The sequence below is a fragment of the Muriicola sp. SD30 genome, assembly GCF_041205185.1.
Taxonomy (GTDB): Bacteria; Bacteroidota; Bacteroidia; order Flavobacteriales; family Flavobacteriaceae; genus Muriicola.
The window spans coordinates 115,343-230,685 of sequence record NZ_JBGEWB010000002.1; the positions used below are offsets into that span (position 1 = coordinate 115,343).

Consider the following 115,343-nt stretch of genomic DNA (forward strand, 5'->3'; position numbering starts at 1 on the left):
AACAGGATCTGACGAATCACTGGTTATCGACCTGGAAGGTCTGGATTGTACCACCTTTGTTGAGAACGTCCTGGCTTTCGGAATTATTGGAAAAAATCCACAGCCCAATTTTGATGAGTTTGTAAAAAAACTTGAAAAAATCAGATACAGAGAAGGTAAACTCAGAGGTTATGCATCACGTCTCCATTATTTTACCGAATGGGTGAGGGATAATGAAAAAAAGGGATTGGTAAAAGACATCACTGCAGCATTGGGCGGGACGGAAATACCAAAAGAATTGAACTTTATGACTGATCATCGTTCCCTCTATCCGGCCCTGAAAGACGAAAAGACGTATCAGGAAATGATCACTGTAGAAGAATCTACAAAGAACCAATCTTTATGTGTGCTCTCGGTTGAAATGTTAAAAGAAAATGAAGCCATGATAGAATCCGGGGATATCATTGCCCTAGCAACATCCATCGAAGGGCTTGACGTTACCCATACAGGCTTTGCCATTCGAATGCCTGATAACCGCATTCATCTGCTCCATGCCTCCTCAAAAGGAGCGGTTGAGATTTCAGAATCGCCGCTGGTAGAATACCTTGGAAATATCAAAAAAAATACCGGAGTGATCGTTGCCAGACCGGTATTTTAAAATCATTTATCCCGGCCGAGGCAATAAAAAATACCCCCCAACAAATGCTTTTGAAAATCAGGGTCGTCATAGGATTCTTCAGTATGACCGAGACCTGTATAAAATGAGCGTCCTCCTTCGTATTCATGATACCAGGCAATGGGATGGAAATCCCCGTTCTCACCCCCGGAATAAGAGCTTTCATCAAGTTGCATCAGCACTTTTACATCGGGGTTTAACTCTTTAAAATTATACCATTCATCAAAATGAACCCAGGTTTCGCCTAAATGTGCAGTGGAGGCATGTGCTCTATCGACTACATTTATCGTTGCCTCTTGTTGCTCAGGGTGGCTCTTAAAATAAGCCCCAGCCAATTTTCCGTACCAGGGCCAGTCGTACTCCGTGTCCGTTGCCGCGTGGACTCCCATATAATTCCCGCCCTGATTTATGTACTGGGTAAATGCCTGTTGTTGTTCCTCATTGAGAACGTCTAAAGTTGTACTGAGGAATATCACCAAGGAATATTGTGCCAGATTTTCTTTATTAAAGTCATTTGAATTTTCAGTCTGGGTAACAGAAAATGAGCTCTCCTTAGACAGTTCCTGAAGGGTACGCACCCCTTTTTCTATGGCTTTGTGACGATACCCCTCTGTTTTTGTAAATACCAGAATCTCTGGTGTTATTTCGATTACTTCTGCCAGGGTTTCACTATCCCCGGTATTTTTGGTTCCCTGTTGGCATCCAAAAAGTAATATTTGAGCCGTAAGACATAAAAACAATAGGTATCGCATATTCATTCATTTAAAATTTAGGATTAAACGATCCTCCAGGGAGGGTTTTTTCTGTTTTTCCCTGCGTAATAAAGTACTAACTGATTCTGGTCCGGGTCCTTTAAACGGGCCTCCCTCCAGATCCATCTTTTGTCATTTGGGAGTTCCTCAAATGAAATTCCCTTTTTCAATAATTCGCCTACATATTTATCGAGATCCCGGCATTCAAAATACACCATAATACCATTCCCCTCAGGTAAATTTTCTACCTGGTGCACAGAGAAGGTGGCGTCTCCTTCAGGACATTCAAACCTGGCGTAATTGGGCAAGGCCTTGATAATCAGCTTTAATCCGAGTTTCTCGTAAAACGCAATGGACTTCCCCAAGTCCACAGACGGTACAGTAACTTGATTGAGGTTCATCCTGTTTTGCTTATTAAAGGTGGTTCTTTAAAGATCAGGAATTTACTTCAATATAAAAAATTGAAGTTCATAGGGAAAGATGGTAGTTTTTATCTTCTATTGGCTCTGTGCCATCAGATATTTTTTGGGGGTAGTGCCGTACTTCTTCTTAAATGCAGCAATAAAGTGGCTTGAGGTACTATAGCCTACCTTTAATCCAACTTCATTGACGTTGTACTGATTGGTTTCGAGCATTTTTCTGGCCATCTCCATTTTATGATCGAATAGAAAACTATAAACTGTATCCCCGTAAATCTGTTTGAAACCCTGCTTGAGTTTCTTCAGGCTAAGGCCGATCTCATCAGAAAGAGCCTGGAGGGTAGGAGGCTCGGCCATCCGCTCAAGGATAATTTCCTTGGCTCGCCGTATCCGCTTTACATTTTCCTCATCTACCAAAAAAGGACATTGTTCTGCTGCAGTGTTATCTACCCTATTGAAATACAGGGCAATGAGTTCGTATACCTTGCCCTTAAGGTATAAGTCGGTAATATTTGGATGAAGGTTGTAATTCATGAGCTGACTCAGAACCACAGCTATTGGTGGCGTGATCAATTCCTGGGTGTAGTATTTTTTGTCCTTAAAATCTTCACTGAGGAAAGGAATATATTCGGCCTGAAGGGAGAACAATGAATGGAATTTCTGAATGCTCATTACAAGGGACAACATCCAGGAATTTGGCTGCAATTCACAATTTAACGGTAAGTCTATTTGAGTATTGTACAGTAACAAGGATTGCTCGGCAGGTAGATCCAGGGCATAATTACCCTGATTGAAAACAAATTTCGCCCCTCCCTTGGTACAAAAATGAAATTGCAGATAGGAACGATCTATTTTCTTGCTAAACCTTTGTATTTCAGAAGATTCATTCTGAACTTTTAATATTGAAAATCCGTGTTCAATGTAGATTTCCTTAAATGAACCTTCAGCGATATTTTTTTGTTCCATACAGTATTAAAATATAGTTTATTTATTTAGAATAAATCTAAATTAAATAATCTCCACCTTCCATCAACACGGCAAAATTACTAGTATTATGTTATTTTACCTAGATCAGGATATAAAAATACTTAAAACGATACTTTAAGTCCCTACAGCGTTATTTTTCTAGTTTTGAAGAGTATAAATTTGCATCGATCTTGCTATGATGAAGAATTACCATCTATCAAAACATAATTCCTTTTACACTGTGGGGTTGAGCTATCTTAAGGCCGATGCGGTTTTAAGAGGGAAATTCAGTCTGGCTGAATCAGCAGAGGAAGCCATTTTAAAGCAGGCAAAGGAACTGGGCATAGACGGACTACTGATTACTGCCACCTGTAACAGAACTGAACTTCACGGATTTGCTCAACATCCCTTCCAGTTGATTAAACTCTTATGCGACCATTCCCATGGAAGCGTAGAGGAATTCCAGGAAGTGGGATATGTTTACAAAAACTACGAAGCCATCTCTCACCTTTTTAGGGTAGGTACAGGACTCGACAGTCAGATCCTGGGCGACTTTGAAATTATCAGCCAGATTAAAAAAGGATTTACCCGTTCCAAGAAAAACGGACTTGGAAATCCCTTTATGGAACGACTCACGAATTCCATACTCCAGGCGAGTAAAAGAATCAAGAACGAAACTGAAATTTCAAGTGGTGCCACCTCAGTAGCTTTTGCATCCGTCCAGTATATCCTTGAGACGATTCCCGAAATTTCAGAAAAAAACATCCTGCTTTTCGGTACAGGTAAAATTGGAAGAAATACCTGTGAAAACCTGCTCAAACACACCGAAAATAAACATATTACCCTGATCAACCGAACCCGGAACAGAGCGGAAAAAATTGCCGGAAAGTTTAATTTGGTTGTGAAGGACTACGGCGAATTACAGGAGGAGATCAGACAAGCCGATATTCTTGTGGTTGCCACCGGTGCACATTCTCCTACCATATCGAAATCCCTGATTCATTTAAATAAGCCCCTCCTTATCCTGGATCTGTCTATCCCGAAGAATGTGGCTGAAGATGTCAGTGAGGTGCCTGAAGTTACACTGGTACATTTGGATCATCTTTCTCAGCGTACCGACAAGACCCTTGAAAGACGTAAAGAACATATTCCAAAAGCGGAACAAATTATCGATGAGGTAAAGACTGAGTTTATCAAATGGCTCGAAACCCGAAAATTTGCGCCTGTCATTAAGGCTTTGAAACAAAAGCTGAAAACTATGAAGGAGCAGGAGCTCGATTTTCAGTCGAAGAAGTTACCCGACTTCAACTCGGAACAGGCCGATATTATTTCCGAAAGAATTATCCAGAAAATCACCAAGCAGTTTGCCAATCATTTAAAAGATACCGAAGTAGACGCCGAAAACAGTCTGGAATTAATCCAGCGTGTTTTCCAACTTGAAGTTGAGAAATTATGAGTAAGGTGATCCGGATCGGAACCCGGGATAGTGAACTGGCACTATGGCAGGCTAACACTGTAAAAAGCAGCCTTGAGGAATTGGGTTTCAGATGCGAACTCGTCTCAGTAAAAGCAACGGGCGACTTATTATTAGACCAGCCTCTTTACGAATTAGGTATCACAGGAATCTTTACTAAAACACTTGATGTTGCACTTCTCAAAGGAGAGATAGATATCGCAGTCCACTCCATGAAAGATGTTCCTACGAGTCTTCCTAAAGGAATAATTCAGGCGGCAGTACTAAAGCGCGGTAACCCACATGATATTCTGGTCCACAAGGGTCTTGATTTTCTAAATGCCGACGGTATTGTTGCCACGGGAAGCCTGAGGCGTAAAGCCCAGTGGCTTCATCGTTACCCCCTGCATGAGATCACAGACCTGAGAGGAAATGTAAATACGCGTCTCGAAAAATTCAGAACGCATTCCTGGGACGCTGCGATTTTTGCTGCGGCCGGACTTGAACGAATATCACTACTACCAGAACAATACAGCACCCTGGAATGGATGATTCCTGCTCCTGCACAAGGCGCTATGATGGTAGTTACTACAGAAGATAATGACTATTGCAAAGAGGCAATTGTTCCTCTTAACCATAGCGAAACTGAAATCTGTACCACTGTAGAACGGGAATTCCTGAAGACTCTTGAAGGCGGCTGTACAGCTCCAATCGGTGCCCTGGCTGTGATAGAGGGAGAAAACCTTTATTTTAAAGGAATATTACTTTCCCTGGATGGCCAACAAAAATATGAAGTGAAGAAAGAAGCAGACATCCGGAATACAAAAAATACAGGCAAATATTTTGCAGAGGATATTCAGAAGATGGGGGGAATACAATTGATGTCTGAGATTAAAGCTCAACTTGGAAAATGATGTCGATCCTTTCTACAAGAAGCCTTGATAAAACGCAAATGTCGATGCTGAAAAATGCCGGTATTAGCATTGAGACCTATGACGCTATTTCAATCACGCATCTCAATACGGAAATTCCCACAGCTTTTTCTCATTATATTTTTACATCCAAAAACGGGGTACGGGCTTATCTGAAAAACAGAAAAGAATACCTTCCCCACCCGGATGAACTCCTCTGTTATTGTGTTGGGGAAAAAACAAAGTCCCTGTTGGAGGAAAAAGGGCTGAAAGTGGTAAAAATGACAAATAATGCATCAGAATTAGCCCATTTTATAGTAAATGAGTCGGAAAAAGGTCCTTTTTTAGTTTTTACTGGAAATAGGAACAGACCCGATCTCGGCAATATATTGAGGCAGAATGGTATTTCTTTCAGGGAAATAAAAGGGTATGAAACACATCTCAATCCGCATTCTTTTGAGTGTGAATTTTCCTGTATCCTTTTTTACAGCCCCAGTGGGATCAATAGCTTTTTAACCGCAAATAAGCCTGGTAATTCTATGGCTATCTGTATTGGGGAAACTACCGCAAAGGAAGCCAGGAAACATTTTATAAAAGTTAAGATTGCAGATAAGGCAACTACAGATGCCGTACTTGACAAATTAATTGAAATCTATCCTACATTAGCAATAACATAATCTATGGCACTAAAGAATGACCTCTTTTTAAAAGCCCTTCGGGGCGAATCGGTAAACCGGCCCCCAGTATGGATGATGAGGCAGGCCGGCAGGTATCTCCCTGAATTTATGGAGATCAAAAAAAAGTACGATTTCTTTACTCGTTGCCAGACTCCAGAACTGGCATCAGAAATTACCGTACAGCCCATCAGAAGGTACGGTATGGATGCCGCCATCCTGTTCAGTGATATCCTGGTCATCCCTCAGGCAATGGAGATTGAAGTGCAGATGAAACCGAATTTCGGACCCTATTTACCCAACCCGATTCGTTCACAAAAAGCACTGGACCAAGTGATAGTTCCTGATGTGGATGAGAGTCTCGGCTATGTTTTGGACGCTATTAAAATGACCAAGGAAAAGCTGCAGGATGAAGTGCCACTTATAGGCTTTGCAGGCTCTCCCTGGACCATCTTGTGTTACTGTGTTCAGGGACAAGGCAGCAAGACCTTTGACAAGGCCAAGGAGTTTTGTTTTACCCAACCCCTGGTTGCACATTCACTATTACAGAAAATTACAGATACAACTATTGCGTATTTAAAAGCCAAAGTAAAAGCAGGGGTAGATGCCGTTCAGGTTTTCGATTCATGGGGTGGAATGTTGTCGCCCGAAGATTACAATGAGTTTTCCTGGCCCTATATTCAACAGATCATCGACGCCCTCAAAGAGGATATTCCGGTAATTGTATTCGGAAAAGGATGCTGGTTTGCCCTGAAAACGATGTCTCAATCGGGAGCATCGGCCCTTGGAGTAGACTGGACCTGCTCCGCACAAAATGCGCGTTACCTCAGTGGAGGAAACATAACCCTACAGGGCAATTTTGATCCTTCACGCTTATTCTCTCCCCCATCTGAGATTAAAAAAATGGTGACTCAGATGATCAGAGAGTTTGGTAAAGACAAATATATTGTCAACCTGGGACATGGTATTTTGCCTACGGTACCTGTAGAAAATGCAGGGGCATTTATTGAAGCTGTAAAATCTTATTCTGAGTAGTGAAAGAATTATGGGGTGTAATAAAACGGGCAAAACCAGGACAATTAGCCGAGTTGATCGTCTTATGCCTGAAGAACATCTGCTTTGTATTCCCCACCTACAAGGCTACTAAAAGTACGATCGCTTTTGCTAATGCTCATTTTGGTTTGTCGCATCGCCGGAATACCCCAGCCAACGCATTCAGGCATGCCCTGTGGAACTGGCTAATTGCGAGAGCCTGCTACGGGATTACCATGGACAAAGAAAAAGTGCTCTTATGGACAAAAAAGATTACCGATATGCATGAGAAGATCCTCCCGGGCAATGCAGTGTCTAACGCCATGGACCTTCATAACAATGCGGTAGGCAGGCACTTCTTTAAAACTGAACCAGTCTCAGATGTCGACCTTGGAGTGACATTTTTTCTGGCACTTACCGAACGCTCTGAAAAAGTAAATACCCTGGAGGAGATTATGCAGACCCCTTTGTCTCAGCTCGTTCATCTATTAGATCCGAAATCATGAAAGATAAATTTTACGCATATATTCAAGCACTTCAAAATACCATATGCAGCAAGCTGGAAGCAATAGATGGTTCTGCCACTTTTCAGGAAGATCTCTGGGAGCGACCTGAAGGAGGTGGAGGAAGAACCCGGGTTATTCAAAATGGCAATGTCTTTGAAAAAGGAGGCGTTAATATTTCAGCTGTTTACGGGGAACTCCCTGATAGTATGAAAGCTTATTTTAAAGTTGAACAAGCCGATTTTTTCGCATGCGGCCTCAGTCTGGTGCTTCATCCTAAAAATCCCATGATCCCAACAGTTCATGCCAATTGGCGCTATTTTGAACTTTATGACCAGAACGGGAAGGTGGTTGATCAATGGTTTGGTGGAGGACAGGATCTAACCCCTTATTATCTCTTTGAAGAAGATGCCCGGCATTTTCATACTGTTTGCAAAGAGGCCTGTGACAAGCACCATCATGAATTCTATATTGAGTATAAAGAAAAATGTGATTCTTATTTTTGGAACACCCATCGCAATGAAGCCAGGGGTGTGGGCGGACTCTTCTTTGATTACTGTAAACCTACAGAGGAATTCTCCCTTGAACAATGGTATAATTTTGTCACCGAAGTAGGGAATTCCTTTTTGTCTTCCTATGTTCCTATTGTTGAACGAAGAAAAGAATTGCCCTATTCTGAGAAACAACGCGACTGGCAGGAAATCAGACGTGGACGATACGTGGAATTTAATCTGGTACATGATAAAGGCACTTTGTTTGGTTTGAAGACCAACGGCCGCATTGAAAGTATTTTAATGAGTCTCCCCCCTAAAGTACAGTGGAGGTATGACCATACCCCGGAGCAGGGAAGTGAGGAATCAAAGTTGTTAGAAGTCTTAATGTCGCCCCGGAACTGGATAGAAAACTAATAATAACATCGATATGAATAAGCTGAAAATCTACCAGATTGATGCCTTTGCAGAAGAATTATTCACCGGCAATCCTGCAGCCGTATGTATTCTGGATGCCTGGCTTGAAGAGGAGCTTATGCAGAATATAGCCATGGAAAATAATCTGGCAGAAACCGCATTTGTTGTTAAGAAGGAGAATTATTATCAGATTCGCTGGTTCACCCCCGAACTGGAAGTTGATTTATGTGGCCACGCCACCCTGGCTTCGGCTTATGTACTTTTTCACTATTACAATCACACCCCTGACCTTATTAATTTTCATTCTGATCGAAGCGGTCCCTTGTCTGTTTCAAAAGAAGCTTCGGGAGAACTTACTCTCGATTTTCCGGCAGATGTGCTGGAAGAAGTCTCTATGAGAAAGGAAATTACCGATGCTTTGGGAATGTCCCCTACTGCCATGTACAAAGGAAAAACCGATTATGTTTTAATCTATAACAACGAAGAGGAAATCAAGTCCATGGATCCTAATTTTTTCCTGCTTGACAAAGTGGATGCACGGGGTGTTATCGTCACTGCTTCGGGCATGGAAGTTGATTTCGTATCGAGGTTCTTCGCACCGCGTTGCGGTATTCCTGAAGATCCGGTGACAGGATCTGCCCACACCAGCCTTACCCCTTATTGGGCTGAGCAGTTAGGGAAGCAGGATATGATTGCCAGACAGCTGTCACAAAGAGGTGGTACCCTCAGTTGTTCGCTCCGGGGGGATCGGGTGCTGATTAAAGGGAAAGCTGTACCCTATCTTACAGGAGAAATTTTGCTTTAGATTACATTCAATTCCCTTACCTTTAAATAGAAATTCCCTTTTGATATGTACCCACTCCGAAGAAACAGAATTTTACGAAGCAACCCATCCATCAGGAAGATGGTAAGGGAAACCTCCCTGCACCCAGAAGATTTTTTGGTCCCCCTCTTTGTGGTTGAAGGTAATGGAGTAAAAGAGGAGATTCCTTCTATGCCTTCGTATTACAGACTAAGCCTGGACAATCTCGAAAAGGAAGTAAAGGAATTGTGGAAAATGGGACTTTGTTCTGTGTTACTTTTTGTTAAGATCCCGGAAAATCTCAAAGATAATACGGGGGCAGAAGCCCTAAATACCCATGGCCTCATGCAGCGTGCCATCAAAACTGTAAAAAGTGCCTGTCCTGATATGCTGGTAATGACCGATGTTGCTCTCGATCCTTATTCATCCTTTGGCCATGATGGAATTGTTGCCAAAGGACAGATACTCAATGATGCTACCAACGAAGTATTAGCTGAAATGAGCATCTCTCATGCTTTGGCTGGTGCCGATTTTGTGGCTCCCAGCGATATGATGGACGGCAGGATCAGGATCATCAGGGAGGCATTGGAGGATGAGGAACTCACCAATACTGGGATTATGAGCTATGCCGCGAAATACGCCAGTGGGTTTTATGGCCCCTTTCGCGATGCCCTGGAGTCGGCTCCTGTTTCCACTGAAGACGCTCCCCCGGACAAACAAACCTATCAGATGGATCCGGGAAACCGCCTGGAAGCCATTAAAGAGGCTGAAATGGACATTGATGAGGGTGCCGATATCATAATGGTAAAACCAGGGCTGTGTTATCTTGATATTGTTCGCGATCTGCGGGAGGCCGTTGAAGTACCCCTGGCTGTATATCAGGTTTCCGGAGAATATGCCATGTTGAAAGCAGCAGCTGAGAAAGGCTGGTTAGACCACGATTCGGTGATGCTCGAACAACTTATCTCAATTAAAAGAGCCGGAGCCAATATCATTGCTACTTATTTTGCAAAGGAGGCGGCATCACTTCTAGGTTAAGGATTCTGTGTTGCGTATGCACATGCAATAGCCCTCAAGATTAAAGGATATGATTCCCAGATACACTATCTATATATTTATTATACTATTTAGTATATTAATTATTGGCAGGGCTCAGCCTCCTGAAAATGTAGTCCTTACGGATATAACAGATAGGGCGGATTCAATTATAACAAATGGTATTAAAAATAAAGCTTTTCCGGGAGCTCAAATACTGGTTGCGGTAAAAGGCAAAGTACTCCTTCATAAAACCTACGGTTATCACACCTATGATAGCCTGCTTGCAGTACAGAAAACAGATTTTTATGACCTGGCATCAGTTACGAAAATACTCGGACCTTTACCTCTTTTGATGAAACTGGTGGACGAAGAGCGCCTCGATCTCGATGCTCCGTTTTCAAAGTACTGGCCATCCTGGCGTAATCAAAAAGACAAAAAAGAGATAACACTCAGAGAAATTCTAAGTCATCAGGCCGGACTCACCCCTTATATCGTCTTTTTAAATGAAGTTTTAGATAAAGAAGGGTTAAAACACAGATTTATTAGGGACAAGTCTGATCGGCGCTTTCAAAGGCAGGCCTATGAGGATATTTGGGTCAGAAATACTTTTGAAAACAGGATCTTCAGAAGAATAAAACGCTCCAGGGTGAGCGAGAAGAAGGAATATGCGTATTCCGGACTGGCTTTCCTCCTCTTTCCCAATCTTATTGAGGATCTAACGGGAAATTCTTATCCCTATATGCTAAAAAAGGAATTCCTGTTTCCCCTCAATATTCCTTCTCTGGGTTACATACCCGAAAATAAGGGATTTCCCAACCCGATTATACCTACGGAATTTGATTCCCTTTACCGCAAAACGCTCGTTCAGGGTTGGGTGCATGATGAAAATGCATCTTTGTTCGGCGGTATCTCGGGTAATGCCGGTTTGTTTGGAACCGCCAGAGACCTATATCGTTTTATGCAAATGTATCAGAACTATGGCGTGCTGGATGGCCGGCGGTATCTAAGCGAAGAGACGGTGAAAGAATTTACACGGGTGCAGTATCCGGAGAACAATAACCGCAGAGGGCTTGGATTTGATAAACCGCTGTTAGACAATGCACAAAAAGATATTACAGAAGCCTATCCCGCACCATCGGCAAGTGCAGAAAGCTTTGGACATAGCGGATTTACAGGCACTTTCGTATGGGCAGATCCAAAATACCAATTGGTATTTATATTTCTGTCAAATCGGGTCTATCCCAGTCGGGATCACAGACAATTGTACGAATTGAACATCCGTACCTCCCTTCACCAATTGTTTTACGATTACCTGGAGAAACATTAAGCCTTCTTTTTTGTACCTTAACAAACAATCTGTTAATCATCCAATAATACAACGAAATGGCCACTGCATATTTAAAGACTCCTCTCGGAGTAGCTCAGATTGAAGGTGATCAACACGGAATATCTTCAGTGAGTGTAAAAGATCATATGCAAATCCCGAATAAAGATATTCCTGAAGAACTGGAAGATGCCATTTATCAATTAGAGGAATATTTTAACGGCAGCAGAAAACAGTTCGATCTTCCGCTTAATCCCAAGGGAACCGACTTCCAGAAAAAGGTATGGGAAGAACTTTCTCAAATCCCGTATGGAAAATCAATATCTTACCTGGATCTGTCTAAAAAAATAGGCGACCCCAAAGCCATTCGAGCGGTAGCAGCAGCCAATGGGAAAAACCCGCTCTGGATCATTGTCCCATGCCACAGAGTGATCGGCAGTAACGGAGATCTCGTAGGTTATGCAGGTGGATTAGAACGGAAAAAATGGCTTTTAAACCACGAAAGTGCTTCGAAGCAACAATCTCTCTTCCCTATGGAACAGACTAATCGGTTTCTATGATGTCATCGAGCCTTTGAAAATTTCCATTTTTTGGCTTTTAATCGATGATTTTAATCCTTTGCTTCTGAAGTAGCAAATACTATTCCTCTCATAAAGAAATGTAAACCGACTACCCGGTCGGAAACAGGAATTTATGGCTTTATGAAGTAAGTTGGGACAAAAGGCAGCTCTATCCGACTCAATAATTGTCCTGATTTCGATATTATAAGCACCCCTCCCCTGAGGTCCGTTTGTGAACTTGCATCGGCATATCCCATTAGGAATACCTCGGCTTCATTATAGTAGCGCAAAGCTGTTAGCGCTACGGTAAACTGCGTTTCCAATTCTACCTGCTGAACGATTCCCAGAATATCCACTACGAAATTCTCATTGGTCACAAAGTCGAAATAAGCCGGGCCAAAAGGTATTTCAGAAGGCTGAGCCAGGTAATTCGTGTAAAACAAAGTGGTGTCAAAAACGTCTCCCTGTAATGGCCCCGGGGGAAGAAATTCATTCAAACTAAAAGTAAATTCGTTTATTTCATTTAGCGTCTCAATGTCCAGAACATAATACACAAAATCAGAATTTCCCAGCCCAACAAGAATACCAACGTTCCCCAATTCATCTATTAATAAATTGGGAATACCAGAGCCATAGTCGAACGTAAGCATAACATTCCTGGTTTCAGTATTGTATACAACGATCTTATAATTCCCGGCTTCATCCCTATAGGTAATAAAAAGTCGTTGCCGGAAGTACAGAGGATCATATGCCTGCTGAATATTAAAGTCGAGCGAAAGATCCATAAAACTCCCATCCGTAGGGTCGAGAGTCCGCAATCCAAAATTCCGGCTCCCTTTTGGGCTGTAATACCCCAGGAATAGAAGGTCCTCTGAATTCGTCCCCCAGGTAATGGAGCGTTCATCCGATACGGTATAAAAATTGGGATAGGCAGTAGACTGCCCTGTCAGCGTATTTTGTTGTATAAGGGAAAAGTTATCAGCAGAGAAACTGTAAAAGGAAACCACTTCAGCTACCTGTCTCAGTGTAAGATAAAAGGGATCTACACCCAAAGTCTGGGTAAGATTTATCTCCGTACCGCTTTCCGCGTTGGCATTGTAGGTATATTGGTAGATGTTATCGGCATCTTCGCCGATCAAACGAAAATTTGGCAGTATCACTTGTTCCTCCTCAGTTCCGGGAGAACTGTCCCTGGAACAGGAAACAGTCAGGAAAACAAGCAGGCAAAAGCCTGTTCTAAGGAAATATTTCATGCAATTTTTTCTTAAAAATACGCATTCTGAAGTAAGGGTATGGAAAATGAAGGCTCGTTTCGGGGAAATGCATTCTCTTTGTAATGAATATCATTACCTCTATACTATAAATATTGGAATCTTGGGTTGAAGGAGATATCTTTCTGATAATTCGAAATGTTTTATGAAAACACTGCAAAATATTGATCTGGAGAATATCCTGTTCCTCGATATAGAAACGGTTCCTGAGGTTTCCGAATTTGAGCAGCTCGACGAGAGTAAACAAAAACTTTGGGACCATAAATCTCAATACAAAAGAGCAGAAGGGGTTACGGCTGAAGAATTCTACGAAAATGCCGGAATATGGGCCGAGTTTGGAAAGATCATCTGTATTTCAGTAGGATATTTCCATTTCAAAGGCGACATAAGGAAGTTTCGTATCACTACCTATCACGGGGATGAAGAGAAGTTGCTCAAAGAATTTCGTGCCTTGTTGGAAGGCCACTTCAAACCAACAAAATACCTGTTATGTGCCCATAATGGGAAAGAGTTCGACTTTCCATATATCGCACGTAGGATGATCATCCACGGTATCTCCCTGCCCGAAAAGCTCAATCATTTTGGGAAAAAGCCATGGGAAGTACCACATCTCGATACAATGGAATTGTGGAAATTTGGCGATTTTAAACACTATACCTCTCTGAAATTAATGGCAAACGTATTGGGAATTCCTTCTCCCAAGGAAGACATTGACGGCAGTATGGTGCGGGAAGTGTATTATAAGGATAAAGACCTCGATCGGATTATTTTATATTGCGAAAGGGACGTGATCACGGTTGCCCAGGTTTTCCTCCGACTGCGAAATGAGACATTGCTGGCAGAGGAAGAGATCCTCCGGGTATAGGTACTGCACTCTTATCCTTTGGGTTTACGAAATCTCAATTGTATATAAACGGGGAAATGGTCGCTATGGCCTCCCAGGTATTTCCTACCTACATAAGTTCTGAAAGGGTTGCCCTTGTAGCGTCCGTGCCATTCCTTCAATAAATGATCATCAAAGATATTGGCGTGAGCAAAACTATGGTGCAGGGAGCCCTTATTGAAAAAGGTATTTGATAAGATGATCTGATCAAAAAGGGACCATCGCTGTTTGTAGTTTGCACTTCCCCTCTCCTCTCCAATCAGCTTTTCCATAGGGTTAAACAGATCAGCATTACTCAGCAAAGTCCTGATACTTTCATCAAAGGGCCCATCGTTAAAATCCCCCATAATAAAGTAATTGGGATCCTTGTCCCCCTCTTCTATCATACCCATTTTTTGGTGGATAGTCTTTACAGCTTTGATACGCTTATATGCGGTTTCTGTTGCCCCATCCCGCCTTGAAGGCCAGTGATTGACAAATATATGCTGCGGTTCTCCATGGAGCTTTCCATAGACGTAGAGAATGTCCCTTGTGGCATCAGGCCGTCCATCCGGATTATTTACATCCAGATGAATATTCTCAGAGGATATAACTTCAAAATGCCCTGGATGGTATAGTAGAGCGGTATCTATACCCCTTTCATCCGGGGAATCGTAGTGTACGTATTTATACCCAATTTCCCTGAGCGCTTTTGTCCCGAGCATTTCGCGGATAACCACTTTATTTTCCAATTCTGCAAGACCTACAAGAACCGGTGGGTGCTTACTTGTTCTCATTCCCAGACGCGCAATAGTTTTGGACAGTTTCTTAATTTTCCGCCGATATCGTTTTGGTGTCCATTTTTTAAATCCTTTTGGGGTAAAATCATCATCCAGTTTATGGGGGTCATTTCGGGTGTCGAACAGATTTTCCAGATTGTAGAACGCTATTGTATAAATATCCTGTTTCTTTTTTCCGCGAAATAAGGAATATGCCATAACTCTGTTATATGATCCCTAAAATACAAAATAGCTTCGCAGCGATTGTGTAGCTTTGCACTATATTAAAGAGTATGCTAGAAAAGAAATCCATAGAGTATGAAAAAGCTGTTCTTATCGGGGTCATCAACCGGGAACAGAATGAAGAAAAGGTAACGGAGTATTTGGACGAACTCGAATTCCTGACCTACACAGCCGGGGGACAGGTAGAAAAACGTTTTGTTCAGCGGGTAGACACGCCTAATCCCAAAACCTATATTGGGAGCGGGAAAATGCAGGAAGTAGAAGCTTATGTAAAGGAGAACGAGATAGGTTCTGTTATTTTTGATGATGAGCTATCCCCTGTTCAGCAACGAAATATTGAAAAACAACTGCGTTGTAAGATTCTTGACAGAACGGGCCTGATCCTCGACATATTTGCCCAGAGGGCAAAAACGAGTTATGCCAGAACTCAGGTTGAACTCGCTCAGTACGAATACCTCCTCCCAAGGCTTACGGGATTATGGACACACCTCGAGCGCCAGCGCGGAGGTATAGGGATGCGGGGTCCGGGGGAGACCGAGATCGAGACCGACAGGCGAATTGTACGAGACAGGATTGCCTTGTTGAAAAAGAAGCTTACCAAGATAGACCGGCAAATGGAAACCCAGCGTGGCAACCGTGGATCCCTGGTGCGAGTTGCCCTTGTAGGATATACCAATGTGGGTAAATCTACCTTAATGAATGTGATCAGCAAGAGCAATGTCTTTGCCGAAAACAAGCTTTTTGCTACCCTGGACACCACTGTCAGAAAGGTTGTTATCGGAAACTTGCCCTTTTTATTGAGTGATACCGTAGGATTCATAAGAAAGCTTCCCACACAGCTGGTGGAGAGTTTTAAAGGTACTCTGGACGAAGTCAGGGAGGCCGACCTGCTCCTTCACGTAGTGGATATATCCCATCCTAATTTTGAAGAACACATCGACTCGGTAAATCAGGTCTTGAGTGAAATCGGTTCGGCAGATAAGGAGACGATCATGGTCTTTAATAAAATTGACCTGTACCAACCAGAGGTAATCGCCGAAGATGATCTAACTACCGAGAAAACGTCCAGGCATATGAGCCTTGAAGAATGGGAGAAAACCTGGATGAAGCGAATGGGAGGTAATGCCTTGTTTATTTCTGCGCTGAATAAAGAAAATCTCGATGAATTCAAGAAAAGGGTATACCGGGCGGTGAGGGATATTCATGTCACCAGATTTCCGTATAACAACTTTTTATATCCCGAAAATCTGGATGCGTATTAGGAAAAGGGTGTATTTCAACGAGGATTTTTACCCTTGATATTTTTCACAACAAATTCGCCTAGGTTGACAACACCAATTTGGTTTTCGGGGGTACCCTCTATACATTTACAATGTAGTTAAGTGTAAGTGTTTATCCCCAAATCCTACCTTGAACTATCTACTTTAGTGTTCATTTCCCCAAATCGACACCAAGTATTATGTTTTGAACATTTAGTACAGAGTATTGAATGTAGAATCAGTAAAAATCCCGGCATAAAGCCGGGATTTTTTTATATGGTTGATAAGAGTCGGAATCCCTTCTGTTATCTTTTACTTTTCTTTTTATAAAGAGGTACTGAAGAACATGCCTCTCCGTACATAATACTTTTGGCGACCTGCTGAAGTTTATTCGCTGCCCAGATATAGGCGTTTGCGGGCACTGGCTTGTTAGCACATCCCTTTATAATTACAGGTTTATCGGTGAAGTCGGTAACATCAAGGTCATCGATTGCTGTTTTATAAAGAACCGTCTCAAGCAGCTGAAGGTCGCCCTGAACAATTTGAGCGGCAAAAGGCTGGAGTTTGGTGGTCACCAGCATAAATGCCCATCCGGGTACAATAGCGTCTGTAGAACAATACAAGGCCACATGAGCATCTTTGTATTTCTCCCAGGGATGTTCAGCTACATACGCCCTAAATTCCTTCTCCCTGAGGATGATTCCCTCAAAGAGCCAAGGGCTGATATCGAGTGTCATGCGCTTACCATCAGGATAGTACTTTTCCAGATCAAAAGTGACCAAGGAGCTCGAACTAACTCTGTTTACAATTTCTTCAGACATTGGGGTAAAATATCAGACTGTTTCTAAAGGAGACCCAATTCCAATTTCGCTTCTTCACTCATTAAATCCTGACTCCAGGGTGGGTCGAAGGTAATTTCAACCTCTGCATCTTTTACGACATCGAGCGACTTTACCTTTTCTTCAACTTCAACGGGAAGTGTCTCCGCCACCGGGCAGTTGGGGGAAGTAAGGGTCATAAGAATTTTTACCTCCTTGTCTTCATTGACAAAAACGTCGTAGATCAGACCCAGTTCATATATGTCCACCGGAATTTCCGGATCGTATATGGTTTTCAGAACCCTGACGATTTTTTCTCCCAATTCCTGGGTATCTATGACTGTTTCACTCATTTTGCTTTTAATTTAATTGTGTTTGATAAGCCACGGCATATAGTTTCAATTGCTTAATCATACTCACCAGGCCGTTGGCCCTGGTTGGTGATAAATGTTCTTTCAAACCTATCTCGTCGATGAACTCTGTATCTGCATCGATTATATCCTGGGGTTTCTGATGGCTGAAGGCCCTTATCAGAATTGCAATAATTCCCTTTGTGATAATAGCATCACTGTCAGCCGTAAAAACCAACTTATCATTTTCCAGTTCGGCATGAACCCATACCTTACTCTGACATCCTTTGATGATATGGTCTTCTGTTTTGTATTCTTCCTTGATAAGAGGGAGGGATTTTCCCAATTCGATCATGTATTCATAACGCTGCATCCAATCGTCGAACATCGAAAATTCATCCACAATCTCATTTTGTATTTCCTTTATGTTCATACTCTTTCTTTTGTCGCAAAAATACGATAAGTATTACTGTCATTCAATGCATTCCCATTCTTTGTAGTCGCGGTACTGGAAAAGCTATCGCCAGGTTTGCCTTGAGGAAAATTATAAAAGTTTACTGCAACATCCCTTTTGCCTTCAGAAGGCATTGAACAAACTGATCTATTTCTTCCTTTGTATTGTAGAAACTAAAGCTGGCCCTTATCGTCCCGGGAATCTGGAAGTAGTCCATTACAGGTTGCGCACAATGGTGGCCTGTACGCACGGCGACTCCCATCTTATCGAGTAAAGTGCCGATGTCGTAAGGATGTATCCCTTTTATATTAAAGGAAATTACGGCTGTTTTGTCAGTGGCGGTTCCGTAGATCTCCAAACCATCGATTTTTAAAAGACTATCGGTGGCATAAACAAGCAGTTCGTGCTCGTATTGCTCAATGACTTCCAATCCAATACCGGTAAGGTAATCGAGCGCAATTCCAAAAGCAATCCCTCCACAAATATTGGGAGTACCTGCCTCAAATTTATAGGGCAGATCAGCATAGGTAGTCTTTTCAAAAGTCACCTCTGCAATCATTTCCCCTCCCCCCTGATATGGTGGTAGTTTGGATAACCATTCCTCTTTACCATAAAGCATCCCAATCCCTGTGGGACCACATAATTTATGAGCAGATGCCGTATAAAAATCCACATCCAGTTTCTGTACGTCTACCTTTATATGAGGAGATGATTGTGCCCCGTCCACAAGAACCGCTGCACCCACGGCATGAGCCATTACTATAATTTCTTCAATAGGATTAATTGTTCCCAATGCATTAGAAACATGGTTGCATACTACCAGTTTGGTCTTGTTTGAGAGTAAATCCTGAAATTTGTCCATCAGGAGCTCTCCTTCTTCATTCATGGGAATCACCTTTAGCTTTGCTCCTGTTCGTTGGCAAAGCATCTGCCAGGGCACAATATTGGAGTGGTGTTCCATGGCCGAAACCAGTACTTCATCTCCCTCGTTTATAAATTGTGTAAATCCGTTGGCCACAAGATTTATTCCATGTGTAGTGCCTGAAGTGAATATGATTTCCCTACTCTTAGCCGCATTAAAGAATTGCTGCACCTTCTTCCTTGCTCCTTCATAGGCCTCGGTTGCTTCCTGGGCCAGTGCATGCACTCCCCTGTGGATATTGGCGTTGTAGTTACTGTAATAATCCACAATCGCATCCATGACCACCTTAGGGGTTTGAGAAGTTGCCGCATTATCAAAATAGATCAATGGATTTCCATTTACTTTCCTATTGAGAATAGGGAAATCCTTTCTTATTTGGGCTATATCCAACTTCGTTTCTGTCATGAATAAATAAAGTCTGAGATTTTCTACAGATCAAACCCCAGTCGCACCCCAAGTTTGGTAGCGATGAGTTTGTTGATCCGTTTTTTTAATTCGGGTAAACGAACACTTTCCAGTACATTATTCGCAAAGGCGTACATCAGGAGTCCGGTTGCCTCTTTCCTTGGAATACCTCTCGACTGCAGGTAAAAAAGGGCATCCTCGTCCAATTGTCCTATCGTACATCCGTGTGAACATTTCACGTCATCCGCAAAGATCTCAAGCTGAGGTTTGGTATTGATCGTTGCCTTGTCGCTGATCAGTACATTGTTGTTTTGCTGAAAGGCGTTTGTTTTCTGGGCGATCTTGTCAACGATGATTTTTCCATTAAAAACACCTGTGGATTTCTCCCCGTAAATTCCCTTGTAATCCTGATGGCTTTCGCAATTAGGCTGCTGGTGATGGACCAGGGTATGATGATCAACGTGCTGTTTTTCACCAAGGATGGTTACACCTTTGAGCGTAGAATCGATATGTTCCCCGTTCTGATAGAAATTGAGATTATTTCTGGTAAGCTTACCGCCGAAAGAGAAGGTATGAACTTTAACTACACTTTTGTCCTTCTGGGCGATATAGGTATTGTCTATCAGGGAGGCATCCTTACTGTCGTTCTGGACCTTGTAATAATCTACGATGGCATTCTCAGCCGCGAAGATCTCGGTAACACAATTGGTAAGGACCGCATTGCTTGTCAGGCTCTGATGTCTTTCAATTACCTGTAATTCTGCATTCTCCTCTGCAATGATAAGGTTTCTGGGTTGCAGCATTAGGGAAGCTTCATTTCCGGTTGCAAAATGCAGGATCTCAACTGGTTTTTTCGGCGCCTTGTTTTTTGGAATATAAATGTAGGCTCCTTCCCGGCTAAACGCGGTGTTCAAAGAGGTAAGGCTCTCGTCTTTTGAAGCTACTTTGTTGAAATACACATCTATCACAGGCTTGTACATGGGCTTGGTCAGTGCAGAGCTCATCAAGCAAATATCCACCCCGTCATGGGTCGTTTCAGAAAGATAGGAACTGTAAATTCCGTCAATAAAAACGATCTTGTATGTGTCTATTTCGTGTAGGAAGTATTTCTTAACCTGATTGTATTCCAAATTGTTCTCCTCCTTGGGAAAGATGCTGAAGTCTACCTTCTGCAAATTGTTCAGGGAGGTGTACTTCCATGCTTCTTCCTTCTTCGTCGGGAATCCTTTTTCTTCAAAATTCTTGATGGCCTCGGTTCTGATATCGTGAATGGGGTGATCCACATCCACATTGTTTTCGAATGCCATGAAGGACGATACTAATTTTTCCTTTAGATCCATTTTGAATTTCAATCATTTACGGTACCCCTCACGGGATACCAATCCTAATTATTTTTACGCTACCGTTTCTTGTTTCAGCCAGTCGTATCCTTTTTCCTCGAGTTCCAGAGCCAGTTCTTTGCTGCCAGATTTTACGATCTTTCCATCGTGTATTACGTGCACCTTATCCGGGATAATATATTCCAGCAGGCGCTGATAATGCGTAATTACGATCACAGCATTGTCCTTGCTCTTCAATTTATTGACCCCATTGGCTACGATGCGCAGAGCATCAATATCTAAACCGGAATCTGTCTCGTCGAGAATCGCCAGTTTTGGTTCTAGCATCGCCATCTGAAAGATTTCATTTCTTTTCTTCTCCCCACCTGAGAATCCCTCGTTGATAGATCTGGAAAGAAACTTCCTGTCTATATCCAGTAATTCAGATTTTTCCCTGATAAGCTTCAGCATCTGATTGGCGGGCATATCTTCCATGCCGCGAGCCTTTCGCGATTCGTTGATAGCCGTCTTCATAAAATTGGTGACAGAGACCCCCGGAATCTCAACTGGGTATTGAAAAGAGAGAAAGATGCCCTTATGTGCTCTTTCCTCAGGAGAATCGTCCTCGAGATCCTCTCCTTCAAAAATGACCGACCCTTTGGTGATCTCAAAATCTTCATTCCCTGCAATAACAGAAGCCAAAGTACTCTTCCCGGAACCATTTGGTCCCATAATGGCATGTATTTCCCCTGGATTAACCTCCAGGTTGACTCCCTTCAGAATTTTCTTGCCATCTACTGTGGCATGCAGATCCTTAATTTTCAACATATCGTATTCGTTTTACTTCTTAACTGAATTACTTTTTACCCAACAGAACCTTCAAGACTTATTTCCAGAAGTTTCTGTGCTTCCACGGCAAATTCCATTGGCAATTTGTTCAACACTTCCTTACTAAAGCCATTTACAATTAATGCGATTGCCTTTTCGGTATCAATTCCTCTCTGGTTACAGTAGAAGATCTGGTCTTCTCCAATTTTACTGGTGGTTGCCTCGTGTTCTATCTGGGCAGTTTTGTTTTTGACTTCTATGTACGGAAAAGTATGTGCTCCGCATTCATTCCCCATCAACAGTGAGTCGCATTGGGAAAAATTCCTCGCATTTTCAGCCCGGCTGTTCACCTGAACAAGCCCCCGGTAACTGTTTTGTGATTTTCCGGCCGAGATCCCTTTAGAAATGATAGTACTCTTCGTATTCTTTCCCAGGTGTATCATTTTCGTTCCTGTATCGGCTTGCTGATAATTATTGGTTACGGCAATAGAATAGAACTCTCCTATTGAATTATCCCCCTTTAAAACACATGAAGGATATTTCCAGGTGATGGCCGACCCTGTTTCTACCTGCGTCCAGGAAATTTTGGCATTACGCTCACAAATTCCTCTTTTGGTTACAAAATTGTACACTCCGCCTTTCCCTTCCTTGTCGCCGGGAAACCAGTTTTGAACGGTAGAATATTTGATTTCTGCATCGTCCAAGGCGATGAGTTCAACAACTGCTGCGTGAAGCTGGTTCTCATCTCTTGATGGAGCAGTACAGCCTTCAAGGTAACTCACATAACTACCTTTATCAGCCACTACAAGTGTTCTTTCAAATTGACCGGTTCCTGCCTGGTTAATCCTGAAATAGGTAGACAGTTCCATAGGACATCTAACCCCCTTGGGAATGTAGCAGAAGGATCCGTCGGAGAATACTGCCGAATTAAGGGCTGCATAAAAATTATCCTTTTGAGGGACAACGCTGCCAATATATTTTTTAACCAGTTCGGGGTGTTCTTTAATCGCTTCTGATATAGAGCAGAAGATGATGCCCTTTTCGGCCAGGGTCTTTTTAAAAGTTGTTGCTACAGAAACCGAATCCATAACAATATCCACGGCAACTCCAGCCAGTTTTTTCTGTTCATCGAGGGAGATCCCAAGTCTTTTAAATGTATCAAGCAACTCAGGATCAACCTCATCGAGGCTGTTGTATTTTGGCTTCTTGTTAGGAGCTGAATAATAACTGATATCCTGGAAATCGGGTTTTTTATACCTGATGTTCGCCCATTCGGGCTCTGTCATTTCCTTCCAGCCCCTAAAGGCTTCCAGACGCCATTGTGTCATCCAATCTGGCTCTTCTTTCTTTTTGGAAAGGGCAATCACTACCTCTTCACTCAGCCCTTTGGGAAAGGTGTCTGATTCGATATCGGTATAGAAACCGTATTCGTATTCCTTGGTTTCCAGCTCTTTCTTTAATTCTTCTTCTGTATATGCCATGTTGCGTAATGTAAAAATCTATAAAGAAAAACTTTCCCCGCAGCCACAGGTACGCTGGGCGTTGGGATTATTAAAAACAAATCCTTTACCGTTGAGGCCCCCGGAATATTCCAGGACCGTTCCTACCAGGTAGAGAAAGCTCTTTTTATCTACCAGAATTCGAACGTCGTTATCTTCGAAAATCTTATCCGATTCACTGATCTCGGAATCAAATTTCAATTCGTATGACAGTCCACTACATCCGCCGCTTTTTACGCCCACACGGACATAGTCTTTTGATAGGTCATAGCCTTCTTCAGACATAAGGACTGATACTTTCTTTTTGGCCGTTTCTGATACTTTGATCATCTTAATTGGACTTATTCTAAATAGTTTACAAATATACACTAAAACTGGGGTATTCAAATAGATCCTAACATTATAATAACATATATGAGAATCAGATATTTCTATGTCCCAGATCAGGAATAACGGTAGGAAAATCAGGATTTCTAAAAGAGGAAGAGGAGGATCATTCTATTTTGATCACAATGAGGTCTGTACCCCCTTTATTTTCTAGCGGAAATAAATCTGTGCTATTGCTTTCTCCAACGACGAGAAGACCGCCGTCTCCCGTTTCTATGGCATCAAATCCAAATTCCAGTTCAGTGCCCCCGTAGGCCTGCTGCCATTTCAGGCGGCCCTGAGTATCAACTTTCAGAACCCACAGATCGTTCTGCCCTGCGTTGGTTTTCAAATCCTGGTCGGTACTTTTCGCATTCCCTGCGATCACGAATCCCCCGTCGGCTGTAGGACGTATACTTTCGGCGGCTTCAAAATCAGATCCTCCAAAAGTACGTTCCCACAATAAATTCCCCTCAGCATCGATCTTAACGACCCATATCTCAGAACCTCCATGAGACGCTGCCACGTCTCCATCCATACTAATGGTACTGCCTGCTATGATATAACCCCCGTCTTCAGTCTTCGCAATATCCTGTGCTATGTCGATACCTGAACCTCCGAAAGAACGTTCCCAAACAAACTGCCCTCTTGAGTCAATTTTTACTACCCAGAAGTCGTATGATCCTCTGGGATCTGAGATGTCAAAATCATCGCTTTCTGAAAATCCGGCCATAACATAGCCCCCGTTATGAGCATTCACAACTGCATGGGCCCGGTCATTGTTGGTCCCTCCGAAATACTTACGCCATTGAAGTTCCCCATTGCTGTTGAGTTTGGTTCCCCAGAATTCACCTACCCCATGCCTTGTAAGGGTATACGACTTGTCTGTGTATCCATCGGCCCTGGCGGAAGTGATGTCGAGAAAACCGGTGAAAAAGAATCCGCCATCCTGGGTTTCCACGAGGTCATAAGAATGGTCATGTCCCGAAAAACCAAAACTTTGTTCCCATTCCACATTCCCCTGTGGATCCAATTTTAATATCCAGTTATCGTGAAAACCTTCATTGTTACTCGCATCTCCATCATCGCTCATCGCATATCCCGTAATTGCAAATCCGCCATCTGAAGTTTCCACTACAGCCTGTCCCCGATCATCCTTACTTCCGCCATAGGTTCGCGACCAGAGAAGGTTGCCTTCAGCATTTATTTTAATCAGCCAATAGTCATTTACAGCTGTTGTTTTACCGGTGAGATCACCATCGGTACTATTGGAAAAACCAAAAATGGCATAGCCTCCATCCGATGTACTGATCACGGAACGTGGAGTATCGTCTCCAGCTCCTCCAAATGAAGTTATCCAGGCTACTTCTCCTTTAAATTCAGACATAGTCTCCGGTATGCTCTCTGATTTGTCATAAGAACAACTCAGCAGAACCAGGAAAACAAGGAAAACGATACTCTGTTTAAGCATGTTTTTAGTTTGACGCCTCAATAACGAAGAATCCGGAATTGATGTCGTTAAGAATGATTTTACCACTTTCGAAATACGGATATACGCTCCACACCCCGTTAAATGCTGCACTATTCCCACAGGGGTAAGTATCAAAATATCCTTTTTCTGAAATCGTGCCAGAGCTCAAAAATGCGATGTCAAGAACACGCACTCCAGCAGTGTAATTTGCCAAATAGAAGTCATTACCTTTTACATATCCGTTATGGTCAATAGCAGACGTTGGGCCCAAATAAATGGTATGCAGTACAGGGTTGTCTAAATCCATTAGGTCAAAGACCAGGGTCCTGGAATTAAAGCCAAAATTGATCTCATCCAGTTCGTCCCCAAGGATAAAGTAACGCTGGTCTTCGGTGAACCACCCCTGGTGGGTATAGCCCAGATTGCCGTACTGCAGGGTCGAGATGAGTGAAGGGTTCTGTTTGTCAGACACATCCACAACCACCACGGCGTCCTCATTGGCCCCGATAAAGATCTCATTGCCGGAGTAATCCGGGTCCGGACCGCTGTAGAGCACGACCTGGGCGTCATGGGTATATCCACTAGCCCCATAACCTCCTGCAGCTGTGGGGATCAGCGGATTCTGAATGTCGATAAAATGTACTCCGCCATTATACTGATCACCTCTGTTCGTGCCCACGGCGTAGGCAAAGCCTGTGGCCTCATTGATCACGATGTTGTGAGAATTCCCGAACCCCGTATACCGGGAATCCGAGGAAAAAGTAACAGGGGGATTTGTGACAGACAGCAGTTTCTGAAGGTCGAAGACCTGCATTCCGTGACTTCCGGCTTCAGAGCCTATAAAGGCGTAATGGTCGTATACTTTGACATCCCTCCAGGCACTGGAGCCTGCAGCCGAAGGTAGTTTTCCCAGATAAACCAGGTTCTCCGTATCCGTGATCTCTACAAAGGCCGTTCCATTGTTAAGTCCGACCAGTGCAAATTCCCGGGAGGAGGCAGGGTCTGTCCAACCCCAAATGTCATTTCCAGAAGAGGCATTCATTACTCCTAATCGAAGATGACCCAACAAATCAAAATTATTACATGGATAAATCCCGGCATATCCATCTACACAAGGTATAAATGTAGATGTCAGATTCTCGCATGCATCACCAATACCGTTATTATTGCAGTCTTCCTGATCTGGATTGGCAGTAAATGGGCAGTTATCATCCGTGTCTAAAACTCCATCTCCATCATCATCTTCATCACACATATCGCCAAATCCGTCGTTATCGGTATCTAGTTGATCTGGATTACTTATCAGTGGACAATTATCATTACCATCGAGGACCATATCATTATCATCATCTTCATCACAAACGTCGCCAATGCCATCAAAATCCGCATCATTTTGATTATTGTTAGCTATATCTGCACAATTATCCTCAGAATCAATAATATTATCTCCATCGATATCCGGACCACTAATGGTATTATCATTATTGGAACAGGCTAGAATTAGTGTTAAAAGAAAAACAAAATAAATAGGCTTCTTCATAATAAAGTGATTTGGGACATCATGGTTTTATAAATAAAGATACGATTTCTGGGAGATCATCCTTAATTTTGCAGGATGTTAGAAGCAAAAGACTCTGAAAAAACACCGCTTGAAAAACTGGGAGAATTTGGCCTGATTGATCACCTGACTCAGGTTTTTACCCTGAAACAAGCTTCAACGGAATTTGGGATTGGAGATGACGCAGCGGTGCTAAAATTTAAAGATAAAAATGTTCTGGTTAGCACCGATCAGCTTATAGAGGGAATCCATTTCGACCTCAGCTATATGCCTCTTAAACATTTGGGATACAAAGCCGTTGTAGTTAACCTTAGTGATATTTATGCCATGAATGGAATCCCCACCCAGGTTACTGTATCCATGGCTGTCTCCAACAGATTTCCACTCGAAGCTCTGGAGGAACTCTATTCGGGAATTCAGTTGGCCTGTGAAATGTATCAGGTTGACCTTGTAGGCGGCGATACCACATCTTCAGACAAGGGGTTGTACCTATCAATAACTGCTATAGGGCAGGTTGAAGAAAATGAGGCCGTTTACAGAAATGGGGCCCAGCCTAATGATTTGCTGGTGGTTACAGGAGATTTGGGCGGTGCGTATATGGGTCTGCAGGTCCTGCAGCGCGAAAAGGAGGTTTTTAAGGTGAATCCTAACAATCAACCCGACCTTGAGCCTTATAGCTATATCGTAGAACGACAACTAAAACCCGAAGCCAGAAAGGACATTGTTTCACTTTTAAAAGAACTTGATGTGACACCCACTGCCATGATCGATATCAGCGATGGGTTGTCTTCAGAAATTCTGCATTTATGCTCAAAAAGCAAAGTGGGATGTATGTTGTACGAAGATAAAATTCCGTTAGACCCTACCGTGATATCAGCCTGTGAAGAATTTAAACTGGATAGCACTATGGTGGCCCTCAGCGGGGGCGAAGATTATGAATTGCTCTTTACAATAAAGCAGGAGGATTTTCCTAAAATAAAGGGCAACCCCAATCTTACTGTCGTGGGGCATATGACAGAAGCAGATCGGGGTGCACACTTAATTACCAGGAATGAACAAAGCATCCCATTAAAAGCCCAGGGTTGGAATTCCTTTGGCTAGGGTTGCTCAGGCTACTTGCTGTTCGCCTGCATGTCTTTTTTGATATATGATCTCCAGCGTATGGTTTATATCCTGTAACTCGGGAGTGAGAGCTGAAAGGTTTCCACTTACATCAGTGGTTACTTCTTTCCCGCAGTGTACGCATTTGTATTCCTTGATGTGCTGGGTGACTTTTTTCGACACAGAGTAGTGGTGTCCAAAAATTTGGCAGAATATTTTTTTCATGAAGTAGGTTATTAGGGCGCATGGTCTGGTTGGGGGAACCTCGGCAATGCAAAAATTAATTATATGGGTTGAGCATTCATTAAAATGTTATTACTAACACTTTTAAAGAGGAACGCTCACTTCCCGGGATTTATTGAGTGTAAGTCGATATTTTTCTCGTTTTTTCGATGAACGTCTTCTTTTCCTATTGAACTATACGTTTTTTTCTGTTTGCCTCCCACTCATTTTCTCCTATCTTTCCAACTTAAAATTTTTCCATGCGTCGCCTCAGAGTGCTTCTGGTAACCGCTTTTGCCCTCTTCTCATTATTTTTTGGAGCGGGAAATCTGATCTTACCCCCACAGCTTGGATTTAAAGCAGGAACCGAATGGTGGATAGTAGCCCTGGGATTTGCGCTTTCTGCAGTGTTTATTCCCATCCTTGGCATTCGCGCTCATGCAAGGTTGCAGGGAACCATGTTCGATTTTGCTACAAAAGTATCTCCCGGATTCAGTCTCGTCTACTGTTTTCTTGTATACGCCATTTCCATCAGCCTTCCATCTCCGAGAACAGCTTCTGTCACACATGAAATGGCCATCGCCCCGCTGTTCGATATCAGTCCGCTCTCAACCAGTTTTATCTATTTTACTCTTGTTCTGATATTTGCCCTCAATAGGAATAAAATACTGGATATCATTGGGAAATTAATGACCCCGGCAATCCTTATCATTCTTGTGGTTATCATCGCGATAGTCACTTTTACGGAGCCTTTCGATTTCGGGGCGTCCACAATTGAAAGTCCGCTGAGTTATGCCATCCTGGAAGGATATCAGACATTTGATGCGATCGGGGCCGTTGTGGTTGGCGGGGTGATTATCGTCTCCATTAACCTGAAGAACAACCAAACCTACGAACAGAAAAAAAGACTTATTGCGAATGCTGGCTGGCTGGCTGGAATTACTTTGTTTATGGTCTACACCGGATTGATGTTATCTGCCGGTTTACTGCATTCTTCCTTTTCTCCGGACATTAGCAGAACCGACCTGCTACAGCAAATCAGTCTTTTCGCTCTGGGAAATACGGGGAAGGGTATTTTCGCCATCCTGGTGGGACTGGCCTGTTTTACAACTGCGGTAGGAATCGTCACCGGCACAGCCGATTTTGTAAAGTCGAGATTCGCCGATTCCCGGAAAGCCTACGTGATCACAGTAATCATCGGTTCCCTATTGGGAGTTCTTATGGGTCAGCTTGAAGTAGGCTATATTATCGATGTGGCCCTTCCTGCCCTCATGTTCATATACCCTATCACTATAGTTCTGATCGTCCTCAATATACTACCTGAAAAATGGACATCAGAACTTGTTTTTAAAGCTGTTGTAGGGGTAACCATACTGTTTAGTATTCCTGATTTTTTGCAAAGTCTCAACCTCGGATACGATCTAAGTGCTGTTAACGATTTAATTCTATTCAGTTCCGCTCAATTGGGCTGGTTAGTTCCAGCTTTTATCACTTTCCTTGCAACTAATTTGTGGAAAGTTTACCAAGCCAAACGAAAGTAAGTTATTGACTAATATCTGGATTATGAGTTCGTTTGCATCAGGTTCTCAATCTCTTCTGCTTCAATAGGAATGTTCTTCATTAAATTGAGAGGCTCTCCTTTTTCCTGTATGACCACATCATCTTCGAGCCGGATTCCAAAACCTTCATCGGGGATGTAGATCCCCGGTTCTACGGTAAAGACATTATTGGCCTTCATAGGAGATTTCAGTGGTCCGTAATCATGAGTGTCCAGTCCGATGTGATGGCTGGTTCCATGCATAAAATATTTCTTATAGGCCGGCCAGTCTTTGTCTTCGTTCTTTACATCTGCCTTATCCAAGAGGCCCAGCCCGAGTAGTTCTGAGGTCATGATCTTACCTACTTCTTTGTGATATTCCTCCCACATGGTGCCAGGAACCAGCATTTTTGTTGCTTCATCCTTTACCCGAAGCACCGCATCGTAAACTTCCCTTTGCCGTTTACTGAATTTTCCGCTTACAGGGATGGTGCGTGTCATGTCGCTGGAGTAATTAGCGTATTCAGCACCAACATCGAGTAAGATAAGATCCCCGGCCTTACATTGCTGGTTATTGACCACATAGTGAAGTACATTGGCGTTATTCCCCGACGCGATAATTGGCGTATAGGCAAATCCTTTAGAGCGGTTTCTGATGAATTCGTGAAGGAACTCCGCTTCCAGTTCATACTCCCATACTCCGGGACGGGTAAATTGTAAAATTCTCCTGAACCCTTTTTCGGTAATATCACATGCCTTTTGCATCAGGGCTATTTCCTGAGGCTCTTTTACCGCTCTGATTTCCTGTAAAATAGGATTACTTTTGGCCACCGTATGGGCCGGGAACTTTTCCTTACAGCTGATAATAAATCGATCTTCACGGGTCTGGGTCTCAACAGCCTGCCTGTAGTGTTCATTGGTATTGAAATAGATGGTTTCAGCTTCTGTCATCAATTCAAAAAACAGTTTGTCAAAAGCACTTAGCCACTGCACATTCTTTATTCCCGACACCTTAGTGCCCTGCTCCTTGGTAAGTTTCTCTCCCTCCCAAACTGCAATGTGATCATTGGTTTCCCTTACGAATATAATTTCCCTGTTTTCCTTCTTTATTGCATCCGGGAAAAGCAAGAGAATAGACTCTTCCTGATCTACCCCACTGAGGTAGAAAATATCACGGTGCTGCTCAAAAGGCATGGTACTATCTGCACTAATAGGGTAAATATCATTGGAATTGAAAACCGCAATGCTTTTGGGTTTCATCCTCGACATAAATTTCTTTCGGTTTTCGACAAAAAGAGATGCGTCTATTGGGTCGTATTTCATGTGTAGAAGGTATTTTTCCAAAAGTAACTATTTAACAGCATATCTTTCAGAAGCTATTTGTCATAACTCATTCGAATTCTTACCTTCCAAGAAAATATTTTTAACCCTTATGAAACTAACTTCTTTATTATTCCTCGGTCTGATAGGTCTGTCCCTGACCGCCCAACCAGACGTCACCAAAGCATCTGAAGTAATGAAAGGCCTGTCAGAAAAAGAGCAAATGGCCTCTACTTCCCTGGTAAGGAACATTGTCTTTAAAAATATAGGACCCACAGTGATGAGTGGGCGTGTGGTAGACCTTGATGTAAATCCAAATGATCCTACCGAATTCTATGTGGCCTATGCCTCTGGTGGACTATGGCATACTTCCAATAATGGCACCTCTTTTAGCCCGATAATGGATCAGAGTGCAACCCAGAATATTGGAGATATTGCTGTGGACTGGAGAAGTGGCGCGATCTGGGTAGGAACAGGAGAAAACAATAGTTCGCGTTCTTCCTATGCAGGAATAGGCTTGCTGAAATCAACCGATAAAGGAATTACCTGGGAGCAAATGGGATTGCCAGACTCACACCATATCGGACGGATACATATTAATCCATCCAACCCTGATGAAGTGGTGGTAGGTGTCACAGGGCATCTGTATTCTCCTAACCAGGAGCGAGGGGTTTTCAAAACGAAGGACGGAGGTAAGAGCTGGAAAAAAACCCTTTATATTAATTCGGAAACAGGGATTATTGACCTGGCCGTTTCTCCAATCGACTTTAATGTTCAATTTGCTGCTGCCTGGGAGAAAGACCGCAAGGCCTGGAATTTTACGGGTAATGGCCCTGGTTCGGGAATCTACAAAAGCACAGATGCCGGAGAAAGCTGGACATTAGTCTCCACTTCCACCAGTGGTTTTCCCACAGGGGATGGAGTGGGGCGTATTGGCCTGGCCGTATTCGATAATAACATCGTATATGCCGTGCATGACAATCAATACAGACGTCCGAAGTCTGACAAGGAAGAAACATCCGATGAGGGCTTAACAAAAGATGATTTTAAAACGATGTCTGTTGAGGCCTTTCTCAAACTGAAAAATGCCCGACTTGATGATTTTTTAAAGGATAATAACTTCCATGAAAAATATAAGGCTGAGAACGTCAAAGCCATGGTTGAAGACGGTGCTGTACAGCCAAAAGATCTTGCAACCTATCTCGAAGATGCAAACTCACTTCTTTTTGATACTCCGGTAATTGGTGCCGAAGTATACCGCAGTGATGACGGCGGAAAAACCTGGAAGAAACAAAATGAGGATTTTATAGACGATCTTTTCTACAGTTACGGATATTATTTTGCCCAGATCAGGGTTGATAGGAACAATCCGGATAAGATTTACCTGGCGGGGGTGCCGCTTATTGCCTCTTCAAACGCCGGAAAAACATATAAGGCCATCGATGGAGATAATGTCCATGCCGACCATCACGCCCTCTGGATCAATCCGGTTAGGCCCGGCCACCTGATCAACGGGAATGATGGAGGAGTTAACATTTCATACGATGACGGGGCTCACTGGATAAAAAATAACAGTCCGGAAGTAGGTCAGTTTTACGCTATCAACATCGATCATGAAAAGCCCTACAATGTCTATGGCGGACTTCAGGATAACGGTGTTTGGAAAGGACCACACAATGCTTCAGAAAGTAGCCGATGGCATCAGAGCGGGCACTATCCCTGGACTTCTATTATGGGGGGCGACGGGATGCAGATTCAGATAGACAAACGCAATTCCAATATTGTATACACAGGTTTTCAGTTTGGAAACTACTACCGGCTCGATCTCGACAGCGGTAAAAGGAATAAAGTTCAGCCTAAACACGAACTGGGTGAAAAACCCTATAGGTTTAACTGGCAAACTCCTATCCTCTTATCTCCTCACAATCAGGATATCCTATATCTGGGGGGGAATAAACTTCACCGCTCTTTAAATAAGGGTGACGACTGGGAGGCGATCTCTGGTGATTTAACACAAGGTGGGAAGAAAGGGAATGTGGCCTATGGAACCCTGACGACAATTTCCGAATCCCCTTTTAAATTTGGTTTGTTGTATACAGGAAGTGATGATGGTTTGATCTATATGAGCGATAATGCCGGCGGGAGCTGGAATCTGATTTCGAACACACTTCCGAAAGATCTCTGGGTAAGCAGAGTAGCTGCATCCAAACACAAAAAAGAAAGAGTTTACGCCAGTTTGAACGGTTACCGCTGGGATAATTTTGAACCCTTTATTTACATAAGCGAAGACTATGGGAAGACATGGAAAAGTATCGCTTCCAATCTGCCGGCTTCCCCGGTAAATGTAATCCTGGAAGATCCTGCAAATGATCAATTGTTATATGTGGGTACCGACAACGGTCTTTACGTGTCCCTGGATCAGGGCGAAAATTGGGAAGTATTCCAAAATGGGATCCCGAACGTTGCCGTACACGATCTGGTTATCCAGCCTGAAGCTAAACACCTCATTGTCGGAACTCATGGGAGAAGTATTTATAAAGCCGATATTGCCTTGTTACAAGAGATGAGTCCGGATAAAATGTCTGAAGACTTAGTGGTCTTTGATATTCCGGAGATTAAACATTCTACCCGATGGGGAAATAGCTGGAGTTCCTGGTCTGAACCAAATACACCGGGTATTGATATCGCTTTTTACACCAGAAAAAAAGGACCTTTTTCCGCTAAGGTCATGACACAAGACGGAATTGAGGTGAGTGCTTTTACCCTGGATGCAGACAAGGGTTTTAATATCCTCTCCTATGATGTCGCATTTTCGAAACAAGGGAAGTCTGAATATCTGAAGAAATACAAGGTGGAGTTAAAGACCGCAGATGACGGCAAAACATATTTACCCAAAGGAACCTATGATTTACTCATTGAGGGCAATGGTAAAGAAGAAAAAAGATCAATTGTTCTGGAGTAATTCTGAATAAGTTTTCAGGATTTTGTTGAATGAAAATGGCTGAATATCTCTTCATTTGACATTCATCCTTCAACAACTTCTTTTATTGAGAAAAAATTGTTGCCAGTATCGGAAGTATTGTCTGTGAAGTTTGCTATTCAGGGGCCCCTGCCGTAAATTTGTGAATCAAAATCACTAACATAATGAGTAAACTCATCAAGTCTTCCATAGCCAGAAAAGTTGTTATGGCTCTTTCTGGTATTTTTTTGGTTTTATTCCTTGCCTTGCATTTTACGATCAATTTTACATCCGTGATTTCCCCGGAGACCTTTAATGAGTTTTCTCATTTTATGGGATATAATCCTATAGTACAGTTTCTGATGCAGCCTATTTTAATTGCAGGAGTAGTTATACACTTCGTGATGGGCTTTGTATTGGAGATTCAGAATAACAGAGCACGAGGAGTTAAATACGTTCAATACAAGGGGAGTGCCAACGCACCCTGGGTATCGAGAAATATGATTATCTCCGGAGCGGTTGTTCTCGCATTCCTGGGATTGCATTTCTACGATTTCTGGATACACGAAATGGCCTACAAATATGTTGAGGTCAATCCTGAAGATCCTACGAGATATTACGCAGAGACTGTTGAAAAGTTTGCTCCTTTCTGGAGAACCGCATTATATGTGCTTTCCTTCGTCCTTCTCTCTCTCCACCTCTGGCATGGTTTTGCTTCATCATTCCAGACTATGGGAGTCAACAATAAATACACCCCATCGATCACAGCCTTTACCAAAATTTATGCAATAGCTATTCCTCTGGGATTTGCTTTTATTGCATTGTACCATCATTTAAACCCAATAACGCATTAAAATATGGGCATATTAGATTCTAAAGTTCCAAAGGGGCCACTGGCCGAAAAATGGACTAATCATAAAAACACGATTGATCTTGTCAACCCTGCTAACAAACGAAACATTGATGTCATCGTTGTTGGAACAGGTCTTGCAGGGGGATCAGCGGCAGCAACCCTGGCCGAACTTGGGTACAACGTAAAAACATTCTGCTATCAGGATTCACCCCGGCGGGCTCATTCAATCGCAGCCCAGGGAGGTATAAATGCCTCTAAAAATTACCAGGGTGACGGAGATAGTGATTATCGACTTTTCTACGATACTATAAAAGGGGGAGACTACAGATCAAGGGAAGCTAATGTTTACCGCCTTGCTGAAGTTTCGAGCAATATCATAGACCAATGTGTCGCCCAGGGGGTTCCCTTTGCCCGTGAATATGGTGGTCTACTAGACAACCGTTCATTTGGGGGGGTGCTGGTTTCCAGGACTTTTTACGCCAAAGGTCAGACCGGACAGCAATTGTTATTAGGAGCTTATGCTGCCATGAACAGACAAATACAACGCGGCAAGATCCGTTCGTTTACACGACATGAAATGCTCGATCTGGTACTTATTGATGGAAAGGCTAGGGGTATTATTGCAAGGAACCTTGTTACCGGTGAAATAGAAAGACACTCCGCGCATGCAGTAGTCATCGCCTCAGGAGGATATGGAAATCTATTCTTTCTCTCCACCTATTGTATGGGCGCCAACGTAATGGCCGCATGGAGAACACACCGTCGTGGGGCATTTTTTGCCAATCCCTGTTTTACACAAATCCATCCTACCTGTATCCCCGTATCGGGAGAACATCAGTCTAAGCTTACCCTGATGTCCGAATCATTGAGAAATGACGGTCGAATCTGGGTGCCTAAGAAAATGGAAGACGCTAAAGCCATAAGGGAAGGGAAATTAAAGCCCACCGAATTAAAAGAAGAAGACAGAGATTACTATCTGGAACGAAGATACCCTGCCTTTGGAAACCTCGTTCCCAGAGATGTAGCCTCCCGGGCTGCAAAAGAACGTTGTGATGCTGGTTTTGGAGTTAACAAGACAGGAGAAGCTGTGTATCTCGACTTTTCGGCGGCCATTACAAGGTACGGTACGGAAAAAGCGTATACCTCAGGGATGAAAGATCCGGATGCAGACACTGTCCGCCGTTTGGGGGAAGAAGTAATCGAATCTAAATACGGAAACTTGTTCCAGATGTACGAAAAGATCGTAGATCAAAACCCGTATAAAACTCCAATGATGATCTACCCCGCAGTGCATTACACTATGGGCGGACTATGGGTAGATTACAACCTTCAGACCACCATCCCTGGATGTTATTCAATCGGGGAAAGTAATTTTAGTGACCACGGAGCCAACAGGCTGGGAGCATCAGCATTAATGCAGGGTCTGGCTGATGGATACTTTGTCCTTCCTTATACTATAGGAGATTATTTATCACAGGACATCAGAACAGGGAAAATATCTACTGACCTGCCTGAATTTGATGAAGCAGAGAAAGCAGTAAAAGAGAGACTGGAAAAACTGATGTCAGGAAAAGGGCTTCATACGGTAGATTATTATCACAAGAAGCTCGGAAAGATCATGTGGGATAAATGTGGAATGAGTAGAAATGAAAAAGACCTGAAAGATGCCATCAAGGAGATTGCCACCCTTCGGAAAGATTTTTGGGAAAATGTAAAAATAACCGGCGATGTGAATTCCAAAAATCAGGAATTGGAAAAAGCCGGACGGGTAGCAGATTTCCTGGAGATAGGAGAATTATTTGCTAAAGATGCCCTGGAACGTAATGAATCATGCGGTGGGCATTTCAGGGAAGAATATCAGACTCCGGAAGGTGAAGCTCTGCGTGATGATGAAAATTACAAATACGTCGCTGCATGGGAATACAAAGGCGAGCCGAAAGATGCCAAGCTTCATAAAGAGGAGCTGGTTTACGAAAATATTGAATTAAAGACACGTTCTTACAAATAAAAAGCTATGAAAATATATTTGAAGATATGGCGTCAGAAAGACGCGTCCTCCAAAGGAAAAATGGTCAACTATACTATGGACGATATAGAAGGCGATATGTCCTTCCTGGAGATGCTCGATATCCTCAATGAGGAGTTGATCACCAAAGGAGAAGAACCTGTAGAGTTTGATCACGATTGCCGCGAAGGAATATGCGGAACTTGTTCACTGCAAATAAACGGACGTCCTCATGGGCCGGATACCCTTATTACGGTTTGTCAATTGCATATGAGGAGTTTTAAGGATGGAGATACCATAACGATCGAACCTTTCCGGGCAAAGGCATTTCCGGTGATAAAAGACCTGATTGTAGACCGGACTGCCTTCGACAGAATTCAACAAGCGGGAGGATATATTTCCGTTAACACCTCGGGAAATACCGTAGATGCAAATGCCATCCCTATCGAAAAAGAAAATGCGGATGATTCATTTTACGCCGCTACATGTATCGGATGCGGCGCATGTGTTGCTGCATGTAAAAACGCCAGCGCCATGTTGTTTACCTCAGCCAAGGTTTCTCAGTTTGCTCTACTCCCGCAGGGAAGAGTTGAAGCCACAGACAGGGTAATGAATATGGTTAGACAGATGGACCTCGAAGGATTTGGGAATTGCACGAATACAGGTGCTTGTGAAGTTGAATGTCCTAAAGGAATCTCCCTGGAAAATATCGCAAGGATGAATCGTGAATACCTCAGCGCATCCGTTAAAGGATAGAGGAGAAGCATAAAAATAGAGCCCCGACCTTATTAGTCGGGGTTTTTTTATTTAATACCCTACACATTTACTACATTTAGTAGACCATTAATCGCTCCGCATTGGCACAAACTATTCGCTCCAAATTACCCCAGGCTACTTCCTCTATTTTTACCGTTATCGGGAAATTGGCACGTGAGCACAAAGCCCTTAACCTATCGCAGGGCTTTCCGAATTTTCCCGTTGATCCAAAGCTTATCGATCTGGTTGAAGAGGCCATGAGGCAAGGATATAACCAATACGCCCCAATGGAAGGGATCTATTCCCTCAGGGAAGTGATAAGTGAGAAAATATCCCGGCTTTATGGGATGCATTATCATCCCGATAAGGAACTTACCATGGTTGCCGGTGCAACACAGGGAATTTTTACGGCTATCACTGCGGTGGTTCACAAAGGAGATGAAGTGATTGTCTTTAAGCCGGCATACGATTGTTATGAGCCTGCAATAGCCATAAATGGTGGCGTTCCGGTATTTGTTCAGATGAAAGGCAAGGAATTTAAAATCGACTGGGATGAGTTCAGGGCTTGTATAACTTCAAAAACCCGACTTGTAATTATCAATACCCCTCATAATCCGACGGGATCTATTCTCTCGGCCAGCGATATGAAGGAACTCGAGGCCAGTCTTAAAGGTACTGATATCCTGGTGCTGAGTGATGAGGTTTACGAACATATGGTTTTTGATGAGGAACAACACCAAAGCGCATCAAAATATCCCAATCTTTCGGAAAGAACCTTTGTCATGGCTTCTTTTGGAAAAACCTTTCATGTAACCGGTTGGAAAATGGGGTATTGCGCCGCTCCTGAGCGCTTGATGAAGGAATTTCGAAAGGTACATGAATACAATGTCTATGCGATTAATCATCCGATTCAGAAAGCGCTGGCAACCTATCTTGCCGATGCTTCAAATTATTTGCAACTCGATTCGTTTCTTCAGCAAAAAAGAGATCTTTTTATTAAAGCAATTGCTCCTTCCAGATTTTCTTTTTCCCCTGCCAGGGGAACCTACTTTCAGTTGGTAGATTACTCCGCAATTTCTGATGAGAATGATGTGGAATTTGCGAAAAGATTGATCAGTGAAAAAGGGATTGCCAGTATTCCTATCTCCGTATTTAATGTAGATCAACTCGATCAGAAACAATTGCGATTCTGTTTCGCTAAGACAGATGATACACTGATGAAGGCAGCAGAGATCATTAACCAGATATAATTACATCGCCTTTTTCAATAAAGACATAAACTCTTCAATTTTACTCGGTTCAAGCCATCTGGTAACCACAACCAGGTCGTGTTCTTTGTCTACGACAATAAAATTTCCTCCAAATCCGGCAGCATAGTACAAATTTTCAGACCAACCTTCCCATTGTCGATCACCAGCTGTATTTAACCACCAAAGAAATCCGTAATTTGGGTTGGGTACAGAAGGGGATGTGGCTTTCCCTATCCAGGATTCACTGATGAGTTGTTCTCCTTCCCATTGGCCCTTATTGAGAAATAGCAGCCCAAAACGAGCCATATCTTCCGTATTGATAAAGATCCCTCCCCCGGAATGTCCTCCTCCGGTAACTGACTTTACCTGTACTCCATCGACCTCTGTCCAGGCGTTTTCGTATCCAAACCATCTCCAGGTGGTACTGGCTCCTATCTTATCCATTAAATTTTCTTTAAGCACAGCAGGTAGTGATTTTCGCCAAACGTGGGTAAGGCTGTATGCCAAAAGGTTAACGCGAACATCATTGTATTCCATTACCGTTCCTGGTTCGTTCAGTTTTCTGAATTTCCAGTCGTCCAGTCCACCTTCCCTCGGAGGTCGATCTGCCCAATCCTTTCCACCCCATAAACTTCCTGTCCAATCTGAATTCTGTTGTAACAAATGCTCCCAGGTAATTTTAGAATTGTGGTTTCCGTCAAAAGATCCGTCCCAGACGTATTGAGAAACCTTATCTGAGACATCCCTGATAAGACCATGATCTTCGGCTATTCCTGCTACCGTTGACAGGAAACTTTTGGTCACACTAAAGGTCATATCCACTCTTTTTACATCCCCCCAGCTTGCTATCAGATAACCGTTTTTAAGGATCATTCCTGCAGGTCCGCCACGTTTTTTTGTCGGACCCATAATTTCGTGAAATGGTTCCCTTTCAAAACCCTTAAGAATCGCGATTCGAAGGTCTCTTGATCCCGAATACTCATTGTCTTTTGCGAACTGCATAGCTCGACTAAGAGAAGGTTCATCGATCTTGAAGTCTTTAGAGGATCTCGATTCCCATGCTGCATTCCGCTCAGGAAAATACATGGTTTGCTGGGCAGATAAGGAGGTGATAAAACTGAGAACTAAGCAGGTGTAGAAATAGTTTTTCATATGAGTATCGGTCTTATTTACAAGGTAGCTAATTCTAACTTCATGAGCCAATCCATCTGTTTGTCTTTGCCAATGTAATAGGGATGCCTTCCAAATTTCACAAACCCCATGTTTTCATAGAATTTAATGGCCCTTGTATTCTCTTCCCAAACCCCTAACCATATATATTCTTTTCCCGAATCCCGGACTATCTTTACTACTTCTTCGATTATAATTTTTCCAATTCCAAGGTTTTGGAATTCGGCCAAGACATAGATGCGTTCCAGTTCAATGGCCCTGGCATCGAACAAATCTGTTTGTGCTTTTTCACTATTGAGCTTAAAATAACCCGCCAGGGAATTATTTACAAAAACAAAATAAAAGTTACAATGGGGATCCGCTAATTCACTTGCCAACTGCTCTCTCGAAAATGCAGTTGAGAGATAATGTTCAAAATCTTCAGGATTGTTTTGGGCTTCAAAGGCCGTTTTAAAAGTTTTTCTCGAGATCCAAAACAGTTTCTCCAAATCCGTATCAGAACAAGGCCTAATGAGAATATCCATATCCGATTGTAAAGAGGTGAAAGCTAATAAAAAAAGGAGTAAAACCGTTGATTTTACTCCTTTCTTATTCTACGATAGAAGGTATTATAACATAAATAGCTTTTTGGCTAACTGCAAAATACCATGGTAGAAATCATTTCTGTAGACTTGAGTCCTCTCTTCAGAGGGAGCCTGATTTGTCTGAGTGTCCATAGATTTTAGGTTTACGATTAGGTTTGGGGGCTTTCATTTCCAAAAGGCTTCTAAAATAATAATAGAACGAATAAAACCGGCAATAATTGTTGTTAAACTTCGTATAAAAGTTGTGAAAACCTAAAAATAAGAAAGCTACACATCCATTTCGGGTATATCTCCCTTAACAAGAAGATTACCCTCAGTGGCATTTTTAATATCCTCAACCGACACCCCGGGAGCCCTTTCTATCAATTTAAAACCATCGGAAACTACTTCCAGGACCGCAAGATTGGTCACAATCTTTTTAACGCATCCTACGCCGGTAAGAGGGAGGGTACATCGTTTAAGCAATTTTGATTTTCCGGCCTTGTTTGTATGCATCATGGCCACGATAATATTTTCAGCGGAAGCCACGAGATCCATCGCGCCTCCCATTCCCTTCACCATTTTACCAGGTATTTTCCAGTTTGCGATGTCTCCGTTTTCAGCGACTTCCATTGCACCGAGGATTGTAAGGTCAACATGTTTACCTCTGATCATACCAAAACTTAGTGCTGAATCAAAAAAAGAGGCGCCGGGCAGAGTGGTAATAGTCTGTTTCCCTGCATTGATGATGTCTGCGTCTTCTTCTCCCTCAAAAGGGAACGGGCCCATTCCTAACACTCCATTTTCGCTCTGGAATTCTACATTGATGTCGCTTCTCACAAAATTTGCCACCAGGGTAGGGATTCCTATCCCTAGATTAACATAGTAACCATCCTTTACCTCTCTGGCGATTCTTTTGGCTATTCCATTTTTGTCCAGCATCAGCTTCTCGGTCTAACAGTTCTTTGTTCTATTCGCTTCTCGTATTGTTCTCCCTGGAAGATCCTTTGTACAAAAATCCCCGGGATATGAATCTCATTCGGATTAAGTTCTCCTGCAGGAAGCAGCTCTTCAACCTCCGCTACGGTAATTTTTGCCGCGCCACACATATTGGGATTAAAATTTCTAGCGGTTCCTTTAAAAATCAGGTTCCCTGCTTCATCTCCCTTCCATGCTTTTACAAAAGCAAAATCGGCCTGGTAAGCATATTCCAGAACATACATTTTGCCGTTGAACTCTCTTGTTTCCTTCCCTTCTGCCACTTCAGTTCCAAAGCCTGCAGGAGTATATATCGCCGGAAAACCTGCCTGTGCTGCTCTGCATTTTTCTGCCAGTGTCCCCTGTGGGGTTAACTCAACCTCCAGTTCCCCGCTGAGCATTTGCCTTTCAAATTCATCGTTTTCCCCGACGTAGGACGAGATCATTTTTTTAATCTGGTGGTTTTGAAGTAACAACCCCAGCCCGAAATCATCAACTCCGGCGTTATTACTTATACACGTCAGATCCTTTACCCCCTTACGTACCAACTCAGCGATGGCGTTTTCGGGTATGCCGCACAGGCCAAATCCACCGAGCATTAAAGTCATACCGTCCTTTACCCCTTCGAGGGCTTCTTCCGGACTGTTAACTATTTTCGGAATCATATAAAATGCTTTACGATAGTAGGTTAAAAATCGAGATCACCCAGATCATCTTCCAGGTCATCTGTTTCCTCTTTTGTTTCGACAGTTTTGGTACAATCCAAATTGATTGACATGTTTTCAGGGGCTGCAAACTCTTCCTTCGACACACCTAAATCGGGATTTGCGTAGTTCTTTTTCATATACAAGCCCCATATTGGGAGGGCCATGGAAGCCCCTTGTCCGTAGTAAATCGTTTTAAAATGTGTAGCTCGTTCTTCTCCTCCAACCCAAACACCGGTAACCAGGTTAGGGACCATCCCCATAAACCAGCCATCACTATGATTCTGAGTAGTACCTGTTTTCCCAGCAATGGGATTTGTAAACTCATAAGGATAGCCCGTTATGATCTCCTTATAGACGTCCTGGTTCCTGGCAAAACTATGTCTTAATCGTGTTCCCGAACCACCTTCGGTGACCCCTTCAAGCAGGTTGATCATGGCATAGGAAACTTCCTTGCTTAATACATCTTTGGTTTCAGGGACGTATTCATAAAGTACTGTCCCATTTTTATCTTCTATTCGTGTAACCATTACCGGCTTAACATAAACTCCCTGATTGGCAAAAGTTCCATAAGCTCCTACCATTTCATACACATTAAAATCAGGAGTCCCGAGGGCAATAGAAGGAACTTCCGGGATCTCGCGGGTAAGTCCAAGATTACGCACAATAGAGACTACCGGTTTTGGACCCACCTGATCGATTAATTGTGCAGTAACTGAATTTACAGAATTAGCGAGGGAGTGTTTTAGGGTATACATGTTTCCGGAGTATCTCCCATCAGAATTATTCGGGCACCAGGGCTCCGGGTTACCGTGTTTTCCTGCCTCAATACAGTACTGACTATCCGGTAATTCATCACAGGGTGACATCCTCAATTGATCAATAGCAGCTGCGTATACAAAAGGCTTGAAAGTTGAACCTGCCTGCCTTGCTCCCTGTATTACGTTGTCATACTGGAAGTGCTTGTAATTAATTCCTCCCACCCAGGCCTTTACATGTCCCGTTTGTGGTTCCATGGACATCATGGCAGTTCTTAAGATGGTCTTGTAGTACCGGATGGAATCCAAAGGCGTCATTACTGTATCCTTTTCCTGAGTCTCACTATTCCAGTCGAAAACAGTCATTTCCGTTTTCTCATTAAAGGATTGCCTTATTTCTTCTTCCGTCTTTCCTGCGGCTTTCATTTTTCTCCACCGTTCCGAGGTCTTGATCGCCCGCTCCATTATGCGGTTGATCTCCTGCCTTTCTAAATCGAGAAAAGGAGTTGTGGGGTTGCGTTCCGGAGTATTCTGGTTAAAAAACTCTGCCTGAAGGTTTTTCATGTGCTCAGATACGGCCTCTTCGGCATTCTTTTGCATCCTGGAATCTATCGTTGTGTAGACCTTCAATCCATCGAGGTAAATATTCCAGGTATCCCGCTCCCCTTCCTGGGTAACAGGTTTCGGGTTCTTCTTGATCCAGTCGTTAAGATATCCCTGCAGATACATCCTGAAGTATGTAGCCAGGCCTTCGCGGTGTGACTCCGGACTGAAGTTGATGTCCATTTTTAATTGCTGCAAAGAATCTTTTTCTCCTTCGGTGATATAACCGTATTTCTCCATTTGGGAAAGTACCGTATTTCTACGGCCCAGAACTAGTTCTTCCCTTCTGATAGGGTTGTAAAGCGAAGAATTTTTCAACATCCCGACAAGCACAGCAGATTCTTCAGTTTTTAAATCCACGGGTTCCTTCCCGAAATATATGCGGGATGCTGAGCGAATTCCGTCTGCATTGTAACCAAAATCATAGATGTTCATATACATCGCTATGATCTCCTGCTTGGTGTAGTTCCGCTCCAGTCGGGTTGCAATAACCCATTCCTTGATTTTTTGTGTCACCGCCTGAAACAGGTTTTTTGACCGAACACCTACAAAAAGTTGTCGCGCCAATTGCTGGGAAATGGTGCTGGCCCCTCCACGCTGTCCAAGAAAGGCCACTGCCCTTAGGAATCCTATTCCATCAATTCCTGAATGTTCATAATATCTTGCGTCCTCTGTTGCTACCAGCGCATTGACCAGGTTGCGCGGCAAGTCTTCATAAGCCACTGGGGTCCTGTTGTCATCGAGGTAGAATTTTCCAAGGGTAGCCCCATCGGATGAAATGATTTCTGTCGCCAGATTGGTTTGGGGATTTTCGAGTCTTTCAAATGTTGGCATTTCACCAAAAGCACCCCATGCAGCGAGTAAGAAAACAAGAAATACAGCCAGGACACCGCTGAAAAACAGAATCCAGAACCATTTTATAAAAGGAACAAATGAGGTTTTATCAGATTTCTTTCGGGTCTTTGCCATCAGATTAATTGCTTTCTATTTCCAGGCCCACGTCTGTAATTCCTATCAGTTCACCAATTCCTTCCACACTGCCATTTTTTCTCATTGCCTGTTCAATTCGTATAGTATATACGCCTGTAACGGGAAAATTGATGTTTTCCTTATACCAAAGTTTGTTTTCTTTGATACTTCCATATCCTTTTCCCAGCCAGCTACCGTCGGCTTCTGCCATAGCGTACTCCAAAGTATCGATATAAGTTTCCCCCCCTGGATATTCCAGTTCAGTAATCAGATACAGATTACTGTAAGGATAGGTATTGTCATTTCTGATATTGATATACATCTGGTATACCTCATCGGGTTGCAACTCAGGAGTTTCGAACTCTATGATACTGTCCTTGTTCCAAACTCCGTTTTCGAGCGACTGAAAATCTGAATATAGCGGGCCATTCCCACAGCCAAAAAGCAGCAATCCAGTCAGCAGAAGAATCCAGTATGATCTACCCATTTTTTTGTGAAGATTTTGCAGGTTTTCTCCTCTTTTTGTTCTTCTTCCTTCTATTCTTATTCCTGGGACGGTCAAAACGGGTAAGACTGTCCTGACCTACCGTATTTTCAAAAAGTGTGGTTTCCTTTTCCAGATTATCTGAAGCGTACAGCTCAAGACTGGCTACTTTTTCTTTCTTCTTGTTCTTTTCAATGATCTCCAGTACCTGTTCTTTTGTAAGGGTATGCCAGTGAGAAGGGTCATCCTTATACGAAAACCACAGCAGTCCTTTAAAGATATCCGTTTTCTGGCAAAATGCTAATCCTTTTTCAGTGTGCAGCTTGCTGTCCTGTGAAGGAAAATCCTTCAAAGCCTCCAGATACATATCCAGTTCGTAATTCAGACAACACTTTAATTTACCACATTGGCCGGCAAGTTTCTGAGGATTCAGAGAGAGTTGCTGATAACGAGCTGAAGATGTGCTTACCGATCTGAAATCCGTCAACCAGGTGGAACAGCACAATTCTCTGCCGCAGGATCCTATGCCCCCAAGACGTTGTGCCTCTTGCCTGTATCCAATCTGCCTCATTTCAATTCTGATCCCGAACGCTTTGGCCATATCCTTGATCAACTGCCTGAAATCTATGCGCTCATCTGCTGTATAATAGAAAGTAGCCTTAGATCCGTCTCCCTGAAATTCCACATCTGAAATCTTCATTTGCAGACGAAGTAAAATGGCCATCTCACGAGATCTCTTTTTGATCTCATCTTCTTTATCCCGGCATTTCTGCCATTTGTCTATGTCTTTCTGTGTGGCTTTTCGGTAGACTTTTGGAAGTTGATCGTCATTCGCTACCTTCTTCTTTTTCATTTGAATCCGAACCAGTTCCCCAGTTAGAGTTACCATCCCGACATCATGTCCGGATTTTGCCTGAGTTGCTACTATATCTCCTATAGAAAGGGATATATCTTCAGGTACTCTGTAGAATTCCTTTCTGCTATTTTTAAACCTGACCTCAACACAATCAAATGGCTTCTCGCCATTGGGAAGTGACATGTTGGAAAGCCAGTCAAAAACCGTTAATTTATTACAACCATCTGTACCGCAAGTCCCATTGTTCTTGCATCCCCTAGGTTGTCCATCCTTTCCGGTTGAACAACTGCTACAACCCATAATTTTTTATCTTGATTTGGAGAAAAGCCGTAAAGCCCCTGTCCAAAAAGCGTTCGTAATTAATTCTTACAGGTAAAGATACTACTTTTTTAACGTGAAGTAAAAATGGGTTTGACGGTTGCTTCAGGGCTTTTTTTATACAATAAGGCTTCCGATCGTCCCTTTTTAAAAATCTTATTGCTAACAGTCTTTCCTTTCCTGAGTTTTTTCTGTTCTTCCTCCGGTAAGGCATGAATTTCCTTGCATTCTGACGAACAACACTCATCCATTTTCTCAGCACAGGAATCACATTGTATAAACAATAAGTGGCAGGCTTCATTGGCACAATTAACATGTGTGTCACAAGGTTCACCGCATTGATGGCACTGAGCGATTATATCCTCCGTAATGCGCTCTCCCCTGCGATGGTCAAATACAAAATTTTTTCCCAGAAATTTATTTTCCAGCCCCCTGGCTTCTACCTGTCGGGCATAATCAATAATCCCACCCTCTAATTGATAGACATTCTTAAATCCCTTGTGTTTGTAATATGCACTGGCTTTCTCACAACGTATGCCACCGGTACAATACATCACCAGTTTTTTCTCTTCTTTAAACTCGGATAACTCCTGTTCGATGATATCGAGGGAGTCCCTGAATGTGTCTACATCCGGAGTTATGGCATTCTTAAAATGACCGATCTCACTCTCGTAATGATTTCTCATATCCACCAATAGCGTGTCCGGATCTTCAATGAGTTCATTAAAAAGTTCGGCTCCTACGTGTATGCCTTTGTCAGTTACATCAAAAGTGGCGTCATTGAGTCCGTCTGCAACAATCTTTTTTCGCACCTTCACTTTCAATTTAAGGAAGGATTTATTGTCCTGCTCTATTGCGATATTTAATCGAACGTTTTGAAAAAAAATGATACTGTCCAAATGAGCTTTAAAAGCTTGAAAATTTTCTGCCGGAACGGAGAGTTGGGCGTTGATGCCCTCATGGGCTACATAAATCCGGCCCAGCACTTCAAGTGCATCCCAGGCGAGGAACATATGATTTCTAAAAATATGGGGATTCCCTATGTGTGCGTATCGGTAAAAGGAGATGGTAAGCCGCTCTTTCCCGGCCTTTTCAATGAGTACTTCCCTTTCTTTCGCACTTAATGTATTGTACAGTTGCATGCTATACCGCGATTAAGTTGAATGAAAATTAAAAGGCAAAAATACAATTTTTCATCACCCATCAAACAAAAAGGGCCCTGAAAATCAAGGCCCTTAGGGATCACTTTAAGGAAATTTTCTTTTCCATAGAGGATAATACCAGTAAAGTGAACAACAATTAGAAATGTTTTTAAACAAGATGACGAAATAATAAAAAGGTTGCTTTAGTGATTGTGATATGCAAAAAGAAGTGGTATTTTAGTCATCCTTAAAATTTAAAGAAAGAGAAGACATGAGTAGTGAGAAAGAAGCGAAGTTGAAAGCCCTGAAATTAACCCTGGATAAGTTAGATAAAACCTATGGAAAAGGGGCGGTAATGAAGATGGGAGATACTGTGGTTGCCGATGTTGAAGTTATACCTTCGGGTTCACTCGGTCTCGACATTGCTCTAGGGGTGGGAGGATATCCCCGGGGAAGAGTAATAGAAATCTATGGTCCTGAATCTTCTGGAAAAACCACCCTTACTCTTCACGCCATTGCTGAAGCTCAGAAAAACGGAGGTATCGCTGCCTTTATTGACGCAGAACATGCGTTTGACAGGTTTTACGCGCAGAAGTTAGGAGTTGATATAGATAATCTGATTATTTCACAACCCGATCACGGGGAGCAAGCCCTTGAAATAGCCGACAATCTTATCCGTTCGGGAGCTATTGATATAGTGATTATAGATTCTGTCGCTGCCCTGACACCAAAAAGTGAAATTGAAGGGGAAATGGGCGATTCAAAAATGGGATTACATGCCCGACTAATGTCACAGGCGCTGAGGAAGCTTACGGCCTCCATCAGTAAAACTCATTGTACCGTGGTATTTATCAACCAGTTGCGCGAAAAGATAGGTGTGATGTTTGGAAACCCGGAAACGACCACCGGTGGTAACGCCCTTAAATTTTATGCTTCTGTGCGTCTTGATATCAGGAGATCCACTCAGATAAAGGATACTGATGGCAACGTACAGGGAAATAAGACCAGAGTAAAAGTGGTTAAAAATAAAGTAGCCCCACCTTTTAAAACTGCCGAATTCGATATTATGTACGGAGAAGGGATTTCAAAAGTGGGAGAAATCCTCGATCTTGGAGTTGAATTTGAAATCATCAAGAAAAGTGGTTCCTGGTTCAGTTACGGTGATACAAAGCTCGGACAGGGTAGAGATGCCGTTAAAACTCTTCTGCTTGACAATCCTGAATTGCTGGAGGAGTTAGAAGTTAAGATCAAAGATGCTATAACCGCGATTAAGGCATAAAAACCTTCATTTGCTGCATAAAGCAACCCTTCTTACTTATTTTCATCTTAAGAAAAAACTTGTGTTGAGATGAGCTATAAGAAATTCACATTTCTGATTCTTTTTTCCCTTGCCTTTGTCTTCCAGTCTTGTAAACTTGAAGACGACAGTGTCAATTTTAATTTTATCCCTCTCCAAATAGTAAGTGCTGATCTTCCTCAATCTTTTGAACTGAATGAAACTTACGAGATCACGGTGAGGTATCTGCGGCCAAGTGGATGCGTGTTTTTTGAAGGATTTGACATCACAAAAGAAGCGACCACCACCCGTAATGTAGTGGCCATTGGCACAGAATTCTATGAGGATCCCTGTACTCAGGCAATTGAAGAGCTTGAAGCTTCCTTCAATTTCATTTGTCTGTACGATGAAACCTATTTATTCAGGTTCTGGAGTGGGGAGAATGAGAATGGTGAACAACAGTACCTTGAGATAGAAGTGCCCGTGAATTAACGATTTTCAGGGAATTGAAGATCTAAATCTAACCAGCATTTTGAGTTTAAAGAAGCTCATAAATCAATGTAAAAAAGGAGACAGGAAGGCACAAGAACAGCTTTACCGGAAGTATTCCAGTGTCTTATACGGACTTTGTTTGAAGTATTCAAGGAATAAAACTGAAGCAGAAGACAACCTCCACGATAGTTTTATAACGATCTATGATAAAATAGACCAATTTAAGTTCAAGGGATCTTTTGAAGGTTGGTTAAAAAGGATTACCGTGAATACGGTACTCCAGAAGTATCGCAAGGGTCAACATATGAACGTTGTCTCAGACAATCTGAGCGAAGAAGAGGATCTCGATTATGACTATCCGGATGTCCAACTCTCAACACTTCTCCAATACGTACAGGAATTGCCCAACAAATACAGGCTAACATTCAACCTCTATGTTTTAGATGGATATACACACAAAGAAATCAGTGAACTTTTGGGGACTTCTACAGGCACTTCCAAATCAAATTTATCGAGGGCCAAAATGATACTGAAAGAGAAATTAAAGAAAGAAAATATCAATATTGCTTAATACCCGGGCACATGAAAAAGAAAAATATAGAAAAGGTATTCAGGGAAAAACTTCAGGACTTCAGTCAGATACCTGATGAAGTGGTATGGGAAAATATTTCCGCTTCCCTGGATAGTAAACAAAAGAAGCGAAGGGTTCTTCCTATTTGGTGGCAATTAGGTGGTGCCGCGGCATTATTGATCATTGCCTTGTTTGTGTTCCTACCGGGTACTGATTCAGAGCCAGATGTCGAGGAGGTGATTACGAATACTGAATCGAAGAGCAGGACACAGGAAGCGGGACGCGAATTAAATAGCTCATCTGACAATGAATTAAAAGGATCGGACAACTTTGAAGATCCTGACAAAGCTATTGTCGTGTCAACTGAAAAAAGTACTGATGAAACTTCTAAACAGCGAGCTGATTCTCCAGGCGAAGAGGTAAAGCGAGGGATCGACATCATCAATACTTCCAGGGCAAATGAAAAACCCGAAGAATTTCCTATCAGTAAGAACAATTCCGCCCTAATCGCAGAAGCGGATAAGGAAAAAGAGTTGATCAGCCGTGAAAATGCTATGGTTTCTGATGATCCTGACACCTATAGATCCATCGCAGATCAGGCCAAGGGGATATCAGGTGTTGAAAAAGGGGAGTTGCAAGGTGAGGAAAGAGATTCATTTGTCAGCAATACTGTGGGCAAGAAGGAAAAAGAGGAAGTAAAGCCTGAGGAGTTAAATGAGCACAAAAAACAGTCGATTTTAGAGGCCATTGCACAGCAAGAGGAAGAGATTACAGAGGAAATATCAGAAAACAAATGGGAATTGGGCCCGAGGATTGCCCCTGTTTTCTTTAGTTCTCTGGCTCAGGGATCCCCTATTCATTCAAGTTTTAGGGATAATGCAAAATCGGGTAATGTAAACATGAGTTATGGCCTGAATGTTTCTTATGAATTGGGTAAGAAAATCAAAATCAGATCGGGCATACACAAGGTCGATTTTGGTTATGATACCAAAGATGTAACGTTTTCATCCTCCCTTAATGCGAATACAAATGGAATAATCAACAATATAGATTATTCACTGAGTAGTAGAAATCTAGTGGTTCGAAGCAATACCAGAAGTGGTAAACTCCCGACGGAAAATGCGCAGGATGTCGCTGGTCCTGATCCTGCCCTGAACGGGAAAATGGTTCAGGAATTTGGTTATTTAGAAGTGCCACTCGAGTTGTCCTATGAAATTCTCGATAACAAATTCGGACTCAATCTCATTGGCGGCCTAAGTTCTCTTTTTCTGGTCAATAACAGCGTTACACTGGAGGCTGATGGTATCTTAACCGAAATGGGGGAGGCAAATAACCTCAACGATCTTAATCTCAGTACGAATTTTGGGGTTGGTGTATCTTATCGCTTTAATGATAAATTACAATTAAACCTCGAACCCATGTTTAAATATCAGCTCAATACATTTTCCGAAACATCAGGAAATTTTCAGCCATTTAGTATGGGGGTTTATTCAGGCCTGAATTTCAGGTTTTAAGAAGTTGGTTAGGTTGGTTACTGTATCCGCAGTGGCCGCTTCTGCACCCTGCACAAAACAGGGTGCTTTTTTTATACTATTTGGTATTTTATTATTCAGCTGCCGCCATGAGCTGGTCTAACATAAGTTTTCTTACGTTATCTCTTAGCTCTCCTTTTTGCTTTTCAACCATCGCATCAGTTTTAATAAAAGGAAATACTTTTACTCTAAGCCATCCTGGACCCCCCCTGTAAATAGTGAAAGGAAAACGCCTTTTTGCATCAAAAAATATGATTGGAACGATCGGTATACTGTGGGCAATTCCCATTTTAAAGGCCCCGTCCTTAAATTCATCCAGAACGATCTCTTCAGGCGGTACGCCTCCTTCCGGGAAAATACAGATACTCAGGCCCTGATTGAGTCTGCGTTGTGCCCTGCGATATACCCCCATTCTACTCTTGCTATCCTCACGATCGACCATGATACAGACACGTTTGTAAAAAAACCCGAAAATCGGAATCTTTACCAGTTCCTTCTTTCCCACAAAGACAAATGGATTCCTGCTCACCCTAAGCATTAGCATAATATCGAGCATACTGGTGTGGTTGGCCACCAACATATAACTCTTCCCTTTTACAAGCTTTTCCTCATATTTAATTTTGGGGATGCACCCCATGCCGTACAATATTATAGTTGCCCAGATATTTCGGGCTAACCAGAAAAACTGGGGATAGGTCTTTTCAGAGATAGACAATATTATCAGGAGGGGGGAGAATACAATGATTGGGATGGCCACCAAAATGTAAAACCAAATGCGATACAAAAGCTGGCCTGCTTTTTTTAAAAGCCTCAACATAAAATCAAAAATAACAATTTTAGCAGGGTTTTAGTATTTCTTTTACTTTTGTCATTCTTTAAAGTTCAGCGGATGGCAAGAATCTTGACAGGTATACAAAGTACAGGTACTCCGCATCTCGGGAATATCCTTGGGGCGATCATTCCTGCCATAAATATGGCGGAAAATCCGAAGAATGAATCCTTTCTCTTCATTGCTGACATGCATTCGCTGACCCAGATCAAAAATGGAGAAGAGCTCCGGAATAATACCTATGCGACTGCTGCTGCCTGGCTTGCCTTTGGCCTGGATGTCAATAAAACTGTTTTTTATCGTCAGAGTGATGTGCCCCAAGTCACAGAATTGGCCTGGTATCTCAGTTGTTTCTTTCCATATCAGCGGCTAACGCTGGCCCATTCTTTTAAAGATAAGGCTGACAGACTGGAAGATGTGAATGCGGGACTGTTTACTTACCCCATGCTTATGGCTGCAGATATTCTGCTATATGATGCCCATATAGTGCCCGTGGGAAAAGATCAGCTGCAGCATTTGGAAATGACCCGTGATGTCGCTTCGCGATTCCACGCTCAACTAGGGGATACTTTTGTACTTCCCGAAGCTCAGGTGCAGGAAGAAACCATGTATATCCCGGGGACAGATGGAGAAAAAATGAGTAAAAGTAAAGGAAACCTCATCAACATTTTCCTGCCGGACAAACAGCTTCGAAAGCAGATCATGGGGATAAAGACAGATAGTACTCCTCTGGAAGATCCTAAGGATCCCGAAAGTGATAATGTTTTTGCTCTCTATGCTCTTCTGGCCCCAAAAGCCGATGTCACAAGAATGCGGGAAAATTATACGAAAGGGAATTATGGTTATGGTCATGCAAAACAGGAGCTATATGAATGTATAGTCTCCAAATTTGAAGAGCCCAGGAAAAAATTCAATTATTACATGGAAAACCAATCGGAAATTGACCAGTTGTTGAGTTTGGGAGCAAAAAAAGCGGGGCATGTTGCTGAAGAAGTCTTAAGCCGCGTCCGTAATAAACTTGGGTATTGATTAAATGACTTTCCGGCACATGAGTCGGTGACTTTTAAATAGCTTCAAAACAATTTCCCGGAAGCGGACGTACAACTCCTTTTAATTCCATTGCCAATAAAGCTGAGGCAGTATTATAAACAGGTATTTTACTTTTCATGGCAATATCATCTAACAATTGCCTTCCCCCCAATTGTAATTGATTGTAAATAGACTGTTCCACGGGGTTTAAATCGACAAAAAGTTTTGTTTGAATAGCCGAATTATCTCTCTCCTCTATGTCCCAATTGAGGTGGTAGACCAAATCAGCTGCCGACGTAAGCAGATGAGCATTTTGTCTTTTAATCAGATTATTTGTGCCTTCACTGTAAATATCTCCAGGTCTCCCCGGAACGGCAAATACATCGCGGTTATAACTATTCGCTATATCAGCCGTTACCAGGCTGCCTCCTTTATGTGCTGATTCTATAACGATGGTTGCCTGACTAATCCCTGCAATAATTCGATTTCTCTTTAGAAAATTAACTCTTTCCGGTTTGCTGGTACTCCAGAACTCGGTAAAAAAGCCGCCATTTTTTTCTACTTCAGCGCAATACCTGCTATGTGCCCTGGGGTACATCTGATTAAGTCCGTGCGCTAGGCACCCAATGGTCTGCAATCCTAATTCTACGGCAGCCTTTTGAATGCAGATATCTACCCCATAAGCAAAGCCACTTACAATTACTGGATTAAATGGCCTTAGTTCTTCCATAAAATGTTCGCAGAACGCCCTGCCGGCCGTGGTCATATTACGAGTGCCGACTATACTAATAATCTTCTGATTCTCTAAATGAATAGACCCTCTTGAAAAAAGTAGAAGAGGAGCATCCGGGCAGTGCCTGAGATATTTAGGGAAGGTGGTTTCTTCGAAGTAATGGGTTTGTATATTTTGGTCCTCTATAAAACGATATTCCCTCTCTGCCGCTAAAAGATATTTATGATCGAATAGCTCATGGGTGACTTTGGTGCCAATACCATCAATATGGTGTAAAACACTTTTCTTTTCCCTGAAAACCTCTTCGGCGCTACCGCAATGACTAATGAGTTTCCTGGCGGAAATTTCCCCTATGTTGGGAATAGATTGCAGTCTTAGAACAGAAATTATATCCTCCTTCATCATCTTACGGCACAAATTTCTTCATGTACAAAATAGTGAAAAAGTAATGTTAATAAAAAGTTATCCGCCATTTTGTAGCCGCCCTATTTTTTTTCATCTTTGTGTTGATGAGTACAACAGCTTACATAGAAGAGCTTCTTTACCGTTATAATTGCGTGGTAGTACCAGAATTTGGTGCCTTTTTAACCCATGTTAAATCGGCTTTTATTGACAAGTCGGCCCACACATTTTACCCCCCTTCCAAGGTATTGTCTTTTAACCGTCAACTCCAATCCAATGACGGCCTGCTCATCTCTTATATGGCTGAAGCTGAAAAATCCTCATATGAAGAAGTTCAGGAGAAATTAGCCAAGAATGTTGAACAATGGAAAGAGCAATTGGAAAATGGTGAATCTCTCGTTTTTGACAATATAGGCACCTTTAAACCTACCAGGGAAGGTAAATTGATTTTCCAACCTACAAAACAAACCAATTTTCTTACATCATCTTTTGGGTTGAGTTCTTTTGTATCTAAGCCTGTTCTCAGAGAGCAATTAAAAGAGGAGGTAGAAGAAATTGAGGAGAAAGTACCTTTTATCATCACTCCTGAAACAAGAGAAAAAAGTAATTTCAGGCCACTACTTAAATATGCGGCCATCGTTCTTCTGGCTATTTCTGCCGGATTTACGGGGTACAGAACTTACAACCAGGCACTTTCCAATGAACTCGTTTCACAGCAGAAAGCGCAGGAAATTATTGCCAATAGTATTCAGGAAGCTACTTTCTTTGATACCAAACCACTGGAATTACCTGTTTTTAAGATTGAAGTAAAAAAGAATACCAGAAAAAGCCACCATATAATTGCAGGCGCCTTCAGAGAAAGAAGCAACGCCGATAAAAAGATAAAGCAACTCCAAAACAAGGGGTATAATTCTTTTTATGTGGGACAGAATAAATTTGGTTTGTATCAGGTTGCATTTGCGAGTTATGCCGATCCTAAAGAAGCCCTGGAGGCTTTAAAACAGATTAGACTAACAGAATCCAAGGATGCCTGGCTTCTTTCTGTTAAATAATCAGCTTTCCTATTTTCAAGCCCTTCAATAGCTTGTATCTTTGCCAAAATTTGATGTATGAAGCCTAAAACTCCCAGTGATTCAAGAACTGTAATGACCGATCTGGTTCTTCCCAGTGAAACAAATCCACTTAACAATCTATTTGGTGGCGAGTTATTGGCCAGAATGGATCGTGCTGCAAGTATTTCCGCAAGGCGCCATAGCAGGAGAATAACGGTGACAGCTTCTGTGAATCACGTAGCCTTTAACCGATCTGTACCCCTGGGCAGTGTTGTTACTCTTGAAGCTGCCATTTCAAGGACTTTCCGCACATCCATGGAAGTGTATATTGATGTATGGATTGAAGATCGTTTTAGCGGGGAACGAACAAAGGCCAATGAGGCCATTTATACTTTTGTGGCTGTGGATGAAACCGGAAAGCCAACGGCTATCCCGCCCATTGAGCCTGAGACGGAGCTGGAAAAAATCAGATATGAAGGAGCCCTCAGACGGAAGCAACTCAGTCTGGTCCTGGCCGGCAAAATGAAACCACACGATGCTACAGAACTCAAGGCTCTGTTTGTTTCATGATCTTCTCCTCTGGTAGTAATTCCAGATTTTAGTGATAAATGGAGGAAAGTCAAAGGCCCTGGGATGAGGTCCAAACCTCTTCTTTTTATCCAGATTATTGAGTATATCCATGTCTTTATCAGACAGTTCAAAATCGAATACGTTGGCATTGCTCACTATACGTTCCTTTTTCACTGATTTAGGAATCGTTACCACTCCTTTTTGAAGATCCCATCTCAGGACGATATTCGCAATACTCTTATTATACCTTTGTGCCATATTGTTGATTATTTCTAAATCAAAGATCCGCCCCTGCATAAGGGGGGACCAGGCCTCGTACTGAATTCCTTTTGCATTACAATAATCGAGCAGTTCTTGTTGTACCAGATAAGGATGAAATTCCATTTGGTTTACCATTGGTATGATGGAAGCATCTTCCAGTAAATCTTCCAGATGATGTCTGAGAAAATTACTCACTCCTATGGCTCGTACCCGATTCTCTTTATAAAGTGTCTCTAACGCTTTCCAGGTTTCTTTATATTTCCCTCTTACCGGCCAGTGAACTAGGTAGAGATCTAAATAATCGGTATTTAATCTCTTTAAACTATTTTCAAAGGCTTTCATGGTTTCATCATACCCTTGCTCCGTATTCCAAACCTTGCTTACCAGAAATATTTCTTCTCTGGGAACCCTACTTTCCCTAATACCGGTACCTACTCCTTCTTCGTTTCCATAAACAGAAGCCGTATCAATATGTCTGTATCCGGCTTCCAGAGCCCATTTTACAGAATTTATCACCTCTTCACCGTCCTTTGATTGAAATACCCCAAGTCCGAAATACGGCATTTTTACGCCGTTGTGAAGGGTGAACCCTCCCTTGAGATCTGTTATTTTATTCATGCTATAGTTTTTAAAGTTGGTAGATCCATTCTTCCGGATTCAACCGAGTGGCATCTCTGTAGAGATAAAATTTTAACTGGGTGAGACCATTCAATCGATTCGTATATATCTCCCCTAATTCTTCCTTGGCATTTACCCGATCCCCCTTTTTAACATAGAGATTGGCCAGATTGTAATAGGTACTGATATAATTTCCATGTTTAACCTGCACCCCTTTTCCTCCCCCGGGGACAGCCATAATGGCTATGACCTCTCCCTCAAACACAGCCCTTGCCTTAGCTCCTTTGTCAGTAGCGATGATTACCCCATTATTCTGATGTTTAATTCCAGGATATACAGCATCGCTGTAAATGCCAAAGCCCTGCCTTTTAATCCCCTTCTCCACAGGCCAAATGAGTCGGCCTTTATTCGCGGAAAAATTATTTGCAATAATGGTTGCTTCCGGTGTTAAAACAAACCGACTACTCGAAGCTGAATTCCCTGCTTTTTTATTCGAAGCTGCAATTGCACTGCGAATAAGTCGTTCAATCTGTTCATCTATTTTCCTCGCCTCAGCTTTTTTCTTATTGATAGCAACAGCGTAATTGCTTTCATTTTGTCTGATGGTTTTAAGCAGGCCTTTTTGTTCATTGATCTCTTCAAAAAGCTCCTTGCGTGCCGCTTTGTTTTCTGCAATAAGAGATTCCTTCTGCCTTCGCTGTCTCGTTAGATCATTATTAAGGGTAATAAGGTCATCTGTTTTTTCCGCAATCTGTACCCCCTGTTCTTTCCTATATCGGGTGTATTGTTTCAGATACTGAAGGCGTTTAAATGCCTGATAGAAGTTTGAAGAAGAAAGCAGGAACATCAATCGACTTTGCTGGGATCGATTTCGATAAGATTTTCTGATCATATTGGCGTACTCCTCTTTCAGAATGTCGAGATCTTCTCTCAGTTTTGCAATATTCCTGATATTGGCATTTACCTGCCTGCTCAGCAGGTTCGATTGCTGATTAGTCACCCTGATAAGTTGTTGTCTTACGTTGATCTTTTGATCAAGAAGTTCTAATTGATCAAGAACCGTTCCCCGTTGCTTTCGCTCTGCAAAGAGCAAACGATTCATTTCGGTGATTTCTTTCTGAAGTTGCTCCCGTTTTGCCTCAAGAGCCTTTTGCTCATTAGTCTGAGCTATTCCCGCTACCCCTGATAGAAACCATATTGCAAGAAGTAATATTAGCCGTTGTCCAAAGAATGTGTTCATATCAATTCAAAACAATCTTTTCATAGCCATTGGGAATCTTGTAGGGAAAACTGACTTTGGTGTTGAACTCAATATTCCGGTATTCGATATCAATCACATTGCGCTGATTGTTATCAATTGCCAGAATCCCCACTGAATTTGGGACTATTTTGTTGTTCTTTTCCTGATAATCCTTATACCTGATTTCGAGCAGCCTTTTTTGAAGCGGTTGTGAAATTTGTTGTGAAGCAAGTTTGTAACTCCCCGGATAAATCATAAATAAGGTTTTAAACAGCTCTATTGACTTCACAGGCTTTAATTCATAAGAGCTTGTGTTCAGGCTTACCTCGTAGCGATCATCCCTCAGATCGAACAGGGCTTCCCCCAGCAAGAGATTTTGTACTTTCTTATAGTCGAGTTCTGTACCCAGTAATCTACTCAGGTATTCAAAACTACCATCAAAGTAACTGTTTTCCAATTTATTATAGAAGGTGACCCTGTCTGGTGTGATCATCGCCTTTACCACTCCAAGCGGTGCACTTAACCAGATTGCCTTGTCTTTCTCCATTCTGAGACTAACCCCAAGGCTCTGACTGGATGATCCATCCGAAAAATCAATTTTGAGTCGACCTGTAAGCGTTTTAAAATCGACCGTATTTTTATAGTGGTTTCTTATGATAGTTCTAGCAGGTAATTTAGCATCAAGAGTTTGATCTGACAGTATTTTTGCTGATTTACATGAAGAGATTAATGCAAATAATAATATCCCGAAGCCGATCTTAAGTCCCGCACGTTTCATTTTCTTCATCATCTTACGACCCATTTTTTATTTTGCTAAGATACATATTTGCCATAGTTGCATCACCCAAACCCTTGTAAGCTGTAGCTAACTCTCTATAAAACATAAACGTAAGATTCTCATCTTCGTATATAAAGTCGAGCCCCATTGTTAAATAATCTGAGGCCTGCCTGAAATCTGAAGTTCTGTTCAAGGCCATTCCTTTGGCGTAATAAAAATAGGGCTGCAACGGATATTCCTCCAGTGCACTCGTGGCAAGCGTATTTAATTTTTCGTAATCTTCCTTTTCCATATGGGCTTTCAGAGTCTCCATCAGGGCAATTAAAGGGTTCTCAATTTCCTCCTGTCCATCGGCCTCCGTTGCTTCATGAATCTCCTCCTGAGCTGATGAATAGTTTATTCGCGCGGTCATGTTTTCGGTAAACGGACTTTCCCTCAGTTCTTTCAACACTTTTTCAGCCAGCTTGTATTTTTTCTGTTTCACCAATATCTCTGTGAGATTTTCTTTGAGCTTATTATTATCGAATGGAATCTGATCTATAACGAAATTAAAGTTTGAATCTCCCAAATCCACAATAGTGATGTACGTATTGAGATACCATAAATTCTCTGCCTGGTCCTTAAGTGCCGAGAGTGCGTATTCCTGGGCTATAGCGAGCTGATTATCGAGTTGGTAGGTCTTGGCCAGTTCATGATCAATGACAGAACTATCAGGATGAATTTCCTTGCACTTTAATAGGGCATTGATTGCCTTGTCGAAATTTTCAATTCCTTTCTGCTTTAAGGCTTCAAAAAAAAGTTCCTGAAACGTATCCGTATTAGAGTCCATCGATATCTCTGCACTCTCTTCCTCCTGGGCAATACTACTGAAAGGCACCATTAAGGCCATCAGAAAAACCATTTTCAATAGATATACCCATTTCATTGTGATCGAGATTATGTCTTTTTGATAAAGACTAGCGAGTTCCTGTACTTCCAAATCCTCCCTCGCCCCTGCTGGTTTCGGATAATTCCTGAACCTCAGCCCATGCGGCTCTTTCGTGCCTTGCGATAACCATCTGAGCAATTCGCTCACCGTCTTCAATTACAAAAGCTTCATTGGAAAGATTAACAAGAATCACGCCAATCTCACCCCTATAATCTGCATCTATAGTTCCCGGAGTATTGAGAACTGTAATCCCCTTCTTGGCAGCCAGGCCACTTCTTGGTCTGATCTGAGCCTCAAATCCCGCAGGTATTTCGAGGAACAAACCAGTTTTAATTATTTTCCTCTCCAAAGGTTCTAGCCGGACGGGCTCCGTCAGGTTGGCACGAAGGTCCATTCCTGCTGATGAAGCTGTTTCATATTCGGGAAGTGGATGATGTGATTTATTTATGATCTTAACTTTCATTTCGTATAAATATTCGTTTTAGCAGGTCGTACTCCATCTTGTAAACCAGGAGTAAAAATACTAAAAGCAGCAGTGATCCAATTAGGATGTTTCCATTAAATACATAGAAAGAGAGGGCTGAAAATAAAATTGAAATTCCCATATAAAAACCGATCTTCCTGAAATTATACGGAATAGGGTAGTATTTACGCCCGAAATAATATGAAATAAGCATCATACTTGCATAAGCGGCTAATGTGGCATAAGCTGAAGCGTAATAGCCTATTGAAGGGATAAATAGATAATTGATAGCGATAGTGATTATTGCACCAGCTATTGATATATACGCCCCAAATCTGGTACGGTCAGTTACTTTGTACCAAACCGATAAATTGTGATAAATCCCCAGACAAAAACTCGCCAGGACTATAATTGGAACCACAGGCATTGCTTCCCAATAATCGGAATTTCTGACTATTAAAACCTTCAGCAGATCAGAATAAACCACAACAGCCAACAAGATTACACTCCCCAGAACAACGAAGTAATTCGTTATCTGGGCATATGCACGTTGTGGGTTCTCGGAACGGGAATGACTAAAAAAAAAGGGTTCTATTCCCAGTCTGAAAGCCGTGGCAAACAAAGTCATGAAGAGCGCTATCTTATAACAAGCCGAATATTTCCCTATCTCACTCTTGGCTATGGCTGCAGGAAGAAGTTCGGAGAGCATGATTCTGTCGAATACCTCATTAATCGTAAATGCAATACCCGCAATCATAACCGGCAAACCATATCTGACCATTTTAGACCATAATACACTGTCAAATTTATAGGAAGGTAATTTGTACGATGGCGAGATCAATAAGAGCGTAAAACCACTTGCAATGAGATTGGAAATAAATATATATGAGATTTCAAAATCGGGAATATAGAGCATTCCTGTCAGGCCCTCTGTACTGTCCTTTGCAAGGCCTGGGAGAATGAGGAGGAAAAAGACGTTAAGGCTGAGGTTGATGGCTACATTCAGAATTTTTATGACTGCGTATCGCTGTGGATTTTGTTTTGCGCGTAATAAAGCAAATGGAATGATGGCAAGGGCATCAAGGGCGAGGATAAAAATAACGTACTTGATAAACTGCCCGTCAATATTGAGAAGCAAGGCTAAACTATCCTGAAAAATGAGGGCGAACACCGTAAACAAAGCTGTAGTTCCCATCAGGGATACCAGGGAAGTGGAAATTACTCCTGTACTGTTCTTCTCACTGTTGTAAAAGCGGAAAAAAGCCGTTTCCATTCCGTAGGCAAGCACAACATTAAATATGGCGAACCAGGCAAAGATTAAGGTCACTTCGCCATAGGATCCCGTAGGCATTACCTGGGTATAAAGAGGAACCAGTATAAATGACAACATCCTGGGTAAGACTGTTGCCAATCCATAAATAAATGTTTGCTTAAATAACTTCTGAAACAGACTCAAGCGCGGCTGTGTTAGGTATGGCTTAAAATTAGGTATTTAAAGCCTGCCAGCAAAGTTAGTTTTTGGGCCGCGATGGATATTGAACAGGCATTTTCTCCTTGACCCCTGAAAGCTTGAAGTAGTTCACCTTTTTTTTGCCTGTTAAAGAATACTGTATAACTGCCTCGCCTGCTTCTAATTTAAAAGGAAAATCTTCCTGATTATCCTTTAACATGGCAGGCGGCTGATTCCCTATTTCTTCCCTGGGGTCTGCGTGCAACACCATGCCTTTACCCTCATCAGCCTTGTTCTTTTCGTATCGACATACCAGGACCCTCTCACCTTCCAGGGTTTTTAATTCAGGATTTAATATATGCCCTCTGAAATAAACTTTTTGAAAATCAATTGAACTTACTTCTCCTTCAAAAGGAAATTCAAGGGTAAACCCTGTTCCTCCTTCTTCCCTGCCAGAAGCAAAATCCTGACAACTTGCAGCTGTTATGGTAAATGGGGCATCAGAACTCAGTTTTTTCTGAGAAGAGCATCCAAACAATCCAAATAAAACAATAAATGTATAGAAGGGAATTTTTTTCATGATATAGCCTTTTGCCTATTAGCATTCAATAGTGATGCCAAAAGTACTTATTCTGGTGTATTGTAAAAAGTAAACCCCAACTTTTGGTCGGGGTTTAATCTTGGAATAATTAAAATATTTTAATTGTTCAGTGCTTCTGCACCTCCAACAATTTCAAGGATTTCATTGGTAATCGCTGCTTGTCTTGCTTTGTTGTAAGTTAACTTTAACTGGTCCCTTAGCTCCGAAGCATTATCTGTTGCCTTGTGCATTGCTGTCATTCGGGCACCGTGCTCACTTGCAAAGGAATCACGTACAGCTTTATACAACTGTGTTTTTAGTGATTTCGGAATGAGTTCCATTACAATTTTCTCTTTCTCAGGTTCAAAAATGTAATCAACTGCGTTTCCGGATTCAGAATTTTCTGCCACAATGGGAAGAAATTGCTCTGTCATTAGTATCTGAGTTGCTGCATTTTTAAACTTATTGTAGACCAGAATAATCTTGTCGTAAGATCCTTCTAAATAGAAAGACATTAACTCCTCCGCGATCTGAGCGATATTGTCAAAAGTGAGATCATCATAGACCTTGCTGTGATCAGCTACTACCTTATTTTTCTTCTTGAGAATATCGGCTCCCTTTTTCCCAATGGTCATAAAATGAACCTCCTGAGCATTAAAAGAATTCGCTTTAAGGGAAATACATTCCTTTATTATATTAGAATTAAAGGCGCCACATAAGCCACGATTAGAGGTTATGGAAACAATCAGCACTTTATTTACCGGGCGTTCTTCCGCATAAGAACTACCGGAATCCGCATCCAGGCTCCCGCTTAAATTCTGCAAAAGCTCAGTTAATTTATTGGCATACGGGCGCATGGCAGTAATCGCATCCTGTGCTTTCTTTAACTTGGCAGCCGAAACCATTTTCATGGCACTCGTAATCTGCATAGTTGAAGAAACCGACGCTATTCTATTCCGTATTTCCTTAAGGTTTGCCATTTTTTATCTTCTGCTGAGTTTTAACTCTTATATTTCTTCACCAGGTCTTTACAAACTGCAGTTAAAGTTTCAGTAACTTCATCAGTTAACTTACCTGCTTTTAAAGAATCGAGCGTATCTCGGTGTTTCGCATTTAAGAATTCCAGAAAATCCTGCTCAAAATCTTTTACCTTATCAACAGGTACGTCTCTTAGCAGGTTCTTTGAGCCCGCAAAGATAATTGCTACCTGATCTTCTACCGTGAAAGGGTCATTTTGTGCCTGTTTCAGGATCTCAACGTTCCTTCGCCCTTTCTCAATTACATTCAAAGTTGCCGCATCAAGATCGGAACCGAACTTGGCAAAAGCTTCCAATTCACGGAATTGTGCCTGGTCTAGTTTTAGTGTTCCTGCTACCTTTTTCATGGACTTTATCTGAGCCGCTCCACCAACCCTTGATACGGATATCCCCACGTTAATCGCCGGTCTTACACCCTGGTTAAATAAATCCTGCTCGAGGAATATCTGACCATCGGTAATGGAGATCACGTTTGTTGGAATATAAGCAGATACGTCACCTGCCTGTGTTTCAATCACCGGCAGTGCTGTAAGCGATCCGCCCCCTTTGACCATAGGCCTGATGGGCTCCGGTAAGTCATTCATGTTTTTTGCAATGGCATCATCATCAATAACCTTTGCTGCCCTTTCAAGCAATCTCGAATGGAGATAGAAAACGTCTCCTGGATATGCTTCCCTTCCCGGTGGACGTCGAAGTAATAATGAAACTTCCCTGTAAGCCACCGCCTGTTTTGACAAATCGTCATATATAATCAAAGCCGGACGGCCACTATCCCTGAAATATTCTCCGATAGCTGCACCGGCGAATGGAGCATATACCTGCATGGGGGCAGGATCAGAGGCATTGGCAGCTACAATAGTTGTGTAGGCCAGAGCTCCTTTGTCTTCAAGTGTCTTTGCAATGTTGGCAACGGTTGAAGCCTTCTGTCCGATAGCAACGTAGATACAATAAACAGGGTTTCCTGCATCATAAAATTCCTTCTGATTGATAATAGTATCAATACATACGGTGGTTTTACCGGTTTGACGGTCTCCAATTACTAATTCACGTTGTCCCCGGCCGATCGGAATCATAGCATCAATTGCCTTGATACCTGTCTGAAGCGGCTCATTTACCGGCTGACGGAAAATAACTCCGGGAGCTTTCCTTTCAAGGGGCATCTCATAGGTTTTCCCTGCAATAGGCCCTTTACCATCGATTGGATTTCCAAGTGTATCCACTACTCTGCCTGTAATTCCTTCTCCAACATTTATAGAGGCAATTCTCTGAGTTCTCTTAACTGTAGTCCCCTCCTTAATCTCTTTTGTAGGTCCCAGTAATACAACCCCAACGTTATCCTCTTCCAGGTTTAGAACAATCCCTTCCAATCCGCCGTCAAACTCGACCAACTCGCCGTATTGTGCATTGGAGAGGCCGTAAACACGTGCTATACCGTCTCCCACCTGAAGGACAGTTCCTATTTCATCCAAAGATGCTTTGGCCTCAAAGCCAGATAATTGTTTCTTTAAGATTGCCGATACTTCCGCGGCTTTAACTCCTGCCATATGATTTAAAATATAAAACGAAGCAGGGGCTAACCTGTCTCCGCAATTAAAATTTATATGCTTTTAGTAAATTCTCTTTTTATGGTGTTCAATTTGTTTGAGATACTCGCATCGTACTGAAGATCCCCTACTCTGAGGATGAATCCGCCAACGATACTTTTATCTACTTTGTTTTTTACCACAATTTTATTTCCGGTAAGTTTAGAAACTTCTTTCAGAACTTTCTTCTCTAACTCCCCGGATAAAGGCACTGCTGTGGTAACAAAAGCCACACCTTCACCTTTAAGGTCCTCATTAAGGATGATATATTTTAGAGCCACCTCGTTCAGAAGGTTGATCCTTTTGTTTTGAAGCAGCAAATCGATCAGCCCTTCTGTTATGGCGTCTGAGCCTTTAAAAATGGAGAGGAGGGCTTTTTTCTTCATCTCCCCTTTCAGCACCGGACTGGCGAGCATTTCCTTTAACTCTTTACTTGTCCCGATAGTCTCGACAATAGATCTCATATCCTTTTCCAGGATATCGGTCTTTTTCTTCTCTACCGCAAAGTCCAGAATTGCCTTGGCGTAACGTGCTGCCGCTCTTGCTTCGTTCATGAGGGTTAATTAAGTTTAATGTCGCCTAACATATTATCAACCAATTTTAGCTGCTTGTCTTTATTGGTCAATTCTTCTTTAAGAACCTTCTCGGCGATTTGAACTGAAAGATCAGCTACCTGATTCTTTATTTCAGCAACAGCTGCCTTTTTTTCGCTTTCAATGGTCGCCTTGGCCTGTGCAATCATCTTGTCTCCTTCCACTTTCGCCTGCTCTTTAGCATCAGAAACCATTTTTTCTTTGATCTCCCTGGCCTCTTTCAACATTGCCTCACGTTCACCACGAGCTTCCTGCAATAACTTTTCGCTATCTGCTGTGACATTCTGCATTTCTTTTTTAGCATCCTCAGCAGCAGCAAGGGCGTTCTTAATCCCATCTTCTCTGTCATTAATTGCATTCAGAATTGGCTTCCATGCAAATCTATACATAAGCCAAAGCAGCAATACGAAAAGCAACGTTTGCCATACAAACAAGCCGAACGAAAAGTCATTTAACAATTTTTCCATACTAAAATCTACTTTATACCTGAAATTTTAAACAAAGGGCAGCCGCAACCAACCGTTGCGGCTTTCTCCCTTAGTGCATTAGGATACCGCAAACAATGCTGCGAAACCAATACCTTCAATAAGCGCCGCTACGATAAGCATCGCTGTTTGAATCTTTCCGTAGGCCTCTGGCTGACGGGCAATGGCTTCCATAGCAGAACCACCGATTCTACCAATACCAATACCAACACCAATTACTACCAAACCTGCACCTACCATTACTGGAATTTCCATACTCTATCTAGTTTAAAATTAAAATTCAATTTTTTATACCTCCTTAGAAGGTCTTTTATAAATGTGCCAGTTCTGCTTCTTCCTCATGGTGATCGTGCTCCTCTGAAGCAAAACCAAAATAAAGAGATGATAACATCGTAAAAATATACGCCTGCAGCAGAGCCACCAGCACTTCAATCAGGGTAATCGCAAATGCCAGGAAAAATGACAACGAACTACCAATCCAACTTTTAAAAATGAACATCAACCCGATAAGACTCATTAGTACAATGTGTCCGGCTTGCATATTTGCATACAATCGGATAAGGAGTGCAAAGGGTTTGATGATAAGGCCCAGCAATTCGATGGGCACTAATATGATATAAATAGGGATTTTCCCATACCAGGGCATCGCATCACCTAAGGGATCTACGAGGTGTTTCCAATAATCCTTGGTTCCGGTGAAATTGGTAATCAGGAATGTCAGCAAAGCAAGGCCAAAAGTAATGGCGATATTCCCCGTAACGTTTATTCCTAATGGCGTAAGCCCGAACATGTTAAGAAACCAGATAAAAAAGAATATAGTCAACAGGAAAGGCATATACTTTTTATACCTTTTTTCTCCAATAGTAGGTCTGGCAATATCATCTCTGATGTATATCACTATCGGCTCAAAAAACCTGCCAGCGCCGGTAGGCACTCCATTGTTTTTGGCGTAGGATCGCGCCAGACTGGAAAACAACCAAAGCATCAATAAGCCCGTTATAACCATCATTACCACGTTCTTGGTAATAGAAAAATCGATGGGTTTCGAATTTGTTATATGACCTTCCTCGTCATGGGAAAGATTCCCTTCTGCATCTGTTTTGTATATTTTTCCGTGCTCTAGGGCGTAATATTCTCCCCCGGCCTCGGCAATAGTCTCCCCGTGATGAAATTTAGAGGATGAAAAAACCTTTATTCCATCATCCCAGATTATGACGGGTAATGGGATCCCTACGTAAACATGTTCCCCATTGTCTTTGGTATAAGAAAAAATGGAAAAATCGTGTGAATCTTTAAGGTGGTGATCAATATATTCCTTGATCTCTGTTTTAATGTCCTTTTTTGATCCGTCTGATGCATCTTCCTTAGCGGAAGCGATTAGACTATGACCGAGGAAAAAGGCACTAAACAATAAAATTTTTACAGTAAGAAGTCTTCTCATATCGCCTTAAAATGCGGGTCGCTAAAAATCGGTGCAAATGTAAGCTATTCTCCCAAAAAGAAAAAAGCATTTGGGCGTTTATTTTACAGCCTATTGATAAGGGCTAAGGAAGCTTTCCTTTATGTTTCTTTGAGAAGGATTTTGGCCGTGAAAACGGTTTCAAGTATCAGACACAATAAGTAGGGAACAAAGAAGGCGGCAAATTCAGATTTTGTCACCAGCCCGTCAGCATGATAGGCAGGATAAAAGAAGATAAAAAAGATCAGGAACTTCAAAAGGCTACCACCCATATACAAGAATCCGATCTGATTTTTAAATTTTTTCCTTAAACTATAGAGGATCAGAAAGATAGCTGCTGCCAGAATAAAATTCAAGATATAGGACATTAGCAACATATCGGACCATTTCTCTATCGATAAGTATTGTTGCACCTGTAAATGCAGCCACAGAGAAATCAGGAGTGATGAAAGCAAAAGAATAAAAAAAGCAAACAGTAATCGGGTGGCTTTCATCAATATTTAATTCTTTTTAACTGAAGAAGGACAACATAAATGGCAATAGCCACTCCAATAATAGTGGCCACTGCTGTAAATACCCTTTTTTCGGTCTGATAGTGCTCATCAAGCCATATTCCACCCTGAGCCGCCAGATAGATAATTACCCCCATTTCAATCCCTATTCCGGATAAAATGGCAATATTCTTAAGCGGACTTTTTCCTTTAGGAGGCTTTTGCTGGTTCATTTTTACTCTGTGCCGCTGACGATTTGTAGGCGGAAGAAGAAGATGTAGATGTAGAACCGGCAGGCTGACTTGGAGTAGTCGTATTCGATGCGCCTTTACCCTTCATATTACAGGAGGCGTTGAAAGTTGCTCCTGGTTCTACCGCAAGTTTTGCCACCGCCACTGTGCCTTCAATGAAGGCAGAGGATTTTAAAGTGAGAAGTTCTGAGACCAGTAATTCGCCATTGAAATTACCTTCAATATCAGCATTGAGACATTCCACTTTACCATGGATATATCCGTCTTTCCCAATAACGACTTTTCCGGAAGTCTTTAGATTTCCGTTTAACTTACCGTCAATTCTGAAATCGGCTTCTGAAACAATATCGCCTTTAATTTTAGTGTGTTTTTCAATTCTGTTGGGTTGTCCTCCTAATTCAGTCATAGCTTTGGGTTTTTTGTTATCTGAAAACATGGATCTAGGGTTTTGGGGTTAATTTGAGTCTCTTGTAATCTTTTAAATTTTTATGAATCTGTATTGTTTTATAGTTGTCAGATAAAATTACAAAATTCTCATTACGGATTCGGTAATCTTTGTTGTTTTTTAGCAGTTCGGTAAAACCCAAAGCAAAATCTCGTGATTTGAATCCGTGTACCACAACGAATTCATCTTCAAGATTATAGATGTCTTTAGAAACGATATTAGAGTACCTGAGATCCTCTATGGTTTGCCTGAGGCGCTTCAGGAGCCGCAATGCCTCTTCATCATTGCTTCTCTTAAATGGGAAGACCACTTTCCAATTTCCCTGAGGCTCAACACTTTCTGATGAGAATCCATTCGGTTCGAGCTTGGGCAATTGTTCGGCCACTATCTGCTGTGCTTTCTTTCCTTCAGCTTGATTGGGATAATTCAGGGCTACGTAGTTCAGGGCCTCCTTAAACTCCTTGAATCCCTGTAATCGGCCAATGGCAGTTGCCTTCAGCATTTCCAGTTTCGGGACAATGGGGTCGCCGGTAAAGCGGTTAATGGTTTCTTCGGCCCCGGTAATTACACGGAGGAACTCCTGTTTTTCAAAAAGCTTATAGAGCCTGGCGTATTGTGCTTCAGGACCATCTTCGGAAGCTTCCAGCACTGCTCTGGGATTTAGCAGAATCTCAGCATATCGCGAACTAGGATGGTTGTTAATAATGTTCTCTTTCATAGTTGAAGCAAGTGGACTGCCAACTTCTTCGTAGATCTTATACAAATTGTATTTAGAAGGCAGTATCAGTCGCTCCTCAGGTTGTGATTTCAGGACTTCTTCCAGTTTCCCCGCTGCCAGAAGATTTTCTTTAAATTTTTCCTTATAAATAAGCCCCAATTGATAATTTGCAAAATTGCGTTCTCTCGATAGGCTATCAATTACCTCCTTGCTTGTAGGAACTTTAGCGAGGTAGTATTCCAGGGAATACTTTTGCTCTTCTGTTAGTATCTCTGGTCCGTCCTCTACAGCTAATGCATCAATGTTATTGGTGTCCAGGGTCTGTGCACTTGCCTTATTGCTCCAGCGCCAATTGTCTTCCAACGCCCTGTTGCCCCATCTTCGTTTAAATTCGGTTTTCCCGTATCCAAGACTGGTAATATTGTAGAAGTAAAATTTTCCCTTATTTTCCTTTCCTCCCTTCGATGTTTCAAAAGCCGCAAATCCCGCACTGAGTTTTTCTTCCTCCCTGGCGATTTCCTCTTCAGCCTGTGCTTTTAGCTTATCGATATAAGCCTGAAAAAATGCCTCTCTTTCAGTTTGTGGCATCCTGTATAAGGAGATCACACTATCGGTATACTGAACCGTATTCTCGTAGGTGATGACGTCCTCCAGATTATCGAGCTTTTTACGTATCGCCCTGTATTTCTTGGTATTTTCAGGCAAATTTGGCAAGACACTGTCAAAGTAAGCGCCTGCTACCTTGTAATTGTTCTCATCGAAATGATATTCGGCCAGATCTTCGTAATTAAGGGCCAGAATTTGGGGCGAATTATCTGTAGCGGCAAGGGATTTGTTATAATAAGCCAGGGAAAGACTATCCTTCCCGAGGGTATTGTGATATACAGCTATTTCTCTGAAGATTTTGTCAAGGAAAGGGCGGTTTTCCCTATTTAGTTCCAGCCAAGTGAGGTATTCGGATAGTTCTTCTTTGTTTTCTTCTGTCACCTCGGTATTCCTGATTTTATGCAAATGGGCATTTACCCAGTACACCCTTGGTGTACTTCGTCCCAGATCGATAATTTCATTAAAGGCCAAATTGGCACTATCCCTGAATCCTAATTCATTATACAACTGACCTATTATAAAGTAATACCGGCCTTTTTCCGAGTTTTTTCTGGTGTAAGCCGAGGCGATTTTTAACTGCTGAATGGCGGTATCGGGTGCGTTCAGGTTGATATAGGCCTGAGCCAACATCGCTCTGGCATCAGCGTATTCCTGATCCTTCAGTTTTTCATATTTCAATAACCTCTTAAGATTCTTGATGGCCAGCTCATCATTTTCGAGGCGAATATTTGTCTTTTCGCGCCATATGGTGGCTTCGTTTAGCTTATCACTCTCAGCATATTTTTGCAGTACGTAATTAAAAGCTTCGATGGCCGGAACATAACGCTGATCAAAATAACGGGCCTTCCCCAGTAGCAGAAATGCCTCATCGGTTTGAGGATTGCGTTCCTGATTCCCGATTTCCATACTGTGTTTCTGGATCGCCTTGGTGGCTTTGTCTTCTGCCCGTTCAAAATTGGGATTGTTATCTTCGGAATCGAGTTTTATCTCATCTTTCACTTCAAGTCGCTCTACCGGCAACACTTCCCAGTAATTATCCCGATAAGATTCATTTAATTGATCCCTTCCTTCTTCAAAGGCGAGGTTTCCGTTGTAGAGTACATTGTACTTGGTATTCAACGCGTGCCAGTTGCGGTTGACAAAGGCGTCCTTTTTAGTTGAGCAGGAACTCAACAAAAGGATTCCGGAAAGCCAGAGGATGTGAATTGTATTTCGAAGCTTCAAAATTCGCGATGTTCGTACCCTATGTAAACTGTAAAAGCCCCCGTTTATTATACAGCTACTCGATAAAATGCATAGAATTCCCCTAATGATGTATAAGGGGATAGTTTAAAAGGAGATTTCCTGAAAATTAACCTGCAAAAAACGTCTCTAATTCTTTCAGCGTCTGAGGTGATGTTTGAATATCCCTGACGATATCACCCTTGTTCAAAACAACGATCCGTTCACATACCTCTGTGACGTGTATCAGATCGTGGCTGGAAACCAAAACTGTAACATCCTTGTTGTTTGCAAGATCTTTGATAATCTGTTTTAACCGTATCTGGGTTGTGGGGTCAAGATTTGCGAAGGGTTCATCGAGGATGACAACTTCGGGATCCCCTATAAATGAGGCGACAATACCTACTTTTTTCTGGTTTCCTTTAGAAAGGTCTCTGAGGTATTTCTTCTGTCCGAGGATTTCCCCGTGGAAAAAGTTTTCAAAATTACTGACCAGGGCATCTACATCAGCTTTGTTACGGCCCCTTAATTCCCCGATAAAATAAAAATACTCTTCAGGCGTGAGGTATCCGATCAGAAAAGTCTCATCAATAAAAGCAGATGTAAAGGGCTTCCATCCCTCGCTTACATCAACTTGCACCTCATTGTTGATGATCTTGCCGGTCGTTGGCTGAATCAGGTCGAGAAGTAAGCTGAAAAAGGTAGTCTTACCCGCCCCATTATTCCCTACAAGTCCGAAGCTTTGCCCTTTTGGTATCTCCAGTGAAGGTATGTTCAGAACAGTCTGGGTTCCATATGTTTTTGTGAGATCGTGAACTGTAATCATATTGTTGTGATGTATTTAATCTGTTTGTTTATACGCCAGTAGCGTCTTGTACTTCTCTTTTTTATATATTTTTTCGATCATCCTGAACACCTGATCTTTAAAAACAAAACCAAGCACTCCGGACAGGGCTACAGCGACATAGCCCGCTATCGGATTAATCAGATAATACCCCCCTGCAAACACTACTATGGGCAATAGCAATTTTGGGATGGTTAGCAGCATTGTTTTAACATTAAAAGCCTGCTTATCTCCAAATGCTTTCTTATTGGACGTTAAATCGATAGGAGTTTTGATATAAGCACCGCCCCATAAAACTAAATAAGAATTCACCCCGATGTTATAAATAGCGCCAACGATGATGGCCAGATAAAATTCCCATCCAAAATACAGATAAAAGGAAGATAACAAAGTGCTGATCACCGTCGCAATAACTATCAAATACCATTTTGAGTCGAGGTACTCACGATATTGTATATTCTGACTCATCATCAACGGGTAGTAAGAACTGTCCCAGCTCGGTACAAACTGACCAAAACTGAATAAAAATCCCCCTGAGACAAAAATTCCGGCAAAAATCGACCAAACCGGTCCTTCATAAACTTCAAGCATTCCCGAACCAAATAGTAAGCCATAGAAAATGAATAAAACACTCAGTATTACAGTGGTCTTGGATCTTTTGTTTCTTCTTATAAGTTTGATATCATTCTTTAAAAAGGTGCCCAGGTTCCCAAAGCGGTTAAGCCATGTATAATCCTCAGATTTAGCCTCGGTATGCTTAGTGGCCAGGCCTCCGTCGAGGTACATATGCTTTCTGAAATAACTGTATGAGGCGATCACCAGACCGAGAAGGAGTAAACAAGGGATCAGGGAGTAAACGGGGCCGTAAGGCAGGTCGAAAAAGGAATTGAATATAGGTGCTGTAAAAACGGTAATGTCAAACCAACCGTTGTACTGGCAAATTCCAAGAACTGCTAATACACCTACCATAGGATAGAATATCGCATCCTTGTTATTCATCATTATATTCAGAAAATTGTTGCAAAAGAAAAGCGCCATGAGGCCAACGTGCCAGCTGATAACTGCTAAGGGGTCATAGTCCTGAGTAATCAAAACAATAGAAAAAGGAATAAAGAAAAAGGCATGCATCCAGTTAAAAAAAGAAAAAACTGTCTTCCCGAGGGAGTATTTTACCACCTGACTCTTTTTAAAGGGCATGTAAAGAAGTGGTTTTATGTTCAGGATGGGCATTTTCTGGAACATATACCGTATGTATAAATCCCCCACCAGGTAATAAATCATAAATTGATTCACTACACGCAAAGGGTCGCCCAGGCCTTGCTTCTTTATAATGAAATAGGACCCGAAGCCCATTGCGAGAAAAGCAAGGATAAAATAAAGGGCTCCAAAAATCATAAAAATCTTAAAGGCAAGATTCGTTTTAAAGGAGGCAGCTCGGAAAAATGACTTCCACTGGAGGGTAAAAAAATGCTTTAACATAGAAGGTTGGTCAATTCAATTTTCAGGATTAGTACGCCAAATATAGTATTTGTTACAAAAGTGAGATATTTATTGAAATGTATATGAATTACTTCCCCATTCCTTAGTTTTGCAAAAAAATTTGCAGAATGAGCACATTTTATAAGCTGAAAGTTTCCGGAGTAAGGTCGTTAACCCCCAGCTCAGTTGCTATTTCACTAAGCGTTCCTGGTGATCTCAAGGAAACATTTCAATTTGATGCAGGGCAACATCTCACATTAAAACAAGAAATCGACGGAAAAGAAGTCCGAAGAGCTTATTCTATATCCAGTGCCCCTTCTGAGCCAGAATTAACTGTGGGTATAAAAAAAGTGGACGGCGGAATTTTCTCTCCCTGGGCCAACGATCATCTGAAAGAGAATGATTCTATTGAGGTGATGCCTCCAAAAGGTCATTTTTTATTTACTCCTGCAAATACAGCTCAGCATATTTGTGCTTTTGCTGCGGGAAGCGGAATCACACCGATTATGAGTATCATTGAGAGTGTCCTCAACAGTCATCCTGAAAACACTTTTGTTCTGGTTTATGGGAATCAATCCCCGGAGGAAACCATGTATCAGGAGGAAATTGAGGCCTTTGCTAAAAAACATACCGATAGGTTTTTTATTGAATTCATTTATAGCAGATCCAGGGAAGAAGATGCACTGCAAGGGCGTATAGACAGTTCTACTGTTAACCTGATCGTTAAGAATAAGTTTAAGGATCGCTCTTTCGATCACTTTTATATCTGTGGACCGGAAGGAATGATCAACAGTGTAAAGGAAACCCTGGGGAAAAATGAAATTCCAGAGGACAAGGTTCATTATGAACTCTTTACCACATCACATGAAGAGGATGTATCCGACTTAAAAGGGGAGACTCAGGTAGAAGTCACTTTAGATGATGAGGTATTTACTTTTGTCATGGACAAAAAGAAACTGGTGTTAGATGCCGTATTAAATGAAAATATCGATGCTCCTTACTCATGTCAGGGAGGAGTTTGCAGCACCTGTATTGCCAGGGTAACTGAGGGAAAAGCCGAAATGGTAAAAAATCAGATTCTTACAGACAGTGAAATAGAGGAAGGTTTTATCCTGACCTGTCAGGCCCACCCGCTGACGCCAGCTCTGAAAATAGATTATGACGACGTATAGGGCTTAGCCTGGAATCAGGAGGTTACAAATAGCTTCTCCAGTACACGGGAAGCATTGTCGTAGCCCGCATTGTATGCTTTTTCTATCCCTTTCTTATCCAATGCCCCTATATCCTCTAAATCGCGGGGTTCAAGAATTAGATCACAGCTTTTGATTTTTTCTCTGTTGACAGCATAGACCATCAGGCTCGTTGTACGGGAAGCCAGTTGATAAGACGACTTAATCTCATTCTTTCTTAATTCCCTTATCATAGTAACGTTACTCCCGATAACGAAATCGACCTTCCCCTTTAATGGATCTGTGGGAAAGTTGTTCATTATTCCCCCATCAGCGTATAAGGTATTATTCATTTCAACCGGACTAAAAACCGGTGGAAGTGCTGCGGAGGCGAGTAAGGGCATTATCAGTTCCCCCTCGGAAAAGACTTCTTCCGTACCTTTTTGAAGATTAGTTGCCACAACAAATAACTTCTTGCTTAAGGCTTCAAAGTTCTCAAACGGGATGTATTCCCGGAAAATATCATAATAGCGCTCGGTATCTACAAGACCAGGTTTGTTGATTGTAAGAAAACTGTACTTAAACAAGGGGGTTTCTTTAAAAAATGCCAGCATATCCTCTGTTGTTCGGCCACTGGCATAAAGTGCACCTACCAATGCTCCGGCACTGCTCCCTGAAACAACTGAAGGTTCAATACCGTGTTCTTTCAGTGCTTTTAGCATACCAATATGACCCATTCCTCTAACTCCCCCTCCGGAAAGAACCAGTCCAATTGTCTTCTTTTGTAACTCTGTAGTGTCCATATCAAAAAAGCTAACCAAAACTAAGGATAAAGCATCGATTCGAATCGAATCTAATTCCAAATTTACCAACTAATCGGTTTGTAATTAATAGGCAGGGCAGAACCAGGTATCAAAATCTTTACGTTTACCTTTAATGCCATACCGTTAATCCATAAATTGGAATGACTAAGAGGATTAAATAGCAGAAAGAAGAAACCATGTGGTCGGTTTTGTAAAAACTGATATATGAAATTTCTGAATTGCATTTATAGTCTGAATATGGTCTAAAATTGAGGCAAATCTCCATAGAATTCATTGTAAGTTTGGCAAATTATGGCGACCAAGGGAAGGCGGACATATTTCGCAGCGATAAAGCAAAAGTCAATTTGAATTAATTTTGAGTAGGACTCACTGAATATATTCCCCCCTATTATTAATACTTTTGAAGTCAAACTAAACGATTAAACCATGGCAAATTCATATTACGACCCGGCGGATTTAAGGAAATTTGGAAATATCACTGAGTGGAGTGAGGAATTGGGGACCAAATTTTTTGATTATTACAACAAGGTTTTTGAGGAAGGTGCACTATCGGCCAGAGAAAAATCCCTTATCGCCCTGGCGGTATCGCACGTAGTGAAATGTCCTTATTGCATAGATGCCTATACAAAAGACGGTCTCCAAAGGGGCATTACTAAAGAAGAAATGATGGAAGCAGTTCATGCAGGTGCTGCCATTGAAAGTGGAGCTACCCTTGTACATGGAGTTCAAATGATGAATAAATACAACAAATTAAGCATGTAGGATGTAATTCACTGCATCCTACATTTACAATTTCGATTAGACCAGAATGGCTACAAAATCTCTTAAAGCAAGGCATTTAGAATTAGCGGATAATCACAGGCAACTTGAAATTCTCAACGGAGGTCTGTTTAAGGAAGGGGAATTACCCTACTTCAAAGATAAGATTGCCGAAATCGGTGAGTTCCCATTAAAACCCAGAAGTTTAGAGATCCTTCAGATAAATGTGGGATATATGTGCAATCAGGTTTGTGAACATTGCCATGTAGATGCAGGTCCAGACAGGAAAGAGATTATGACCAGGGAAACTATGGAGTTGTGCCTGGAAGTCATAAGAAATACAGGGGCGCATACCCTCGACCTTACGGGCGGTGCTCCTGAAATGAATCCTAACTTCCGCTGGTTTGTAGAAGAGGCATCAAAGGCCGGTATTCAGGATTTTATAGTGCGGTCTAACCTGACGATCATTCGGGCCAATAAAAAGTATCACGATCTCCCTCAGTTTTTTAAAGATTACAATATTCATGTAGTCTCATCAATGCCTCATTATACAAAGGGTAAAACCGACAAGCAGAGGGGTGACGGCGTTTTTGATAAGTCGATTAAGGCGCTGCAGGAACTAAATGCCGTGGGATATGGAATGCCCGATAGTTCTCTCCGGCTCGATCTGGTATACAATCCTTCCGGGGCATACCTCCCTGCGGACCAGGCGGCATTAGAACGCGATTTTAAAAAGGCCCTGAAGGAAGACTTCAATATTGATTTTCACAATCTGTTTGCAATCACAAATTTGCCGATATCCCGCTTTCTGGATTATTTAATTGCTTCGGAAAATTATGAAGATTATATGTACTCCCTTGTCGATGCCTATAATCCTTCGGCCGTGCAGAACGTAATGTGCACCAATACCATATCGGTAAGTTGGGATGGATGGTTATACGATTGTGATTTTAATCAGATGCTCGATTTGAAAGTAGCCAGTAAGGTTCAGCATATTAGGGAATACAATGAGGATATCCTTCAGAATCGCAACATTATCATTTCGCAACACTGTTATGGGTGTACTGCCGGGGCAGGTAGCAGTTGCCAGGGAGTTGTAACCTGATATTTCATTATTTACTGCCCTGTTTATCCCCAATTCAACTCCCTATTCATCCCATATTTACCTTTTGTCGGGAAAAAAAACCGACCAAGTGGTCGGTTGACTAAGGCCTAAAGTGGGTATTTCATCCGAATTTTAACTTCTCATCGATTTTTTAAGAGGCTTCACCCTACAGTCTTTAGTAAAATTACAGTTCGAGGGTTCTTTGTTATAGACCACATGGTCTTATTAACCCAAAACCCAAATCTGATGGATAAGAACTTAAAACGCATGGCAACCATGCATAGGATGCAGACCAAAGGCCTCGAATTATTCTATAAAAAAGGCTATTATAACACCAGTATTGATGATATCCTGAAGGAACTCGACCTATCAAAAGGGGCTTTCTACTATCATTTTCAATCTAAAGAGGATTTCTTTGTCAGTATTGTTCAGAATATGGTCGTCAGAAAAGTTTATAATCTGATGATAGAACCTATAGAAGGAAAGGCTGATCCTGTTACGGCCATAGAACGTTGTTTTGAAAACGCCCTGGCTACGGCTGAGCACAATGAGCTCGATTACGGCTTTGTTCTTGGTAATTTTATTACTGAATTTAATGGGCGAAATGAGGAAATCTCAAAATATCTGAAGGATATATACAAAGTTTGGGAGGTGAATCTTGTAACAACGCTTCAAAAAGGTAAAACGGACGGATTTATCGCACGACATGTTGATAGTGAAGGAGTAGCCTCTTTTCTTATTGCTTCCTATATGGGGATTAGAGTACTTATGGTTGAAGGTAACAGCAGGATGCTGGGATATAATTATATGCAGCAGATCAAACAGTACCTTAAGTCGATTGCTGAAACACAGCTGGTTTAGTCCTGATTCATTAAAAGGGTCTCTATCTTGTGAAAGACTATTTGCGGATCTATAGATTCTATAGCTTTTTCATAGCCCCTGGGGAACTTATTCCCGTAAACGGAGGTAGGGATCATTGGAAACTTTTCCCTGTCTGATAATATACTATTCTCATCAGCTTGTCCATAGGGAGCAAAACCAACGCAAGGATGCGTTATACCCCATAAGGTTATTGTTGGGATACCAAACATGGCCGCTAGGTGCCCATTCCCACTATCCATCGAAACCATAAGATCGAGCTGTGATATAAGGCAGAGTTCATCTGCAAAGGAAAGTCGACCTACCTCACAAAAACTATTGGTATATTTATTTGTAAGGGCCTTCATAGCCTTTTTTTCTTCATCTCCCCCACCAAATAAAAATATTTTATACTTATTGGTATTATTTAATCGCTCAAGTACCTGCTGCATTAGTGTCAGGGGGTACATTTTTCCTGAAAATGCCGCAAAAGGTGCCACCCCGATGAGTTTTTTATCTTCCTGAGCATTAAACGCCTGTACTTCTTCCGAAGGGATACATGGTTTCAGCACGTCTTTAGAATCAAGTTTTACTGAATATCCCAAGTTTCTGAATACCTCAACATATCTCTCATGGGTGGTCTTCAGATATTTTATTTCCTTGTTGCGCCATGCTGTGATAGCCCGTTTTTCCTTCCTCCCCTTGTCTATTTGTTTAAAAGGAATCTGCTTATCCAGGAAGAACAATTTTAAGAGATTGGTACGTAAAACGTTGTGCAGGTCGGCAACACCACTTAGCCGATGTTTCTTTAATTCCTGCGCAAGACGGAATATTCCGGATACTCCTTTGTGTTTATTCCTCAGATCGACAGGGAATACTAAAGTATTTGGAATATTCTTGAATACTGGAGCAAAAAATGGTCTTGTAAGGACTAGTAGTTTTAATTCGGGGTTTGCCCTGGTTAGGGCAAGGAGCACGGGGACTGTCATAGCCACATCCCCCATGGCGGAGAGTCGGATCACCAGAAGATAATCATCCCTGCTTTTGTCCACGTAAAACCGGATTTAACTCATCATCATTGTACATCTTCATTTGTTTGTACACCTTCATATACTTTCTGCCAGCTTCAATATCAGCCAGTAATTGATCTATCGCCGTCGAAAGGTCTTTTTTCTGTTCCAGGAGTACCGCCAACTTACTTTTACAGGCTTTTATATGTTCTGCTGAGGCATCGGCCCTTTCAGTTTCTTCTTTCATATGATAAATCTTCAGCGCAAGAATAGAGAGGCGGTCAATTGCCCAGGCTGGGGATTCAGTATTAATTGTGGCATTTTCCAGAATCTCTACGTCGGCGTATTTCTGTAGAAAATAACTGTCAATATATTCTACGAGATCAGTCCTTTCCTGATTACTGGCGTCGATCTTACGTTTAAGTTCTAAAGCCGCGACCGGCTCAATATCCGGATCGCGAATTATGTCTTCGTAATGCCATTGAACAGTATCAATCCAATTTTTTCTATAAAGAAGGTGTTCAATTTTACCTTGGGCGTAAGGATTTACGAATTTTTGATCTACGCTGTCGAGAACGTGATATTGTACAATGCTTTGTTCAAAAATTTTAAAGGCTTCCTGGCTGAACATACGGGATAAAGTTTATGCAAAGGTATCTTTTATTTGATAAGTATGCCCAGCACAAAAATCAAAACTGAAAGCAGAATCACTCCGGCTAAGCTGAGATCCCTTATATTTTGTCGTTTAATCATTTCTGTGTATTTCCCAAGAAACACCGCAGCGGGAAAAAAAGTGATCAGTATTGGAAAATCTCCACGGGTCAGGCATAAGATGACAACCACAAAACTGAGGGCGAGATAGAGAGAGATCACCCTGAGATTTATAATTCTTCCAAGTCCCAATTTACCCGATTTAAGAAATACCGCCAGTGTAGTGACTGTGATAAGAAAAATAAAAATACCAAGCTTAGAACTCTGAGTCCAGTCATATACAAACTCTTTCCAATCACCGATCTGCATATTGTAGTGTTCCACAAAAAAACCCTCCTTATTTGCCAGGATTAAAACGGCATTCCAGATTAACAAAAATGCTATGATCCCCACCAAAGGTACCAGCCAGTTCTTTAAATTTTTAGGCTCATAAATATAGATGGCAATAAAAACCAGGAACAGGAAAAGAATAGACCAATTGTAGAATATACTGGCCGCCATCACCCAAAGGGTAGCATCAAGGATCTTTAATTTCATGTATTTTAAACTGCGTAGGCTAATGAGTCGTCTCGAAGCCAGGATGAGAAAAAAGTTACATCCAACCGCATCAGCATCCACAACGGAAGAAGGAAATACCACTGTCAGTAATACAAAATAGAGGGCCGTATACGCGTTTGTGTTGGTAATTTGATTCCTGTTTACAACGAAATCAAGGGCCAGTACAGAAAATAAAAGGATTATTAAAACGAAAGATGGAGAGATGATATCTGATGGTTCAGTCAGCGTATCCGTGTAATAAAATATCGCAAACCAATAAACCAGGAAGAGTAATCCAAGGAGTAAAACGTAATTTATTGGTTTTGTTTTGCCAAAAATGCCTGAAATCATCCCCGGATTTTATATTTTTGTCCTCGTAAATATAACCAAGATGAGCTCATTTTTTTACGGCATAGAAGATTTATTCGTCAACTATTTGTTTTGGCCCTATGATGTTTTCCGCTTTATGGAAAACTGGTGGACGTCTAATACCATCAACTGGCTGTTTATGATCATAGGTACAATAGCTATGGTTTACTGGCTGATGCAGTTAAAGAAATTCAATGATAATCAGGAGGAGGATAAAACTATCACCTCACATTCTTACCTATAGATCAAATCCCAGATCTTTGCGGTAATACATCCCTTCAAAATCTATTTTTTGTACGTTTTGGTACGACTTATCAAGGGCTTTTCTGAAGTCATTTCCGAAGGAAGTCAGTGCTAACACACGCCCTCCGTTTGTTACGGTCTTGCCGTTGGATATGGTAGAGCCCGCATGAAAGACAAGGGAGTCCTCAATTTTCTCCAGGCCACTGATTTCTTTTCCTTTGGTATAAGCTCCCGGATAACCGCCGGAAACGGTCATTACAGTAACGGCACTACGCCTATCGACTTCCAGGTCAATCTTGTTTAATTCCCCATGAGCAACAGCATCGAATACCTCAACCAGGTCATTTTTAATCCTTGGAAGGATTACTTCCGTTTCGGGATCGCCCAGACGTACGTTGTATTCTATCACATAAGGATCTTCCCCTACTTTGATAAGTCCGATAAAAATAAATCCCTTATAGGGGATCTTGTCTTTTTGCAGTCCTTTTATAGTTGGTAAAATTATTCGCTCCTTTACTTTTTCCATAAAGGCGCCTTCAGCGAAGGGCACCGGTGATATGGCTCCCATGCCCCCGGTGTTGAGTCCGGTATCTCCTTCTCCAATTCTTTTGTAGTCCTTGGCCGTGGGCAGGATTTTGAAATTAACGCCATCAGTAAGGACAAAACAACTCAGTTCAATACCCGAAAGAAATTCTTCGATCACTACCGTTGTGCTTGCTTCACCAAATTTTGAATCAAGTAGCATACGGGAAAGTTCTGCTCTTGCTTCATCCAGATCATCGAGGATCACAACACCTTTCCCCCCAGCAAGGCCGTCAGCTTTAAGGACATACGGAGGTTTTAGGGTGCCTAGAAAATTAAATCCTTCCTGCAGCATTTCTGCTGTAAAACTCTGATACGAGGCTGTTGGGATTTTGTGTCGCATCATAAACTGCTTGGCAAATTCCTTACTGCCTTCAAGGGTGGCTGCTTTTTTTTCAGGTCCGATAACCGGTATATTCTTCAAGTCGTTATCCGACAGGAAAAAATCGTGAATGCCCTTCACCAGGGGATCTTCGGGTCCTACTACAATCATATTAATATTGTGGGATATTACAGCATCCTTTACCGCCTGAAAATCGTTGATATTTAAAGGTAGGTTAGTGGCAATTTTTGCCGTACCCGCGTTACCCGGGGCTACAAAAAGCCGAGATAGTTTTGGACTTTGATTTAGTTTCCAGGCCAGTGTGTGTTCACGGCCTCCGGATCCCAAAAGCAGAATATTCATGGTTTTGAATTTTGACAAAAATAGGATTTGAAAAGAACCTGTCTATGAATTAGCTGAGAAATTGCGATGTTCCTTTCTTTTGAGTTCCTCCGGAGAGAGGGAGTTAAAGTATTCATAGACCTTTTTCAGCCCTTCTGCCCGTTCTACTTTGGGCTCCCAGCCCAGGATCTGTTTTGCCCTGCTAATGTCTGGTTGCCGCTGTAAAGGATCATCCTGGGGCAGGGGCTTATGGATGATCTTCAGGTCTTTTCCTGTGAGTTTCAGTATTTCCTGGGCGAACTCATTGATTGTTGTTTCATGGGGATTTCCGATGTTGATCGGATCACTATAATCACTCATTAAAAGTCGATAAATCCCTTCCACCTGATCATCGATATAACAGAAGGAACGGGTTTGGTTCCCGTCACCAAAAACCGTTAGGTCATCTCCTCTGAGAGCCTGCCCCATAAAGGCAGGTACTACCCGTCCATCATTGAGGCGCATCCGGGAACCATATGTATTAAAGATCCGCACAATCCGGGTATTTACTCCGTGAAAACGATGGTATGCCATGGTAATGGATTCCATAAATCGCTTGGCTTCATCGTATACCCCGCGAGGGCCCACCGGACTCACGTTTCCAAAGTAATCCTCATTTTGGGGATGAACCAGGGGGTCTCCGTACACTTCTGAGGTGGAGGCAACAAGGATGGTAGCATTTTTTTCCTTAGCCAGGCCAAGGCAGTTTAATGTCCCCAGAGAGCCCACTTTTAGTGTTTCGATAGGGATTTTAAGATAATCGATAGGGCTCGCGGGCGAAGCAAAATGAAGTATGTAATCTAATTTCCCGGGGATATGAACAAACGTAGTCACATCGTGGTGATAGAATTCGAATTGCTCCAGGGGAAACAGGTGTTCGATGTTTTTAAGGTCTCCTGTGATGAGATTATCCATCGCAATAACATGGTAGCCCTCTTTTATAAATCGATCGCATAAATGTGATCCTAGGAATCCTGCTGCGCCTGTTATGAGTATTTTTTTCAATCTGTTGAGTTTAATATTGCTAATAGGCCTTTTCATCCCCTTGAAATACTGTAAGAACTGTTTGCACGATAATTTTCATATCTAATAAAAATGACCAGTTTTCTATATAAAAGATATCGAATTTAATACGGTTCTGAATATCACTGTCTTTCTCTATTTCTCCTCTGTAACCTCTTACCTGGGCAAGGCCAGTAATGCCCGGTTTTACAAAATGCCTCACCATATATTTATCCACCTTGCTGGCATACTCATCTGTATGCTTTAGCATATGAGGCCTGGGGCCTACTACCGACATATTTCCGAAAAGTACATTGTAAAACTGCGGCAATTCATCAATACTTGTCTTTCTAAGGAATTTTCCGATACTGGTTACCCGCATGTCGTTCTTTCCGGCCTGCATTTTATCGGCATTGGGGTTCATTGCCATAGACCTGAATTTAAAACACTGGAACTCTCTGTTGTCTAAACCAGATCTCTTTTGTACAAAGAAAATCGGACCACGAGACTCCAGAGATATGAGAATTGCCAGGATAGGTCCGAGCCAAATAAGGATTCCAAAAATGATAAAGATTGAAAACAATACATCAAAAGACCTTTTTATAAAGGCATTTATGGGGTTGTGGAGGGGAATATCCCTTAATGAGAGAATAGGTAAATAATCGTAATACTCGAACTTAAGTTTCTTGGCGAAGATGTTTTTATTATCGGGTAAGAACTTAAGGGTTTTGAGGTTGTTGTCTGCAAAATTGATGAATTGGGATATCTCATTGTTATTTAATTCAGAGACTGAACAGTATACTTCATCAATATTCCGTTGGACAATGTATGAAAAGCAGTCTCGTATATCGAAATTCTTTTCTTTTGGACAGAATTGTTTAACAAAGTGATACCCGAATTCAGATCGCGCATTAAATACATTTATGAGTTGTTGTGTCTTTTTGTTTTTCCCGATAACCACTACATTTCGAATATTGCCCTTTACCCGCTCCCGATATTTCATCAGTAGGTAGTAACTCAAGAATTTCAAAGTAGAAATTGCAATAAAAATATAAATAACATATTGTGCTAACGCCAGCCTACTCATATTAGGTTGCTTAAAGAACCCAATAAAAGCATACACAACAAGAAAGTAGAAGAAAAACTGCCTGAATAGTAGTTTAAGTATGTGGGTGACTTTTGTATATCTATAAATCACGTAGAATTTTGTCGCAATCGCAATACTTATCCACGCTAGGGAGATATATCCATGGAATAGTAGGACTTCAAGTAGATTTATTGGCAGAAGATAAGCACAGATGTTTATGATCAACAAGTCGACCATATACGATAAGGGAGAAATTAAACCGGAATATCGATGTGAATGACTTATTAACATACAGTCCTAGGAGTGAAATCCTAAACCAAATTGGTTTATCGATCAAATTTACTTAAAGTATTTGTGAAATCCTTGTTCACTTAATCTAGTACTTTAAAGATTTGCTCTTCAAGATTTGCCAGAATCTGATCCTTACCAAATATTTTTTCAACATAAATTCTTGCCTCAGATCCCATTAATTTAGCTTTTTCCTGGTTTTCCATCAAATTAGTCAAGGCCTCTATCAACTCATCGAGATTATTTGTATCAAGGTAAATACCCCCTTTACTCTTGTTAAGGACCTGTTTTACTTCTGAAGCCGGATTGCCGGTAACAATTGAAGGTTTTCCACTGGCCATCATGCCCAATAACTTCGATGGCATAACAGTATCTACAACATCTGTCTTTTGAAACAGAATATGCAAATCTGTACTGCATAACAAGTCAGAAAGTTCTTCATATGGCACGGGCTTATGAAAGGATACTATCTGATTACTTCCTATGGTTTCAGTTAGCCATTGAAATTTTGCGCCATCACCCACAACAACGAATTCAATGTCATTGCAAGATTCCAATTTATTCACAAGATTAACGAACAATTCCCAGTCCTGTTTGTCTCCAACATTTCCGGAGTAAAGAACCTTAAACTTTGAAGAGCCTAGAAAAGGATGCTCTTTTGCCTTATTCGGATTAATTTTATCGGCATCAATCCAATTTGGAAAGTAAACTATTGGCAAATTGGATTTGTCCTGAAATTTATTCACCATAGTGAAACTAATAGTACTCCCAATATCAGCTGAATTCAGCAGCATTTTTTCAATCCAAAATAATAACTTAAAAATCAAATTTTTGATTCTATTTTTATTTCTTGAGACGCCCGCTTGAACCGCCGCATCAAACTCAAAGTCCTGGATATGTATCCATAATTTGGCTTTTGTTTTCCTTTTAAGCCACCAGCCCAATAAAATTGAGCTAGTAAAAGGTACTACACAAATAACAAGGTCCGCATTTGAGATCTTCCGTAGATTGAAGAAAGAACCTATTGTGAAATCGAGAAGATGAATTATCCTTTTGAAGAATGTAGGGTTTTGAGGAACGTACTGTTTATATCTAAGTACACGGATCTGGTCTAGGCTTTCTTCAAAAAATTTGGATTTACTTTTATAATCTTTGTGTATCTCCCATTGAGGATAATAAGGAAAGCCGGTAATAATATTTATTTGATGACCTCTGGATTCCAAGTATTGGGCCATTTGAGTGGAGTACAGACCAATGGCCGTATCTTCCGGTAAAAAATTGACCCCAATTAAGGTGATGTTTAATTTCATAATTAGATTCAATGACTCTGAGAATCGAGAAACAAAAATCGAATCAAACCAATTCAGTTTAAGAACTTATAACTACTAAAGTTGATCAGTGCTTTAGGTGATAGTTGTGATTACTTATTTGTTCCGTGGAATAATAAAAGAAAGCGAATATGAAAATGAAAAGAATCAATCCAGATTGTCTTACCAATATATTCTCCGTTGCCAAAATTATCGTATAAAAAAGGATTAAAGAAAACATTATTAGATCATTCCTAATAAAGGCTGATCTTAAAAAAAAGAAAATAAAAAATACAAGAGTAAATAATGCTGGTAAACCCCCATCCAGTAAATATCCTAAGTACTGGTTATGGGCATTTGGTTCTCTTGTGAAAAGTTCCTCAGATTTGCTTTTATAACACTCTTTAAGGGCTTTGTTTCCTTCACCCCACCCATAGCCTAAAATAGGATTTTCCATTGCCATTTGTATTCCGCATTTATAGACTGCCAATCGGATACTTGACGAGTTTTGGAGTCGGAGTTCCGTATATGTAGTTTTTCTGCCAATTTCTCTAAATCTCCTTTCGAGATTTGGAAATAGATACAGGGCGGTTAAAAAGAGTATTACTATAACCGCCGTTAGGGAAAGTCGTAGCGATCTTTTTTCAATGGCCTTAAATATATAAAAGATAGTAGTGATTAATACCGCTAGTACAATTCCTTTGCTGGAAAGTAGTAACAAATGAAAAACGATCAGCGTGCTGCTCATGCCCAAAAATAGTTTTCCGGTATTATTGAAATGCTTGAAAAATTCGATTCCAAGCAAAAAGGCTATTCCCAGGTAAATGCTGATATATATTGGATGATCTCCAATTAAAGGTAATTCTGTTATGGCTTGTCTAAAAGAATTGACTTTAAGTTCGGAGTCGGAAAACAGTCCCTGTTTTAGATAATAAAAAATACTAATCAGTGATAATATGAAGGTGCTTGCAATAAATGTAACGCAAAAGGTTCTCCGTTCAAATTTTGCCAGCTTATCAATCCTCTTTATCAACAAGAAGGCAAGGGGTATAAGATAAAGGGATATTGAGGTTTCAATTTTTCCCCAGGGTATGTTGAAGCTTCCGGTATACACTATACTTAATAAGCTTATGGTAAAGAGCGAAATAAGCACATAGAACCCGCTGTCTATCTTGTGTTTTCCTGAACCTTTAATTAAAGCATAGACTCCAACAAATAGTATAAAAGCAACCGGCAGCCCTTTAATTTGGTATGGTAACAAGGGAAAAATACCAAATGTTGCAAGAGCAACATTTAAAATCTTCCTATTTGTTATTTCTAAGCTTAAAAAATTCAAGTTCTACATCTGGCTTTTAAAAGAAAATGATTGTATTGATTTTTTATATAGTGTTTTCTCCTTCTTTAAAACAACGAAAGCTAGGAGCCAAAAAAGAAAATTAGACATCATATGGGGAAAAGAAATCAAGGAGTCAAATAGAAGAATTAAAACATACAGGGCGCTTAATGCCAGTGCCTTACTATTGGTTCTATTTAGGACTCGAAAACATGCACGGGCCATTCTAAAAATGAAGAATATATAAATACCAACACCTACAATACCGTATCTATAAAGTACAGCAAAAATACCTATGTGAATATGCCTAACTTCTGCAATGTTTTCATTGGCTTTGGCAATGGTGGCGTCAGGTGTTTCAGAAAGATCAATGGTTGCACCAAAACCATGTCCAAATAGCCGTTTCCAAAAATCCGCATCACCGTATTCCTCCAATACCCTTTGTGCTTCAAACAAACGGTGTCCTGTAGATTGGTCCTTAAAACTTAAGGAGCTAAAGTCTGTGTTACTTAAAAAGTATACAAAGTTTCTGTAAGAACCTGTGGTCTGTATTTGTTCCCAAAAGATAATTAGCAGTAAGAAGAAAGCTAAACTAGGGATTAATAAAAGATATACTTTTTTTTGAAAGCTCACCAAATTTCTATCTAAAATGAAAAAATAGGCAACGAGGAAAAAGAGCATTATTAGAGCGCTCTTACCTATAAGTGATTCTACCAATATTAGTGGTAAGGCCAGCAATAAAAGAATTTCTATCTTATTCCAGCGCAGGAGAAATATTAAATAGACAACACTTATTAGGCTGAAATAAGAAAACTGAAGTTTCACACCCATTATTACCAAAATTGCGGCGGCAATTAGCAAGTAGTTAAAGCCTTCGAGAAAACCATCAATTTTGAAGCCGGTTTTATTAACGCACAAATAGAATACTATTGGAAGTGTCGCAATAAATGCATCCGTTCCTATTAAGGAGGTGCGATTTCCTAAAAATAATGAGTGAATAAGAATGACAGAATAAACAAAAATATAGAATAAGATTTTTCTATTTATTCTCAGGTTCCCATTTCTGAGAACAACAAAGACTATCAATGCGAAGAAAGGCAGCCCAAAAAGGGACATAATTCTTTTTGCATAAAAGTCTTTTATAAAAACATTTTCACCTCCCAAACCCAAGATGTAAGGTAAAGCCATTGATATTAAACAAATGACTATAAAGGAAAGTGCTATCTTATCAATTCTTAGTAACATGGAACCAAAAAAGCTGCTGTTTTAATATCCTCGCCAACAGGAATAAAATAACAATTATAAATGTGACTTTTTCTATGCCAAATTGGGGAGCTACAATTAATAAGAACAAAAACAGTTCGGGAAGGGAGATTGGTTCTTTTTCCACGCCTTTTTGCATACACCATTTGTCGTAGGAAGACGGCTGAACTTGTTTCTTTTCCTGGTAATTTATTTTTCTTTTGTAGACATCAATTTGATGCCTGCTTTCTGAGCCAATAAAAGTAAGTGCCAAAAAAATAAGATTAAGAACCAAAATCGAAACATCCTCCTTTGTGGTATAATGTGTCCAGGAAATCGCTAGCGAAATCAATGTCAGGTTCACTCGATCGATAGCAATATCAAACCAAGCTCCATATGGGGTTCCCGTTTTGGTTATCCTCGCCACCTTGCCATCTATTGCATCAAATACATAGGAAACAAAATACAGTACTCCCGCCATTAAAGGCATTCCTGCAAAGTAACAATACGCCGATGCGAGCCCTAATATTAGAGAGATAATACTAATAATATTAGGTGTAATACGGGTATAGTTTGTTATTACATAGGTCAGGGGTACAGTAAAATATTTAAAGAAAAACACATTTATCCAAGCCTCTCGCGCATGAAAGCTATTCTTTATTTCTGAATAGGGGTATTTCATATCTTCAGTATCACAACAAAATTTTAACTTTTGACTTTTGGTTCAAAAAAAAGAATCCAATAAGCAAGGTATTCATAAATATTGTGGCAATTAAATAAACTAGGCTATCCTTGAAAAAAAAGATTTGAGCCAGAAAGCATATAGTGGAAGCTCCAATAATTAATTTATAGGAGAATTTCGAATAGAATGAGACTGTTCGCGAACTAAATACCAGGTAAAGAAGATTTAGTATAATATGAGCAAATAAGCTAGCTGTAAATGCTCCTATTATCCCGTAGCGAGGGATGAGAATCAGATTGAGAATTATACTCACAAGGATAGAAGCCACTACTGCTATTGCTCTTATTCTTTGTTGCCCAAACGAAGTTAAAATGATTCCGGGGACGATACCAAAATAGCGCAATGCGATGATCGCCAAAATGATAAAAATCGAATTCTCTAAAACAAGGTATTCTTCAGAAAACAATAAAGTTATTAGTGTTGTCTTGTAGAAATATAAGGTTATAACGGTCAGCAGAGCGAATAAAGAGATAAAATTAAAGAGTTTAATGAGCCTTTTATGGGCTTCGCCTTTTTGATTGATTAGCTTGGAAATCTCAGGAATAAAGGCGTCGCTTATTATTACTGCAATGAGCATCGATGCCATTACAATTCTCATCCCTGCTTGATAAATGCCTACTTGTTCGAGGTCGGAAAGCACTGAGAGAATAAAGGTGTCAATGTGAATTATCAAAGCGCTTAAAATCATATGGACGGCGAACGAAGTAGCAGTTCTTACGGAGCTTATAGATCGATTGAAATTCCATCCTATGGCCCTTGGAAACATTTTGGTAAAAACTCCAATGCCGTACAAAAAATAACAAACTCTTGCAATCAGTAGTCCTATTGCATAGTGGAAAACAGTTGTTTCCATTGAATATTCAAATGCAATAAGCACAATAATAAGAGTGAAAAACTGAATAGCATACCCCCTTGCTTCCAAGGCATAATTATTGTTGATCTTAAAAGCATTTAAGAAATAATTCCCAAATGAATTCGGTATTGCGGAAATGACCAGGACATAAATAAGCTCATCCGTTAAGGCATCATACGGACTAATAAAATAGAATAACATACCCATTGGAAGTAGAAGCAGGACCAGGAGGACTTTAGAATAAAGCATGCTCCAAAGTTCCGCAGCTATATTTCCTTCTTTGGAACCAGATAAAATCAGACTCCTAAGATTGAATCCGTAGTCTAAAAACAATATAGTAATAGCGGAAAAAATAAAGGCGATGGTAAAGCTGCCAAATTCACTGACACTAACTTTCTTGGCGATATAAAAAACAATAAAGATGTTTAGAAATACCTTGAAAATCAGGGAGCTTGTAAGATTTAGATATTTCTTTTCTATTTTCACCGATGTATTTAGCAGCTAATTGAATTTCCGATAGTATTGTACTAAATTTCAGGGATGCCTCAGTTTTTTTAGAGTCTCATTGATTAGAGTTGAGGAAGTTCCTTTGGTGTAAGGAAAATAGACGATTTTCACGCCAACCTCTTTGAATTTCTGGTCTAATTCTTCCCATTTATCGGTTTTAAACCAATCGTCTCCTACAAACATTATATCGAACTTTAGTCTTTCCCACATGGTAAATTTATCCATGTCATTTTGTGGAACTACCGCATCTACGTATTTGATATTTCTAACAATCTCCATGCGCTCAAGATGGGGTATTACTGCCTTTTTCTTTTTGTAAGAGACCAGTTCATCACTAGTTACTCCCACGATTAATTTGTCGCATAAACCCTTGGCATTTTTCAATAAATTTAAGTGACCTATATGGAATAAGTCATAAACGCCTGAGGTATATCCTATCATTATTTTTTCATCGCCTCTCTTATACATACACTACAATTAAAATTACCATCTCCAGTTCTTAGTAAAATACTTCTCCCTGAAAATTTCTATGTTAATAAACATCCAAAGAATCTGACCGGCTCTGCTTTCTGTTTTACTCTGGTCAATAAGATCATCAATAACTCCGGGTTTCAACCAGGAGGAGTCTTTAAGCTTTTCTCTTGCTATCTCCTCGAGGTTTTCAAACCAATGGGTTAAAGGTACAGGAAAGCCCACTTTTTTTCTTTCAATAACTTCTTTAGGTAAATACTTATATGAAAGCTTCCTAAGTAAATATTTCGGGATATCTAGCACTTCACTATACTGATTTGCTTTTTGATTTATAGCCAATTGTCTCGCGCTATCATTTTTCCATCTCAATTTTAAATCATAAGGAACATGTTTATAGGAGAATTCGATCAAGTTATGATCCAAAAATGGCACCCTTCCTTCCACAGCAGTTTGCATAGTTGTCATATCAACCCTTCGAAGAAGTCCTTTTACGTGATAATTGTGAAAAAACCTAAATACATTTTCTTCATTGGATCTGCCTTGAAACTGATCTTGCAGCAGACGATCAAACTCCGTTCTATAGTCTGTTGGAGTGTTGATTAAGTCGTCTCTCATTTTTCTAGGCACGTATTCGTAGTAGGAAATGAATCGTTCATAAAACGATTTTGAATCAATATCTCCGCAATCAAAAGGCAGCCTGAAGATCCTGCCGTATCCCCCAAGTAGCTCATCTGCACCTTCCCCTGATAGCACTACCGTAATCTTTTCCTTCAATTTTGAGGACATTATAGCCAATGGTATTTCATTGGGTACTCCTAATGGTGAATCCTTAAATGAAATTAAACGGTCCCATTGCTTCATATAATCTTCCTTCTCCATCAGTATTTCATGGTGGCATGTCTTATACTGATCAGCAATCATTCGGGCATACTCAAACTCGTTGAGCTCTTTAAATCCAATGGTGTAAGTGTTTACAGTCTCTTTTTTATTAAGGGCAGTAATTGCTGTAATCAAACTAGAATCGACCCCTCCGCTTAGATATGTACCCAAAGGAACATCGGCAATTAATCGATATTTAATTGCTTTGATCAATTCCTCTTCAAACCTGTTTGCAATCTCTTCTTCATTATATTCAGAAGCTACATTAAATTCCTCCGGCAATTCCCAGAAGCAAATTGATTCTGGTCGTAAATTGGGCTTAATTACGACGTAAGAGCCAGGTTTAACCTGAAAAATATCTTTAAAAAAAGTATATGGATGCCTTACATAACGATTAGCAAGGTATTCGTCAACTGCAGCTTCATTAAAGCTGGCATCAACCAAACCACTGGATAATATCGCTTTTATCTCTGATGCAAATACAATTTTATCTTTACTACTATAATAATACAGTGGTTTAATACCCATACGGTCCCTCACTAGGTATAGATTGCCAGTGGCTTTATTATACAAAGCAATTGAGAACATTCCATTAGCCCGATTTAAGAACCAGTCGATCCCTTTCTCGCTAACCGCAGCTAATATTACCTCAGTATCTGAGGTTGTCTTAAAAGAGTATGATAGGTCTTTTTGGATCTCTTGAAAATTGTATATCTCTCCGTTAAAAATCAAAACCCACTCTTCATTTGCTGAAGTCATTGGTTGATTCGCAATATCCCTGGTGTCAATAATACTCAAACGACGATGACCTAAGGCGATTTTTCCATCCACGTATATACCGTCAGCATCTGGACCTCTATGCTCTATCGAGTCCGTCATCTTCTGGATACGATTCGATATCAATGGATCATTGTTTTTTAAATAAATCCCTGTAATTCCGCACATATAATAATACGTTGGTAATGCTTTATACTAGATTTTGTTTCAAATAATAAAGATATTTATCACCCGTTTTCCATCCCTACCTTTAACTCCTGTAAAGCTGTGGTGAAACAAGAGCTGTTTTTCTTTTCGAAGAGTCAAATTTTAACGCTTTTGTAGGATTTTTGATTTTTCAAAAACCATTCATAAGTTGATTCTATTCCCTTCTCAAGAGTAATACTTGCACTCCATCCTTCTTCCTTCATTTTGCTTACATCCATCAATTTGCGAGGCGTTCCATCGGGTTTTTCAGAATCCCACTCTATAGTGCCTTGATGACCTGTAATTTTTTGTATCAATTCTGCCAAATCGCGAATAGCCAAATCCGTTCCGGTTCCTACATTATATAGCGTTTCGGATAATTCATTCTCGACAGAGAAAACGACTGCACGAGCCAAGTCATCAACATGCAAGAATTCTCTCAAAGGTTTGCCGGAGCCCCATAATTTCACCGGAGTGTTTCCATTTAGCTTTGCTTCGTGAAACTTGCGCAACATGGCGGGTAATACATGGGATGTTTTTAAATCAAAATTGTCATATGGCCCATACAAATTTGTAGGCATCAGGCTAACAAAGCTCTTTTTGTGCTGCTTTCTTATAGCTTCACATGCTTTGACTCCTGTAATTTTAGCAATGGCATACCATTGGTTAGTCGGTTCAAGAGATCCTGTTAATAGATACTCTTCTTTTAATGGTTGTTCCGCTAACCTGGGGTAAATGCAAGAGCTGCCCAGAAAAACAAATTTTTCAACTTCCTCCTGGAGGGAGGTGTCAATCAAATTATTCTGGATTTGAAGATTCTCCATCAGAAATGGGTAAGGATATTGATCATTTGCAAGAATCCCCCCAACTCTGGCGGCCGCATCTATTACCACAGCGGGTTTTTCCGACTTGAAAAAATCCTGAACATCCTGTTGATTCCTTAAATCCAGCTCTTTGCTCGATCTTCCTATCAGGTTTGTATATCCATTGCCTTCAAGTGCTCTCCAAACGGCCGATCCAACCATGCCATTATGGCCTGCCACATAGATTTTTGATTTTTTGTTCACGTATTTATTCAAAATAGTTCATGATTTTGTATCCTCCTTCTTTCAGAAATTGTTCCTTTTTCATCAACTTCAGATCATTTATAATCATATCTGAGACCAGATCCTGCAAATCATATTTAGGAACCCATCCCAACTTGTTATTAGCCTTGGAAGCATCTCCAATAAGCAAGTCAACCTCTGTGGGCCTAAAATATTTTGGATCTACATTGAGAATTTCTTTGCCGATAGGAAGTTTATATTGGGGATTATTAGAGGCTTTTACAAATCCCTTTTCATTGACCCCCTCACCTTTAAATTCCAATTCAATTCCCACTTCTGAAAAACTCATTTTTACGAAATCACGAACGGTGGTGGTCTTACCTGTTGCGATGACCCAGTCTTCTGGCTCTTCTGCCTGAAGAATCATCCACATCATACGCACATAATCTTTAGCATGTCCCCAGTCCCTTTGTGCATTAAGATTCCCCAAATAAAACTTGTCTTGAAGCCCCAAGGCTATCCTTGCAGTTGCTCTAGTAATCTTTCTCGTTACAAACGTTTCTCCCCTAATAGGAGATTCATGATTAAAAAGAATTCCATTGCAAGCAAACATATTGTATGCTTCTCTGTAATTTACTGTTATCCAATAAGCATACATTTTGGCAACTGCATAGGGGCTTCTGGGATAAAAGGGAGTAGTTTCCGTTTGAGGTACTTCCTGTACTTTACCATATAATTCGGAGGTTGAGGCCTGATATATCCTTGTTTTCTTTTCCAAACCAAGTAAACGCACGGCATCTAATATTCTGAGTGTTCCTAAACCATCTGCATTTCCAGTGTACTCTGGCACTTCAAATGATACAGCCACATGGCTCATAGCTGCCAAATTATATATTTCATCTGGCTGAATTTCTTGAACCAATCGAATTAAATTAGTACTATCTGTCATATCTCCATAATGAAGGAAATAATTACGATTTTGCACGTGAGGATCTTGATATAAATGATCAATCCTATCAGTATTAAATAGGGAAGCCCTCCTTTTAAGTCCGTGGACCTGATAACCTTTTTTAAGGAGAAATTCACTTAGATAGGCGCCATCCTGCCCTGTAACACCTGTTATAAATGCAGTTTTCATACTATGATACTAAAATTGAGTAGTTAATCAAGATATTAAGATACTATACTTTGGTCTACGCGCAAAAGTACTATAATTCTTATCTCTGACAACCTTTACTTTCGAATCCAGTTCATTCTCTTTTAAAATCATTTTGGCAAATTCATACCAGGTCATCGCTTTTTTGTCTGTAAAGTGAATAACTCCATACCTGATTTCCGAGCTGTTAATTAAATCCAAGATGAAGACTGCAAGATTGTTGGCATTGGTTGGGCAACCTATTTGTGCATCTGTGACCCTGAGGTCATGCCCTTGCCTGGCTTTCTCCAAAATAGTTCTGTAAAAATTTGTGCCATATTCAGAATATAACCATGAAGTCCGGATAATCAGATAATCCTTTAATATCACCTGAATATACTGTTCCCCTTTTAATTTTGATCTTCCATATTCATTGATTGGATTAGGTGTATCGGAAGGCAAATAGCCCTCCTTTTTTTTGCCATCGAAGACGTAATCCGTTGAAATATGAATAAGGATAACTCCTTTTAATTTACAGGCCTGAGCCAGGTTTTTTACCCCTTCGGCGTTTACAGAAAAAGCTTTCTCCGGATCCTTTTCTGCATCATCAACTCTGGTGTAAGCTGCGCAGTTTATGCAGTAATCAAAAGAATGTCTTGAGAAATAGGTTGACAAAGACTCAGAATTTGAAATATCCAGTTCTGTCCTGTTTGTGTAATACATTTTCACGTCTGGGTAAGCAGATGCCTGATGTTGAATGCATGTTCCCAATTGCCCGTCCGCTCCGGTAACTAAAACCCGAATCATAGTTTTACGTCCTTTAGTCGGGCTAGTTTTCTGTCTTTCTCTGATAAAACAATCTTATCTGAAGGAAATCCCCAATTTATATTAAGATCTGGGTCATTGAAGATGATGCCGGATTCTGACTGATTATCATAGTATTCATCGCATTTATACACGAATACAGTGTCGTCTTCTAACGACAGAAACCCATGAGCCATGCCCTTCGGAATGAACAACATCTGCTTATTTTTTTCGGATAGAATGGTTTTAAAAACATTTTTGTAAGAAGGACTTTCTTTACGGAGGTCTACGACCACATCGAGTACCTCGCCTTTAAGAACGCGGACTAATTTAGCCTGTGCTCTATGCCCTGTCTGAAAATGCAATCCACGAAGTACTCCTTTCTTGGAGACAGAGTGATTATCCTGGACAAAAGAAAGAGGCTGCCCAAGAGCTTTCTCCAGGTCTCTTTTATTAAATGACTCAAAAAATTCGCCCCTATTATCCCTGAATATAATGGGTTCAATTATAAAGCAATCTTCAAGTGTGGTAGATATCAGTTTCAAGGAGTGTGTTAATTTAATTGCATCAAGTATTCCCCATAACCACTTTTTAATAAGGGTTTGGCTAATTTTCTCAATTGCTCTTTAGTAATGTATCCCATTTTGTATGCAATCTCCTCGATTGAACCAATTTTTAACCCTTGTCGCTCCTCTATCACCTCAACAAACTGAGCGGCCTGCATAAGAGAGCTAAAAGTACCCGTATCAAGCCAGGCTGTTCCCCTGTCTAGTATACTGACCTTTAGTTTTCCCTTCCGAAGATATGTTTTATTAATATCCGTTATTTCAAGTTCTCCCCTCCCGCTTGGTTTTATGGCCTTTACAATATTAATAACCTCATTATCATAAAAATAGATCCCGGGAATTGCGTAATTCGATTTGGGTTGATTTGGTTTTTCCTCTATTGAAATGGCATTCCCTTTCTCGTTAAACTCTACTACACCATACCGCTGAGGATCCTGAACATGATATCCGAAGATTATTCCTCCCTGGGGATCGTTGTTTTGCTGAAGCAAGGCAGCCAATCCAGCTCCGTAAAATATATTGTCTCCGAGAATCAATGCTACCTTGTCTGATCCTATAAAATCGGCCCCGATAATAAATGCCTCTGCGATCCCCCTGGGTTCATTCTGTACTGCATAGGAAAAATTACATCCTAGCTGTGTTCCATCTCCCAGTAGTCTTTTAAACAGATGGGCATCTTCCGGACCGGTAATGATCAGTATTTCCTTAATGCCAGCTTCCATCAAGGTAGCCAGAGGATAGTAAATCATGGGTTTATCATAAACCGGCATAAGCTGTTTACTCGTAACCAAGGTAATTGGATATAAGCGCGTTCCCGATCCTCCTGCTAAAATTATTCCTTTCATTTTATGCATTTCGGTATTTGTTCAAATACCATTTTACGGTTGCGGCAAGTCCGCTTTTAAAATTTTCTTCCGGTTTCCAACCGAGTGAATTTTTAATTTTAGAACTATCTAATGCATACCTGAAGTCGTGGCCCGGACGATCCTTTACGAAAGAAATCTGATCCAAATAACTTCCCTTTTCTTTAGGATTGAGTTCATCTAAAAGCTCACAAACTGTGTTAGCAAGATACAAATTCGTACACTCATTGTCTCCGCCTATTACGTATGTTTCCCCGGATTTCCCTTTGTGAAATGCCAAATCCAAAGCTTTACAATGATCGAGGACATAAATCCAGTCACGAATATTGCTCCCGTCCCCATAAATGGGAATGGGTTCATTTGATATGGCCTTTCTGATAATTGTTGGGATGAGTTTTTCATCGTGTTGTTTTGGACCGTAATTATTAGAGCAATTTGTAATTATGGTATCCATCCCATAGGTTTCATGGTAGCTCCTGACTAAAAGATCTGATGCAGCTTTTGAGGCGCTGTACGGACTGTTGGGGGCATAGGGACTTCTTTCAGAGAAGTATCCTTCTTCACCTAAACTGCCGTATACCTCATCTGTAGAAATATGGTGAAATCTATTGATCTGATTCGAACTTCTGGAATTAGTCCAGTAATTTCTGGCAGCTTCCAGGAGTACAAAAGTGCCTTCTATATTAGTCTTTATAAAATTATTGGGGGATTCTATGGAATTGTCTACGTGCGACTCTGCAGCGAAATGAATTACGGAAGATACATTGTGGTTTTTAAAGATTTCCTCAATCAGCTGTTCGTCACAAATATCGCCATGTACAAATTCATATTGCTCGTGATCCCGAATCTCCTTTAAGTTAGAAGGATCGCCTGCATAGGTGAGCTTGTCCAGGTTGATAATGTTGCAATAAGGATTTTTATTTAAAAAGTAATGAATAAAGTTGCTGCCGATAAACCCCGCTCCTCCTGTTACTAAAACTGTCCTATGGAGATGCTCATCCATCATCCAATTTGCATTTCATTCGCTTTTCGATTCAAATACCTTAAAAAAGAAAATAGAAAAAATACTCCTATCAAAACTAGTGGGATCAAGGTGATATTTTTTTGAAAAAAAGGTTTCTGAACCTTATGAGGTTTTCCAAAATTAACCACCGTAATTGCATCCTGTCGTTGTTCCAATTCCAATCTTTTAGATTCTATATCCTGAATCAGGTTGTTTTTGAGGGAAAAAAGAGAAGGGATATTAAGTGGCTCCTGGTTTTCCAGGACAAATCTACCCTCTGTGGTAGCCTGCTCCTTGAGCATTTTATTTGTATAATTATTGATCAGCACATCCACCTGCCTGATCAACGAATCATTTAAGCCGATCCTGTTTTGTGCATTTTCGTTATACACCTTTAGAAGTTCATTGTAATAAGGATTGGAATTGATATAATCTATAATCTTCCTGGCGTATTCTTCTCCTATTTCATCCTCTTTAAAAAAGAAAGTAATGCGCTCATCCCTTGTAGTTTTGTCTTGTAGTTCTGCTCTTAGAATGCCTGTTATTGCACCTGTGTTTTCAAAATCCTTAAGAAGTTCCAGAAATTGCATTTCTTCTTCATTAGAAGAAGTCTTTTTGTTTTTTAAAGGACTAATTTCAATTTCAAAGTCCTTCATTTTTTCAATGTCCATTCCAAGGGAATTGAAAAAGGCCGTGTCCTTTGCTTTGACATCTGCCTGCAATTCCTCTATAACGTTATAGAGGTAATTCTTGGTGTCGAGGTTAGGTGTTACGATAACATCGAGTTTTTTTTCTTCCCCTACGATCATTCTCAAACCAAGCCCCAGAAGCAGACCAACTATGGCCAAAACGATGAGTATTACCAGGTTTTTCTTAAAATAAAGGAATACACTCAGTAAGCCCCTGAAAATTCGGTTAACCCCCTTGCCGATTAAGGCAAAAAGCTGACCCAAATCAATTTCGTCATTGGATTGATTATTTTTTGGAATTATTTCTTTGGCCATAGTTGTTATTTAAAAATTTGTTGCAATATTTTATCTGTGATCAAATACGTAGGCTTAACCCCGGTAGTTCCCAGACCCCCTGAAGCCAGGGTACTTCCGGTTTCCAAAGGATTATCAGAAGCATAGTAGGCATATCTCACCTTTACATCATCCCGTATGCTTTTCCTGATCTTGGAAGCCGACTGAATTGCTTTCTGGTAGTGTACCCCTTCCATTTCCAGACCGATAACCCCCCAGGTTGACTCATGAAAGAACTTCAATATGTCTTTGTTCTGAAGCGAAGTTCCCAAAACCGTCACCATGGTGCCTTCCATAACTTTTAGTCCGTTCCCCTGAAAATCAGAAGCTTTGAATTCATTGTTAAAGGGATAATTGTCTGCCGTTCCTTCAAATATATGCGCTTTGGGGATCATTAAATCTCCTTTTCCCCCTTCAAGAATACCTGCTTTTCCCATGATTGAAATTGAAGCCACGTCTAAAAATGCCGGCTTTTGCTTTTTTCGTTTGTAGGGTTTAAGTAATTCATCAATCGTCTCATAGGCCTGTTCCCCGAAGGCATAGTCCATTACGAAGATAACAGGTTTTTCTGCTTCCGGAATATTTTCATCCAATTCATAACAACAGGCATCTTTTCCAAGACGAGCCATATCAAAGATCTGTACATCAATATTGGTCCCCGATTTGTCCTTTATCTCAATCATTCCATTTTTACGGGCAGCAGCTAGTACTTTCTCCCTCAAGGCGGTATTTTTATCCAGGCTGAGCTGTTGAAACATCTCTAGTTTGCCTTCCCCCGGAAATTCTTTCCGCAAAGCTTTTTTGGCATACAAAGAGTTCGCAACGGAGTGCATATTGGCACTTATAATGTGAACAGGCCTCTGGAGCAATCCGTGTTTATGCAAGGTATCCTTGATTTGATTGGCCCATTGCTCTCCATGGATATGGTGCCCTAACCGCTCCCTCAATAAAGTACTAAAGGTGATGATCCTTTTCTCACCGCCGGTCTCCTCGTCAATGGCGAGCTTGCCCAGCCAGTATATGATTTTTAAAAATCGTTCTGGGTCTTTTTTTGTCGCTAGCTTCTGGTACACTTCCATGGTCTCAACAAATGACCTCCCCAGAATGTTAGCCGTATGAATGAGGGCTACTTCCCTGTCGGCCTGACTTAATTTTGACTTATTAACTGCTTCGGAGAGTTTTTGCCAGTCGCGTATCGTTTTATGGGTCTCTTCAATCAGGACCTTATTGCAAATCTTGCCCGATTCTATAAAAAGAAAGGTGAGGTGGGTAAGGATATCGTAAATGTCAGAGCGGCCGCGGGTAATCTCAATGTTCATTTGCTCCTCGTCAATCCTGTAGCAGTTCCGTCTCCTTTTTGGAGGAATTATAGCATTAAAATGAGATTTTGAATAGCCTTCATCCGAAGTAAGATTGATAAATCGACATTGTTCAATTCCTTCCGGTAATCGCTCTAATACATAAATAAGTCCGCTGAGTTCAGTTTTTTCCTCTGCAACAGTACCATATATTTCAGGTCTTAGCAGAAGCAATGCATTGCGAAGGGTTTCTCCTGAAATGCCCATGGGTTTATAAAATCCACGGTTAAAAAGGTGCCGCATGGTGATATACAATCGCTCTATGGCATTTGTAGATTCCTGGGCGCGTGTAGTGTCTTTAATCTTATTCATTCTGAGGCAAAAATACATTTTATATTGATGATTTAAGCCTATTTTTAGGGTAGGAGGTTCTAGTTTTCCTTTTGTTTCTCCAATCCCTCTGCTACTTTCCTGTCGTTGGATAGCCGTTGAACTTTATTCTGACCTCCCAGTTTGCCTACAGATTTCATATACGCCTTAAATCCTTCCTTTCTTACGGACGTTATTTTTAATGGCTGAAGAATTTTACCCTGTATAAGATCCAGGTAATAACTGTTTTGCTCCTGAAGGGAACGGTCGAGGCAGATTGCAAACTTTTTCATGTCTGATGGCTTTTTTACAAACTCAATAAACCATTCATGATACGGCAGTTCATTTCCTTCAGGGATTATTTGCGGGGCAACAGAAAATTCTTGTACCTGGGCATCTGTTTCTTTAATGGCCTCTTCCATGGCGTATTCTACTTCCTTGGCTATTACGTGTTCTCCAAAAGCCGAGATAAAGTGTTTAATCCTTCCCGATACAATGATTCTGTAAGGCTTTAGCGAAATAAACTGAACGGTATCTCCAAGGTCATAGGCCCACAGACCGGCGTTTGTGGAGATAACCATGGCGTAGTTCACGCCCAGTTGTACATCTTCTATTGTAATTCTTTTGGGATTGGCCTCAAAAAATTCATCAGTCTTTACAAACTCGTAAAATATCCCGGAATTCAGGAGTAGAAGCATCCCTTTTTCATTCTGCCTGTCCTGGTAGGCAAAAAAGCCTTCGCTTGCAGGAAATAACTCAATGCTTGCTACCTTCCTGCCGATAAGTTCTTCAAAGGCAGCCCGGTAGGGTTCATAGTTAACCCCTCCGTAGATAAATAGTTCGAACTTCTCAAAGAGATCCCCAACCTTCTTTCCTGATACTGCTTTTAACCTTTCAAAATACATTTGTACCCAGGAAGGAATCCCGGCAATCACCCTCATATCTTCCTCCATGGTCTCCTCCACAATTTTATCCACCTTGGTTTCCCAATCTTCTATGCAGTTGGTCTCCCAGCTTGGAAGTCGGTTTTTCTGGAGATAAGCAGGCACATAATGGGCAGAGATCCCTGATAAACGTCCGAATTTAATGCCGTTCTTTTCAGACAGTTCCGGACTTCCCTGCAGAAAGATCATTTTGCCGTCTACTATAGATGTGCGACCTGTTTCGTGAATATAATTCAGAATGGCATTTCTGGAGGCTTCCACCTGGTGCTCAATGGAGGCTTTGGTGATAGGAATAAATTTGGCACCAGAGGTAGTTCCGCTTGTTTTGGCAAAGTAGGCTGGTTTTCCGGGCCATAGAATATCTTTTTCCCCGTCCACAACTTGTTGTACATATCCTTTCAGCGCTTCATAATCCCTGATTGGGACTTTCTGTACAAAGTCGGAATGATTTCGGATTGTTTTAAATTCGTGATCTAATCCGAACTTCGTATTCTTTGCTTCTTTTAGAAGGTCATTAAATACCTTTTTCTGGGTCTCTATCGGGTTTTCAACCCATTTTTGGGTTCTTTTAAAAATAATTCCGGCGAAAATCCTGGCGGCAACTGATTTTAAAGACATGCTCCTTAATTGAAATCTATGTAATCTGAAGGATTTACGGGATTGCCATTATTCCAAAGCTCGAAATGCAAATGGGGTCCGGTTGTCAATTCCCCCGTATTTCCTACGGAGGCAATCACCTCTCCTGCCCGGACAATTTCACCCTGCTCCTTGCTTAGAGATCCATTATGTTTATAAACTGAAAGTAACCCTTCTTCATGCTCCATAATAATTACATATCCGGTCCCGATCGTCCATTCTGAAAATATAACTGTGCCATTAGCAACAGCCTTGACCGGGGCGTCCTTCTCTGCTACTATATCCACTGCAAAGTGTTTCTTTTCGGCATTGTAGCCCTCAGAAACAACACCGGAAACAGGTGAGAACAGGACGAGGTTTCCGCTGCTGATATTTCTTTGAAACAAATTGTATTTATCTTCGAGAGCCACTTGCGCCCTTAGGATAGAATCTTCCTTTATGGGAGAAAGATCAATCGTTGAAGGATCAATTTTAAACTGTTCAAACAAAGAATCCCTGTTCATTTCATTGTTTTCAACATCCCCTCTTAACACCATTCTGATATTTTCCAAATACCGATTAGTATAATTAAGGACATTGACCAGGGAATCCGTTTTATAGGTAAGCTCAGTCGCTTGTTTTTTTAGTCGGGTTGAAGAATAGCCCGGAATATATTCCCGAAGTGGAGTAAAGGCAATGAGAAGTGTTGTAAGGCCGATAAGGACAATGATAAATAAGGTACCCGTAATAAAAACGTTAAGCCGACTCAGTTTGAAGGATATTTTTTCTTCAAATGTGCTTTCATTAAGGATTACGAGGCGGTACTTATGAAGTAACTTCCGCTTTATTTCTTTGCGTTTTTTACCTTTTTTCTCCATTGCACACAAAGATACATTTCGAATTGAATATCAGCACAGAAGAATCATAAATTTGCCTTAAGGTGAAATCGTTTATATAATTTACATACCAAATTCGTTCCGACAGCTAAGGCTAAGCAATTAAACCAAAATCTTAACGTTTGATATCCAATAAGTCTATTAAGATTTTTACTACCTTTGTTTACCTTATAAAATAATGCAATGATCTTATCAATACCTTTTCTGGCCATTGGCCCCTGGCAAATAGCCGTTATTGTAGTCCTGGTACTATTATTATTCGGCGGAAAAAAGATTCCTGAATTAATGCGGGGATTGGGAAGCGGAATTAAAGAATTCAAAGACGCCTCTAAAGAAGATGACAAATTAGAGGAGAAAAAAGACTAGTTTTAAAATACAAACAATAGAAGAAGCATCCTTACAGATGCTTTTTTTATTTAATACTCCATATTCCAGAAGTAATTCCTTTAAAATCAACCAATTTCATTATTTTAATTATATACTGTAAGGTATATTTTTAATTTTCTTCCAGCCTCATTTACGTTTTGCCTTTCTATTCTTTTTTATTGTCTGATCGCTCCAAAATTATCGGATCTACTTCTCTTAAAGCCACATATAATGGAGATACACGACAAAAAACATCTGTTTCACAACAAAAAGTAATCCTCTAGCATTAGAACCCATAAATTCGGCGTTATGAAATGGGGTATTACCAAATCCCGTAAAGAATTTCACAAAAACCAGAATAAATTGTCTTTGAATAAGGCATGTAAAGGGGATAATACACAAATGCAATTCAAATATTTTTGCTTATTAATCATCTTGCTTTTAGCTGGCATAGGCAGTTCCCATGGACTAACTCCTAATCCGGAGATAAATTCAGACCGGGTTTCTGCCTTTGAAGCATTCGCCGATAAAGCAAAGTACCATAAAATCGCCACGAAATCCATTCCTGCCAACTCGGTCATAGCTTCAGGGTATTACATGGTTGCAGGAGTCTTTGGGGTTTCCAGCAACGCTCAATCTTTTGCGAACTCGCTCAGAAAAACAAATTTCGCCGCCGAGGTATACAAAGATTCTCAAAGTGGGATGCATTATGTGTATCTCAACCGCTTTAATTCGGGAGAGCAGGCCATCGAATTCTACCTGGATAAAACCTACGAAAAAAAGATGTGGATCCTGCACGTGGAGGGAAATAACAATACTCCACCCGCTTTAAAAAATGAATTCCCGTCAACACACAAGGTTGCCGAAATAAATACACACAACCTATTTCTCAAGGCAGCTAAAAAATCTTCAATCGCTTCCAGAACCATTAAAGAATTAAATACTCTTCAGGGAGGCTACTATGCAATTGCCGGAGTATTTGGGGATCAAAACAACGTATCGAAATTCGTTGGCACATTGCGGGCAAAGGGAATTAATGCCCAGACAGTACTTCATCCGGAAACAAAGTTATCCTACGTTTATTTGGCCAGTAATGCTGATTGGAAACCTGTATTAAACGCCGCCCAGAACCGGCTTGATGGGAAATACAAGGGCAAGATGTGGATAATGCATATTCCGGCGCCAATTTCCTCCAACATGGAAGTAACTATGCAGCGGGTTATCAACAACAATGGTCCGGAAAAGACGGTCAGTAAGAATTTAAAATCAAAGAAACAATTCGTTTCCAAGGACCCACCTGCAAAATTGTTGCAAAAAGCAGATTCTTATTTTGATAAGATGTGGTATGCTGAAGCCGCTGAACTCTACGAACAGTACCTTTCCAACAACGAAGAAAATTATACCTATGAAATCATCCAGAAAGCGGGTGATTCCCATTATTTCAACACCAATATGGAAAGGGCTTATTATTGGTATGATATACTGTACACTAAATATCAGAATGAGATAAGCAATGAAAATATCTTTAAATACGCCCACAGCCTTAAGGGTACTGGAAAATATTCCAGGGCAAAACGCCTGATGCGTATATATGACCGCCGGGTGAAGAAGGAAGGGATGCGATATACAGTAGATGATCCACGAACCACCCCTAAGGAAAAAGTGCTGGATAATATCTTAGATACGGAACAGGAATATACACTACGCAATGTGGCGACCAATTCTGAATATTCCGATTTTTCCCCTATGTTTTACAATGAGGACCAGCTTGTTTTTGCTTCGGCAATGGACTCATCATTTTTTAGTACCAGACGGTATAAATGGAATGATCAGCCTTATCTCGATCTTTATGTGGCCAAAGTAAATAAGGAATCACAGGAAGTGAAAGACGCTATAAAGTTCTCTAAAAAAATCAACACCAAATACCATGAGGCATCTGTTGCCTTTTCCCCCGATAATGCCACCATGTACTTTACCCGAAATAATTACGGTAAGAAATTAAAAAGAGATAAAAACGGGGTAAACAATCTAAAAATTTACAGATCAAGGAAGGTAGATGGCAACTGGACAGAGGCCACCGAACTTCCCTTTAACAGTGACGAATTTTCAACGGGCCATCCGGCCCTGAGCCCGGATGGGAAAAAACTGTACTTTGTTTCTGATCGTCCCGGCAGTCTTGGTGAAACAGATCTTTTTGTAGTAGATGTGTATGAGGACGGAAACTTTTCAGAACCCCGTAATCTGGGGCCGGAGATCAACACAGAGCGCAAGGAAATGTTCCCTTTTATTACCGATAGGAAATTGTACTTTTCTTCTAACGGACACATAGGACTGGGCGGATTAGACGTCTACGAAGTGGCTTTTTCAGAAGAGGAAGGGTTTGAACAAGTAAAGAATATGGGCAAGCCCATCAATGGAAAGAAAGACGACTTTTCATATATCGTGGATGAGGCTACCCAGAGAGGTTTCTTTGCTTCCAACAGGCGGGGAGGAAAAGGAGATGATGATATTTACTCTTTTTCAAAACTCATGCCGGAGGAACTCAACCTCAACGCTATAGAGGGGGTGATTACAGACCTGGTTACAGGAGAAGTTATGCCAGAAGCCCTTGTGACACTGTTGGATGAGAATAATATTAAACTGAAAGAAGTCGTGTCAGATAAGGATGGTAGTTTCGTTTTTGAAGATCTTGACAGCCATACGAAATATACAGTTAAAACCAATAAAGAAGGCTATTCCGAAGTGGTTATGAATGTCCCTACAAAAGAGAACGAGGTCATCAATGTTGAAGTTACCCTCGATAGACTTGAGGAGCTTGTCGTGATGGAAGAAGGGATCAAAAAGATCAAATTGGATATGATCTATTTCGATTTTGACAAATACAATATAAGAAAAGATGCAGGCGAGGAATTAGACAGATTAGTAGCCGTAATGAAGGAAAACCCAACGATGGTGATCAAAATCGAGTCTCATACAGACAGCAGGGGTAAAGCCGCCTACAACAAATACCTCTCAGACAGGAGGGCTAAATCAACCAGAGATTATATCATTTCCCAGGGAATTGATCCAAAACGAATTGAAAGTGCTATTGGGTATGGGGAAGAACGACTCCTTAATGGGTGTGATGGCAGTATTCGATGTACTAGTGCCCAACACCAGCTCAACAGACGATCTGAATTTATTATAGTAAATATGTAATTAATACCTGTAGAACTAACCTACCAACTAGCCACTTGCAGCAATGCAGGTGGTTTTTTTATAATCTAACCTGATTTTAATAAAATTTTTATAAGCTCTCCCCATTCCATTTGTTAGTTCTCAACATCTTTTGACGGGTATACAACAAATTAGATCTGCCTGAATACGTTCTTTTAGTATTCACAGTTATTACCATAAAATAGTTCACCTAAACCTCACCATATGAAACACCTTTTACTCATTAAGGAAATTTACCTGGAAGCCTTTAAAAATCTGGGGTCATTTTTTATAAGAAACCTCTTTAAGATTTTTACCTGGTTTTGCCTTGCCTGTTTAGTGATTGTCCTTTATGCTTTCATTTTCAGAGTAGCTACAGGTTTCGCCTTCGATTAACCAACCCAATTCTTTTGTAAAAACACGGTCCATGGATCGTGTTTTTTTATTTTATTACCATATAACGGACAAAGCATACTGTTAAAAGAGCCCGGGCTGTGGGATTTTTTAAGTAATCCGATTTATGTGTCCTTGGTCTATTTATTACAATAGAATCCGTTCATAACTTGATCTTTGCCTTAGGATAAACACTAAATGGCAGGGATATGCAGAAAATTTTACTCGTAAAAGAAATTTATATTGACGCATTCAGGAATTGGAGAAATATGTTCCTTAAGAAGTATTTTAAGGCTTTTTCCTGGTTCTGTTTTGCACTATGGCTTATAACCATGTACGCCTTTATTTTCAGGCTGTCAACCGGTTTTGCCTTCGATTAAATGAAATAAAAAAAGCGCTTTCAAAATTGAAAGCGCTTTTTTTTTGTCTTCAAGGAACTATTTGAACTTGATAGTCCTCAGGATCGCCTCCAGTTCAAACATATAGTCTCTTTTGTTGGTGGCCGGGGCAAACGTAAAGCCCTCCACAACAAGTTTCCTGTTGTTTTGTTCATCATCGATGACAAAGGTTAAGAACGGCCCTGCCATGGGATAGTTCTCAATATCCCATATACTTCTGGCTTCCAGCGTTTTATGTCCGTCAATTTCTGTTTCAAAAAAATGTGGGGCAAAGGCATCTTCCGTGGTCATGTAGGTTTTCTTATTCCTCACGTCAGGCCCGGGGATGTATTTCTCCCCTATTGAATCCCGCATCCGAATAAAGTCGGTTACCAAAGTTGAATCATTATTCAGTCTGTTCCAGGGGATTTCATACGCGATGATATTCATACTTCCTTTTTGAATTTCTCTGTCAATCCAAACAAAATTATCCTCCTGTTTTCCCATTTTATATATGGATGGGAGTCGGAGTGTCACTCCAAACTTTTCCTCTAAGATCTTATCTTTATTCAACGAGCGTAGGAAACGTTTCTGGGTTTCTTCCAGCTCCATACCTTTTATAGCTGCAATAATCTCATCTGCATGAGACTCTATATTGTTGATGAGTTCCTCCTGTGTCCTGCCTTTTATGACCCCAATTTCCTGTGGCGCAGCGTAGAGATCCGTTTTAATATGTGCAACGTTTACCGTGTCCAGATCAACAAACAATACGGCTCTTCGGTACCTGGTTGTACCCGTAAAAACCTTTTGTGGCATTTGTTCCAGGCTAAATAAAGGCTCTTTCCAGGTAAGACCTACAACAGGGGCTGCGAAGTGCTCTCTTAGTTTGTCCCCTACAGCGCCTTCCCACAATTCGTTACTGATCACGACACCCAGGCTATTTATTGCGCCAATTGATCCGGGTTTGTACTTCTTTTTGGGCCCGTCATTACAAGAAATCAGTAAAAGGGTCAGCAATAGCAGAGATAAGTGTTTCATTGAATTTTGACTCTAGATTTAATTCGATTTAAAAAAATGCCTAGGATGAGCACGCACATAATTTAAGTTTAGTGCCCGGCAACAACTTATTACCACTAATACCATTCCATTCTCGTAAATTTTCTATGGAAATTCCCGGATACTTTTGTGAAATGGTCCATAATGAATCGCCTTCCCTAACTGTGTGGAACTTTAATTCGCTGTTATTCAGTGATTTATTGGAATTACTAGACGAAGTAGATGCTATATATGGCTTTCTTGGATAAATAGTAAGGCGTTGGCCAATCCTTAGCGTATTGCTTCGCAATCCGTTCCAATTCTTGATTTGGCTAACACCGACTCCATATCGCTCTGCGATTTTACCCAGGTAATCTCCACTTTTTACTCTGTATCTGATGCGTGAATCAGCTTTAACGAACTGTGGAAGGACCGATTCTTTAGATTTTAGTTCCTGCTCCACAAAGGCATAGATAGAATCTTCATTGGTGACAAATTTCCCTATCTCCTTTTTTGGCAATCGAAGCGTATATTCTTTTTTAGCGATATATGGGATAATATTTAGTTTGTAGGAAGGATTGAGGACCGTAAGTTCTTCTTTACTCACGTCAACCATCCTTGAAATCTGGTCGAAAGTGATCAGTCTCTTTACATGGACTGTATCCGTTTCAAAATACGGACGAGCTGCTTCTACAGGTTTTAATCCATGCTCCTCAGCATACTCAAACAAGTACATGGTTGCCAGGAAAGCTGGCAGATAGCCGGCGGTTTCCCGGGGCAGATTATTTCTGATATTCCAGTAATTGGTATAGCCCCCTGACCTTCTTATTGCCTTGTTAACATTTCCGGGGCCAGAATTATATGCGGCCAATGCAAGGTCCCAGTCGCCAAAAATATCGTACAGCTTGGAAAGATATTGGCAGGCGGCCCTGGTGGACTTAATTGGATCACTTCGTTCGTCTACGTAGCTACTTACTTCCAGGTCATACATTTTTCCTGTACTGTACATAAATTGCCATAGGCCTGTTGCCCCAACTCTCGACTTTGCTCTGGGGTTAAGGGCAGATTCGACAATCGCCAGGTATTTTATTTCAAGTGGGATATTATGATTATCCAATTCCTGTTCAAAGAGGGGAAAGTAAAACTGACTCGCTGTAAGCATTCTCTCCATCAGATCTTTTTTGCGGATCAGGAAAGATTTGATTACCGATTCCAGAGATGGGTTATAAGCGATATTAAAAGGCGTTTTCTCATCTAAAGCTTTTAGTCTTTCCTTAAGCAATTCGGTGCTGAGCTCAGGTAACTCCTGCTCCAGGGTATCTGATAAAAGTTCGCCCATGCTTCCCACGACTTCATACATTTGTCCTGAAAGTTGGGCGGTATTATACAATTCCCTCATCCATAAGCTATCGTATCTGGAGGCTTCCAAATGGTCTTTAAGGCTGATGGTTTTGTCGGGATTTACAGAAAAAGTAACGGCTGATTCAGGTGGAGGAATTAAAGTGTCAATTACGGTAGACTTAATTATCGCTTCCTTTAATTTCAGAGAATCTGAATCCTGAGCGTTTACCAGTATAGTTATCCCAATTAGGACAAAGGAAAACAACCATTTTCTAATCACACACATAGTTCTGCTTTTGGTTGTGGGGATCAACTAAATTGCAATTTTTTTCTGAAAGAATAAAATAATATTTTCTTCCTATTCAATTGCCAATTGAGGTATACTAAATTAACGTGTTTAGCCCTTTGATATTGCAGCTATTCCGGGCAATACCTTGCCTTCAAGGCTTTCGAGCATGGCACCTCCTCCCGTGGAGACATAGCTCACTTTATCTTCAAAGCCGAATTGTTTAACGGCGGCTACCGAATCACCTCCCCCAACCAGGGAAAATGCTCCGTTTTTAGTTGCTTCTTCAATAAAATTCCCCACGGCAATAGTGCCTTTAGCAAAATTTTCCATCTCAAAAACACCGACAGGACCGTTCCATAGTATCGTTTTGGAGGCCGATATTACTTTTTCGAAATTTTTCAAAGTTTCAGGCCCGGCATCCAGGCCCTGCCAATTATCGGGAATACTGTTCACGGAAACAATCTGAGTCTTTGCGTCATTGCTAAAGCTATCAGCTGCCAGCACATCAACAGGAAGGTGCACTTGCACGCCCATTTTCCCGGCTTTCTCTAAAATCTCCAGAGCCAGCTGCATTTTATCATCCTCGCAAATAGAAGCTCCAACTTCTCCCCCCTTTGCTTTTACGAAGGTGTAGGTCATTCCACCTCCAATGATAAGGTGATCTACCTTACTTAATATATTTTCAATGATGGTGATCTTAGAAGAAACCTTTGCCCCGCCCAGGATCGCCGTAATTGGCTTCTCCCCTGTACGCATCACTTTTTCTATGGCCTCAATTTCTTTGGCCAGCAGGTAACCAAAGCACTTATTTTCAGGAAAAAATTTGGCAACAATTGTGGTTGACGCATGCGCTCTATGGGCGGTTCCGAAGGCATCGTTGACATAAATATCTCCCAGCCCGGACAGGGCTTTGGCAAAATTTTCGTCCCCTTGTTCTTCTTCGGCGTGAAAACGAAGATTTTCAAGTAAGAGAACTTCCCCGTTCTCAAGTTGTTTTACAGCTTCTTCCGCTTTTTGCCCAACACAATCTTCAACAAATCTGACCTCTACACCAATGATTTCACTAACTGCTTCACAGATATGTTTTAAAGACATATCCTCATTGACCTTCCCTTTGGGTCTACCCAAATGGCTCATTAATATGGCACTACCCCCGTCCTCCAGAACCTTCAGGATTGTAGGCTTGGCTGCTTCAATCCTATTGGTGTCTGTTACCTCGAATTCACTGTTCAGTGGCACATTGAAATCGACGCGTATGAGGGCTTTTTTATTTGAAAAATTGAGATCATCAATTGTTTTCATCCTGTCTTGGTTTTAAAGAAGCACAAATGTAAAGAATAAAAGAACTCAGGAAAAGCTGATAGAATGATAATGCCCTTATAACAGTGTATTAATCTGTATCTTTGATATTATGTTGTTTACTGAAATTTTAGGGCTTCCTCATATCAAAAAACACCTGACCCACAGTGCGGATTCGGGGCGCATTCCACATGCCCAACTCTTTGTAGGACCGGAAGGGTCTGGAACCTTGCCTGTAGCCCTTGCCTATGCCCAGTATATTTTATGTGGTAACTCCTCGGGAGAAAACATCAACGGGGATGAAGCCTGTAATTTAAAATGCAAATCATTTACTCATCCCGACCTTCATTTTGCTTTTCCGGTCTCCAATACCGAAAATATTAAAAGTCGTGCCGTAAGCGATAATTTCCTGAAGGAATGGAGGTCTTTTTTAAAGGAGGATCCCTATGGGAGTTTGTTTGATTGGTACCGCTATATTGGAATAGAAAAAAAACAAGGACAGATAGGTGTTGACGAGGCGATGGATATTGTAAAAAAGCTCTCCCTGAAATCATACGAAGGGGGATACAAAGTGATGATCATCTGGATGGCCGAACGGATGAATTCCTCCGCTGCCAACAAACTGCTTAAATTGTTGGAAGAGCCGCCCCATAAAACGATTTTTTTACTGGTTGCGGAAGATGAAGAAAATATTCTTCAGACCATACGTTCCCGCTGCCAGTTACTGCACTTCCCTCCTTTGCCTGAAGAGGCTATTGCCCAGGCATTGGTAGAAAATGGCGTGCCACGGCAGGAGGCAGTACATTTAGCGCATGAATCGAACGGAAACTACAACAAAGCCCTGGAGCTGATGAATAAGGATTCTGAGGAACTGATCTTTGAGAAGTGGTTCGTACAATGGGTTCGGAGTGCTTTTCAGGCCAAGGGTAAAAAGGGTGCAATCCACGAGCTGATCCTTTGGAGCGAAGAAGTTGCGAAAACGGGACGTGAGACTCAGAAAAACTTTCTGAAGTATTGTATGTCTGTTTTCAGGCAGGCGATGCTGGTTAATTATCAGGCCGACTCACTCGCTTATATGAAAATACATGTAGACGGATTTCAGTTTGATAAATTTGCCCGTTTTGTTCATGAAAACAATGTGTTGAAAATTATGGAGGAGTTGGAGGAGGCGATTTACCACGTGGAACGAAATGGCAACTCAAAAATTATTCTGACTGATCTTTCAATAAAACTTACAAGGTTATTACACAAATCAGCTGCCTGACGGGTAACTGAGTTATTTAAATTATCTGATTATGGAAATTGTATTACAGAATCTAGCTGTACTGCTACTTTTGCTTTTTATTATAATTACTTTTCTTCAGAGCGGGATGGATAAGGTGGTTGATTGGAAAGGGAATCTTAGCTGGTTAAAAGGTCATTTTTCAAAGTCTCCCTTTCGGAATGTTGTTCCTTTGCTTCTCCTTATAATCACTTGCATGGAACTAATCGCAGGAGTTTTGTGTCTGATAGGATTTATCCAGATTATATCTTCTGAAGACTTTTTCCTGGCTCAAATCGGGGCGATTATTGCCGGCTTGTCATTGCTGATGCTCCTTCTGGGGCAGCGCATAGCCAAAGACTACGAAGGTGCTAAAACGATCGTTATCTATTTTATCCCGGTGATAATCCTCCTTGTGTTACTACAAATGAATTGACTTACTCCTCCTCTTCCTTGTTCAGGACTTTTAGGATCTCATCGGTAAGGTCTTTGGATTCGGCGCCGTAAAGAACGCTACCTCCTTCGCCTCCGCCCAGAATATAGGTGTATCCGTTTGCCTTTCCAAAGGCAGTAATTTCACGCTTCACTTTTTCTACAACACTATCCATATCAGCCTGACCCATAAGTTGCATTTGCTGCTCCTGTTGTTGTAGCTGCTGACCAATCTGTTGTCCTTTTTGTTGAAGTGCCGCATAGGTTTCCTGCGCTTTATTCTGACTCATAGACTGAATCTGAGCCTCTACTGCCTGAGCTTCCATTTGAAATACTCGGGAAATACTATCCCTTTTCTGATCAAATGCTTTTTTCTTTTCTGCAAACCGTGCCTCCACGGCAACTTTTTCCTTGTAGCCATCCATAAGTCGGACATTGTTTACATATCCTATCTTATCCTGCTGACAGGACCAGCTTAAAATAATAACCAGTCCAAGAAGTAATTTTTTCATGATTTTAATTTTAGTTCGACAAAAATAGGAAAGCAGTTAGTACCCTGATCGATTAATTTAATTTTTATCATCTTTCACTCTCTATCCTATTTAAAATATATATAGATATTATTTATTTAATTATTTAATGTTATTGTATTTAACTATAGTATGATGCGACTTAACATGCGTTTTCTGCGTTTATTTTCTTTTGTTTGGATCAATAATGCATCAGGGGTCTGATGAGCTCGCTAAACGCCTTTAAAAGGCTCTGAATCCTTTTTAAGGATATAAACAAGGGATGAGTATTCTCCTGTTTTCCAGCCGTAGAGATTTGATCGCAGTCCGTGCCAGATTGCTGCCGGCCAATTTTCTTTTCCACTCTTGTACCGTTCAGACAAGAGGGAGATATAAAACGAGTCGAATAACATAGGTCTAGTATCCAAAACACTAAAGCCCTTCTTTGCAAAAATCTTATGAATTGATTCTTTAGAAAAGTGCCAGAGATGTCTGGGAACATCATAGGCCGCCCAGTAACCTCCATAGTGTTTTGCATCATAAGAACGGAAGTTGGGAACGGCTATATAAAGGAAGCCATCTTTTCTAATTCGTGATGTTATCTCATCTATGCTCTTGTCCAGATCCTTAAAATGCTCAAGGACATGCCATAGCGTTATAGCATCATAACTTCCCACTCCCAGATCACTTATGTCCTCCTTTAGATCAATACCCTTCGCCTTCGCGACCTTCCTGGCTATTGAGCTTGGTTCAACGCCATCGATGATAAATCCCTTCTTCTTTAGATAGGCAACAAAAGATCCGGTTCCGGCCCCAACATCTAAAATCCTGGCTTTCGGCTGCAGGTATTTTTTAAGCCATCGTCTTTTGTTATTTAAACCAATTGTTTTAACCAAATGGTATATTTTTTCAAGGAAAGAATTGTTCTTGTCGCTATGAGAAATATATGCTTCATCCTGGTAATAAGTCGCTATATTTTCAGGTTGTGGTTCGGTACGTAATAATTGCAGCTGTTCATCATACAGCAGAACAAACTCCTCCTGAGTAACCATAAAATCCTTGGTCCTTAAATATTCCATCATAGGGTGGCTAACTTGAAAATATATGCGGTTTGAAGTGTCATTCTTATAGAATGTTCCACGTGGAACAAATTGAATCAGCGTCCAAGGAAAACCAGCAAAACACTAATATCGCTAGGTGAAACCCCACTAATTCTGGATGCTTGAGAGATGGTGACTGGTCGTATCTCCTGGAGTTTTTCTCTGGCTTCCCAGGAAAGAGACTTTAATCTGGTATAATCAAAACTATCCGGTATTTTTATATTTTCCAGGCGCTGCAATTTATCCGCATTATTCTTTTCTTTTTCTATATATCCCGAATATTTTACCTGTATTTCGGCCTGTTCCATTACTTCTCTGTTAAGCTCATTGTCTTTTACATAATTGGCCACTTCTTTTAGCTGAAGCATATGATCCATTCGTACTCTGGGCCTGGAAAATACCTTGTACATTTTGTCTGCTTGTTTTACCGGAGAAGAATCAACCTCTTGAAGAATTGAATTCATATCATCCGGGTTAAAGCTTGTCGACCTGAAAAAATCTATAAACTCATTTGATTTGCGCTCCTTCTCCTCCATTTTTCTCAGTCTTTCTTCTGACGCCAGGCCGAGTGCATAGCCTTTTGGTGTCAATCTCAAATCAGCATTATCCTGCCTTAGCAGGGTACGATATTCAGCCCTTGAAGTAAACATCCTGTAGGGCTCTTCCGTTCCTTTTG

114 protein-coding genes (2 of these 114 running past the window's edge) are annotated in these 115,343 nt (G+C 41.1%); 38 read left to right on the top strand and 76 right to left on the bottom strand.

Annotation, left to right across the window (positions count from 1 at the left end; all coding sequences use genetic code 11):
* Positions 1-637, top strand: the 3' portion of a protein-coding gene (locus AB8P51_RS05555) for an N-acetylmuramoyl-L-alanine amidase-like domain-containing protein (protein WP_369747794.1). The gene continues 206 nt to the left of window position 1, outside the view; only the last 637 of its 843 coding nucleotides appear in the window; its start codon lies off the left edge, out of view; it ends in the stop codon at positions 635-637.
* A 2-nt stretch (positions 638-639) separates the two neighbouring features.
* Here AB8P51_RS05555 and AB8P51_RS05560 read toward each other — a convergent pair whose 3' ends face one another.
* The 3 genes from AB8P51_RS05560 to AB8P51_RS05570 form a co-directional block, all read right to left on the bottom strand.
* Positions 640-1,407 (bottom strand): ThuA domain-containing protein, encoded by a 768-nt coding sequence (locus AB8P51_RS05560; protein WP_369747795.1) that lies wholly within the window; start codon positions 1,405-1,407, stop codon positions 640-642.
* Between the two features lie 23 nt (positions 1,408-1,430).
* The gene (locus AB8P51_RS05565; RefSeq protein ID WP_369747796.1) at positions 1,431-1,808 is read right to left on the bottom strand and encodes a VOC family protein; all 378 of its coding nucleotides are present in this window, start codon (positions 1,806-1,808) and stop codon (positions 1,431-1,433) included.
* Between the two features lie 96 nt (positions 1,809-1,904).
* Entirely contained in the window at positions 1,905-2,792 is an 888-nt protein-coding gene (locus AB8P51_RS05570; protein ID WP_369747797.1) for a helix-turn-helix transcriptional regulator, read from the bottom strand.
* A 199-nt stretch (positions 2,793-2,991) separates the two neighbouring features.
* On the opposite strand from AB8P51_RS05570, the gene hemA reads away from it, so the two are divergent.
* The 10 genes from hemA to AB8P51_RS05620 are packed head-to-tail and all read left to right on the top strand — an operon-like array spanning position 2,992 to position 11,997.
* Positions 2,992-4,248: a glutamyl-tRNA reductase gene (hemA, locus tag AB8P51_RS05575; protein WP_369748469.1), complete on the top strand. Its 1,257-nt coding sequence runs from the start codon at positions 2,992-2,994 to the stop codon at positions 4,246-4,248.
* A complete protein-coding gene (gene hemC / locus AB8P51_RS05580) occupies positions 4,245-5,159 on the top strand; it encodes a hydroxymethylbilane synthase (RefSeq protein WP_369747798.1) in 915 nt (304 codons plus the stop codon). The genes hemA and hemC overlap by 4 nt, the downstream gene beginning before the upstream one ends.
* Positions 5,156-5,833 carry a uroporphyrinogen-III synthase gene (locus tag AB8P51_RS05585; RefSeq protein ID WP_369747799.1) on the top strand — a complete coding sequence of 226 codons (678 nt, stop codon included), beginning with the start codon at positions 5,156-5,158 and terminating at the stop codon, positions 5,831-5,833. Before hemC ends, AB8P51_RS05585 begins: the two co-directional genes overlap by 4 nt.
* A 3-nt stretch (positions 5,834-5,836) precedes the next feature.
* Entirely contained in the window at positions 5,837-6,865 is a 1,029-nt protein-coding gene (hemE, locus tag AB8P51_RS05590; protein WP_369747800.1) for a uroporphyrinogen decarboxylase, read from the top strand.
* Positions 6,865-7,368 carry a hypothetical protein gene (locus AB8P51_RS05595; RefSeq protein WP_369747801.1) on the top strand — a complete coding sequence of 168 codons (504 nt, stop codon included), beginning with the start codon at positions 6,865-6,867 and terminating at the stop codon, positions 7,366-7,368. The genes hemE and AB8P51_RS05595 overlap by 1 nt, the downstream gene beginning before the upstream one ends.
* Positions 7,365-8,273, top strand: coding sequence for an oxygen-dependent coproporphyrinogen oxidase (gene hemF / locus AB8P51_RS05600; protein WP_369747803.1), 909 nt, complete (start codon positions 7,365-7,367; stop codon positions 8,271-8,273). The genes AB8P51_RS05595 and hemF overlap by 4 nt, the downstream gene beginning before the upstream one ends.
* A 13-nt stretch (positions 8,274-8,286) precedes the next feature.
* On the top strand, positions 8,287-9,078 hold the full coding sequence (locus AB8P51_RS05605) for a PhzF family phenazine biosynthesis protein (RefSeq protein WP_369747804.1): 792 nt from the start codon (positions 8,287-8,289) through the stop codon (positions 9,076-9,078).
* A 45-nt stretch (positions 9,079-9,123) separates the two neighbouring features.
* On the top strand, positions 9,124-10,113 hold the full coding sequence (gene hemB, locus AB8P51_RS05610) for a porphobilinogen synthase (RefSeq protein WP_369747805.1): 990 nt from the start codon (positions 9,124-9,126) through the stop codon (positions 10,111-10,113).
* Positions 10,114-10,162: 49 nt separating this feature from the next.
* Positions 10,163-11,440 carry a serine hydrolase domain-containing protein gene (locus AB8P51_RS05615; protein ID WP_369747806.1) on the top strand — a complete coding sequence of 426 codons (1,278 nt, stop codon included), beginning with the start codon at positions 10,163-10,165 and terminating at the stop codon, positions 11,438-11,440.
* Positions 11,441-11,496: 56 nt separating this feature from the next.
* A complete protein-coding gene (locus AB8P51_RS05620; protein ID WP_369747807.1) occupies positions 11,497-11,997 on the top strand; it encodes a methylated-DNA--[protein]-cysteine S-methyltransferase in 501 nt (166 codons plus the stop codon).
* Positions 11,998-12,128: 131 nt separating this feature from the next.
* Here AB8P51_RS05620 and AB8P51_RS05625 read toward each other — a convergent pair whose 3' ends face one another.
* Positions 12,129-13,250 carry a hypothetical protein gene (locus tag AB8P51_RS05625; RefSeq protein ID WP_369747809.1) on the bottom strand — a complete coding sequence of 374 codons (1,122 nt, stop codon included), beginning with the start codon at positions 13,248-13,250 and terminating at the stop codon, positions 12,129-12,131.
* A 163-nt stretch (positions 13,251-13,413) separates the two neighbouring features.
* On the opposite strand from AB8P51_RS05625, the gene AB8P51_RS05630 reads away from it, so the two are divergent.
* On the top strand, positions 13,414-14,133 hold the full coding sequence (locus tag AB8P51_RS05630) for a 3'-5' exonuclease (protein ID WP_369747810.1): 720 nt from the start codon (positions 13,414-13,416) through the stop codon (positions 14,131-14,133).
* 11 nt (positions 14,134-14,144) lie between these two features.
* On the opposite strand, the gene AB8P51_RS05635 is transcribed toward AB8P51_RS05630, so the two are convergent.
* A complete protein-coding gene (locus AB8P51_RS05635) occupies positions 14,145-15,128 on the bottom strand; it encodes an endonuclease (RefSeq protein ID WP_369747811.1) in 984 nt (327 codons plus the stop codon).
* Positions 15,129-15,202: 74 nt separating this feature from the next.
* Between AB8P51_RS05635 and hflX the strand changes: the two genes are divergently transcribed.
* Positions 15,203-16,414 carry a GTPase HflX gene (gene hflX / locus AB8P51_RS05640; RefSeq protein WP_369747812.1) on the top strand — a complete coding sequence of 404 codons (1,212 nt, stop codon included), beginning with the start codon at positions 15,203-15,205 and terminating at the stop codon, positions 16,412-16,414.
* Positions 16,415-16,716: 302 nt separating this feature from the next.
* Here hflX and AB8P51_RS05645 read toward each other — a convergent pair whose 3' ends face one another.
* The 10 genes from AB8P51_RS05645 to AB8P51_RS05690 all read right to left on the bottom strand — a co-directional run bounded on the left by AB8P51_RS05645 (position 16,717) and on the right by AB8P51_RS05690 (position 26,383).
* Positions 16,717-17,232, bottom strand: coding sequence for a DUF2480 family protein (locus tag AB8P51_RS05645; protein ID WP_369747813.1), 516 nt, complete (start codon positions 17,230-17,232; stop codon positions 16,717-16,719).
* Positions 17,233-17,255: 23 nt separating this feature from the next.
* Complete coding sequence (locus tag AB8P51_RS05650) at positions 17,256-17,582, bottom strand: DUF59 domain-containing protein (RefSeq protein ID WP_369747814.1); 327 nt, start codon at positions 17,580-17,582, stop codon at positions 17,256-17,258.
* A gap of 7 nt (positions 17,583-17,589) precedes the next feature.
* Positions 17,590-18,012 (bottom strand): SufE family protein, encoded by a 423-nt coding sequence (locus AB8P51_RS05655; protein ID WP_369747815.1) that lies wholly within the window; start codon positions 18,010-18,012, stop codon positions 17,590-17,592.
* A gap of 121 nt (positions 18,013-18,133) precedes the next feature.
* Positions 18,134-19,360 carry an aminotransferase class V-fold PLP-dependent enzyme gene (locus AB8P51_RS05660; protein WP_369747816.1) on the bottom strand — a complete coding sequence of 409 codons (1,227 nt, stop codon included), beginning with the start codon at positions 19,358-19,360 and terminating at the stop codon, positions 18,134-18,136.
* A 23-nt stretch (positions 19,361-19,383) separates the two neighbouring features.
* On the bottom strand, positions 19,384-20,700 hold the full coding sequence (gene sufD, locus AB8P51_RS05665) for a Fe-S cluster assembly protein SufD (RefSeq protein WP_369747817.1): 1,317 nt from the start codon (positions 20,698-20,700) through the stop codon (positions 19,384-19,386).
* Positions 20,701-20,754: 54 nt separating this feature from the next.
* Positions 20,755-21,507: a Fe-S cluster assembly ATPase SufC gene (sufC, locus tag AB8P51_RS05670; RefSeq protein WP_369747818.1), complete on the bottom strand. Its 753-nt coding sequence runs from the start codon at positions 21,505-21,507 to the stop codon at positions 20,755-20,757.
* Between the two features lie 35 nt (positions 21,508-21,542).
* Positions 21,543-22,988 carry a Fe-S cluster assembly protein SufB gene (gene sufB, locus AB8P51_RS05675; protein ID WP_369747819.1) on the bottom strand — a complete coding sequence of 482 codons (1,446 nt, stop codon included), beginning with the start codon at positions 22,986-22,988 and terminating at the stop codon, positions 21,543-21,545.
* An 18-nt stretch (positions 22,989-23,006) separates the two neighbouring features.
* Positions 23,007-23,336 carry a HesB/IscA family protein gene (locus AB8P51_RS05680; RefSeq protein WP_369747820.1) on the bottom strand — a complete coding sequence of 110 codons (330 nt, stop codon included), beginning with the start codon at positions 23,334-23,336 and terminating at the stop codon, positions 23,007-23,009.
* Positions 23,337-23,499: 163 nt separating this feature from the next.
* The gene (locus tag AB8P51_RS05685; RefSeq protein WP_369747821.1) at positions 23,500-24,843 is read right to left on the bottom strand and encodes a hypothetical protein; all 1,344 of its coding nucleotides are present in this window, start codon (positions 24,841-24,843) and stop codon (positions 23,500-23,502) included.
* Between the two features lie 4 nt (positions 24,844-24,847).
* Positions 24,848-26,383, bottom strand: a complete 1,536-nt coding sequence (locus AB8P51_RS05690; RefSeq protein ID WP_369747822.1) for a choice-of-anchor B family protein — start codon at positions 26,381-26,383, stop codon at positions 24,848-24,850.
* A 75-nt stretch (positions 26,384-26,458) separates the two neighbouring features.
* Here AB8P51_RS05690 and thiL point away from each other — a divergent pair, with 75 nt between their 5' ends.
* A complete protein-coding gene (gene thiL / locus AB8P51_RS05695; RefSeq protein WP_369747823.1) occupies positions 26,459-27,502 on the top strand; it encodes a thiamine-phosphate kinase in 1,044 nt (347 codons plus the stop codon).
* Between the two features lie 6 nt (positions 27,503-27,508).
* On the opposite strand, the gene AB8P51_RS05700 is transcribed toward thiL, so the two are convergent.
* Positions 27,509-27,727, bottom strand: coding sequence for a hypothetical protein (locus AB8P51_RS05700; protein ID WP_369747824.1), 219 nt, complete (start codon positions 27,725-27,727; stop codon positions 27,509-27,511).
* 257 nt (positions 27,728-27,984) lie between these two features.
* Between AB8P51_RS05700 and brnQ the strand changes: the two genes are divergently transcribed.
* Positions 27,985-29,265: a branched-chain amino acid transport system II carrier protein gene (gene brnQ / locus AB8P51_RS05705; RefSeq protein ID WP_369747825.1), complete on the top strand. Its 1,281-nt coding sequence runs from the start codon at positions 27,985-27,987 to the stop codon at positions 29,263-29,265.
* A gap of 20 nt (positions 29,266-29,285) precedes the next feature.
* On the opposite strand, the gene AB8P51_RS05710 is transcribed toward brnQ, so the two are convergent.
* The gene (locus AB8P51_RS05710) at positions 29,286-30,584 is read right to left on the bottom strand and encodes an aminopeptidase P family protein (protein ID WP_369748470.1); all 1,299 of its coding nucleotides are present in this window, start codon (positions 30,582-30,584) and stop codon (positions 29,286-29,288) included.
* 109 nt (positions 30,585-30,693) lie between these two features.
* Here AB8P51_RS05710 and AB8P51_RS05715 point away from each other — a divergent pair, with 109 nt between their 5' ends.
* The 5 genes from AB8P51_RS05715 to AB8P51_RS05735 all read left to right on the top strand — a co-directional run bounded on the left by AB8P51_RS05715 (position 30,694) and on the right by AB8P51_RS05735 (position 38,404).
* On the top strand, positions 30,694-33,543 hold the full coding sequence (locus AB8P51_RS05715) for a glycosyl hydrolase (protein ID WP_369747826.1): 2,850 nt from the start codon (positions 30,694-30,696) through the stop codon (positions 33,541-33,543).
* A gap of 182 nt (positions 33,544-33,725) precedes the next feature.
* Entirely contained in the window at positions 33,726-34,394 is a 669-nt protein-coding gene (locus AB8P51_RS05720) for a succinate dehydrogenase cytochrome b subunit (RefSeq protein ID WP_369747827.1), read from the top strand.
* A 3-nt stretch (positions 34,395-34,397) separates the two neighbouring features.
* Positions 34,398-36,401 (top strand): fumarate reductase/succinate dehydrogenase flavoprotein subunit, encoded by a 2,004-nt coding sequence (locus AB8P51_RS05725; RefSeq protein ID WP_369747828.1) that lies wholly within the window; start codon positions 34,398-34,400, stop codon positions 36,399-36,401.
* Positions 36,402-36,407: 6 nt separating this feature from the next.
* A complete protein-coding gene (locus AB8P51_RS05730; protein WP_369747829.1) occupies positions 36,408-37,154 on the top strand; it encodes a succinate dehydrogenase/fumarate reductase iron-sulfur subunit in 747 nt (248 codons plus the stop codon).
* 101 nt (positions 37,155-37,255) lie between these two features.
* Positions 37,256-38,404 carry a methionine aminotransferase gene (locus AB8P51_RS05735; protein ID WP_369747830.1) on the top strand — a complete coding sequence of 383 codons (1,149 nt, stop codon included), beginning with the start codon at positions 37,256-37,258 and terminating at the stop codon, positions 38,402-38,404.
* On the opposite strand, the gene AB8P51_RS05740 is transcribed toward AB8P51_RS05735, so the two are convergent.
* From AB8P51_RS05740 to AB8P51_RS05775, 8 genes are all read right to left on the bottom strand, one after another.
* A complete protein-coding gene (locus tag AB8P51_RS05740) occupies positions 38,405-39,556 on the bottom strand; it encodes a serine hydrolase domain-containing protein (RefSeq protein WP_369747831.1) in 1,152 nt (383 codons plus the stop codon). It abuts the gene before it with no gap.
* Between the two features lie 17 nt (positions 39,557-39,573).
* Complete coding sequence (locus tag AB8P51_RS05745; RefSeq protein WP_369747832.1) at positions 39,574-40,098, bottom strand: GNAT family N-acetyltransferase; 525 nt, start codon at positions 40,096-40,098, stop codon at positions 39,574-39,576.
* A gap of 327 nt (positions 40,099-40,425) precedes the next feature.
* Complete coding sequence (locus tag AB8P51_RS05750) at positions 40,426-41,079, bottom strand: 3-oxoacid CoA-transferase subunit B (RefSeq protein WP_369747833.1); 654 nt, start codon at positions 41,077-41,079, stop codon at positions 40,426-40,428.
* Positions 41,079-41,780 (bottom strand): CoA transferase subunit A, encoded by a 702-nt coding sequence (locus AB8P51_RS05755; protein WP_369747834.1) that lies wholly within the window; start codon positions 41,778-41,780, stop codon positions 41,079-41,081. Before AB8P51_RS05755 ends, AB8P51_RS05750 begins: the two co-directional genes overlap by 1 nt.
* 23 nt (positions 41,781-41,803) lie before the next feature.
* Complete coding sequence (locus AB8P51_RS05760) at positions 41,804-44,149, bottom strand: penicillin-binding protein 1A (RefSeq protein ID WP_369747835.1); 2,346 nt, start codon at positions 44,147-44,149, stop codon at positions 41,804-41,806.
* A gap of 4 nt (positions 44,150-44,153) precedes the next feature.
* A complete protein-coding gene (locus AB8P51_RS05765; RefSeq protein ID WP_369747836.1) occupies positions 44,154-44,636 on the bottom strand; it encodes a gliding motility lipoprotein GldH in 483 nt (160 codons plus the stop codon).
* Positions 44,629-45,789 (bottom strand): stage 0 sporulation family protein, encoded by a 1,161-nt coding sequence (locus AB8P51_RS05770; RefSeq protein WP_369747837.1) that lies wholly within the window; start codon positions 45,787-45,789, stop codon positions 44,629-44,631. The genes AB8P51_RS05765 and AB8P51_RS05770 overlap by 8 nt, the downstream gene beginning before the upstream one ends.
* An 89-nt stretch (positions 45,790-45,878) precedes the next feature.
* Entirely contained in the window at positions 45,879-46,949 is a 1,071-nt protein-coding gene (locus AB8P51_RS05775; protein WP_369747838.1) for a rhodanese-related sulfurtransferase, read from the bottom strand.
* A 271-nt stretch (positions 46,950-47,220) separates the two neighbouring features.
* On the opposite strand from AB8P51_RS05775, the gene recA reads away from it, so the two are divergent.
* The 4 genes from recA to AB8P51_RS05795 all read left to right on the top strand — a co-directional run bounded on the left by recA (position 47,221) and on the right by AB8P51_RS05795 (position 50,802).
* Positions 47,221-48,228 (top strand): recombinase RecA, encoded by a 1,008-nt coding sequence (gene recA, locus AB8P51_RS05780; protein WP_369747839.1) that lies wholly within the window; start codon positions 47,221-47,223, stop codon positions 48,226-48,228.
* A 69-nt stretch (positions 48,229-48,297) separates the two neighbouring features.
* Positions 48,298-48,717, top strand: coding sequence for a hypothetical protein (locus AB8P51_RS05785; protein ID WP_369747840.1), 420 nt, complete (start codon positions 48,298-48,300; stop codon positions 48,715-48,717).
* 40 nt (positions 48,718-48,757) lie between these two features.
* The gene (locus tag AB8P51_RS05790) at positions 48,758-49,288 is read left to right on the top strand and encodes an RNA polymerase sigma factor (protein WP_369747842.1); all 531 of its coding nucleotides are present in this window, start codon (positions 48,758-48,760) and stop codon (positions 49,286-49,288) included.
* An 11-nt stretch (positions 49,289-49,299) separates the two neighbouring features.
* Positions 49,300-50,802 (top strand): outer membrane beta-barrel protein, encoded by a 1,503-nt coding sequence (locus tag AB8P51_RS05795; RefSeq protein ID WP_369747843.1) that lies wholly within the window; start codon positions 49,300-49,302, stop codon positions 50,800-50,802.
* Positions 50,803-50,893: 91 nt separating this feature from the next.
* Here the strand turns inward: AB8P51_RS05795 and AB8P51_RS05800 are convergent, their stop codons facing one another.
* Positions 50,894-51,637, bottom strand: a complete 744-nt coding sequence (locus AB8P51_RS05800) for a lysophospholipid acyltransferase family protein (protein WP_369747844.1) — start codon at positions 51,635-51,637, stop codon at positions 50,894-50,896.
* A gap of 72 nt (positions 51,638-51,709) precedes the next feature.
* Here AB8P51_RS05800 and trpS point away from each other — a divergent pair, with 72 nt between their 5' ends.
* A complete protein-coding gene (trpS, locus tag AB8P51_RS05805; RefSeq protein WP_369747845.1) occupies positions 51,710-52,678 on the top strand; it encodes a tryptophan--tRNA ligase in 969 nt (322 codons plus the stop codon).
* A gap of 34 nt (positions 52,679-52,712) precedes the next feature.
* Here trpS and dprA read toward each other — a convergent pair whose 3' ends face one another.
* Positions 52,713-53,816, bottom strand: coding sequence for a DNA-processing protein DprA (gene dprA / locus AB8P51_RS05810; protein WP_369747846.1), 1,104 nt, complete (start codon positions 53,814-53,816; stop codon positions 52,713-52,715).
* Between the two features lie 104 nt (positions 53,817-53,920).
* On the opposite strand from dprA, the gene AB8P51_RS05815 reads away from it, so the two are divergent.
* Both AB8P51_RS05815 and AB8P51_RS05820 read left to right on the top strand, forming a co-directional pair.
* Positions 53,921-54,865, top strand: a complete 945-nt coding sequence (locus tag AB8P51_RS05815; RefSeq protein ID WP_369747847.1) for an SPOR domain-containing protein — start codon at positions 53,921-53,923, stop codon at positions 54,863-54,865.
* A 57-nt stretch (positions 54,866-54,922) separates the two neighbouring features.
* Positions 54,923-55,435, top strand: a complete 513-nt coding sequence (locus tag AB8P51_RS05820; RefSeq protein ID WP_369747848.1) for an acyl-CoA thioesterase — start codon at positions 54,923-54,925, stop codon at positions 55,433-55,435.
* Here AB8P51_RS05820 and AB8P51_RS05825 read toward each other — a convergent pair.
* From AB8P51_RS05825 to AB8P51_RS05915, 19 genes are all read right to left on the bottom strand, one after another.
* Positions 55,430-56,314: an aldo/keto reductase gene (locus tag AB8P51_RS05825; protein WP_369747849.1), complete on the bottom strand. Its 885-nt coding sequence runs from the start codon at positions 56,312-56,314 to the stop codon at positions 55,430-55,432. The two genes, AB8P51_RS05820 and AB8P51_RS05825, sit on opposite strands and share 6 nt — an antisense overlap.
* A 10-nt stretch (positions 56,315-56,324) precedes the next feature.
* Positions 56,325-57,554 carry a murein hydrolase activator EnvC gene (locus AB8P51_RS05830; protein WP_369747850.1) on the bottom strand — a complete coding sequence of 410 codons (1,230 nt, stop codon included), beginning with the start codon at positions 57,552-57,554 and terminating at the stop codon, positions 56,325-56,327.
* A gap of 1 nt (position 57,555) precedes the next feature.
* The gene (locus AB8P51_RS05835; RefSeq protein ID WP_369747851.1) at positions 57,556-58,344 is read right to left on the bottom strand and encodes a DUF4292 domain-containing protein; all 789 of its coding nucleotides are present in this window, start codon (positions 58,342-58,344) and stop codon (positions 57,556-57,558) included.
* A gap of 1 nt (position 58,345) precedes the next feature.
* Positions 58,346-59,257 (bottom strand): tetratricopeptide repeat protein, encoded by a 912-nt coding sequence (locus AB8P51_RS05840; RefSeq protein ID WP_369747852.1) that lies wholly within the window; start codon positions 59,255-59,257, stop codon positions 58,346-58,348.
* 31 nt (positions 59,258-59,288) lie between these two features.
* Positions 59,289-59,723, bottom strand: a complete 435-nt coding sequence (dut, locus tag AB8P51_RS05845) for a dUTP diphosphatase (RefSeq protein ID WP_369747853.1) — start codon at positions 59,721-59,723, stop codon at positions 59,289-59,291.
* Entirely contained in the window at positions 59,713-61,179 is a 1,467-nt protein-coding gene (locus AB8P51_RS05850) for a lipopolysaccharide biosynthesis protein (protein WP_369747854.1), read from the bottom strand. The genes dut and AB8P51_RS05850 overlap by 11 nt, the downstream gene beginning before the upstream one ends.
* A gap of 55 nt (positions 61,180-61,234) precedes the next feature.
* A complete protein-coding gene (locus tag AB8P51_RS05855) occupies positions 61,235-61,753 on the bottom strand; it encodes a hypothetical protein (protein WP_369747855.1) in 519 nt (172 codons plus the stop codon).
* A 119-nt stretch (positions 61,754-61,872) separates the two neighbouring features.
* Positions 61,873-62,733 carry an ATP synthase F1 subunit gamma gene (gene atpG, locus AB8P51_RS05860; RefSeq protein ID WP_369747856.1) on the bottom strand — a complete coding sequence of 287 codons (861 nt, stop codon included), beginning with the start codon at positions 62,731-62,733 and terminating at the stop codon, positions 61,873-61,875.
* A gap of 20 nt (positions 62,734-62,753) precedes the next feature.
* On the bottom strand, positions 62,754-64,334 hold the full coding sequence (atpA, locus tag AB8P51_RS05865) for a F0F1 ATP synthase subunit alpha (RefSeq protein WP_369747857.1): 1,581 nt from the start codon (positions 64,332-64,334) through the stop codon (positions 62,754-62,756).
* Positions 64,335-64,387: 53 nt separating this feature from the next.
* Entirely contained in the window at positions 64,388-64,927 is a 540-nt protein-coding gene (atpH, locus tag AB8P51_RS05870) for an ATP synthase F1 subunit delta (RefSeq protein WP_369747858.1), read from the bottom strand.
* 5 nt (positions 64,928-64,932) lie between these two features.
* The gene (locus tag AB8P51_RS05875) at positions 64,933-65,433 is read right to left on the bottom strand and encodes a F0F1 ATP synthase subunit B (RefSeq protein ID WP_369747860.1); all 501 of its coding nucleotides are present in this window, start codon (positions 65,431-65,433) and stop codon (positions 64,933-64,935) included.
* A 78-nt stretch (positions 65,434-65,511) separates the two neighbouring features.
* Positions 65,512-65,706 carry an ATP synthase F0 subunit C gene (atpE, locus tag AB8P51_RS05880; RefSeq protein WP_369747861.1) on the bottom strand — a complete coding sequence of 65 codons (195 nt, stop codon included), beginning with the start codon at positions 65,704-65,706 and terminating at the stop codon, positions 65,512-65,514.
* Positions 65,707-65,761: 55 nt separating this feature from the next.
* A complete protein-coding gene (gene atpB, locus AB8P51_RS05885; protein ID WP_369747862.1) occupies positions 65,762-66,892 on the bottom strand; it encodes a F0F1 ATP synthase subunit A in 1,131 nt (376 codons plus the stop codon).
* A 119-nt stretch (positions 66,893-67,011) separates the two neighbouring features.
* A complete protein-coding gene (locus AB8P51_RS05890) occupies positions 67,012-67,404 on the bottom strand; it encodes a DUF6168 family protein (protein WP_369747863.1) in 393 nt (130 codons plus the stop codon).
* On the bottom strand, positions 67,404-67,634 hold the full coding sequence (locus tag AB8P51_RS05895; RefSeq protein ID WP_369747864.1) for an AtpZ/AtpI family protein: 231 nt from the start codon (positions 67,632-67,634) through the stop codon (positions 67,404-67,406). Before AB8P51_RS05895 ends, AB8P51_RS05890 begins: the two co-directional genes overlap by 1 nt.
* Positions 67,612-68,088, bottom strand: a complete 477-nt coding sequence (locus AB8P51_RS05900) for a polymer-forming cytoskeletal protein (protein ID WP_369747865.1) — start codon at positions 68,086-68,088, stop codon at positions 67,612-67,614. Before AB8P51_RS05900 ends, AB8P51_RS05895 begins: the two co-directional genes overlap by 23 nt.
* Before the next feature lie 4 nt (positions 68,089-68,092).
* Positions 68,093-70,645, bottom strand: a complete 2,553-nt coding sequence (locus AB8P51_RS05905) for a hypothetical protein (protein ID WP_369747866.1) — start codon at positions 70,643-70,645, stop codon at positions 68,093-68,095.
* A 127-nt stretch (positions 70,646-70,772) separates the two neighbouring features.
* Positions 70,773-71,468, bottom strand: coding sequence for an ABC transporter ATP-binding protein (locus AB8P51_RS05910; protein WP_369747867.1), 696 nt, complete (start codon positions 71,466-71,468; stop codon positions 70,773-70,775).
* A 15-nt stretch (positions 71,469-71,483) separates the two neighbouring features.
* Positions 71,484-72,965 carry a DUF5687 family protein gene (locus AB8P51_RS05915; protein WP_369747868.1) on the bottom strand — a complete coding sequence of 494 codons (1,482 nt, stop codon included), beginning with the start codon at positions 72,963-72,965 and terminating at the stop codon, positions 71,484-71,486.
* Between the two features lie 128 nt (positions 72,966-73,093).
* Here AB8P51_RS05915 and AB8P51_RS05920 point away from each other — a divergent pair, with 128 nt between their 5' ends.
* Positions 73,094-74,137: a 2Fe-2S iron-sulfur cluster-binding protein gene (locus tag AB8P51_RS05920; RefSeq protein ID WP_369747869.1), complete on the top strand. Its 1,044-nt coding sequence runs from the start codon at positions 73,094-73,096 to the stop codon at positions 74,135-74,137.
* A gap of 14 nt (positions 74,138-74,151) precedes the next feature.
* Here the strand turns inward: AB8P51_RS05920 and AB8P51_RS05925 are convergent, their stop codons facing one another.
* Complete coding sequence (locus AB8P51_RS05925; protein WP_369747870.1) at positions 74,152-74,937, bottom strand: patatin-like phospholipase family protein; 786 nt, start codon at positions 74,935-74,937, stop codon at positions 74,152-74,154.
* Positions 74,938-75,384: 447 nt separating this feature from the next.
* Between AB8P51_RS05925 and AB8P51_RS05930 the strand changes: the two genes are divergently transcribed.
* From AB8P51_RS05930 to AB8P51_RS05940, 3 genes are all read left to right on the top strand, one after another.
* The gene (locus AB8P51_RS05930; RefSeq protein ID WP_369747871.1) at positions 75,385-75,720 is read left to right on the top strand and encodes an arsenosugar biosynthesis-associated peroxidase-like protein; all 336 of its coding nucleotides are present in this window, start codon (positions 75,385-75,387) and stop codon (positions 75,718-75,720) included.
* A 46-nt stretch (positions 75,721-75,766) separates the two neighbouring features.
* Positions 75,767-76,822 carry an arsenosugar biosynthesis radical SAM (seleno)protein ArsS gene (gene arsS / locus AB8P51_RS05935; RefSeq protein ID WP_369747872.1) on the top strand — a complete coding sequence of 352 codons (1,056 nt, stop codon included), beginning with the start codon at positions 75,767-75,769 and terminating at the stop codon, positions 76,820-76,822.
* 246 nt (positions 76,823-77,068) lie between these two features.
* On the top strand, positions 77,069-77,683 hold the full coding sequence (locus AB8P51_RS05940; protein ID WP_369747873.1) for a TetR/AcrR family transcriptional regulator: 615 nt from the start codon (positions 77,069-77,071) through the stop codon (positions 77,681-77,683).
* Here the strand turns inward: AB8P51_RS05940 and AB8P51_RS05945 are convergent.
* The 3 genes from AB8P51_RS05945 to AB8P51_RS05955 are packed head-to-tail and all read right to left on the bottom strand — an operon-like array spanning position 77,680 to position 80,289.
* The gene (locus AB8P51_RS05945; RefSeq protein ID WP_369747874.1) at positions 77,680-78,732 is read right to left on the bottom strand and encodes a glycosyltransferase family 9 protein; all 1,053 of its coding nucleotides are present in this window, start codon (positions 78,730-78,732) and stop codon (positions 77,680-77,682) included. The genes AB8P51_RS05940 and AB8P51_RS05945 overlap by 4 nt on opposite strands.
* A complete protein-coding gene (locus AB8P51_RS05950) occupies positions 78,713-79,321 on the bottom strand; it encodes a DUF4254 domain-containing protein (protein ID WP_369747875.1) in 609 nt (202 codons plus the stop codon). The genes AB8P51_RS05945 and AB8P51_RS05950 overlap by 20 nt, the downstream gene beginning before the upstream one ends.
* 29 nt (positions 79,322-79,350) lie before the next feature.
* The gene (locus AB8P51_RS05955) at positions 79,351-80,289 is read right to left on the bottom strand and encodes a hypothetical protein (protein WP_369747876.1); all 939 of its coding nucleotides are present in this window, start codon (positions 80,287-80,289) and stop codon (positions 79,351-79,353) included.
* A 40-nt stretch (positions 80,290-80,329) separates the two neighbouring features.
* Here AB8P51_RS05955 and AB8P51_RS05960 point away from each other — a divergent pair, with 40 nt between their 5' ends.
* Complete coding sequence (locus AB8P51_RS05960) at positions 80,330-80,551, top strand: uracil phosphoribosyltransferase (protein ID WP_369747877.1); 222 nt, start codon at positions 80,330-80,332, stop codon at positions 80,549-80,551.
* On the opposite strand, the gene purD is transcribed toward AB8P51_RS05960, so the two are convergent.
* From purD to AB8P51_RS06060, 20 genes are all read right to left on the bottom strand, one after another.
* Entirely contained in the window at positions 80,546-81,817 is a 1,272-nt protein-coding gene (purD, locus tag AB8P51_RS05965; RefSeq protein ID WP_369747878.1) for a phosphoribosylamine--glycine ligase, read from the bottom strand. The two genes, AB8P51_RS05960 and purD, sit on opposite strands and share 6 nt — an antisense overlap.
* A 42-nt stretch (positions 81,818-81,859) precedes the next feature.
* A complete protein-coding gene (locus tag AB8P51_RS05970) occupies positions 81,860-82,840 on the bottom strand; it encodes a UDP-glucuronic acid decarboxylase family protein (RefSeq protein WP_369747879.1) in 981 nt (326 codons plus the stop codon).
* 19 nt (positions 82,841-82,859) lie between these two features.
* The gene (locus AB8P51_RS05975; RefSeq protein WP_369747880.1) at positions 82,860-84,215 is read right to left on the bottom strand and encodes an exopolysaccharide biosynthesis polyprenyl glycosylphosphotransferase; all 1,356 of its coding nucleotides are present in this window, start codon (positions 84,213-84,215) and stop codon (positions 82,860-82,862) included.
* An 80-nt stretch (positions 84,216-84,295) separates the two neighbouring features.
* On the bottom strand, positions 84,296-85,522 hold the full coding sequence (locus AB8P51_RS05980; protein WP_369747881.1) for a WcaI family glycosyltransferase: 1,227 nt from the start codon (positions 85,520-85,522) through the stop codon (positions 84,296-84,298).
* Between the two features lie 85 nt (positions 85,523-85,607).
* Positions 85,608-86,855 carry an O-antigen ligase family protein gene (locus AB8P51_RS05985; RefSeq protein WP_369747882.1) on the bottom strand — a complete coding sequence of 416 codons (1,248 nt, stop codon included), beginning with the start codon at positions 86,853-86,855 and terminating at the stop codon, positions 85,608-85,610.
* A 3-nt stretch (positions 86,856-86,858) separates the two neighbouring features.
* Positions 86,859-88,097 (bottom strand): hypothetical protein, encoded by a 1,239-nt coding sequence (locus AB8P51_RS05990; protein WP_369747883.1) that lies wholly within the window; start codon positions 88,095-88,097, stop codon positions 86,859-86,861.
* Positions 88,081-88,776: a CDP-alcohol phosphatidyltransferase family protein gene (locus AB8P51_RS05995; protein WP_369747884.1), complete on the bottom strand. Its 696-nt coding sequence runs from the start codon at positions 88,774-88,776 to the stop codon at positions 88,081-88,083. Before AB8P51_RS05995 ends, AB8P51_RS05990 begins: the two co-directional genes overlap by 17 nt.
* Before the next feature lie 10 nt (positions 88,777-88,786).
* The gene (locus tag AB8P51_RS06000; RefSeq protein ID WP_369747885.1) at positions 88,787-90,175 is read right to left on the bottom strand and encodes a polysaccharide biosynthesis C-terminal domain-containing protein; all 1,389 of its coding nucleotides are present in this window, start codon (positions 90,173-90,175) and stop codon (positions 88,787-88,789) included.
* A gap of 48 nt (positions 90,176-90,223) precedes the next feature.
* Positions 90,224-90,664 (bottom strand): adenylyltransferase/cytidyltransferase family protein, encoded by a 441-nt coding sequence (locus tag AB8P51_RS06005; RefSeq protein WP_369747886.1) that lies wholly within the window; start codon positions 90,662-90,664, stop codon positions 90,224-90,226.
* Positions 90,665-90,679: 15 nt separating this feature from the next.
* Positions 90,680-92,491 carry an asparagine synthase (glutamine-hydrolyzing) gene (gene asnB, locus AB8P51_RS06010; RefSeq protein WP_369747887.1) on the bottom strand — a complete coding sequence of 604 codons (1,812 nt, stop codon included), beginning with the start codon at positions 92,489-92,491 and terminating at the stop codon, positions 90,680-90,682.
* A 134-nt stretch (positions 92,492-92,625) separates the two neighbouring features.
* Positions 92,626-93,576 (bottom strand): GDP-L-fucose synthase family protein, encoded by a 951-nt coding sequence (locus AB8P51_RS06015; protein WP_369748471.1) that lies wholly within the window; start codon positions 93,574-93,576, stop codon positions 92,626-92,628.
* A 4-nt stretch (positions 93,577-93,580) separates the two neighbouring features.
* Entirely contained in the window at positions 93,581-94,693 is a 1,113-nt protein-coding gene (gene gmd, locus AB8P51_RS06020) for a GDP-mannose 4,6-dehydratase (RefSeq protein ID WP_369747888.1), read from the bottom strand.
* 27 nt (positions 94,694-94,720) lie between these two features.
* Complete coding sequence (gene rfbD / locus AB8P51_RS06025) at positions 94,721-95,497, bottom strand: dTDP-4-dehydrorhamnose reductase (protein WP_369747889.1); 777 nt, start codon at positions 95,495-95,497, stop codon at positions 94,721-94,723.
* Positions 95,494-96,039 (bottom strand): dTDP-4-dehydrorhamnose 3,5-epimerase, encoded by a 546-nt coding sequence (rfbC, locus tag AB8P51_RS06030; RefSeq protein ID WP_369747890.1) that lies wholly within the window; start codon positions 96,037-96,039, stop codon positions 95,494-95,496. The genes rfbD and rfbC overlap by 4 nt, the downstream gene beginning before the upstream one ends.
* An 8-nt stretch (positions 96,040-96,047) precedes the next feature.
* Positions 96,048-96,905, bottom strand: coding sequence for a glucose-1-phosphate thymidylyltransferase RfbA (gene rfbA, locus AB8P51_RS06035; protein ID WP_369747891.1), 858 nt, complete (start codon positions 96,903-96,905; stop codon positions 96,048-96,050).
* 1 nt (position 96,906) lies between these two features.
* The gene (rfbB, locus tag AB8P51_RS06040; RefSeq protein WP_369747892.1) at positions 96,907-97,929 is read right to left on the bottom strand and encodes a dTDP-glucose 4,6-dehydratase; all 1,023 of its coding nucleotides are present in this window, start codon (positions 97,927-97,929) and stop codon (positions 96,907-96,909) included.
* Positions 97,926-98,930, bottom strand: coding sequence for a hypothetical protein (locus AB8P51_RS06045; protein ID WP_369747893.1), 1,005 nt, complete (start codon positions 98,928-98,930; stop codon positions 97,926-97,928). Before AB8P51_RS06045 ends, rfbB begins: the two co-directional genes overlap by 4 nt.
* Before the next feature lie 5 nt (positions 98,931-98,935).
* Positions 98,936-100,618: a hypothetical protein gene (locus AB8P51_RS06050; protein WP_369747894.1), complete on the bottom strand. Its 1,683-nt coding sequence runs from the start codon at positions 100,616-100,618 to the stop codon at positions 98,936-98,938.
* Positions 100,619-100,677: 59 nt separating this feature from the next.
* A complete protein-coding gene (locus AB8P51_RS06055; RefSeq protein WP_369747895.1) occupies positions 100,678-102,177 on the bottom strand; it encodes a GH3 auxin-responsive promoter family protein in 1,500 nt (499 codons plus the stop codon).
* A gap of 5 nt (positions 102,178-102,182) precedes the next feature.
* Positions 102,183-103,052: a M23 family metallopeptidase gene (locus tag AB8P51_RS06060; RefSeq protein ID WP_369747896.1), complete on the bottom strand. Its 870-nt coding sequence runs from the start codon at positions 103,050-103,052 to the stop codon at positions 102,183-102,185.
* A gap of 201 nt (positions 103,053-103,253) precedes the next feature.
* On the opposite strand from AB8P51_RS06060, the gene tatA reads away from it, so the two are divergent.
* The 4 genes from tatA to AB8P51_RS06080 all read left to right on the top strand — a co-directional run bounded on the left by tatA (position 103,254) and on the right by AB8P51_RS06080 (position 107,404).
* A complete protein-coding gene (gene tatA / locus AB8P51_RS06065) occupies positions 103,254-103,436 on the top strand; it encodes a twin-arginine translocase TatA/TatE family subunit (RefSeq protein ID WP_369747897.1) in 183 nt (60 codons plus the stop codon).
* 309 nt (positions 103,437-103,745) lie between these two features.
* A complete protein-coding gene (locus tag AB8P51_RS06070; RefSeq protein WP_369747898.1) occupies positions 103,746-106,634 on the top strand; it encodes an OmpA family protein in 2,889 nt (962 codons plus the stop codon).
* Positions 106,635-106,856: 222 nt separating this feature from the next.
* On the top strand, positions 106,857-107,027 hold the full coding sequence (locus tag AB8P51_RS06075; RefSeq protein WP_369747899.1) for a DUF6747 family protein: 171 nt from the start codon (positions 106,857-106,859) through the stop codon (positions 107,025-107,027).
* Between the two features lie 206 nt (positions 107,028-107,233).
* Positions 107,234-107,404, top strand: a complete 171-nt coding sequence (locus tag AB8P51_RS06080; protein ID WP_369747900.1) for a DUF6747 family protein — start codon at positions 107,234-107,236, stop codon at positions 107,402-107,404.
* A 57-nt stretch (positions 107,405-107,461) separates the two neighbouring features.
* On the opposite strand, the gene AB8P51_RS06085 is transcribed toward AB8P51_RS06080, so the two are convergent.
* The 3 genes from AB8P51_RS06085 to pgk form a co-directional block, all read right to left on the bottom strand.
* Positions 107,462-108,439: a DUF4837 family protein gene (locus AB8P51_RS06085; RefSeq protein ID WP_369747901.1), complete on the bottom strand. Its 978-nt coding sequence runs from the start codon at positions 108,437-108,439 to the stop codon at positions 107,462-107,464.
* Between the two features lie 40 nt (positions 108,440-108,479).
* The gene (locus AB8P51_RS06090; RefSeq protein ID WP_369747902.1) at positions 108,480-110,063 is read right to left on the bottom strand and encodes a LysM peptidoglycan-binding domain-containing protein; all 1,584 of its coding nucleotides are present in this window, start codon (positions 110,061-110,063) and stop codon (positions 108,480-108,482) included.
* 111 nt (positions 110,064-110,174) lie between these two features.
* Complete coding sequence (pgk, locus tag AB8P51_RS06095) at positions 110,175-111,368, bottom strand: phosphoglycerate kinase (RefSeq protein WP_369747903.1); 1,194 nt, start codon at positions 111,366-111,368, stop codon at positions 110,175-110,177.
* Positions 111,369-111,477: 109 nt separating this feature from the next.
* Here pgk and AB8P51_RS06100 point away from each other — a divergent pair, with 109 nt between their 5' ends.
* A complete protein-coding gene (locus tag AB8P51_RS06100; protein WP_369747904.1) occupies positions 111,478-112,629 on the top strand; it encodes an ATP-binding protein in 1,152 nt (383 codons plus the stop codon).
* 31 nt (positions 112,630-112,660) lie between these two features.
* Entirely contained in the window at positions 112,661-113,062 is a 402-nt protein-coding gene (locus AB8P51_RS06105; RefSeq protein WP_369747905.1) for a DoxX family protein, read from the top strand.
* Between the two features lies 1 nt (position 113,063).
* Here the strand turns inward: AB8P51_RS06105 and AB8P51_RS06110 are convergent, their stop codons facing one another.
* The 3 genes from AB8P51_RS06110 to mnmG all read right to left on the bottom strand — a co-directional run.
* Positions 113,064-113,570 carry an OmpH family outer membrane protein gene (locus tag AB8P51_RS06110; RefSeq protein ID WP_369747906.1) on the bottom strand — a complete coding sequence of 169 codons (507 nt, stop codon included), beginning with the start codon at positions 113,568-113,570 and terminating at the stop codon, positions 113,064-113,066.
* 230 nt (positions 113,571-113,800) lie between these two features.
* Positions 113,801-114,649: a class I SAM-dependent methyltransferase gene (locus AB8P51_RS06115; RefSeq protein ID WP_369747908.1), complete on the bottom strand. Its 849-nt coding sequence runs from the start codon at positions 114,647-114,649 to the stop codon at positions 113,801-113,803.
* Positions 114,650-114,723: 74 nt separating this feature from the next.
* A protein-coding gene (gene mnmG / locus AB8P51_RS06120) for a tRNA uridine-5-carboxymethylaminomethyl(34) synthesis enzyme MnmG (RefSeq protein WP_369747909.1) crosses the window boundary here: on the bottom strand, positions 114,724-115,343 show its 3' portion. Its footprint extends 1,249 nt past the window's final position; the window shows 620 of its 1,869 coding nt (coding positions 1,250-1,869); its start codon lies off the right edge, out of view — the gene reads right to left on this strand; it ends in the stop codon at positions 114,724-114,726.

What these genes read in the sequence shown, in the direction of transcription:
- AB8P51_RS05560 (WP_369747795.1), bottom strand. Translation starts at nt 1,407, where the DNA reads ATGCGATACCTATTGTTTTTATGTCTTACGGCTCAAATATTACTTTTT.
- AB8P51_RS05565 (WP_369747796.1), bottom strand. Translation starts at nt 1,808, where the DNA reads ATGAACCTCAATCAAGTTACTGTACCGTCTGTGGACTTGGGGAAGTCC.
- AB8P51_RS05570 (WP_369747797.1), bottom strand. Translation starts at nt 2,792, where the DNA reads ATGGAACAAAAAAATATCGCTGAAGGTTCATTTAAGGAAATCTACATT.
- hemA (WP_369748469.1), top strand. Translation starts at nt 2,992, where the DNA reads ATGAAGAATTACCATCTATCAAAACATAATTCCTTTTACACTGTGGGG.
- hemC (WP_369747798.1), top strand. Translation starts at nt 4,245, where the DNA reads ATGAGTAAGGTGATCCGGATCGGAACCCGGGATAGTGAACTGGCACTA.
- AB8P51_RS05585 (WP_369747799.1), top strand. Translation starts at nt 5,156, where the DNA reads ATGATGTCGATCCTTTCTACAAGAAGCCTTGATAAAACGCAAATGTCG.
- hemE (WP_369747800.1), top strand. Translation starts at nt 5,837, where the DNA reads ATGGCACTAAAGAATGACCTCTTTTTAAAAGCCCTTCGGGGCGAATCG.
- hemF (WP_369747803.1), top strand. Translation starts at nt 7,365, where the DNA reads ATGAAAGATAAATTTTACGCATATATTCAAGCACTTCAAAATACCATA.
- AB8P51_RS05605 (WP_369747804.1), top strand. Translation starts at nt 8,287, where the DNA reads ATGAATAAGCTGAAAATCTACCAGATTGATGCCTTTGCAGAAGAATTA.
- hemB (WP_369747805.1), top strand. Translation starts at nt 9,124, where the DNA reads ATGTACCCACTCCGAAGAAACAGAATTTTACGAAGCAACCCATCCATC.
- AB8P51_RS05615 (WP_369747806.1), top strand. Translation starts at nt 10,163, where the DNA reads ATGATTCCCAGATACACTATCTATATATTTATTATACTATTTAGTATA.
- AB8P51_RS05620 (WP_369747807.1), top strand. Translation starts at nt 11,497, where the DNA reads ATGGCCACTGCATATTTAAAGACTCCTCTCGGAGTAGCTCAGATTGAA.
- AB8P51_RS05625 (WP_369747809.1), bottom strand. Translation starts at nt 13,250, where the DNA reads ATGAAATATTTCCTTAGAACAGGCTTTTGCCTGCTTGTTTTCCTGACT.
- AB8P51_RS05630 (WP_369747810.1), top strand. Translation starts at nt 13,414, where the DNA reads ATGAAAACACTGCAAAATATTGATCTGGAGAATATCCTGTTCCTCGAT.
- AB8P51_RS05635 (WP_369747811.1), bottom strand. Translation starts at nt 15,128, where the DNA reads ATGGCATATTCCTTATTTCGCGGAAAAAAGAAACAGGATATTTATACA.
- hflX (WP_369747812.1), top strand. Translation starts at nt 15,203, where the DNA reads ATGCTAGAAAAGAAATCCATAGAGTATGAAAAAGCTGTTCTTATCGGG.
- AB8P51_RS05645 (WP_369747813.1), bottom strand. Translation starts at nt 17,232, where the DNA reads ATGTCTGAAGAAATTGTAAACAGAGTTAGTTCGAGCTCCTTGGTCACT.
- AB8P51_RS05650 (WP_369747814.1), bottom strand. Translation starts at nt 17,582, where the DNA reads ATGAGTGAAACAGTCATAGATACCCAGGAATTGGGAGAAAAAATCGTC.
- AB8P51_RS05655 (WP_369747815.1), bottom strand. Translation starts at nt 18,012, where the DNA reads ATGAACATAAAGGAAATACAAAATGAGATTGTGGATGAATTTTCGATG.
- AB8P51_RS05660 (WP_369747816.1), bottom strand. Translation starts at nt 19,360, where the DNA reads ATGACAGAAACGAAGTTGGATATAGCCCAAATAAGAAAGGATTTCCCT.
- sufD (WP_369747817.1), bottom strand. Translation starts at nt 20,700, where the DNA reads ATGGATCTAAAGGAAAAATTAGTATCGTCCTTCATGGCATTCGAAAAC.
- sufC (WP_369747818.1), bottom strand. Translation starts at nt 21,507, where the DNA reads ATGTTGAAAATTAAGGATCTGCATGCCACAGTAGATGGCAAGAAAATT.
- sufB (WP_369747819.1), bottom strand. Translation starts at nt 22,988, where the DNA reads ATGGCATATACAGAAGAAGAATTAAAGAAAGAGCTGGAAACCAAGGAA.
- AB8P51_RS05680 (WP_369747820.1), bottom strand. Translation starts at nt 23,336, where the DNA reads ATGATCAAAGTATCAGAAACGGCCAAAAAGAAAGTATCAGTCCTTATG.
- AB8P51_RS05685 (WP_369747821.1), bottom strand. Translation starts at nt 24,843, where the DNA reads ATGCTTAAACAGAGTATCGTTTTCCTTGTTTTCCTGGTTCTGCTGAGT.
- AB8P51_RS05690 (WP_369747822.1), bottom strand. Translation starts at nt 26,383, where the DNA reads ATGAAGAAGCCTATTTATTTTGTTTTTCTTTTAACACTAATTCTAGCC.
- thiL (WP_369747823.1), top strand. Translation starts at nt 26,459, where the DNA reads ATGTTAGAAGCAAAAGACTCTGAAAAAACACCGCTTGAAAAACTGGGA.
- AB8P51_RS05700 (WP_369747824.1), bottom strand. Translation starts at nt 27,727, where the DNA reads ATGAAAAAAATATTCTGCCAAATTTTTGGACACCACTACTCTGTGTCG.
- brnQ (WP_369747825.1), top strand. Translation starts at nt 27,985, where the DNA reads ATGCGTCGCCTCAGAGTGCTTCTGGTAACCGCTTTTGCCCTCTTCTCA.
- AB8P51_RS05710 (WP_369748470.1), bottom strand. Translation starts at nt 30,584, where the DNA reads ATGAAATACGACCCAATAGACGCATCTCTTTTTGTCGAAAACCGAAAG.
- AB8P51_RS05715 (WP_369747826.1), top strand. Translation starts at nt 30,694, where the DNA reads ATGAAACTAACTTCTTTATTATTCCTCGGTCTGATAGGTCTGTCCCTG.
- AB8P51_RS05720 (WP_369747827.1), top strand. Translation starts at nt 33,726, where the DNA reads ATGAGTAAACTCATCAAGTCTTCCATAGCCAGAAAAGTTGTTATGGCT.
- AB8P51_RS05725 (WP_369747828.1), top strand. Translation starts at nt 34,398, where the DNA reads ATGGGCATATTAGATTCTAAAGTTCCAAAGGGGCCACTGGCCGAAAAA.
- AB8P51_RS05730 (WP_369747829.1), top strand. Translation starts at nt 36,408, where the DNA reads ATGAAAATATATTTGAAGATATGGCGTCAGAAAGACGCGTCCTCCAAA.
- AB8P51_RS05740 (WP_369747831.1), bottom strand. Translation starts at nt 39,556, where the DNA reads ATGAAAAACTATTTCTACACCTGCTTAGTTCTCAGTTTTATCACCTCC.
- AB8P51_RS05745 (WP_369747832.1), bottom strand. Translation starts at nt 40,098, where the DNA reads ATGGATATTCTCATTAGGCCTTGTTCTGATACGGATTTGGAGAAACTG.
- AB8P51_RS05750 (WP_369747833.1), bottom strand. Translation starts at nt 41,079, where the DNA reads ATGCTGGACAAAAATGGAATAGCCAAAAGAATCGCCAGAGAGGTAAAG.
- AB8P51_RS05755 (WP_369747834.1), bottom strand. Translation starts at nt 41,780, where the DNA reads ATGATTCCGAAAATAGTTAACAGTCCGGAAGAAGCCCTCGAAGGGGTA.
- AB8P51_RS05760 (WP_369747835.1), bottom strand. Translation starts at nt 44,149, where the DNA reads ATGGCAAAGACCCGAAAGAAATCTGATAAAACCTCATTTGTTCCTTTT.
- AB8P51_RS05765 (WP_369747836.1), bottom strand. Translation starts at nt 44,636, where the DNA reads ATGGGTAGATCATACTGGATTCTTCTGCTGACTGGATTGCTGCTTTTT.
- AB8P51_RS05770 (WP_369747837.1), bottom strand. Translation starts at nt 45,789, where the DNA reads ATGGGTTGTAGCAGTTGTTCAACCGGAAAGGATGGACAACCTAGGGGA.
- AB8P51_RS05775 (WP_369747838.1), bottom strand. Translation starts at nt 46,949, where the DNA reads ATGCAACTGTACAATACATTAAGTGCGAAAGAAAGGGAAGTACTCATT.
- recA (WP_369747839.1), top strand. Translation starts at nt 47,221, where the DNA reads ATGAGTAGTGAGAAAGAAGCGAAGTTGAAAGCCCTGAAATTAACCCTG.
- AB8P51_RS05785 (WP_369747840.1), top strand. Translation starts at nt 48,298, where the DNA reads ATGAGCTATAAGAAATTCACATTTCTGATTCTTTTTTCCCTTGCCTTT.
- AB8P51_RS05795 (WP_369747843.1), top strand. Translation starts at nt 49,300, where the DNA reads ATGAAAAAGAAAAATATAGAAAAGGTATTCAGGGAAAAACTTCAGGAC.
- AB8P51_RS05800 (WP_369747844.1), bottom strand. Translation starts at nt 51,637, where the DNA reads ATGTTGAGGCTTTTAAAAAAAGCAGGCCAGCTTTTGTATCGCATTTGG.
- trpS (WP_369747845.1), top strand. Translation starts at nt 51,710, where the DNA reads ATGGCAAGAATCTTGACAGGTATACAAAGTACAGGTACTCCGCATCTC.
- dprA (WP_369747846.1), bottom strand. Translation starts at nt 53,816, where the DNA reads ATGATGAAGGAGGATATAATTTCTGTTCTAAGACTGCAATCTATTCCC.
- AB8P51_RS05815 (WP_369747847.1), top strand. Translation starts at nt 53,921, where the DNA reads ATGAGTACAACAGCTTACATAGAAGAGCTTCTTTACCGTTATAATTGC.
- AB8P51_RS05820 (WP_369747848.1), top strand. Translation starts at nt 54,923, where the DNA reads ATGAAGCCTAAAACTCCCAGTGATTCAAGAACTGTAATGACCGATCTG.
- AB8P51_RS05825 (WP_369747849.1), bottom strand. Translation starts at nt 56,314, where the DNA reads ATGAATAAAATAACAGATCTCAAGGGAGGGTTCACCCTTCACAACGGC.
- AB8P51_RS05830 (WP_369747850.1), bottom strand. Translation starts at nt 57,554, where the DNA reads ATGAACACATTCTTTGGACAACGGCTAATATTACTTCTTGCAATATGG.
- AB8P51_RS05835 (WP_369747851.1), bottom strand. Translation starts at nt 58,344, where the DNA reads ATGATGAAGAAAATGAAACGTGCGGGACTTAAGATCGGCTTCGGGATA.
- AB8P51_RS05840 (WP_369747852.1), bottom strand. Translation starts at nt 59,257, where the DNA reads ATGAAATGGGTATATCTATTGAAAATGGTTTTTCTGATGGCCTTAATG.
- dut (WP_369747853.1), bottom strand. Translation starts at nt 59,723, where the DNA reads ATGAAAGTTAAGATCATAAATAAATCACATCATCCACTTCCCGAATAT.
- AB8P51_RS05855 (WP_369747855.1), bottom strand. Translation starts at nt 61,753, where the DNA reads ATGAAAAAAATTCCCTTCTATACATTTATTGTTTTATTTGGATTGTTT.
- atpG (WP_369747856.1), bottom strand. Translation starts at nt 62,733, where the DNA reads ATGGCAAACCTTAAGGAAATACGGAATAGAATAGCGTCGGTTTCTTCA.
- atpA (WP_369747857.1), bottom strand. Translation starts at nt 64,334, where the DNA reads ATGGCAGGAGTTAAAGCCGCGGAAGTATCGGCAATCTTAAAGAAACAA.
- atpH (WP_369747858.1), bottom strand. Translation starts at nt 64,927, where the DNA reads ATGAACGAAGCAAGAGCGGCAGCACGTTACGCCAAGGCAATTCTGGAC.
- AB8P51_RS05875 (WP_369747860.1), bottom strand. Translation starts at nt 65,433, where the DNA reads ATGGAAAAATTGTTAAATGACTTTTCGTTCGGCTTGTTTGTATGGCAA.
- atpE (WP_369747861.1), bottom strand. Translation starts at nt 65,706, where the DNA reads ATGGAAATTCCAGTAATGGTAGGTGCAGGTTTGGTAGTAATTGGTGTT.
- atpB (WP_369747862.1), bottom strand. Translation starts at nt 66,892, where the DNA reads ATGAGAAGACTTCTTACTGTAAAAATTTTATTGTTTAGTGCCTTTTTC.
- AB8P51_RS05890 (WP_369747863.1), bottom strand. Translation starts at nt 67,404, where the DNA reads ATGAAAGCCACCCGATTACTGTTTGCTTTTTTTATTCTTTTGCTTTCA.
- AB8P51_RS05895 (WP_369747864.1), bottom strand. Translation starts at nt 67,634, where the DNA reads ATGAACCAGCAAAAGCCTCCTAAAGGAAAAAGTCCGCTTAAGAATATT.
- AB8P51_RS05900 (WP_369747865.1), bottom strand. Translation starts at nt 68,088, where the DNA reads ATGTTTTCAGATAACAAAAAACCCAAAGCTATGACTGAATTAGGAGGA.
- AB8P51_RS05910 (WP_369747867.1), bottom strand. Translation starts at nt 71,468, where the DNA reads ATGATTACAGTTCACGATCTCACAAAAACATATGGAACCCAGACTGTT.
- AB8P51_RS05915 (WP_369747868.1), bottom strand. Translation starts at nt 72,965, where the DNA reads ATGTTAAAGCATTTTTTTACCCTCCAGTGGAAGTCATTTTTCCGAGCT.
- AB8P51_RS05920 (WP_369747869.1), top strand. Translation starts at nt 73,094, where the DNA reads ATGAGCACATTTTATAAGCTGAAAGTTTCCGGAGTAAGGTCGTTAACC.
- AB8P51_RS05925 (WP_369747870.1), bottom strand. Translation starts at nt 74,937, where the DNA reads ATGGACACTACAGAGTTACAAAAGAAGACAATTGGACTGGTTCTTTCC.
- AB8P51_RS05930 (WP_369747871.1), top strand. Translation starts at nt 75,385, where the DNA reads ATGGCAAATTCATATTACGACCCGGCGGATTTAAGGAAATTTGGAAAT.
- arsS (WP_369747872.1), top strand. Translation starts at nt 75,767, where the DNA reads ATGGCTACAAAATCTCTTAAAGCAAGGCATTTAGAATTAGCGGATAAT.
- AB8P51_RS05940 (WP_369747873.1), top strand. Translation starts at nt 77,069, where the DNA reads ATGGATAAGAACTTAAAACGCATGGCAACCATGCATAGGATGCAGACC.
- AB8P51_RS05950 (WP_369747875.1), bottom strand. Translation starts at nt 79,321, where the DNA reads ATGTTCAGCCAGGAAGCCTTTAAAATTTTTGAACAAAGCATTGTACAA.
- AB8P51_RS05955 (WP_369747876.1), bottom strand. Translation starts at nt 80,289, where the DNA reads ATGATTTCAGGCATTTTTGGCAAAACAAAACCAATAAATTACGTTTTA.
- AB8P51_RS05960 (WP_369747877.1), top strand. Translation starts at nt 80,330, where the DNA reads ATGAGCTCATTTTTTTACGGCATAGAAGATTTATTCGTCAACTATTTG.
- purD (WP_369747878.1), bottom strand. Translation starts at nt 81,817, where the DNA reads ATGAATATTCTGCTTTTGGGATCCGGAGGCCGTGAACACACACTGGCC.
- AB8P51_RS05975 (WP_369747880.1), bottom strand. Translation starts at nt 84,215, where the DNA reads ATGTTAATAAGTCATTCACATCGATATTCCGGTTTAATTTCTCCCTTA.
- AB8P51_RS05980 (WP_369747881.1), bottom strand. Translation starts at nt 85,522, where the DNA reads ATGAAATTAAACATCACCTTAATTGGGGTCAATTTTTTACCGGAAGAT.
- AB8P51_RS05990 (WP_369747883.1), bottom strand. Translation starts at nt 88,097, where the DNA reads ATGTTACTAAGAATTGATAAGATAGCACTTTCCTTTATAGTCATTTGT.
- AB8P51_RS05995 (WP_369747884.1), bottom strand. Translation starts at nt 88,776, where the DNA reads ATGAAATACCCCTATTCAGAAATAAAGAATAGCTTTCATGCGCGAGAG.
- AB8P51_RS06005 (WP_369747886.1), bottom strand. Translation starts at nt 90,664, where the DNA reads ATGTATAAGAGAGGCGATGAAAAAATAATGATAGGATATACCTCAGGC.
- asnB (WP_369747887.1), bottom strand. Translation starts at nt 92,491, where the DNA reads ATGTGCGGAATTACAGGGATTTATTTAAAAAACAATGATCCATTGATA.
- gmd (WP_369747888.1), bottom strand. Translation starts at nt 94,693, where the DNA reads ATGAAAACTGCATTTATAACAGGTGTTACAGGGCAGGATGGCGCCTAT.
- rfbD (WP_369747889.1), bottom strand. Translation starts at nt 95,497, where the DNA reads ATGATTCGGGTTTTAGTTACCGGAGCGGACGGGCAATTGGGAACATGC.
- rfbA (WP_369747891.1), bottom strand. Translation starts at nt 96,905, where the DNA reads ATGAAAGGAATAATTTTAGCAGGAGGATCGGGAACGCGCTTATATCCA.
- rfbB (WP_369747892.1), bottom strand. Translation starts at nt 97,929, where the DNA reads ATGATGGATGAGCATCTCCATAGGACAGTTTTAGTAACAGGAGGAGCG.
- AB8P51_RS06045 (WP_369747893.1), bottom strand. Translation starts at nt 98,930, where the DNA reads ATGGCCAAAGAAATAATTCCAAAAAATAATCAATCCAATGACGAAATT.
- AB8P51_RS06050 (WP_369747894.1), bottom strand. Translation starts at nt 100,618, where the DNA reads ATGAATAAGATTAAAGACACTACACGCGCCCAGGAATCTACAAATGCC.
- AB8P51_RS06055 (WP_369747895.1), bottom strand. Translation starts at nt 102,177, where the DNA reads ATGTCTTTAAAATCAGTTGCCGCCAGGATTTTCGCCGGAATTATTTTT.
- AB8P51_RS06060 (WP_369747896.1), bottom strand. Translation starts at nt 103,052, where the DNA reads ATGGAGAAAAAAGGTAAAAAACGCAAAGAAATAAAGCGGAAGTTACTT.
- tatA (WP_369747897.1), top strand. Translation starts at nt 103,254, where the DNA reads ATGATCTTATCAATACCTTTTCTGGCCATTGGCCCCTGGCAAATAGCC.
- AB8P51_RS06070 (WP_369747898.1), top strand. Translation starts at nt 103,746, where the DNA reads ATGAAATGGGGTATTACCAAATCCCGTAAAGAATTTCACAAAAACCAG.
- AB8P51_RS06075 (WP_369747899.1), top strand. Translation starts at nt 106,857, where the DNA reads ATGAAACACCTTTTACTCATTAAGGAAATTTACCTGGAAGCCTTTAAA.
- AB8P51_RS06080 (WP_369747900.1), top strand. Translation starts at nt 107,234, where the DNA reads ATGCAGAAAATTTTACTCGTAAAAGAAATTTATATTGACGCATTCAGG.
- AB8P51_RS06085 (WP_369747901.1), bottom strand. Translation starts at nt 108,439, where the DNA reads ATGAAACACTTATCTCTGCTATTGCTGACCCTTTTACTGATTTCTTGT.
- AB8P51_RS06090 (WP_369747902.1), bottom strand. Translation starts at nt 110,063, where the DNA reads ATGTGTGTGATTAGAAAATGGTTGTTTTCCTTTGTCCTAATTGGGATA.
- pgk (WP_369747903.1), bottom strand. Translation starts at nt 111,368, where the DNA reads ATGAAAACAATTGATGATCTCAATTTTTCAAATAAAAAAGCCCTCATA.
- AB8P51_RS06100 (WP_369747904.1), top strand. Translation starts at nt 111,478, where the DNA reads ATGTTGTTTACTGAAATTTTAGGGCTTCCTCATATCAAAAAACACCTG.
- AB8P51_RS06105 (WP_369747905.1), top strand. Translation starts at nt 112,661, where the DNA reads ATGGAAATTGTATTACAGAATCTAGCTGTACTGCTACTTTTGCTTTTT.
- AB8P51_RS06110 (WP_369747906.1), bottom strand. Translation starts at nt 113,570, where the DNA reads ATGAAAAAATTACTTCTTGGACTGGTTATTATTTTAAGCTGGTCCTGT.
- AB8P51_RS06115 (WP_369747908.1), bottom strand. Translation starts at nt 114,649, where the DNA reads ATGATGGAATATTTAAGGACCAAGGATTTTATGGTTACTCAGGAGGAG.